This is a genomic window from Corynebacterium sp. TAE3-ERU30 (genome assembly GCF_019209925.1).
GTDB classification, from domain to species: domain Bacteria; phylum Actinomycetota; class Actinomycetes; order Mycobacteriales; family Mycobacteriaceae; genus Corynebacterium; species Corynebacterium megadyptis.
Genome location: NZ_JAHUTO010000003.1, coordinates 345815 through 461157, shown reverse-complemented (window position 1 = coordinate 461157; position 115343 = coordinate 345815). Strand labels below are relative to the sequence as shown.

At 62.9% G+C, this 115343-nt stretch carries 96 protein-coding genes, 3 tRNA genes and 1 CRISPR repeat array (2 of these 100 running past the window's edge); of the genes, 58 read left to right on the top strand and 41 right to left on the bottom strand.

Annotation, left to right across the window (positions count from 1 at the left end; translation table 11 throughout):
- The 9 genes from KR227_RS08045 to KR227_RS08005 all read left to right on the top strand — a co-directional run.
- On the top strand, positions 1-535 hold the 3' end of the coding sequence (locus KR227_RS08045; protein ID WP_218364845.1) for a cation-translocating P-type ATPase. It extends 1313 nt beyond the left edge of the window; 535 of the gene's 1848 nt are visible here — the last part of the coding sequence; the start codon falls outside the window, past its left edge; its stop codon occupies positions 533-535.
- A 277-nt stretch (positions 536-812) separates the two neighbouring features.
- Positions 813-2444 carry an anthranilate synthase component 1 gene (locus KR227_RS08040; RefSeq protein WP_218364844.1) on the top strand — a complete coding sequence of 544 codons (1632 nt, stop codon included), beginning with the start codon at positions 813-815 and terminating at the stop codon, positions 2442-2444.
- Positions 2441-3076, top strand: a complete 636-nt coding sequence (locus KR227_RS08035; protein WP_218364843.1) for a gamma-glutamyl-gamma-aminobutyrate hydrolase family protein — start codon at positions 2441-2443, stop codon at positions 3074-3076. The genes KR227_RS08040 and KR227_RS08035 overlap by 4 nt, the downstream gene beginning before the upstream one ends.
- A 60-nt stretch (positions 3077-3136) precedes the next feature.
- Positions 3137-4165 (top strand): anthranilate phosphoribosyltransferase, encoded by a 1029-nt coding sequence (gene trpD / locus KR227_RS08030; protein ID WP_218364903.1) that lies wholly within the window; start codon positions 3137-3139, stop codon positions 4163-4165.
- A complete protein-coding gene (gene trpCF, locus KR227_RS08025; RefSeq protein WP_218364842.1) occupies positions 4152-5633 on the top strand; it encodes a bifunctional indole-3-glycerol-phosphate synthase TrpC/phosphoribosylanthranilate isomerase TrpF in 1482 nt (493 codons plus the stop codon). The genes trpD and trpCF overlap by 14 nt, the downstream gene beginning before the upstream one ends.
- Positions 5634-5650: 17 nt before the next feature.
- Positions 5651-6904 carry a tryptophan synthase subunit beta gene (gene trpB, locus KR227_RS08020; RefSeq protein ID WP_218364841.1) on the top strand — a complete coding sequence of 418 codons (1254 nt, stop codon included), beginning with the start codon at positions 5651-5653 and terminating at the stop codon, positions 6902-6904.
- A 2-nt stretch (positions 6905-6906) separates the two neighbouring features.
- Complete coding sequence (gene trpA, locus KR227_RS08015) at positions 6907-7752, top strand: tryptophan synthase subunit alpha (protein ID WP_218364840.1); 846 nt, start codon at positions 6907-6909, stop codon at positions 7750-7752.
- Between the two features lie 344 nt (positions 7753-8096).
- Positions 8097-9095 carry a bile acid:sodium symporter family protein gene (locus KR227_RS08010; protein WP_218364839.1) on the top strand — a complete coding sequence of 333 codons (999 nt, stop codon included), beginning with the start codon at positions 8097-8099 and terminating at the stop codon, positions 9093-9095.
- Positions 9096-9136: 41 nt separating this feature from the next.
- Entirely contained in the window at positions 9137-9505 is a 369-nt protein-coding gene (locus KR227_RS08005; protein ID WP_218364838.1) for a hypothetical protein, read from the top strand.
- Between the two features lie 64 nt (positions 9506-9569).
- On the opposite strand, the gene KR227_RS08000 is transcribed toward KR227_RS08005, so the two are convergent.
- Positions 9570-10175 (bottom strand): YqgE/AlgH family protein, encoded by a 606-nt coding sequence (locus tag KR227_RS08000; RefSeq protein ID WP_218364837.1) that lies wholly within the window; start codon positions 10173-10175, stop codon positions 9570-9572.
- Between the two features lie 13 nt (positions 10176-10188).
- Positions 10189-11607, bottom strand: coding sequence for a CCA tRNA nucleotidyltransferase (locus KR227_RS07995; protein ID WP_218364836.1), 1419 nt, complete (start codon positions 11605-11607; stop codon positions 10189-10191).
- 122 nt (positions 11608-11729) lie between these two features.
- Here KR227_RS07995 and KR227_RS07990 point away from each other — a divergent pair, with 122 nt between their 5' ends.
- The 7 genes from KR227_RS07990 to KR227_RS07960 all read left to right on the top strand — a co-directional run bounded on the left by KR227_RS07990 (position 11730) and on the right by KR227_RS07960 (position 22790).
- Positions 11730-12791, top strand: a complete 1062-nt coding sequence (locus tag KR227_RS07990) for an NUDIX hydrolase (RefSeq protein WP_218364835.1) — start codon at positions 11730-11732, stop codon at positions 12789-12791.
- Positions 12788-15523, top strand: coding sequence for a hypothetical protein (locus KR227_RS07985; RefSeq protein ID WP_218364834.1), 2736 nt, complete (start codon positions 12788-12790; stop codon positions 15521-15523). The genes KR227_RS07990 and KR227_RS07985 overlap by 4 nt, the downstream gene beginning before the upstream one ends.
- A gap of 21 nt (positions 15524-15544) precedes the next feature.
- Positions 15545-19066, top strand: coding sequence for a murein biosynthesis integral membrane protein MurJ (gene murJ / locus KR227_RS07980; RefSeq protein WP_218364833.1), 3522 nt, complete (start codon positions 15545-15547; stop codon positions 19064-19066).
- Between the two features lie 211 nt (positions 19067-19277).
- Complete coding sequence (locus KR227_RS07975) at positions 19278-19913, top strand: sigma-70 family RNA polymerase sigma factor (protein WP_255549197.1); 636 nt, start codon at positions 19278-19280, stop codon at positions 19911-19913.
- 232 nt (positions 19914-20145) lie between these two features.
- The gene (gene trxB, locus KR227_RS07970) at positions 20146-21087 is read left to right on the top strand and encodes a thioredoxin-disulfide reductase (RefSeq protein ID WP_218364832.1); all 942 of its coding nucleotides are present in this window, start codon (positions 20146-20148) and stop codon (positions 21085-21087) included.
- 35 nt (positions 21088-21122) lie between these two features.
- On the top strand, positions 21123-21446 hold the full coding sequence (gene trxA / locus KR227_RS07965; RefSeq protein ID WP_218364831.1) for a thioredoxin: 324 nt from the start codon (positions 21123-21125) through the stop codon (positions 21444-21446).
- A gap of 159 nt (positions 21447-21605) precedes the next feature.
- Positions 21606-22790 (top strand): N-acetylmuramoyl-L-alanine amidase, encoded by a 1185-nt coding sequence (locus KR227_RS07960; protein WP_218364830.1) that lies wholly within the window; start codon positions 21606-21608, stop codon positions 22788-22790.
- Positions 22791-22803: 13 nt separating this feature from the next.
- On the opposite strand, the gene KR227_RS07955 is transcribed toward KR227_RS07960, so the two are convergent.
- From KR227_RS07955 to rpmH, 8 genes are all read right to left on the bottom strand, one after another.
- Entirely contained in the window at positions 22804-23409 is a 606-nt protein-coding gene (locus KR227_RS07955) for a hypothetical protein (protein ID WP_218364829.1), read from the bottom strand.
- A gap of 31 nt (positions 23410-23440) precedes the next feature.
- Positions 23441-24529, bottom strand: coding sequence for a ParB/RepB/Spo0J family partition protein (locus tag KR227_RS07950; protein WP_218364828.1), 1089 nt, complete (start codon positions 24527-24529; stop codon positions 23441-23443).
- Positions 24530-24645: 116 nt separating this feature from the next.
- Positions 24646-25578 (bottom strand): ParA family protein, encoded by a 933-nt coding sequence (locus KR227_RS07945; RefSeq protein WP_218364827.1) that lies wholly within the window; start codon positions 25576-25578, stop codon positions 24646-24648.
- A 177-nt stretch (positions 25579-25755) separates the two neighbouring features.
- Positions 25756-26436 carry a 16S rRNA (guanine(527)-N(7))-methyltransferase RsmG gene (gene rsmG, locus KR227_RS07940; protein WP_218364826.1) on the bottom strand — a complete coding sequence of 227 codons (681 nt, stop codon included), beginning with the start codon at positions 26434-26436 and terminating at the stop codon, positions 25756-25758.
- Positions 26437-26625: 189 nt separating this feature from the next.
- A complete protein-coding gene (gene yidC / locus KR227_RS07935) occupies positions 26626-27582 on the bottom strand; it encodes a membrane protein insertase YidC (protein ID WP_218364825.1) in 957 nt (318 codons plus the stop codon).
- Between the two features lie 157 nt (positions 27583-27739).
- On the bottom strand, positions 27740-28051 hold the full coding sequence (gene yidD / locus KR227_RS07930; protein ID WP_218364824.1) for a membrane protein insertion efficiency factor YidD: 312 nt from the start codon (positions 28049-28051) through the stop codon (positions 27740-27742).
- Positions 27987-28373 (bottom strand): ribonuclease P protein component, encoded by a 387-nt coding sequence (gene rnpA, locus KR227_RS07925; RefSeq protein WP_218364823.1) that lies wholly within the window; start codon positions 28371-28373, stop codon positions 27987-27989. The genes yidD and rnpA overlap by 65 nt, the downstream gene beginning before the upstream one ends.
- Before the next feature lie 83 nt (positions 28374-28456).
- Positions 28457-28600, bottom strand: coding sequence for a 50S ribosomal protein L34 (gene rpmH / locus KR227_RS07920; RefSeq protein WP_083878205.1), 144 nt, complete (start codon positions 28598-28600; stop codon positions 28457-28459).
- A 1493-nt stretch (positions 28601-30093) separates the two neighbouring features.
- On the opposite strand from rpmH, the gene dnaA reads away from it, so the two are divergent.
- From dnaA to gyrB, 5 genes are all read left to right on the top strand, one after another.
- Positions 30094-31881: a chromosomal replication initiator protein DnaA gene (gene dnaA / locus KR227_RS07915; RefSeq protein ID WP_218364822.1), complete on the top strand. Its 1788-nt coding sequence runs from the start codon at positions 30094-30096 to the stop codon at positions 31879-31881.
- Between the two features lie 766 nt (positions 31882-32647).
- Positions 32648-33853 (top strand): DNA polymerase III subunit beta, encoded by a 1206-nt coding sequence (dnaN, locus tag KR227_RS07910; protein ID WP_151549762.1) that lies wholly within the window; start codon positions 32648-32650, stop codon positions 33851-33853.
- Positions 33854-33863: 10 nt separating this feature from the next.
- Entirely contained in the window at positions 33864-35108 is a 1245-nt protein-coding gene (gene recF, locus KR227_RS07905) for a DNA replication/repair protein RecF (protein ID WP_218364821.1), read from the top strand.
- A complete protein-coding gene (locus KR227_RS07900) occupies positions 35105-35764 on the top strand; it encodes a DciA family protein (protein ID WP_370625211.1) in 660 nt (219 codons plus the stop codon). The genes recF and KR227_RS07900 overlap by 4 nt, the downstream gene beginning before the upstream one ends.
- Before the next feature lie 166 nt (positions 35765-35930).
- Positions 35931-38000, top strand: a complete 2070-nt coding sequence (gene gyrB / locus KR227_RS07895; RefSeq protein WP_218364820.1) for a DNA topoisomerase (ATP-hydrolyzing) subunit B — start codon at positions 35931-35933, stop codon at positions 37998-38000.
- Positions 38001-38099: 99 nt separating this feature from the next.
- Here gyrB and KR227_RS07890 read toward each other — a convergent pair whose 3' ends face one another.
- Positions 38100-38549, bottom strand: a complete 450-nt coding sequence (locus KR227_RS07890) for a hypothetical protein (protein WP_218364819.1) — start codon at positions 38547-38549, stop codon at positions 38100-38102.
- 413 nt (positions 38550-38962) lie between these two features.
- On the opposite strand from KR227_RS07890, the gene gyrA reads away from it, so the two are divergent.
- The 6 genes from gyrA (at position 38963) to KR227_RS07860 (ending at position 44455) form a co-directional block, all read left to right on the top strand.
- Positions 38963-41575 (top strand): DNA gyrase subunit A, encoded by a 2613-nt coding sequence (gyrA, locus tag KR227_RS07885; protein WP_218364818.1) that lies wholly within the window; start codon positions 38963-38965, stop codon positions 41573-41575.
- Positions 41575-41919: a DUF3566 domain-containing protein gene (locus KR227_RS07880; RefSeq protein WP_218364817.1), complete on the top strand. Its 345-nt coding sequence runs from the start codon at positions 41575-41577 to the stop codon at positions 41917-41919. Before gyrA ends, KR227_RS07880 begins: the two co-directional genes overlap by 1 nt.
- A 157-nt stretch (positions 41920-42076) precedes the next feature.
- Positions 42077-42150: transfer RNA gene (locus tag KR227_RS07875), tRNA-Ile, on the top strand.
- A 27-nt stretch (positions 42151-42177) separates the two neighbouring features.
- Positions 42178-42250 (top strand) — tRNA-Ala (locus KR227_RS07870).
- A 209-nt stretch (positions 42251-42459) separates the two neighbouring features.
- Positions 42460-42792 (top strand): PRC-barrel domain-containing protein, encoded by a 333-nt coding sequence (locus tag KR227_RS07865; protein WP_370625210.1) that lies wholly within the window; start codon positions 42460-42462, stop codon positions 42790-42792.
- Positions 42793-42823: 31 nt separating this feature from the next.
- The gene (locus KR227_RS07860) at positions 42824-44455 is read left to right on the top strand and encodes a bifunctional ADP-dependent NAD(P)H-hydrate dehydratase/NAD(P)H-hydrate epimerase (RefSeq protein WP_218364815.1); all 1632 of its coding nucleotides are present in this window, start codon (positions 42824-42826) and stop codon (positions 44453-44455) included.
- A 3-nt stretch (positions 44456-44458) separates the two neighbouring features.
- On the opposite strand, the gene KR227_RS07855 is transcribed toward KR227_RS07860, so the two are convergent.
- The 4 genes from KR227_RS07855 to KR227_RS07840 all read right to left on the bottom strand — a co-directional run bounded on the left by KR227_RS07855 (position 44459) and on the right by KR227_RS07840 (position 47740).
- A complete protein-coding gene (locus KR227_RS07855) occupies positions 44459-44938 on the bottom strand; it encodes a flavin reductase family protein (protein WP_218364814.1) in 480 nt (159 codons plus the stop codon).
- Complete coding sequence (locus tag KR227_RS07850) at positions 44935-46023, bottom strand: acyl-CoA dehydrogenase family protein (protein ID WP_218364813.1); 1089 nt, start codon at positions 46021-46023, stop codon at positions 44935-44937. Before KR227_RS07850 ends, KR227_RS07855 begins: the two co-directional genes overlap by 4 nt.
- Positions 46024-46027: 4 nt before the next feature.
- On the bottom strand, positions 46028-46576 hold the full coding sequence (locus KR227_RS07845; RefSeq protein WP_218364812.1) for an OsmC family protein: 549 nt from the start codon (positions 46574-46576) through the stop codon (positions 46028-46030).
- A 363-nt stretch (positions 46577-46939) separates the two neighbouring features.
- A complete protein-coding gene (locus KR227_RS07840; protein ID WP_218364811.1) occupies positions 46940-47740 on the bottom strand; it encodes a hypothetical protein in 801 nt (266 codons plus the stop codon).
- Positions 47741-47841: 101 nt separating this feature from the next.
- On the opposite strand from KR227_RS07840, the gene KR227_RS07835 reads away from it, so the two are divergent.
- Positions 47842-48372 (top strand): peptidylprolyl isomerase, encoded by a 531-nt coding sequence (locus KR227_RS07835; RefSeq protein ID WP_218364900.1) that lies wholly within the window; start codon positions 47842-47844, stop codon positions 48370-48372.
- A gap of 152 nt (positions 48373-48524) precedes the next feature.
- Entirely contained in the window at positions 48525-49208 is a 684-nt protein-coding gene (locus tag KR227_RS07830; RefSeq protein WP_218364810.1) for a rhomboid family intramembrane serine protease, read from the top strand.
- A 587-nt stretch (positions 49209-49795) separates the two neighbouring features.
- Here the strand turns inward: KR227_RS07830 and crgA are convergent.
- The 8 genes from crgA to KR227_RS07790 all read right to left on the bottom strand — a co-directional run bounded on the left by crgA (position 49796) and on the right by KR227_RS07790 (position 60146).
- A complete protein-coding gene (gene crgA / locus KR227_RS07825; protein WP_151529660.1) occupies positions 49796-50062 on the bottom strand; it encodes a cell division protein CrgA in 267 nt (88 codons plus the stop codon).
- A gap of 228 nt (positions 50063-50290) precedes the next feature.
- On the bottom strand, positions 50291-52384 hold the full coding sequence (gene pknB, locus KR227_RS07820; protein ID WP_218364899.1) for a Stk1 family PASTA domain-containing Ser/Thr kinase: 2094 nt from the start codon (positions 52382-52384) through the stop codon (positions 50291-50293).
- A 2-nt stretch (positions 52385-52386) separates the two neighbouring features.
- On the bottom strand, positions 52387-53823 hold the full coding sequence (locus tag KR227_RS07815; protein ID WP_218364809.1) for a serine/threonine-protein kinase: 1437 nt from the start codon (positions 53821-53823) through the stop codon (positions 52387-52389).
- A gap of 27 nt (positions 53824-53850) precedes the next feature.
- Positions 53851-55302 (bottom strand): penicillin-binding transpeptidase domain-containing protein, encoded by a 1452-nt coding sequence (locus tag KR227_RS07810; RefSeq protein WP_218364808.1) that lies wholly within the window; start codon positions 55300-55302, stop codon positions 53851-53853.
- 10 nt (positions 55303-55312) lie between these two features.
- Positions 55313-56761, bottom strand: a complete 1449-nt coding sequence (locus KR227_RS07805; protein WP_255549196.1) for an FtsW/RodA/SpoVE family cell cycle protein — start codon at positions 56759-56761, stop codon at positions 55313-55315.
- Positions 56762-56764: 3 nt separating this feature from the next.
- Complete coding sequence (locus KR227_RS07800; RefSeq protein ID WP_218364807.1) at positions 56765-58135, bottom strand: PP2C family serine/threonine-protein phosphatase; 1371 nt, start codon at positions 58133-58135, stop codon at positions 56765-56767.
- Positions 58135-58617, bottom strand: a complete 483-nt coding sequence (locus tag KR227_RS07795) for an FHA domain-containing protein (protein ID WP_218364806.1) — start codon at positions 58615-58617, stop codon at positions 58135-58137. Before KR227_RS07795 ends, KR227_RS07800 begins: the two co-directional genes overlap by 1 nt.
- A 347-nt stretch (positions 58618-58964) precedes the next feature.
- Complete coding sequence (locus KR227_RS07790) at positions 58965-60146, bottom strand: DUF3662 and FHA domain-containing protein (protein WP_255549195.1); 1182 nt, start codon at positions 60144-60146, stop codon at positions 58965-58967.
- A 345-nt stretch (positions 60147-60491) separates the two neighbouring features.
- Between KR227_RS07790 and KR227_RS07785 the strand changes: the two genes are divergently transcribed.
- The 10 genes from KR227_RS07785 to KR227_RS07740 all read left to right on the top strand — a co-directional run bounded on the left by KR227_RS07785 (position 60492) and on the right by KR227_RS07740 (position 72101).
- Positions 60492-60575 (top strand) — tRNA-Leu (locus tag KR227_RS07785).
- A gap of 191 nt (positions 60576-60766) precedes the next feature.
- A complete protein-coding gene (gene cas3 / locus KR227_RS07780; protein ID WP_370625209.1) occupies positions 60767-63553 on the top strand; it encodes a CRISPR-associated helicase Cas3' in 2787 nt (928 codons plus the stop codon).
- 135 nt (positions 63554-63688) lie between these two features.
- Positions 63689-65380, top strand: a complete 1692-nt coding sequence (casA, locus tag KR227_RS07775) for a type I-E CRISPR-associated protein Cse1/CasA (RefSeq protein WP_370625208.1) — start codon at positions 63689-63691, stop codon at positions 65378-65380.
- Positions 65377-66021 (top strand): type I-E CRISPR-associated protein Cse2/CasB, encoded by a 645-nt coding sequence (gene casB / locus KR227_RS07770; RefSeq protein WP_218364804.1) that lies wholly within the window; start codon positions 65377-65379, stop codon positions 66019-66021. Before casA ends, casB begins: the two co-directional genes overlap by 4 nt.
- Positions 66022-66036: 15 nt before the next feature.
- Positions 66037-67173 (top strand): type I-E CRISPR-associated protein Cas7/Cse4/CasC, encoded by a 1137-nt coding sequence (cas7e, locus tag KR227_RS07765; protein ID WP_218364803.1) that lies wholly within the window; start codon positions 66037-66039, stop codon positions 67171-67173.
- Positions 67173-67892 (top strand): type I-E CRISPR-associated protein Cas5/CasD, encoded by a 720-nt coding sequence (gene cas5e / locus KR227_RS07760; RefSeq protein WP_218364895.1) that lies wholly within the window; start codon positions 67173-67175, stop codon positions 67890-67892. The genes cas7e and cas5e overlap by 1 nt, the downstream gene beginning before the upstream one ends.
- The gene (gene cas6e, locus KR227_RS07755) at positions 67889-68587 is read left to right on the top strand and encodes a type I-E CRISPR-associated protein Cas6/Cse3/CasE (protein ID WP_218364802.1); all 699 of its coding nucleotides are present in this window, start codon (positions 67889-67891) and stop codon (positions 68585-68587) included. The genes cas5e and cas6e overlap by 4 nt, the downstream gene beginning before the upstream one ends.
- Entirely contained in the window at positions 68580-69518 is a 939-nt protein-coding gene (gene cas1e / locus KR227_RS07750; protein ID WP_218364801.1) for a type I-E CRISPR-associated endonuclease Cas1e, read from the top strand. The genes cas6e and cas1e overlap by 8 nt, the downstream gene beginning before the upstream one ends.
- On the top strand, positions 69515-69859 hold the full coding sequence (gene cas2e / locus KR227_RS07745) for a type I-E CRISPR-associated endoribonuclease Cas2e (RefSeq protein WP_218364800.1): 345 nt from the start codon (positions 69515-69517) through the stop codon (positions 69857-69859). Before cas1e ends, cas2e begins: the two co-directional genes overlap by 4 nt.
- Positions 69860-69924: 65 nt before the next feature.
- Positions 69925-70928: a CRISPR direct-repeat array (repeat unit 28 nt; unit sequence GTTTTCCCCGCACACGCGGGGATGAGCC).
- A gap of 660 nt (positions 70929-71588) precedes the next feature.
- Positions 71589-72101, top strand: coding sequence for a DinB family protein (locus KR227_RS07740; RefSeq protein WP_218364799.1), 513 nt, complete (start codon positions 71589-71591; stop codon positions 72099-72101).
- Between the two features lie 9 nt (positions 72102-72110).
- Here the strand turns inward: KR227_RS07740 and KR227_RS07735 are convergent, their stop codons facing one another.
- Positions 72111-73724: an alpha/beta fold hydrolase gene (locus tag KR227_RS07735; RefSeq protein WP_218364798.1), complete on the bottom strand. Its 1614-nt coding sequence runs from the start codon at positions 73722-73724 to the stop codon at positions 72111-72113.
- Positions 73725-73865: 141 nt separating this feature from the next.
- On the opposite strand from KR227_RS07735, the gene amn reads away from it, so the two are divergent.
- Positions 73866-75350, top strand: a complete 1485-nt coding sequence (gene amn / locus KR227_RS07730; RefSeq protein WP_255549194.1) for an AMP nucleosidase — start codon at positions 73866-73868, stop codon at positions 75348-75350.
- 22 nt (positions 75351-75372) lie between these two features.
- On the opposite strand, the gene KR227_RS07725 is transcribed toward amn, so the two are convergent.
- Entirely contained in the window at positions 75373-77790 is a 2418-nt protein-coding gene (locus KR227_RS07725) for an alpha/beta fold hydrolase (protein WP_218364797.1), read from the bottom strand.
- Positions 77791-78524: 734 nt separating this feature from the next.
- Between KR227_RS07725 and KR227_RS07720 the strand changes: the two genes are divergently transcribed.
- The gene (locus KR227_RS07720) at positions 78525-78986 is read left to right on the top strand and encodes an S-ribosylhomocysteine lyase (RefSeq protein WP_218364796.1); all 462 of its coding nucleotides are present in this window, start codon (positions 78525-78527) and stop codon (positions 78984-78986) included.
- A 35-nt stretch (positions 78987-79021) separates the two neighbouring features.
- Entirely contained in the window at positions 79022-79543 is a 522-nt protein-coding gene (locus KR227_RS07715) for a gamma carbonic anhydrase family protein (RefSeq protein ID WP_218364795.1), read from the top strand.
- A gap of 99 nt (positions 79544-79642) precedes the next feature.
- Here the strand turns inward: KR227_RS07715 and KR227_RS07710 are convergent, their stop codons facing one another.
- The 6 genes from KR227_RS07710 to KR227_RS07685 all read right to left on the bottom strand — a co-directional run bounded on the left by KR227_RS07710 (position 79643) and on the right by KR227_RS07685 (position 86367).
- Positions 79643-80941: a hypothetical protein gene (locus tag KR227_RS07710; protein WP_218364794.1), complete on the bottom strand. Its 1299-nt coding sequence runs from the start codon at positions 80939-80941 to the stop codon at positions 79643-79645.
- 509 nt (positions 80942-81450) lie between these two features.
- Entirely contained in the window at positions 81451-82224 is a 774-nt protein-coding gene (locus tag KR227_RS07705; RefSeq protein ID WP_218364893.1) for an NAD-dependent deacylase, read from the bottom strand.
- A gap of 28 nt (positions 82225-82252) precedes the next feature.
- Positions 82253-83161, bottom strand: coding sequence for an ArsA family ATPase (locus KR227_RS07700; RefSeq protein ID WP_218364793.1), 909 nt, complete (start codon positions 83159-83161; stop codon positions 82253-82255).
- Complete coding sequence (locus tag KR227_RS07695) at positions 83152-83376, bottom strand: cory-CC-star protein (RefSeq protein WP_370451582.1); 225 nt, start codon at positions 83374-83376, stop codon at positions 83152-83154. Before KR227_RS07695 ends, KR227_RS07700 begins: the two co-directional genes overlap by 10 nt.
- 63 nt (positions 83377-83439) lie before the next feature.
- Positions 83440-85152 carry a carbon starvation protein A gene (locus KR227_RS07690; protein ID WP_218364787.1) on the bottom strand — a complete coding sequence of 571 codons (1713 nt, stop codon included), beginning with the start codon at positions 85150-85152 and terminating at the stop codon, positions 83440-83442.
- A gap of 117 nt (positions 85153-85269) precedes the next feature.
- Entirely contained in the window at positions 85270-86367 is a 1098-nt protein-coding gene (locus KR227_RS07685) for an AbrB family transcriptional regulator (RefSeq protein ID WP_370625207.1), read from the bottom strand.
- Between the two features lie 41 nt (positions 86368-86408).
- Here KR227_RS07685 and KR227_RS07680 point away from each other — a divergent pair, with 41 nt between their 5' ends.
- Complete coding sequence (locus KR227_RS07680) at positions 86409-86690, top strand: metal-sensitive transcriptional regulator (RefSeq protein ID WP_151641032.1); 282 nt, start codon at positions 86409-86411, stop codon at positions 86688-86690.
- A gap of 107 nt (positions 86691-86797) precedes the next feature.
- On the top strand, positions 86798-87925 hold the full coding sequence (locus KR227_RS07675) for an ATP-binding protein (protein ID WP_218364783.1): 1128 nt from the start codon (positions 86798-86800) through the stop codon (positions 87923-87925).
- A gap of 15 nt (positions 87926-87940) precedes the next feature.
- Here the strand turns inward: KR227_RS07675 and KR227_RS10925 are convergent, their stop codons facing one another.
- Entirely contained in the window at positions 87941-88453 is a 513-nt protein-coding gene (locus KR227_RS10925; protein WP_370625206.1) for an ATP-dependent helicase C-terminal domain-containing protein, read from the bottom strand.
- A 78-nt stretch (positions 88454-88531) separates the two neighbouring features.
- Entirely contained in the window at positions 88532-90355 is a 1824-nt protein-coding gene (locus KR227_RS07670) for a helicase-related protein (RefSeq protein WP_370625205.1), read from the bottom strand.
- 154 nt (positions 90356-90509) lie between these two features.
- On the opposite strand from KR227_RS07670, the gene KR227_RS07665 reads away from it, so the two are divergent.
- The 4 genes from KR227_RS07665 to KR227_RS07650 all read left to right on the top strand — a co-directional run bounded on the left by KR227_RS07665 (position 90510) and on the right by KR227_RS07650 (position 93092).
- Positions 90510-91295 carry a hypothetical protein gene (locus KR227_RS07665; protein ID WP_218364781.1) on the top strand — a complete coding sequence of 262 codons (786 nt, stop codon included), beginning with the start codon at positions 90510-90512 and terminating at the stop codon, positions 91293-91295.
- A 544-nt stretch (positions 91296-91839) separates the two neighbouring features.
- A complete protein-coding gene (locus tag KR227_RS10810) occupies positions 91840-92193 on the top strand; it encodes a hypothetical protein (RefSeq protein WP_255549192.1) in 354 nt (117 codons plus the stop codon).
- A gap of 101 nt (positions 92194-92294) precedes the next feature.
- Positions 92295-92468, top strand: coding sequence for a hypothetical protein (locus KR227_RS07655; protein ID WP_218364779.1), 174 nt, complete (start codon positions 92295-92297; stop codon positions 92466-92468).
- A 195-nt stretch (positions 92469-92663) separates the two neighbouring features.
- Entirely contained in the window at positions 92664-93092 is a 429-nt protein-coding gene (locus tag KR227_RS07650) for a hypothetical protein (protein WP_218364777.1), read from the top strand.
- Positions 93093-93473: 381 nt separating this feature from the next.
- Here KR227_RS07650 and KR227_RS07645 read toward each other — a convergent pair whose 3' ends face one another.
- Positions 93474-94136: a sugar O-acetyltransferase gene (locus KR227_RS07645; RefSeq protein WP_218364775.1), complete on the bottom strand. Its 663-nt coding sequence runs from the start codon at positions 94134-94136 to the stop codon at positions 93474-93476.
- Between the two features lie 198 nt (positions 94137-94334).
- Here KR227_RS07645 and KR227_RS07640 point away from each other — a divergent pair, with 198 nt between their 5' ends.
- From KR227_RS07640 to KR227_RS07615, 6 genes are all read left to right on the top strand, one after another.
- Positions 94335-94946 (top strand): DNA-3-methyladenine glycosylase I, encoded by a 612-nt coding sequence (locus tag KR227_RS07640; RefSeq protein ID WP_218364773.1) that lies wholly within the window; start codon positions 94335-94337, stop codon positions 94944-94946.
- Positions 94940-95719 carry an alpha/beta hydrolase gene (locus tag KR227_RS07635; RefSeq protein ID WP_218364771.1) on the top strand — a complete coding sequence of 260 codons (780 nt, stop codon included), beginning with the start codon at positions 94940-94942 and terminating at the stop codon, positions 95717-95719. The genes KR227_RS07640 and KR227_RS07635 overlap by 7 nt, the downstream gene beginning before the upstream one ends.
- A gap of 64 nt (positions 95720-95783) precedes the next feature.
- Positions 95784-96548, top strand: a complete 765-nt coding sequence (locus KR227_RS07630) for an SDR family oxidoreductase (RefSeq protein WP_218364770.1) — start codon at positions 95784-95786, stop codon at positions 96546-96548.
- Between the two features lie 95 nt (positions 96549-96643).
- The gene (locus KR227_RS07625) at positions 96644-97315 is read left to right on the top strand and encodes a LysE family translocator (RefSeq protein ID WP_218364768.1); all 672 of its coding nucleotides are present in this window, start codon (positions 96644-96646) and stop codon (positions 97313-97315) included.
- A gap of 69 nt (positions 97316-97384) precedes the next feature.
- Complete coding sequence (locus KR227_RS07620; RefSeq protein ID WP_218364766.1) at positions 97385-97684, top strand: RNA-binding S4 domain-containing protein; 300 nt, start codon at positions 97385-97387, stop codon at positions 97682-97684.
- A gap of 3 nt (positions 97685-97687) precedes the next feature.
- Positions 97688-98530 (top strand): VOC family protein, encoded by an 843-nt coding sequence (locus tag KR227_RS07615; RefSeq protein ID WP_218364764.1) that lies wholly within the window; start codon positions 97688-97690, stop codon positions 98528-98530.
- Between the two features lie 32 nt (positions 98531-98562).
- On the opposite strand, the gene KR227_RS07610 is transcribed toward KR227_RS07615, so the two are convergent.
- Positions 98563-99393, bottom strand: a complete 831-nt coding sequence (locus KR227_RS07610; RefSeq protein ID WP_218364762.1) for an alpha/beta hydrolase fold domain-containing protein — start codon at positions 99391-99393, stop codon at positions 98563-98565.
- A 78-nt stretch (positions 99394-99471) separates the two neighbouring features.
- The gene (locus KR227_RS07605) at positions 99472-101442 is read right to left on the bottom strand and encodes a M13 family metallopeptidase (RefSeq protein WP_218364761.1); all 1971 of its coding nucleotides are present in this window, start codon (positions 101440-101442) and stop codon (positions 99472-99474) included.
- 51 nt (positions 101443-101493) lie between these two features.
- On the opposite strand from KR227_RS07605, the gene KR227_RS07600 reads away from it, so the two are divergent.
- The 4 genes from KR227_RS07600 to KR227_RS07585 all read left to right on the top strand — a co-directional run bounded on the left by KR227_RS07600 (position 101494) and on the right by KR227_RS07585 (position 105410).
- Positions 101494-102252, top strand: a complete 759-nt coding sequence (locus tag KR227_RS07600) for a hypothetical protein (protein WP_218364759.1) — start codon at positions 101494-101496, stop codon at positions 102250-102252.
- Positions 102249-103157 carry a PrsW family intramembrane metalloprotease gene (locus tag KR227_RS07595; protein ID WP_218364757.1) on the top strand — a complete coding sequence of 303 codons (909 nt, stop codon included), beginning with the start codon at positions 102249-102251 and terminating at the stop codon, positions 103155-103157. Before KR227_RS07600 ends, KR227_RS07595 begins: the two co-directional genes overlap by 4 nt.
- 15 nt (positions 103158-103172) lie before the next feature.
- Entirely contained in the window at positions 103173-103586 is a 414-nt protein-coding gene (locus KR227_RS07590) for a hypothetical protein (RefSeq protein WP_218364756.1), read from the top strand.
- 210 nt (positions 103587-103796) lie between these two features.
- Positions 103797-105410 carry a DUF885 domain-containing protein gene (locus tag KR227_RS07585; protein WP_218364755.1) on the top strand — a complete coding sequence of 538 codons (1614 nt, stop codon included), beginning with the start codon at positions 103797-103799 and terminating at the stop codon, positions 105408-105410.
- Positions 105411-105548: 138 nt separating this feature from the next.
- Here the strand turns inward: KR227_RS07585 and KR227_RS07580 are convergent, their stop codons facing one another.
- From KR227_RS07580 to KR227_RS07560, 5 genes are all read right to left on the bottom strand, one after another.
- A complete protein-coding gene (locus tag KR227_RS07580) occupies positions 105549-109019 on the bottom strand; it encodes an arabinosyltransferase domain-containing protein (RefSeq protein ID WP_255549191.1) in 3471 nt (1156 codons plus the stop codon).
- 75 nt (positions 109020-109094) lie between these two features.
- Positions 109095-111299: an arabinofuranosyltransferase gene (locus tag KR227_RS07575; RefSeq protein ID WP_218364754.1), complete on the bottom strand. Its 2205-nt coding sequence runs from the start codon at positions 111297-111299 to the stop codon at positions 109095-109097.
- A 257-nt stretch (positions 111300-111556) separates the two neighbouring features.
- Positions 111557-112318: a decaprenylphospho-beta-D-erythro-pentofuranosid-2-ulose 2-reductase gene (locus KR227_RS07570; protein ID WP_218364753.1), complete on the bottom strand. Its 762-nt coding sequence runs from the start codon at positions 112316-112318 to the stop codon at positions 111557-111559.
- Between the two features lie 29 nt (positions 112319-112347).
- Entirely contained in the window at positions 112348-113814 is a 1467-nt protein-coding gene (locus KR227_RS07565) for an FAD-binding oxidoreductase (protein ID WP_151549809.1), read from the bottom strand.
- A 126-nt stretch (positions 113815-113940) separates the two neighbouring features.
- On the bottom strand, positions 113941-115343 hold the 3' portion of the coding sequence (locus tag KR227_RS07560) for a 3'-5' exonuclease (protein WP_218364752.1). The gene runs 913 nt beyond the window's last position; the window shows 1403 of its 2316 coding nt (coding positions 914-2316); its start codon lies off the right edge, out of view — the gene reads right to left on this strand; its stop codon occupies positions 113941-113943.

The window sequence follows — 115343 nt, the reverse complement described above, 5'->3', positions numbered from 1 at the left end:
TGATTCCCTGCGGGAGGAGGCACCGGAGGCCATCCGCGCCCTCGAGGCGCAGGGTCTGCGCACGGTGATGCTCAGTGGCGACCGCCAGGAGGCGGCCGAAGCCATTGCCCACTCGGCGGGTATCGCCGATGTGCGCGGCGATCTCAGCCCCTCCGATAAGCATGCTGCGGTGGATTCGCGCCGCTGGATGATGGTGGGCGATGGCATCAATGATGCACCGGCCCTTGCGGCCGCGCGCATTGGCATCGCCATGGGTGCCACGGGCACCGATATTGCCCGCCGGAGCGCCGATATCACCTTCGTCGGCCATAGCCTGACGCTGCTTCCCCCGGCGCTGCGGCACCTCGCCCGCGCTCACCGCATCATGATCACCAACCTGGCCCTGGCGCTGGCTATTGTGGTGGCCTTGCCGCCGCTGGCAATCACCGGCGTTCTGGGCCTGGCGGAGGTAGTGACCATCCACGAGGCGGCCGAGGTACTCATTATTCTCAATGGTGTACGCGCCGGACTCCTGCCGCGATCCGAACGCTCTTAGCGGCTCTACCCCCATCTAGCACCCATCTTCCTAGCGGCAGAGAGACTACTGCTAAAGTAGCTGCCATGTTGTTGCACGAATTCACTTCCAGCACCCACTCGTGGTGGTGGCGCGCCAGCTAGGGCGAGCCACGAATTCGGCATTCCAACGTCTTTTCACTAGGCTCGCTCGCTCCCCGGCGCGGCGAGCCTTTTTTGTTGCCTGAGAGGGCGCGGGCTCGACGCACTGGGGGAGGTGGCCCCACCGATCAACCCAGGCTTCAGAAGAAAAGAGCACGATGACACTCACCACCCCGCCGCACTATGAGCCCGCAGTGCTGCGCCGCCCAGTGCGCTATCACCGCGATGCCTCCGAGGTATATCGCGCCCTCTGTCTTGATGGCACGAACACCCCAGCAGACTCGGTTCTGCTGGAATCGGTCGATATTGAGTCCAAGCGCGGCGTGAAGTCCCTTGCCATCCTCAGCGCCTCGCTGCGGCTGACCTGTACCGGCCATGATGTCCAGGTGGATATCCTCAGCGCCTCTGGCGAGCCCTTGGCGGAGCTGCTGGCGACCCGCCTGGCCGAGTACCGTCTCCCGGGCGATCGCCTCCGCTTCCATTTCCCGCCCTCGACGGCGATGGACGAGAAGGAGCGCCTCCTCGCCCCGAGCACGGTGCTGCCCCTGCGGCTGCTGCAGCAGGAGTCCGGCTTCCACGATGGCCTCTTGCCCTTCCTCGCGGGCGGCTTCGCCTTCGACTACCTTGCCACCTTCGAGGAGCTTCCCGAGGTGGAGGAGGGGCCCAATACCTACCCGGACTATCAGTTCATCCTCGCCGAGACGCTGCTGGACATCGACCACCGCTCCGAGGAAGCCTCGCTCGCACGGGTGAGTACCCGCGCCTCCTCCCGCGAGGCAGACACCGCGGAGCTCGAGCGCATTTCGGCGCTTATCGACGCCCACTCCGCGCCCTCCAGCCCCGCCGCCGCGGAGGACGCAGCCGATGTTTCACGTGAAACATTGCACGCGGAGATCAACTTCAGCGATGAGCAATTCCGCGATGTCGTGCGCACGCTCAAGGGCAATATCTACGACGGCGATATCTACCAGGTGGTGCCCGCCCGCACCTTCAGCGTGGAGTGCCCCGATGCCTTCGCCGCCTATCGCCAGCTCCGCGTGTCCAATCCCAGCCCCTATATGTTCTATATCCACGGCGCAGCGGCTGCGGGCGCGGAGGATGGGGCAGGGGAGAGCACCTATGAACTCTTCGGCGCATCGCCGGAGTCCAACCTCAAGTACACCGCCGAGAGTCGGACGCTGCAGATCTATCCCGCGGCGGGCACGCAGCCACGCGGGCTCAATCCCGATGGCAGCCTGAATCGGGAGCTCGATACCCGCAATGAGCTTCTGCTCCGCACCGATAACAAGGAAACGGCCGAACATGCGATGCTCGTGGATCTTGCGCGCAATGATCTCGCCCGCGTGGCAGTGCCGGGGACCCGGGCGGTGGATCGGCTCATGCAGGTGGATCGCTACTCCCGGGTGATGCACTTGGTCAGTATCGTCAGCGCCACTCTGGCCGAGGACTTCGATCCGCTGGACGCCTACCGCGCCTGCATGAATATGGGCACGCTCACCGGCGCCCCGAAGATTAAGGCGGTGGAGCTCTTGCGGAAGGCAGAGGGGATCCGTCGCGGTAGCTATGGCGGCGCCGTGGGCTATTTGGCGGGCAATGGCGATATGGATAATTGCATTGTTATCCGTTCCGCCTTCGTCCGCCACGGCCGCGCCCATGTGCAGGCCGGTGCCGGCGTCGTCCGCGACTCGGTGCCGCAATCCGAAGCCGATGAAACCGTACACAAGGCCTATGCGGTGCTGGACGCCATCGCGGCTGCCGCAGCACAGGAATTGAAGGTGGAACGAGCATGAGCCACATTGTTGTCATCGATAATTTCGACTCTTTCGTCTACAACCTGGTGGACGCCATTGCCGCCACCGAGCACCGCATCACGGTGGTGCGCAATACCACCCCCGTCGCCGAGGTTCAGGCTCTGCAGCCGGATCTGCTCGTGCTCTCGCCCGGCCCCAGCTATCCTGCCGAGGCGGGCACCATGATGCAGCTCATCGCCGCCGAACTCGGCTCCACGCCCATGCTCGGCATCTGCCTCGGCTTCCAGGCGCTCATCGAGCACTGTGGGGGAGTGGTGGCCCCCTGCGGGCCCGTGCATGGCCGCATGAGCGACATGGTGCTGAGCGAGGCGGGGGCGGGCTCCCCACTCTTCGCCGGCTTGAGCGTAGACCCGCATCCGGACCGCAGCACCGGCGCCGGCGACCACGTACCGGTCGCGCGTTATCACTCACTCGGCTGCGTCGATGCCCCCGAACGCATCGAGAGTCTCGGCACCTGCCCCTCGGACAGCGGGGACGTCATCATGGCCGGCATTATCCGCGACACGGCGGGGCAGACCGACGCCATCGGCCTGCAATTCCACCCCGAGTCCATCCTCAGCCCCTCCGGGCCGCACATCATTCAGCGCGCCATCGACATCTTGCTCCCATAATGGAGGGCAGCACCCCCTGTCCTCCCCGCACTGTTTCACGTGAAACGAAAGGCACCCATCATGGCTAACCCGGCCGCAGTCGAACTTCTCAAAACCTATCTGGATAATCCTCACCCCACCGTGGAGGAGGCCCGCGCGGTCTTCGAGCCGCTCACCGAGGGCGACTACGATGACGTCCATATGGCCGCGCTCTTGGTGGCCATCCGCACCCGTGGCGAGACCTTTGAGGATATTGCCGGCGCAGCCCAGGCGTTCCTCGCTGCCGCCCGCCCCTTCCCGCTCACCGGCGCGGGCCTTCTGGACACCGCCGGCACCGGTGGTGATGGCAAGAACACCATTAATATCTCCACCGCCGCCTCTGTGGTGTGTGCAGCGGGCGGCTGCGGCGTCGTCAAGTGCGGCAACCGCTCGGTGAGCTCGAAGTCCGGCTCCGCCGATGTGCTGGAAGCGCTCAATATTCCGGTACAACAAGACGTCGATAGCGCCGTGCGCTGCTATGAGAAGTCGAAGTTCACCTTCCTCTTCGCACCGGCCTATCACCCCGCCGTCGCGCACGTGCAGCCCGTGCGGAAGGCACTGGGCATTCCCACCCTCTTCAATATTCTCGGCCCCCTGCTCTCCCCGGCACGCCCCGAGCTGCAGATCATGGGTATCGCACAACCACGCCTGGGCGAGACCATCGCCCGCGTCATGCGCGAACTGGGCCGTGATCGCGCGCTGGTGGTGCATGGCAGCGGCACCGATGAGCTCGCGGTGCACGGGCCCACGGATTTCTGGGAGCTCAAGGACGGCGAGATCTCCCACTATCGCCTCACCCCAGAAGAGATGGGTATTGCCACCCACGAGCTCTCCGAGATTACGGGCGGCGATGCTGCAGAGAATGCTGAGATGCTGCGCGCCGTGTTCGCCGGTACCGCACCGGCGGCCCATGTGGATGCCGTCGCAGTCAATGCCGGCGCCATGTTCTATCTCCACGGCGTAGCCGAGAGCATCGCGGCGGGAACCGCCCACGCCAAGGAGGTCATCTCGAGCGGCGCCGTCCAGGACTGGCTCGCCACCTATGAAGGGAGTGATCATGACGACCAGTAATTCCTCCTCGCTGCCCACGATCTTGGAAGAGATCGTCAGCGCCCGCCGTGGCCACCTCGCGGATATCCGCGCCCGCATCGGCGGGGTAGAGGCGGCGTCTCTTCCCACCTCGCAGCGTTCGCTCTATGAGGCATTGCAGGGTTCGCACCGCTTTATTCTCGAGTGCAAGTCCTCATCGCCCTCCTTGGGCCTGATTCGCGAGTCCTATCATCCCGCCGATATCGCGCGGATCTACTCGCGCTATGCCGCGGCGATCTCCGTGCTCTGCGAGCCCGATCGCTTCGGCGGCGACTATGACCACCTCGCCACCGTGGCCTCCAGCACCCACCTTCCCGTGCTGTGCAAGGATTTCATCATCGATGAAGTGCAGGTGCTGGCCGCCCGCTATTTCGGAGCCGACGCCATCCTGCTCATGCTCTCTGTGCTTGACGACGCCGAGTACCGGCAGCTCTCCTCGCTGGCCGAGCAGCTCGGCCTCGATGTGCTCACCGAGGTGCTCGACGAGGAAGAGATGGCCCGCGCCACCGCCTTGGGCGCCCGCATCATTGGGGTGAACCACCGCAACCTTCATGATCTCAGCATCGATCTCTCTCGCTCGACGGAATTGGCGCCTCTGGCCCCCGCAGATGCAGTGCTGCTCGCCGAGTCGGGCATTAAGGACCATGTCACCGTGGAGAAACTCGGTGGGGTGGTCAATGGCTTCCTCGTGGGCTCGCAACTCACCTCCCAGCCCGGTATCGACGCGGCCGCCCGCGCCCTCATCTACGGCGAGAACAAGGTCTGCGGGCTGAGCTCGCCGGCGGCCGCCCAAGCGGCCTGCGCAGCCGGCGCCGTCTACGGCGGGCTGATCTTCGAGCACGCCTCGCCCCGCTATGTTTCACGTGAAACATCTGCGGCCATTATGGCCGCGGAGCCCGGCCTGCGCTATGTGGCGGTCTCGCGGCAGCGCTCCGGCTATCGGGACTATGCCGATAGTGGCGTCTACGCCGTGCAGATTCATGCACCGCTCTCCGATACCTGGGAGGGGGAGAAGCAGTTGATCTCCGCCGTGCGCGCTGAAGTCGGCCCCGAGGTCCAGGTGTGGCGGGCTATCTCTATGAGCTCCGAGCATGGGGCACGCATGGCCGAGGCGCACGCCAGTGGGGGACTGGTGGACAAACTCGTGCTGGACAATGGCGAAGGAGGCACCGGCGAGAGCTTCGACTGGGCGAATATCCCCGATAGCGTCAAAGACCGCGCCCTCATCGCCGGAGGCGTATCCCCGGAGAATATCGACCAGGCGCTGCGCACCGGCTGCGTCGGCGTCGATCTCAATAGCGGCGTGGAGTATGGCTCCGCGGCCGGGGAAACGTGGCAGTATCAAAAGAATAGTGCCGCCATCCGCAGCGCCTTCGCTGCCATCAAGGCCTTCCACTTTGCCCCTCCCGCCCCGCAAGGCGAGGCCGCAGAGAACCCCGATATCAAGTAACAAGGACACGATCAACGATGACAGAGACCACCCAGCACACAGAGCGGGAAACCATCCTTCCCGCCTATTTCGGAGAGTTCGGCGGGCAATATGTCCCGGAACTCCTTATTCCCGCCCTCGATCAGCTTGAGCAGGCCTTCGTGGACGCCATGGAGGATCCGGCATTCATGGAGGAGCTCGCGACCTATTTCCGCGATTATCTCGGCCGGCCGACGCCGATTACCGAATGCTCCAACCTGCCCCTCGAGGGACAGGGCAAGGGCCATGCGCGTATCTTCCTCAAGCGCGAGGATTTGGTGCACGGCGGCGCCCATAAAACCAACCAGGTGATCGGGCAGGCCCTGCTGGCCAAGCGCATGGGCAAGCACCGCGTGATCGCCGAGACCGGTGCCGGCCAGCACGGCACCGCCACCGCTCTCGCCTGCGCCCTGCTAGACCTCGAGTGCGTGATCTATATGGGCGCTAAGGACGTGGAGCGCCAGCAGCCGAATGTCTACCGGATGGAAATGATGGGCGCCAAGGTGGTGAGTGTGAACACTGGTTCCGGCACCTTGAAGGACGCCGTGAACGAGGCGCTGCGCGATTGGACGGAATCCTTCGAGGACACCCACTATCTGCTCGGCACCGCTGCCGGCCCGCACCCCTTCCCGACGATCGTCCGCGAGTTCCACCGCGTCATCTCCACCGAGGCTAAGAAGCAGATGCAGGAACGCATCGGCGGGCTGCCGGATGTGGTGACGGCCTGCGTGGGCGGCGGCTCCAATGCCATTGGTATCTTCGCCGACTTCATCGAGGAGGACTCGGTGGAGCTGGTGGGCACCGAGCCCGCCGGCTTCGGTCTGGATTCCGGCAAGAGCGGCGCGCCTATTAACGCTGGTCGCATCGGTATCCTCCACGGCGCTAAGTCATATCTCATGCGCACCGCTGAGGGACAGGTGGAGGAGTCCTACTCCATCTCTGCCGGCTTGGACTATCCAGGCGTCGGCCCCCAGCACGCCCATCTATCCCATTCCGGTCGCGCCACCTATGTGGGCATCACCGATGCCGAGGCACTGGAAGCCTTCCAGCTGCTGACCCGCTATGAGGGCATTCTGCCGGCGCTGGAATCCTCCCATGCTCTGGCCTATGCCCTGAAGCGCGCTCAGCTCGCCCAGGAGCAGGATGAGGAGATCACCATTCTGGTATCGCTCTCCGGCCGCGGCGATAAGGATATTGACTATGTGCGCCGCACCTTGGCCGAACACCCCGAGTACACCCTGAAGGAGAACTAAGCATGTCCCGCTATGACGATCTCTTCGCCAGCTTGGATGAACGGCGCGAGGGTGCCTTCGTCCCCTTCATCATGCTTGGCGATCCCGACCCCGATACCAATGTGGAGCTCATTGCCACCCTCATCGAGAATGGCGCCGACGCTCTTGAGCTGGGCGTACCCTTCTCCGATCCGGTAGCAGATGGCCCCACCATCCAGGCGGCGGATATTCGCGCTTTCGACGCCGGCATGGACTTCGCCGCCTCCCTCGATATCATCCGCCGCATCCGCGCCCGCTATCCCGAGATCCCCATGGGCCTGCTCTGCTATGGCAACGTGGCCTTTTCTCTGGGGCTGGATAATTTCTACTCCCAGATTCACGAGGCAGGCGCCGATTCCGTGCTCATTCCGGATATCCCAGTGCGCGAATCCGCCCCCTTCCTCGCCGCCGCCGAGCAGCACGAGGTCGATCCGGTCTTCATCGCACCGCCGAATGTGAATGAGGAGACCCTGGAACGGGTCGCGGCCGTGTCCAAGGGCTATATCTACACCGTCTCCCGCCTCGGCGTAACGGGTGCTGAGTCCGAATCTCAAACCGGGGGCCTGCCGGAGATCGTAAAGAATATTCAGCGCTTCGGCGGCGCCCCCTCGCTCCTGGGATTTGGTATCTCCACCCCAGAGCACGTCTCCGACGCCATCACTGCCGGTGCCGCCGGGGCGATCACCGGCTCCGCCATCGCGGCCATCATCGAGAAGTACTGCGAGGGCGAGCACCCCGAGCCGCGCCGCGTCACCGATCTCGAGGCGCTGCAGAAGGAACTCGCCGAGTTTGTCTCCCGCATGAAGGCGGCGACCGTCAAGAAATCCTAAGCCGCTCACGCTAGGGGAGAGGGGAGTGCGACGGCGCTCCCCTCTAGCTCTTTTCGGCCCCGAGGGGCTATAATTGGGGCATACTACGCACAGGGGCACTATTCATAACGTGACAAAACTCCTAGGCTGCGGAATAGTCTACGGAAACCCCCTAGGGCAGCTACTCCCCACGGTTGCCTCTCTCATCTATCTGTGCACCCAATAGTAGGCACACCCAAAGACTGATTAGTCCAATCCGCTGTGTGCAGGGGTTTTATTTTCTTGGCTCTCCCCACTACCATCGATCAGCCCACTCACCACACAGCAACCCCCATGCCTAAGGTGTCAGCACTAAGCTGAGGGCTATGCGCTCGAGATTCACTCTGCGACCACCAGACCCCTTGATCGTCCTCATTCTGTGCGCGGTCATTGTGGCGATTACCCTACCCGCACGCGGCTGGTTTGCCGATGCCTTTTCCGTGGCCACTCAGCTCGCCATCGCTCTGCTGTTCTACCTCTACGGTGCGCGGCTCTCGCCGCGAGAGGCCCTGGCTGGGTTGAAGCACTGGCGGCTGCACCTGACGATCCTCGCCTTTACCTTCGTGGCCTTTCCCCTCATCGGAATCGCCCTCACTCCGCTCAAGGCGATACTCTCCACCGGGCTCTATCTGGGCATCGTCTATCTCACGCTCACGCCCTCTACGGTGCAGTCCTCGGTGGCCTTTACCTCTATTGCCCGTGGCAATGTCGCAGGCGCGATCGTCAGCGCCTCGCTATCTAATCTGCTGGGCGTGGTCCTCACCCCGCTTTTGGTCATGCTCATCATGGCCCAGGGGACAGGTATCACCGTGGGGCCGGAGGTATTCATCAAGATCGCCGTGCAATTGCTTCTACCCTTTGTGGCGGGGCAGCTCACTCGGCGCTGGACCGGCCGCTGGGCGGCCGCCACAGGCACCAAAATCGTCGATCGCGGCTCCATCACCATGGTGGTGTACTCGGCCTTCTCCGCGGGCATGGTCGCGGGTATCTGGGACACCGTGAACGTGGGGGAGATCCTCTTCCTCATTGGCTTCTCCATCGTGCTGGTGGCCTTCATGCTGTGGCTCACCCGCTGGGTCGCCGCGCGCCTCGGCTTTGATCGCCAGGATCAGATTGCCATTCAGTTCTGCGGCACCAAGAAGTCCCTTGCCACGGGCCTGCCCATGGGCGCTGTGATCTTTGGCCCCGTAGAAGTAAGCTTGCTCATCGTTCCGCTCATGATCTTCCATCAGGTGCAGCTCATGATGTGCTCGTGGCTTGCCGCCCGCTATGCCCGCTCGCAGCAGGGCAAGAGCGCCGAGAGCACTCAGCGGCACAGCAGCTAAGAACTCCGTCCGCACACCCGTACCGAGGAGGTTTCCACCCCATGTCCCATCCGCAGAGCCCGCAGCCGAGCGGCAGCGACGCCCAGATGCTCTACGTGCGCATCAGCATGGCCATCGAGGCCCATGCGATCACCCATGTCGCGGAACTGGAGGAGATCGACGCCCAGCAGTGCCGTATGCTGCGTGTCCTCGAGCTCAAGGGCCCGGCGGATAGCTCGCACCGCACCCACGAGATCACCGGCTTCGCCGTACTCACCGCCGCGGGCAGCTTCGCTCTCGAGGGCATGGACGCCCCGCCGAACCCGGTGGTGCCGCACCCGAATCTCTATGGCAGCTTCGACGATATCGTCGCCAGCCCGCTCACTGCCGCCGAGTTCGAGGAGTACTGGTCCCAGCGCTCATCCTCGTAGCCATGTAACGACCACGCGGCCACGAGAAAAGCCCGGATGTTTCACGTGAAACATCCGGGCCTTTTTAGTTCTCTTCGTACTCCGTGGTGAAGGTACTAAATACCGACATCGGGAAATTCTGGCGTTTGAGAATATCGCCCCAGACATCCACCAAGCGCCCCGCAGTGATATCGGAGGGGAGTGCGGGTGCCACAAACCAGTGGCCGAGCTGAATCTCCTTGTCGAGCTCCCCGGGTTCCCATACCTTGTGTCCGGCGAAAAAGCGCACGCTCTCCACATAGGGCTCGAAGGCCTCCGGCGGATGCTGCAGATTGAGCACCACGATGCGATTGCTGAGCACATCCCAGAAATCGCCCTTCTCGGCCTCCATACCCGGCCGCAGTACGGCCACGGCCAGGGCCCCTTCCGGGCTGGTCGCCCCGCCCACATAGAACACTGGGGGAGTGCTCAGTAGATCGGACCACTCCGGCAGCACATTAGCCACCGCCATCTCGGAGGGCATCGTCACGCTAAGCGCCATGGTGCGTTGCTCGGAGTGTTCGATCACGAGCAGGGCATCGCGCTTATGCGGCCCGAACTCCGATTCGTGATCTTGCACCAGCACGGTGCCCACCTCAATGGGATTGCGTTCCATAGCGCTGAAGAGATTATCTCCGAAATACTGTTCCATGGCGGTGTGTCCTTTAGTTCTGTTCCTGCCACCACGAGCGTAGTGCCGCGATGGCATCCTCGCGCTCCATGGGGCCCTGATCCAAGCGAAGCTCCTTCAAGTATGACCACGCGCGGCCCACCTCGGGTCCGGGCGGTAGCTCGAGAATCTCCATGATGTCATTGCCGTTGAGATCCGGGCGGACGGCCGCGAGGTTTTCCTTCTCGGCGAGATCGGCGATGCGCTGTTCAAGCTCATCATAGGCCCGCTTGAGCCGCTGGGATTTGCGCTTATTGCGGGTGGTGCAATCCGAGCGCACCAGCTTATTCAGCCGCGGCAGCAGCTCGCCAGCGTCATTGGCATAGCGGCGCACCCCGGAGTCCGACCACGGCGCATCGCTGTAGCCATAGAAGCGCATATGCAAAAACACCAGCTGCGACACGTCCTTGACCACCTGCTTGGGGTACTTCAGGGCGCGCAGGCGCTGGCGCACCATCTTCGCTCCCACGACCTCGTGCTGGTGGAAGCTCACGGCGCCGCCCTCGTGGAACTCGCGGGTCGCAGGCTTACCGATATCGTGCATGAGCGCCGCCCAGCGCAGCACCAGATCGGGGCCGTCCTCGCCCTCGTGCTCGGTGGCATTGCGCAGCACCCGCTTCGAATGGACGTAGACGTCCTTGTGCTGTTTGTGCTCGTCCTGGGTGAGCCGCAGCGCGGGAACCTCGGGAAGTACATGATCGGCCAGTCCGGTCTCAACCATCACGTCGATACCGGTCCACGGGGCGCGGCCGAGCATGAGTTTGCTCATCTCCATCTGCACCCGCTCGGCGGTGATGCGGGTAATTTCGCCGCTCATCTCCTCCATGGCCTGGCGAACTCGCGGCGCCACGGCGCACTCCAGCTGGGAGACGAAACGGGCGGCGCGCAGCATGCGCAGCGGATCATCGTGGAAGGACTGTTCCGGGGTGGCTGGGGTATCGAGCAGCCCCGCCTGGAGGTCGCTCAACCCTTCCATGGGGTCATGCAGCTCGACATCGCCTTCGGGGGTGATGCGCACCGCCATGGCATTGACCTTAAAGTCGCGGCGCACCAAATCGCCCTCGAGGCTATCGCCGAAGCGCACCTCGGGGTTGCGGGAGCTGCCATCGTAGGTATCACTACGGAAGGTGGTGATCTCGATCTGCGCCTCGTCTTTTTCCGCAGACACGGTGCCGAATTCGATACCGGTGTCCCACACGGCCGGGGCATAGGATTGCAGTATCTGCATGATCAGCTCCGGGCGCGCCGAGGTGGTGAAGTCATAGTCCTTGCCACCGCGGTCGAGAAAAGCGTCACGAACACTGCCGCCCACGAGGTAGAGCGGGTGCTGGTGAGCGTCGAAAAGCGCTGCAAGATCTGCGAATCTGTGGCCAATCTCGCGCAGCCGAGTACATCCCGGCAGTGCATCGGACATGAGTCTCCTCCGATTCCTTGCACAGTGCGGCGACCCCCTCCTGGCGTCACCGTATATGTGTGATGAGTCTACTCGTGATGTCGAAGTACCAACCGGCGGCTGGTCACGATACGATCAAGGGAATGAGTACCACGAGCAGCAACGCCGAAAATTCGGCGCAGCGAACAAGCGAGTCTAGCAGCACTGCAGGCTCCGGTTCCAGCGGAAACACGAGCCCCAGCACGACGAGGGGCCGGTCTCGTGGTGCCTCCACCCGCCGATCGCGGCGCCGCACCCACACCCCAGCGCACACCCCGCCCCCTGCCGATGCAGGTAGCGAGGGACACTCCGAGGCCTCCAACTCCTCGCGTTCCGGCTCCTCGCGCTCGGGTTCTTCGCGCTCCGCATCGGAGGGCGGTCGGCGGCGCCGGCGGCGACGCGGCGGCCGTGGGGGACGGCAGAATGCCCCCCGCACCACCCGCCCCGACAGCTCGAAGAAGGAGAATGAGACCTCCACCCAGTCCGGCGAGGGCTCCTCGCGGCGGCGGCGCGGCAACGCCACCAAGCGCGGGGGGCGCGGTGGCGGGGCACAACGCTCCGGCGCGCAGGGGCAGAAGAAGCAGAAGCGGGGGAAAAACCAGCGCTCCCAGAATCCGCAACGCCCCCGCCGCGGTGATAAGGGCCGGGGCGGACAGCGGTCCATGCCTACCTCTATTGAAACCTCGGCGGGCGGCTTGGTGGCCTCCGGCCTGGCGGAGGCCGTGGATGAGAACGGCGGCGTGGATCTGTCCCGTATCTATGTGGCGTTGATTGGCCGCGTGGATCGCCGCGGCCGCCTATTGTGGTCGATGCCAAAGGGCCATGTGGAAAATGGCGAGGCCCATACGGCCACCGCGGAACGTGAGGTGTGGGAGGAAACCGGCATCAAGGGCGAGGTCTTAGGCGAGCTCGGCGTGATTGATTATTGGTTTGTCTCCGATGGCACGCGCATCCATAAGACGGTGCATCATCATCTTTTGGCCTATGTGGATGGGGATTTAAACGATGATGACCCCGAGGTCACCGAGGTATCGTGGGTACCAGCGAATTCTCTGATCGAGCGCCTGGCCTATGCCGATGAGCGCAAGTTGGCGCGCACGGCTCATTCTCTGATGCGGGAATGCGCGGTGCGTGTGCACGCCGAGGGAAGGACAACACCACGGTGAGTCGTACGCGTCGTCTAGCCGCGTCTGTGGTGGTAGCAGCGGTGGCCGCCACGACGTCACCCGTCCTTGCCCCGCAGGCTGCGGCATTTCCGGTGGTGCTCGACCCGAGCGATCCCCAGGTAGCGCAACAATGGGTCAATCCCTATATTCGCGCCGAGGATAAGGCCTCGCCGCTGCGGGTGGAGATCTCCCCGCTGGAGCAGTCGCATTGGGATCCCACGCGCCCTTTTCGGGTGCGGGTGGGCATCACTAATACTGCGGATACCCCGATTTCGGATGTCTCGCTCACGCTCTATCGAGGGGACGCCACGACTGACCCCGAGCATGCCGCCACCATGATGACGGTGGGGCTCGAGGCCTATCCTTATTCCCTCACTGGGGAGGAGGATCTGCGCATCGACGCCGGTGAGAAGCGCGAGCTCACACTCACCGTCACCCCGGGCGCCACCGCGGATCGGATCCGCCCCGGCGTCTATCCCTTCCTGATCTGGGTGGGGGCCACGGGGCCAGCGGGGGCGAGTTCCACCACGGAACGCTTCCTTGTGCCCACCGATCCGCTCACTCCTGCCTCGGCGCTTGTCGACGCCACCTCGCAGGACCAGTCTCCTCCCGATGCAGAGGAGCCGGCGCCGCCGAGTGGCCTGACCATGCTGCTGCCGATTACCGCCCCGACAGATATCACTCCGGGCGAAACTGGGGAGGCCCCCACCCAGCCCACCTTGTATCTGCGCGATGATGAGCTGGCCTCCACGATCGTTTCGGGTGGGCGCCTCGATCAGCTCCTCGATACCTATATCGAGCGCACCTCGACTAATGCGGCACTGCAGGATTCCACCTGTCTGGCGGTGGACCCGCAGCTGCTGGCTGCGGTGGATCGCATGAGCGATGGGTATCGCGTCTCCGAGAGCCGTCCCTCCCCGGTGGCGCCGGCGGCGCGGCTGCGGGACCGCTGGGATACCCCCTCGGAGGAGAGCCTGTCTGCGGCGGGCTCGAGCCCCGTGGTGGCGGGGGAGTGGATCGCGAAGCTCCATCGCGCCGCCGAGAATCACTGCGTCGTAGCGCTGCCTTGGGCAAATGCCGATCTCAATGCGGTGGCCTCCACCGGCAATCAGTGGCTGGCCCGCGAGGCCGTTACCCGCGGCCGCCTGACCGTGGAGGAGATTTTGGAGCGGCCGGTGACTAGCTCGGTGGTGATCCCGACTGCCGGCTATATGACCGATCGCGCTGAGAGCGTGATTCACACCGCCTCCTCGGGGCTGAGTCCCGATGAGGCGTGGGGGCGGCAGCGGCGACAGGGCGGCCAGCAGAATGTCTATGACGAAGCCCCAGACGTGCTCACCCAGGACGAGACTCCGCAGGAAGAGCAGATTCCCGATCCCACTCTGGGCCGCGCGGAGGTGCTGCTCGCAGATTCCACCGCGGCGCCCGCTGGGGAGCGAATCCATCCGGTGGGCTATAACTCTGGCCTGGCCACGCTCGTGGCGCGGATGGGCGGCGCCCCCGTCACCACGGCCTACTCGGATCCGCGCTACCGCTTCGATTACACCTTGGACTCCACCGTGGCCCGCCGCCAGAGCGCCGCGGCCGCCCTCGAGCTCGCCGCAATGAACGCCTCGCAGGCGGGCGAGCCGCTGCTGGTCTTCCCGCCGGCGCAGCTGAGCAGCAAGGATGCCACTAGCCTCTTGGATAGCGCCGAGTATGTGCTCAACGCCCGAATCAGCGCGCCCATGGCTATTACGGACTATCTGGCTACCGCTGCGGCTCCTGCTGGGACGCGGGAGGTGGTGGATCCGGCGGCGATGAGCGACCGCGAGATCATCACCACCAGCCAGCAGCTGCGCTATACCGACGAGGTCACTCGTCTCATGGTGCGCGATCCCAATATCGTGCTCACCCCCTATGGTTTTTCCGCGCCGCTGCGCCAGGGCATTCTGCGCGCCCTGAGCCGCACCGAACGCGATAGCCTGCGCCGGCATACGGCCGCCACCGAGCGCGCCAATCGCGGCATCACGGGCAACCGGGCGATGCTCATGGAATTGCGCGATGGCGTGGCCCTGCTGCCGCCGGGCAACGTCTATACCCGCACCAGTAGCTCCTCGCCGCTATTGATCGTGGCCCGCAATGGCCTGCCGCTGCCGGTGGATTCCCATATCGGCTATTCCGCTCCAGAGAATGTGAAATTAGAGCTGCCCGCGCAGCTGCGTATTCCCGCTAAGGGCTCGATCACCACGGAGCTGACGGCCATGATCCCCGATGAGGATCAGCGCACCGATCTCGAACTCTTCCTGCTCACCCCCACTGACACCTTGATCAGTAATCCCGTGGATATCTCGGTGCAGACCCGCGGCACCACCATCAACCGCTGGCTCGCCGGGGTGCTCCTCGTGATGCTCGTGGGCCTGATAGCGCTGCGCGCGAAGAAGCGTCGCCGCGCCCGATCGGCGCGCCGGCCACGCACCGCCGCGGACCGAGCCATGGCCCGCGCTGAGGCCGCCAGCACCGAGAACCAGCAGCGGCACCACCGCAGGAGCGGGGATAGGCGGGGCCGCCAGGAGGCGTCGCGACGCGCCCAGCACCTGCCGCGCCGCGATACTCACCACCACCCAGGGCCGAGTCCCGGGGATGACCCGCCGCGGCCACCCCGCAGCAGACAACGCAGACCGAGACGAACCCCGCCGCCGGGAGCACCGGAGGATGGGACGCGCTCCTCGCGACGATCGAGGGACAGCTAGAAGACGAAACGTGGTTGAGAAGTGACAGACAAGCACACGCCAGCAGCGGGCCAACGGCCCGGCTTACGCGGCCGCATCGTGCCGCCGGCACCACCCGCGCCGCTCCCCGAATCCCGACCTAGCGTTCAGGAAAAGCGGAAGCAGCAGCGGGAGAGCCAGCACAGCGATCACTCGCAGCTGGCCGCCGAACCGGCCCAAGCCCTCTACGAGGCGCAGCAGGAGGCCGCCACCGAGCCGGTCACCGCGGCCGGAACCTCCTCCCCGGTGGCCACCAAGGAGGAGGAGCAGGGCACCACCAGCGACTCCGATGTGGTGCGCGCCGGCGGCTCCATGGCCATTGCCACCCTGATTAGCCGTATCACCGGCTTTCTCCGCAACCTCGCCATTGGCGCCACCCTTGGCTCGGCGGTGGGATCGGCCTTCACCGTGGCCAATACGCTGCCCAATCTCGTTACCGAGATTGTGCTCGGAGCGGTGCTCACCTCCCTGGTGGTGCCGGTGCTCGTGCGCGCCGAGAAGGAAGACCCCGATAGGGGAGCGGCCTTCATCCGGCGGCTATTCACCCTGGCGCTGACGCTACTCATCGTCGTCACCACGCTCGCGGTGCTCACCGCCCCCTTGCTGACGCGACTGACCATTGACGATGAGGGCAAGGTCAATATCATTCAGGCGACCTCCTTCGCCTATCTGGTGCTGCCGCAGATTCTCTTCTACGGCATCTTCTCGCTGTTTATGGCGGTGCTCAATACCAAGGGCGTATTCCGGCCTGGGGCATGGGCGCCGGTGTGGAACAACGTGGTGTGCCTGGCCACCTTCGCCCTCTACTGGATGGTGCCGGGGGCGCTGGACCCGGCCGAACAGGCCTCGGTGACCGACCCACACGTGCTGCTGCTGGGTGTGGGCACCACCATGGGCGTGGTGGTGCAGGCGCTGCTGCTGGTGCCGCCGCTGCGCAAAAAGGGCATCGATCTGCGCCCGCTCTGGGGCATCGATGATCGCCTCAAAGAGTTCGCCGGGATGGCCATCGCCATCGTCATCTATGTGGCCATTTCGCAGCTGGGCTATATCGTGACCACCCGCATCGCCTCCAATGCCGATGCCCGCGCCCCGCTGATCTATCAGCAGGCCTGGCTGCTGCTGCAGGTGCCCTATGGCGTCATCGGCGTAACCCTTTTGACCGCCATCATGCCGCGGCTGTCGCGCAACGCCGCCGAGGGCGATGATAAGGCCGTGGTGCGGGATCTCACCTGGGCCTCCAAGCTCACCTTCGCCGCCTTGATCCCGGTGATCGTGTTCTTCATGGCCTTCGGCACCAATATCGCCAATGCGCTCTTCGCCTATGGCCAATTCACTCCCGCCGAGGCCGATATCTTGGGCTGGACCCTGAGCTTCTCGGCCTTCACCCTCATTCCCTATGCCTTGGTGCTGCTGCACCTGCGCGTGTTCTATGCCCGCGAGGAGGCGTGGACTCCCACCTTCATCATCGCCGGTATCACCACGGTGAAGATCCTGCTTTCGGCGGCCGCCCCCTTTGTGGCTACCTCCGCCTCCCGCGTGGTGATTCTGCTCGGCGCCGCCAATGGCTTTGGTTTTGTCAGCGGCGCGGTGATCGGTGTATTCCTCCTGCGCCGCAAACTGGGATCGCTGCGCGGCAAGGAAATCATGACCTCCACCCTGTGGGTCATTGGCGCCTCGCTGGTCGGTGCCGGCGTCGGCCTGGTCCTAGACTGGCTGCTGCAGCTGACCTTCTTCGGCGCGGCCTCCTCGGTGGTCATTATGCTGCGCACCGCGATCACCGGCACCGTATTCCTCATCGTCACCGCCATCGTGCTCTCCCGCTCGGGACTGCCCGAGGTCAGTGCCTTCTCCCGCCAGCTCAGCCGGGTGCCGGTGCTCAACCGCGTGCTCCGCACCCCGCAAGCCGACGAGGAGGACTCGGCGAACGAGGGGCTGCCCGCCGCCACTACTGCCGAGCTATCCACCCAGCTGGTCACCGTGGAGCCCTTTACCGCCTCCCCGGTGCCGCCGCCGATGTCGGCCGGCGAGGTGCGCATCCCGCGCCTGGTCCCGGGTGCCGCTGTGGCCAATGGCCGCTACCGCCTCCTGCAGGATTATGGTCGGGTCCCGGGCGCCCGCTTCTGGCACGCCCGCGATCAACGCACCGGCCAGCAGGTGGCGCTCGTGTTCGTGGACACCCAGGGCATGCAGATCCCCGCGGCCCCTGTCAGCCCCGCCACGGCCGCCCAGCGCGCCGCCGAGGTCACCCGCACCACCCGTGCCCTCGCGGAGCTCAACCATCCGGCGATCGCCGATAATATCCACGTGCTGCCCTATCGCGCGGGCTGCCTCGTGGTGGCGGACTGGGTGGAGGGCACCGCCTTGAACTCGCTTACCGTCGGCGCCCAGTCCGGCGCGCAGCGCCAGCGCTTCACCGGCGCCAATCCGCGCGCGGTGGCCTATGCCATGAGTTCGCTTCTCGACGCCGCCGCCACGGCCGAGGAGACCGGCATCTCGCTCGGCTTCGACCACTTTGATCGCATCCGCGTGAACACCGATGGCCGGGCCGTGCTCGCCTTCCCAGCGGTGCTGGAGAGCAATGACTATGGCCAAGATCTGCGCTATATTGCCAAGGCCGTGGAGCAGCTGGTGGAGGATGAGGGCGCCGGCCGGGAGCTGCAGCATCTCACCTCTCAGCTCTATGATTCCGATACGGTGAACCCGCGGGTGATGGCCGATGATCTCTACGAGTTCGGTATGGGCTCGGATCATCCCGAGCACTATCTCGAGGTGGCCGCGGATGCCGCGCCCGATCCCACCTCCTCGCCGGGCTTCGGTTCCAAGGGATATACCCGCGCCGGCCTCACCCTGGTCTCTATCGCCACGGTGGGCCTAGTGGTGCTGGTGGCCGCCTCCAGCGTCTATTTGCTCGGCATTGTCGGCGGCAACCGCGCCGATAGCCCGGTGAACTCGGACTCCATTTCCGGCGCGCCGGAGAAGGTGCTCAAAGCCACCAAGGTGAAGCTCACCCGCGCCGAGGAATGGGAGCCGGGTGATCCCGCGACCCGCCCCGCCGAGTGGCCGGATAATCCGCAGCTGGCGGAGCTGGTAATCGACGGCGATGTGTCCACGAGCTGGCGCACCGATGATTATCGCGCCCAGTTTGGGGAGCGCGAGGAGATCAAAAATGGGGTGGGCTTAAAGATCGACTTCGCCCAGCCGGCTTCCCCAGCGGAGGTGGAGTTCCTCGCCGATACCGGTGGTACCACCGTGAGCATCCTGGGATTCACCACGGACTCCGATGACGTGGACTCCCGAGATCAGCTCAGCGAACTCGGCCGCGCGGTGCTGCGCTCGGGCTCTACCGTGGTGACTCTGCCGAAGCTACAAACAGGCGAGGATCCCACCTATTATCGCGGCATGGTGGTCTGGATCGAGCGTCTACCGATGCCCTCGGGCAGCGCCAAGTCTCCGAAGCCCGCAGATATCCAGGAAATCCGCGTCAAGGGGATCGTGGATACCGGGAAGGAGGAGAGTGCAGAGTAGCGTCGTCACGCAGCGGCACAGGCTAGCCTTAGCCCACGATATGACCGTCTAGCTCAGCTCTATCCCCCCATATAGGTCCGGTGCACATCATGGTGTGCACCGGTCCTTTTGCTTAGCTATGGATTTTTCGCACACTACTTCTGCGCGCCGTACCGCGTGCAGAAGAATCTAACCGCCTCTACTGTTCATCGTTCATCTGGGGGAGAAGATCATGAACACACCGATGCCGACCGATATTCAGTCCACGCCTCGCACACAGGGGGAGAGAGGCCGCGCCGATGTGGAGCTGGTGAGCCAGCATCTGGCCGGGGACGAGAAGGCTTTTCGCCATATCGTGCGACAGCACCACACGACGCTTTTTCTCACCGCCCGCCGCTATAGCCGCACCGAGCACGACGCCTGGGATATCGTGCAAGAAGCCTTACTCAAGGCCTCGCAGCGGATGCACACCTTTCGCGCCGAGGCCACCCTATCCACCTGGTTACACAAGCTGGTATCGAATACCGGCTATGACTTCACCCACCGGCGCCCGCATCAGCGCCACGAGCTGACCGTGATGGATGATGACACCCATTCCCGCGCCCTTGCCTACCGGCACAGCCACGATCCCTTCAGTAGCGAGCTCTCGCGGCTGGCGCTGCTGACGATCATGCGGACGCTCTCCGCGGAGCAGCGGGAGGCGCTCTATCTCATCGATATCGCCGGCTACACCGTGGAGTGGGTGGCCGAGTACCAGGGCGTGGCCGTGGGCACGGTGAAGTCGCGGCGGGCCCGCGCCCGCAGCAAGTTGCAGCAGCTCTACACCGACCCCGCAGAGATCGCGGATCTGCTCGCTGGGGCTAATTAGTCGCCCCGCGCTTGTCGACGCCACCCCGCCGCCACAGCGGCGCGCGGGAATGAGGGATAGCGCCGCGGCGTTATACCACGGCGTAGGCGGAGCGCACCGCGTGCTGAAGCCTTTCCCTCCGCTTGGGTAGGGTGGCAGAGGTACACACTGACGCGCAGCTAGGGCCGCTCGATAGGCGGCTTCCCGCCGCAGACTTTAGCCGCAGAATCAACAGTAAAGGACGCATCTCACAGTGAGCGACACGATCCACGACGTCATCATCATCGGCTCCGGCCCGGCAGGCTATACCGCCGCCATCTACGCCGCCCGCGCCGAGCTCAAGCCGCTGGTCTTTGAGGGCTATGAGTACGGCGGCTCCTTGATGACCACCACCGAGGTGGAGAATTTCCCCGGTTTCGCCGAGGGCATCATGGGCCCCGAGCTGATGGAGCAGATGCGCTCCCAGGCCGAGCGCTTCGGCGCTGATCTGCGCATGGAGATGGTGGACTCGGCGGATCTTAGCGGCGAGGTGAAGATCGTGCGCGTGGGCGAGGAGGAGTTCCGGGCCCGCAGCGTGATCCTGGCGATGGGCTCCGCGCCGCGCTATGTGGGCGTGCCCGGAGAAAAGGAGCTACTGGGGCGCGGTGTCTCCGCCTGCGCCACCTGCGATGGCTTCTTCTTCAAGGACGTCGAGATCGCCGTTGTCGGCGGCGGCGACTCCGCCATGGAGGAGGCCAACTTCCTCACCACCTTCGCCTCCAAGGTCACCATCATCCACCGCCGCGAGGAGTTCCGCGCCTCCAAGATCATGCTGGAGCGCGCCAAGAACAACGAGAAGATCGAGTTCATGGTGAACAAGGTGGTCGAGGAGGTGCGCGGCGAGTCCAAGGTGTCCTCGCTATTGCTGCGCGATACCGTCACCGGCGATACCTCCGAGCTGCCGGTGGCCGCGATGTTCGTGGCCATTGGCGCCGATCCGCGTTCGGATATCGCCGCCGGGCAAGTGGAGCTCACCGACACCAAGCACGTGCGCGTCCAGGAGCCCTCCACCCGCACCAGCGTTCCCGGCGTCTTCGCCGTGGGCGACCTCGTGGATAATCACTATCAGCAGGCCATCACCGCCGCCGGCACCGGCTGCCGCGCCGCCATCGACGCCCAGCACTATCTGGGCGAGCTGGAAGACACGCTGCACTAACCCCCGCCCGTTATTCACTCTCCAAGGAGACCCCCATGTCTAAGATCATCAACCTCACCAGCGATACGTTTAAGTCCACCGTGATCGAGTCCGAGAAGCCGGTCTTGGTGGATTTCTGGGCCGAATGGTGCGGCCCCTGCAAGAAGCTCGCGCCGGTAATCGAGCAGGTTGCCGAGGAGGTCGGCGATACTGCGGTAGTGGCCAAGGTGGATGTGGATGCAGAGCGCAACTTGGGCGCAATGTTTCAGATCATGTCCATTCCCACCGTCGTGATCTTCCAGGGCGGCGAGAAGGTTGCGGAATACGTGGGCGTGCGGCCGAAGCGCGAATACGTGGAAAAACTTGCGTCACTTGCGTAACTGGTAGGGTTAAAACGACAGCGTGAAAGTGCCTTTCTCAGCAACTTTCGTTTAGCGGGCTGCCCGCGCCTAGAATAGTGACACGCTGAGATATCAGTTGTCGTGCTGCGCACAAAAAAGCCGCGCTGCGCGGCTGCAATCTATGTAGAAGGGACCTCGGTGGTGGACGTGTTGCGGGTTGGTGACCGTAGCCCGCGCGTAGCGGAAGTACGGAAGAGCCTTGCTCGTCTCGGACTGCTTTCCGTCGACGAATCCGCGGACGGATCTTCTGATGACTTCGATAGCTATGCAGCAACCGACACGCTGTTTGATACCGCCCTTGCCGAGGTCGTTCGCGCCTTCCAGCAATCCCGCGGCATCATCGCCGATGGCTGTATTGGTGAGATCACGCTCCGTGCCCTTCGCGAGGCCTCCTATACCTTGGGCGCCCGCGTACTGCAGTACCAGCCGAATAACACCCTGGTGGGAGATGACGTGGTGCAACTGCAAACCCAGCTGCAAGAACTCGGTTTCTACACCGACCGCATCGACGGCCGCTATGGGCCCAACTCCTTTGATGCGGTGAAAAACTACCAGCTCAACTACGGTCTTGAGACCGATGGTATTTGCGGGCCTAAGACCATCAAGGCCCTCAGCCGGCTGGGACTACGCATCACCGGTGGCTGCCCGCAGGCGATCCGCGAGGATGAGCAGATTCGCCGCGCTGGGCCGCGTCTCGCCGGTAAGCGAGTTGTGATCGACCCAGGCCTCGGAGGCAAAGACCAAGGCATGACGGTCGTGGGCACCTATGGCGCCATTACGGAAGAAGAAATCCTCTGGGATATCGCCACCCGCCTCGAAGGCCGCATGATCGCAGCCGGTATGGAGACCATCCTCTCTCGCCCGCGCGGCGATAATTCCTCCGCGGAGTCCCGCGCCGATGTGGCCAATGCCTTTGGTGCGGATCTCATGATCTGCCTCCAGGCCGATCGCTACAAGAATGACAAAGCCTCCGGCGTGGCCACGTTCTACTTCGGCTCTGCCCTCGGCTCCTCCTCGCTGACAGGGGAGAAGCTCTCCGGCTTCATTCAGCGCGAGATCGTTGCCCGCACCCAAATGATCAACTGCGGCAATCACGGCCGCACCTGGGAGCTTCTGCGCCTGACCCAGATGCCTACCGTGGAGGTCGTCACCGGCTATCTCACCAACGATGCCGATGTGGCGAAGCTGACCGACCCGATGGTGCGCGATGATATCGCCGAGGCCATCGTGGTGGCCGTGAAGCGCCTCTATCTCATGGATGCCGATGATCAGCCCACCGGCACCTACAATTTCGCCGAACTGCTCGAGCAAGAAAACTGCTAAGCCGATACCCCCGCTAGCAGCGCAGCTCCGCGCTGAGGGTGTCCATGGCCGCCGCCGCCAACACTGAGGTGTCTGGCGGCAAGCGTATTTCTAGCCGGGGCACCACGGGGTGCTCGCGCACCACCTCAAAACCTGCGGCCCGCAGCTCTTCTTCGCTCATCAGACCGATACGCTCGGGCACCCAGTCCAGCTCCTCCCGGCCGCTGGCGCGCCAGCCGAAGGCCTGCACGGTCTCTATGCCGCGGCGGCTGAGGTGCATGAGGGCGGCGTCGATAAGCACCGGCGCAGTACCCAGATGCGGGGTGCGAAATAAGGAGCTGAGCAGCATAGCGCGGCGGGGAACTGGGCCGCTGGGCAGGCGGCTGACGCCGCCGGCGAGCGCGGGCGGGCAGAAGAGGATGGTGCCGAGGGTCTCGGCGGGGGTGATGAGGTTGAAGCCGCACACCCCGAGCGTGGTGGCGGCATGGACGATCCACGCCTCTTTTTCTAGGGCGCTATCGCGGATGAGGGCCTCATCGGCGGCCGCAACCTCCCAGAAGATGCTGCGGCGCGCCTGCGGGTGCACATGCTTTAGACCGCGCGGATCGAGCCGCAGCAGCTGGATGTGATCGGTGCCCATTGTGATCCCCAGCCCGTAGCGTGCACCTACATTAGCGCTCGAGGAGCTCGACGATACGCTCGAAGTCCTCGCGGCCCGCGAACTCCACGATGATCTTGCCCTTCTTCTTACCGGCCTGCACGGTCACCTTGGTGTCCAAGCTATCGGCCAGGGATTCGGCGGCGTGAGTGAGGTATTCCGGCTGCGGGGCCTTCTCGCGGGGCGGGGTTTTCTCCGCGTTGCCACCACGATTGAGCAGGGTCACGGCCTCCTCGGTGGCCCGCACGCTCAAGCCCTCGGCCACGATCCGCTTGGCGAGCTTCTCTTGGGCCTCTTCGCCCACCTTCACGCCTAGCAGGGCGCGGGCATGGCCGGCGCTGAGCACCCCGGCAGCCACCGTGCGCTGTACCGACACCGGCAGGGCGAGCAGCCGGATCATATTGGTAATCACCGGCCGGGAGCGGCCCAGTTTATCGGCCAGTTCCGCCTGGGTGACGCCGAACTCCTCCAGCAGCTGCTGATAGGCGGCGGCCTCTTCCAGCGGGTTGAGCTGCACGCGGTGGATATTCTCCAACAGCGCGTCGCGCAGCATTGTGGAATCCTCGGTCTCGCGGACGATCGCGGGGATTTCCTGCATGCCGGCCTTGGTGGCCGCGCGCCAGCGGCGCTCGCCCATGATCAGCTCATAGCCATCGGCTACCTCGCGCACCACGATGGGCTGCATGAGGCCAAACTCCTTGATGGAGTGGGTGAGTTCGGCCATGGCCTGCTCATCGAAGACCTCGCGGGGCTGCTTCTCATTAGGCTCGATCAGCCCAATGGGGATCTCCCGGTACGTCGCCCCCATCGGGGTGGAGTAGTCCTCGTGGATATTCTCGGGGCGGCTGCGCTGCACGCCCTTCTGGCTGCGCTGCCGGCCCTGGCCGGTGCCACTTTGGCCGTTGCTGCCGTGGCCGCGGGCGCCCTGAGAACCACCCTGGGAGGCACGTCCTCCCTGCTTAGCGGCGGCGTCGCGCTCGCGAGAGGATTCGCCCAAAACGATGCTCGCGGCATTATTGCCCAGCCGAGGCTTTGCGGAGCCATCGGGGATCAGCGCCGCGAGACCGCGGCCGAGACCGCCTTTACGAGTTTCATTCGCCATGGTTGCTCAACATCCTTCGTTTGCGTTCCGCGTGGGCACTGCAGTGGCGCTTAAGCGCCTGCGATCGAGACGATTGCCCCGCTCGCCCCCAGTATCTTTCCCGAGCATGTATTCCGTCAATCCTCATCGCCGGAGGGGACCTGGCCGATAGGGGAGGACTCCTCGGTGGCGGGGTAGTCGCCGCGATTATTCAGCTCCCGTGCCGCATCCAGATAGGCCATGGCGCCACGCGAACCGGGATCATATTCCAGCACTGTCTGGCCATAGCCTGGCGCCTCGGAGACCTTCACACTGCGCGGGATCACGGTATTGAGCACCACCTCGCCGAAGTGATTGCGCACCTCGCTGCTGACCTGCTCGGCCAGCTTGGTGCGGCCGTCATACATGGTGAGCAGGATCGCGGAGATGTGCAGATCAGGGTTGAGGTGGGTGCTGATCATGGAGATGTTATTGAGCAGCTGGCCCACGCCCTCCAGTGCGTAGTACTCGCACTGAATCGGAATGATCACCTCATTGACGGCGGTCATGGCGTTAATCGTGAGCAAGCCCAGCGAGGGCGGGCAGTCGATGAGCACATAGTCCAGGTCGTGCTCGGTGAGGAAGTCCTCATTAATGGCATCTGCCAGGCGATATTCGCGGCGCACCATGGACACCAGCTCGATCTCCGAGCCCGCCAGATCGATCGTGGCGGGAATGCAGAAGAGATTCTCCGAGAACTCACAGCTCTGCATCGCCTCCTCGGCGGTGGTTTCGCCAAGGAGCAGCTCATAGCTAGAGATGGTGCCGGCGCGATGCTCCACGCCAAGCGCGGTGGAGGCATTGCCCTGCGGGTCGAGGTCAATCACCAGCACCCGCAGCCCGCAAATCGCCAGACCCGCGGCAAGATTGACGGAACTGGTGGTTTTACCCACCCCGCCCTTTTGATTCGCAATGGTCATGATGCGCGGCCGCTCGGGTCGAGGCAGCTTCAGCGCATTCGGGGTGCGCACCTGCGCCGCCCGCTGTGCCGCAGCGGCAATGGGTGTGTCGTCCCACGTAGTTTCATGCATGCTCGCTGATCTATCCCCTCTATGGCTGGCCTATGAGACTACCGCGTGCGCTGCCCGGATCATGGCCATCATGCTTATCGACGCCATCCTCCTGGCGCGCACACCTAGGCCTCTAGCCTAGTGCCTCACTGTGTCACCAACCAATGGGGTATGAGGCCGGCGCACCCGCAGCAATCTCTAGCGGCGGCGCGGGATACTGATCACCGTGGTGGGTTGCTCCAGCACACCCTCGCCGACGGTCATGATCGTGCCCAGTCCACCGCCGGCCTTGGCGATGATGGCGTGATCGCGTTCCCATTCCTCGTGCACACTCGAGCCTTTGAGGGCAATCATTTTCCCATTCGGGCGCACCAGCGGCATACACCAGCGGGCGAGCTTGCCCAAGGGGGCCACCGCCCGCGAGGTCACCACATCGAAGCGGCCAACCTCGGCGCGCACGGTTTTTTCTTCGGCGCGGCCACGCACCACCGTGACGTTGTCCAATTCCAGCTCTTCTACCACTTCCCGCAGATAGGTGGAGCGCTTGAGCAGCGGCTCGATGAGGGTGATGGAAAGATCGGGACGGGCAATAGCCACCGGAATGCCGGGCAGGCCCGCACCGGAGCCAATATCGGCCACGCGGCGGGCATCGGCCGGTATCGCCTCGGTGACCACTGCGCAGTTGAGGATATGCCGCTCCCAAAGCCGGGGGATCTCGCGGGGGCCGATGAAGCCGCGCTGAGTGCCGGTGGTCGCGAGCGAGGCGTGATAGCGCACAGCGAGGTCAAGGCGCTCGCCGAAGACGGCAGCCGCGCTCGCAGGCGGTGGAGTCAGCTCGGTGCTCTGCTCGCCCTCCGACTCTGGTTTCACGTGAAACATCCCTTTCCTCATCCTCGGCGCTGGCCGTATCTCATGCTCGGCCAGACTGCACTGTCTTCCTCACTATACGTTGCCCTATGCGGGCCATCCCAAGGGGGAATATGAGTCGCGGCCCAGCATCACTGCGAAGAGGATGCTGGGCCGCGGGGGCTTACTAAGTCGCTAGAACTCTAGGCCGCTAGGGCGCGTTTAAGAGTTGCTGCCCTTCTTCGGGTTCTTCGGCTTCTGGCCGGGGCGAGGAGCAGTGGTGCGCTTCGCTTCGCGCTTGCGGGCGAGCTCTTCCTCCTCCTCGGCGTCGACCTTGGCAAAGATCCAGCGCTGCTGGAAGAAGGTCCACACGTTATTCGATGCCATGTAGAAGAGCAGTCCGATGTGCCAGAAGACACCGGTGAAGAGGATGATGCCGGGCATGAACCAGAGCATCATCTTGTTCATCATCTGCATCTGGGTGGCCATCATGTCATTCTGCGGGGCCTTGGTCTTGCCGGAGCGGCGACGCTCCTCCTGGCGGGACACCGACAAGCGGGCGTTCATGTGGGTAGCGAAGACCACGATGAGGATCAGCGGGGTGGCGACGGCAATGATCTTGGCGCGGGTGAAGTCCACGGTGCCGAAGGCGCCGAACATCTCATTGGGCATGGAGATATAGGACGATAGCGGCACCCCAAAGATACGAGCATCGAGGAAGGACTGCACCTCATCGACACCGAAGATGTAGTTCGGGGTATTGCGGTTGACCTCAATGGACAGGCCCAGCTGGGTGCCGCCGGTACCGGTACGGTTGAAGGACCGCAGCACGTGGAACAGGCCGATGAACACCGGCATCTGGACGAGCAGCGGGATACAGCCGGCGATGGGATTGACGCCCATCTCCTTCTGCAGCTTGCGCGACTCCTCCATCATCTTGGCTTGGTCGTTCTTGTACTTCTCGCGGATGGCCTGCATCTTCGGCTGCATCTCTTGCATCTTCAGCGTCGAACGCATCTGCTTGAGCATGGGCCTGACGAGGAAGGCACGGATGGTCACCGTCAGAAGAACGATGGCGAGCACCCAGGACACACCCGAGTCGGGGTCGAGGACATAACTGACCACCTTGTGCCAAAACCACAAGATGGCAGAAATTGCGTAATAAATAGGATCCAGCACGGCGTTCTGAATGCTCCTTTAGCTGCTACGTGGTGTGATGATCGTTCAGGGGTTCAGCAGCGCGCCGCTCAGCGCCTGCGTCGTGCCGCAGAAAAACACAGCCACACGGGGTGTTCGCTCGCGCCGCCACCGGCGACACATATGCGAGTATATTTCATCATTTTCTCTGCACCGGGGGCACGGGGTCATAGCCGCCCGGATGCCAGGGACCACACTTACTCAGACGAATAACGGTGAGCAGCACTCCACGCAACGCTCCAAAGCGCTGCAAGCTCGCAAGCGCATAGGCACTGCAGCTCGGCTCGAAACGGCAGCTCGGGCCGCTTTTGAGCCCAGAAAGATACTTCTGGTACAGCCGCACCCCGGCTACTAACACCGCAGTCAGTGGGCCGCGCCGAGCGGGCCTAGTCGGACTGTGCGGCGCGCTCGGCGAAGCGTCGTCGACTGCGTGCGAGTGCTCGTCTAACATCGTCCTCTAATTTCTCTGAGGGGGCATCGGCGCTGGCAGGCAGCGCCCGAATGACCACTCGGTCGGTGCGATCGAGCTCCTCGGCGAGCTCGGCACAGATATGCCGCAGCCGCCGGGCGACGCGGTGACGAATCACAGCATTCCCGACGGCTTTAGACACGATGAGCCCAAAATGCGGCCCACCAAAGCTCACCTGGGGCTCCCGCTCCCCGCAGGCGCGCGAGTAATAGGCAACCACGCGCTTGGTTCCGGCCCGGCTTGCACCGGATACAGCCTGCGAAAACTCCGCAGAGGAACCAATTTTGAGGTTCTTCGGAAGCATCAGTGCGCCCCTCGAGTAATTTTTCGGTGGCGAAGCCGCGGGTCACACACTGCGTGACACCGCCGCCTCACGGGAAAAGAAAACTACGCGGTGAGGCGAGCACGGCCCTTGCGGCGACGTGCAGCGACGATAGCGCGACCGGAACGGGTGCGCATACGAGTACGGAAACCGTGGACGCGGGCACGACGACGGTTATTGGGCTGGAAAGTCCGCTTGCCCTTAGCCATAGGTCAAACACTCCTTGAAAGTTTGCTGTCACAAGCTCCGCGCTGCTCAGCACGAGAGGCTCAGACCGCGAGGGCGGCCTGAGACGCTGGCGCTGCGCGACGCCTAAGGAACTCATGAGATGAATTCTCTTCTTCCCCTCTTCCGCCGAAGCGAAACAGGATGCAGATCGATACTTCAGCTTCCGCAATGAGGTGGTCACCCACCTCCGAGCCGGCGCTCGGATCAGCGCACTGTACCGCCAAAGCATCGTCCACACGCGGCCCTGCCCACTCCACCTGCAAGGCTCAACCTCAGGTTGAACCCATGATGCAGCTGCGTGACCGCAATAGACCTAGACAGAATACGGTACGACCGTCGTGAATAACAAGTTGCCACGCGGATAAGATTCGTGGCGCTAGCTGGGCTAACTTACATCACTGTGCTTTTCCTGCTGTAGCTGTGCTGCAACAGCGGTGCCCTCGCGGGCCGGTGTGTACCGCCCCATATGCCGCACAAATAGTACGGGTGTACTGGTATTTAGCTGATCCCGCCAGCACCCGCCTCGAGGAGTGTAAGGCGCACTCGCTACTGCCATCTACACCCTTAACTCGCGCGGCCAGAGGCGACGAGCCGGCGGAGCGCCACGGCTCTGCGGCGGGGGGAAGATCGGCGTTTTTTACCCCTGAAATACCGCGATTGTAATTTTCAGCGCGACACCCTGCATCCCTCTTCTTTCGCTCCTGCGGCAATGCCGCTGCGCTAAGGAAAAGAGCATGTCATCGCAATCTGGGATTATCGGCTTTCCGAGCGAAGGCCCGGCGATAAAGATAATTACAGCATTGATATTCCCTGCAATTGTTGGACTGCATCCACCACCGGCGGGTAACAATGGAAACCGTGAATTAAACACAGCTGTGAACACCCCGTGGCTGTGGATAACTCTAAAGCTGAAGTTGAGACTCCTCCGAGGCCAGTGCTTTGGTGCAGCTCAGAACCCATTTTTTCGGCGATTTAGTTATGCACAGGCTCTCGACTAGGCTGTGGATAGCGCTTGTGCAGTCCAGTTATTCACAGCTGTGGATAACGTTGTGGAAAACTCCGCATCACCATGGAGTTCGGCTTTGCCGGCTCTGTGCACACGGCGGTGTAATCACACAACCGTGTATCCACAGCGAGGCGTTCTTTTCGGCTTAGATAATCCGCTTTTTCTGCGGTTATGAACAAGCTCGACAAGGCCGTTGGGGAGAGGGGAGACCGGCTTCAGGCGCGCCTGCGCCCCTGGGCTTGGGTGTTTCCTCGCGTCGCCGCGATAGCGGTGAGCTCGGGGTGTCCATGGCTGGTGGCTGCAGCTCCCTGCGAGGACACCGTTATTCGGAAACGACATCCTCGCTGGGAAAACGTATCGTGCCTGGGAGCAGGGATGGTGCGGATATGTCGTTTCCGCGTGCCATCACCCGGTGGTGGTGCTGTGCCCGTGATTGTCCGTCCACCCGTGTAGTAAGGGGCTTTCCCTGTGACAGAGCATTCTGGTTCTCTCGCCCAGACGTGGCAGAGCGTGATTAACGATCTGCTGGCGCTGTCTGAGCAACCCTCCTCCGGGATCGGACCAATTAGCGCCCGCCAGCGCGGGTTTCTCAGCCTCGTCACCCCCGTGGCCCTCGTGCCGGGCTATGCGGTACTCGCCGCGCCTCATGCCATGGCAAAAACCGTGATTGAACAGGACTTAGGACCTGCGCTGACCTCGGTTCTCACCACCCACATGGGCCGACCGACGGGACTTGCCGTCAGCGTCAATCCGGAAGCAATCATGCCGGAGACCGCCGCCGCGGACCCCGAGCAGGCCACGGAGTATTCCGAGCACACCCAGCACCACCCAGACCCCAGCGAGGCGGCGAACACCGCGGCCACGGAGATGCTCAATAACGACAACGCGGCGGTCGTTCCGCCGCCGAGCAGCGCGCAGCCTACCGCGCACTCCGAGGGAGAGACCCCGCAGCAGCAGTGGGCGGATCAGGGCTGGCAGGAGCGGAATTGGCAGGAAAGCCACGCCAACTATTCCGAACAACCGCAGTACTCCGAGCACACCCAGCAGAGCCAACGCCCCCACCACGGCCAACCCCCTCAGCCCGGCCAGCATGGGGCGCAGCACCATGACTCGCTGCCGCAGCGCGGCCACGATGCCTCGGTGGGCTTCGGCCACCCAGCACCCAACCCGCAGGCGGCACCGCAGCGCTATACCCGCGAACAGCCGGCCCCCAAGGCCTCCGCGGAAGGATCACTGAATCCGAAGTACACCTTCGATTCCTTCGTCATCGGATCGTCTAATCGTTTCGCCCACGCCGCGGCAGTCGCGGTGGCGGAAACCCCGGCGAAAGCCTTCAACCCGCTGTTTATCTGGGGCGGCTCGGGGCTGGGGAAAACCCACCTCTTGCATGCTGCGGGGCTCTACTCGCAGGTGCTGCAGCCGGGCCTGCGTGTGAAGTATGTCTCCAGTGAGGAATTCACTAATGACTACATCAATTCGGTGCGCGATGATCGCCAGGAAGCCTTCAAGCGGCGCTACCGCAACCTCGACATCCTCATGGTGGATGACATCCAATTCCTCGAGGGCAAAGAGGGAACGCAGGAAGAGTTCTTCCACACCTTCAACGCCCTCCACCAGGCGGATAAGCAGATCATTTTGTCCTCGGACCGGCCCCCAAAGGAGCTGACCACCCTCGAGGATCGTCTGCGCACCCGTTTTGCCGCGGGGCTAATCACCGATATTCAGCCCCCGGACTTGGAAACCCGTATCGCCATTTTGATGAAGAAGGCCCAGGACGATGGCACGCAGGTGCCGCGCGATGTGCTGGAGCTGATCGCCAGCCGCTTCGAGTCCTCTATTCGTGAACTCGAGGGCGCGCTGATTCGAGTGGCGGCGTTTTCTTCGCTGACCAATCAGCCAATCACCATCGAGCACGCCGAGGTGGCGCTACGCGACATCATGCCGGAGAACAAGCACGTCGAGATCACCGGGCAGACCATCATTACGGCCTCGGCTAACTACTTCGATATCTCGGTGGACACCATCACCGGCACGAGCAAAACCCACGCGGTGGTGCATGCCCGCCAGCTGGCGATGTACCTCTGCCGTGAGCTCACCGCTCTCTCCTTGCCCCAGATCGCCGAGAAATTCGGCGGCAAGAACCACACCACCGTGATGTATGCGGTGCGCAAGATCAAAAACGAGATGCAGGAAAACCGCGAAACCTACGATCAGATCCAGGAACTCACCCAGCTCATTAAGAATGGCTCCGCCTAGCGAAGCCTCCGAGCCAGGCTTGTAGCCAGACCGTCACCCCCGCGGGGTAGGGCAGGAGCACCTCCCGCCGACCGCGGCCTGAGAGCGCCCGTGTGCACACTACGTGCCACGGGCGCTGTGTCGTATCTGTACTGGGCGAAGGGGGCAGCGGCGGGGGCGGCGAGACGCGCACTGAGGGCGTTATCCACAGAGTTATTCACAGCTGTGTAATTACAGAATTGTCATTTACTGGACGCTCAAAGAAACCGCAGGTCGCCGCCTGTGCATAAGTAGCGATTTTCTGTTGTTCGCAGCCGCCTCGACGGTGCATGCACTGTGCACAACGAGCAGGGGTGGAAAGTTGTGCACAACCCCCTCTAGTTATGCACCCGCTATGCACAGCCTGGAACACATGCCGCAACGCTAGGGTGAGCTGCGCAGATCGTGGAATTACACAGATTGCACAGCACCTACTGCTACTACCAAAGAAAGTTATGGATTGATCTAAGAAGAAATAGGGGGTGTGGACGCGGCGCCGATTCCTGTCATTCACCGCACCCGCCACGACGGCACGCCGCGCCGCGCTGGGAGCCGGAATCACATATCCCCTTCCGCGTGGATCCCGGTTTATAGCGGAGTGTGATTCTTGTAGGCTGGGAGGGAAGAACAATTGTTTTGCCGCCGATGAGCCGATACTGGGCCATATTCGCCGTATCGCCGAGGACCTGATAACACAGTTTCTTGGCTGCTCAGCGGCTGCTTGTGCTTGAAGGAGCCTCAGCTAAGCATGGAATCGCAGCCTGTGTCTTTCCGAGTATCGAAAGATGACTTTTCCGCAGCCGTGGGCTGGGTCGCTCGTAGTTTGCCCACCAAGCCCACCCAGCCGGTACTTCGCGGCATGGTGATTAGCGCCGACGATGATGGCCTCACCCTGGCCGGATTCGACTATGAAGTATCCACCAAGGTCAGCATCTCCGCGGAGATCGATGAGCCGGGTCGCATCGCCGTTCCCGGCAAGCTGGTCTCGGATATTGTGAGTTCGCTGCCGAATAAGCCCATCGAGGTGCGCACCGACGAGTCCAAGGCATTTTTCCGCTGCGGTTCCTCCAGCTTTGAGCTTCCGCTGATCCCGCTGGATGATTATCCCGCGCTGCCCACACTGCCCGAGGTGACCGGTCGAGTGAACCCGAGCCTCTTCAACGAGGCGGTGTCGCAGGTGGCCATCGCCGCTGGTAAAGACGACACCTTGCCGATGCTCACCGGCGTGCACATGAAGGTGCAGGGAAAGAACGTGGTCATGGCCGCCACCGACCGTTTCCGCCTCGCGGTGCGGCGCTTTGAGTGGGAGCCGGTGGCCGATGATGTCGAGGCCGCCCTGCTCATCCCGGCGAAAACCCTGCAGGAAAACGCCCGCTCCATCGATCCCTCGCTCAACGAGAACGTGGAGATCGCCGCCGGTACCGGCGAGAAGGTGGGCGCCGATGGTCTCTTCGGCGTGCATACCCGCAACCGCCAGACCACCACGCGCATGCTGGATGCGGAGTTCCCGAACTACGATCCGCTCCTGCCGAAGGTGCACACCTCTTTGGCAACCGTGGCTATCGGCCCGCTTCTCGACGCCATCAAGCGCGTCTCCCTCGTGGCCGAGCGCAATGCGCAGATCCGCATGCACTTCTCCGAGGGCCAGGTGGTCTTGGCCGCCGGTGCCACCGATTCCGGCCACGCCGAGGAGTCGCTGCCCTGTGACTATCAGGTGGGCGAGGGCGCCGAGGGCCAGGATTCCCTGCTCATCGCCTTTAACCCCTCGTATCTCAAGGAGGGGCTCAATGCCATGCCGGGACAGCGCGTGGTCTTTGGTTTCACCGCTCCTTCCCGCCCGGCGATCATCATCCCCGAGCCGGAGGAAGCCATCGAGGCTAATTCCGCTGGTGAGTTCCCCACCCCGGGGTCGGAATTCACCTATCTGCTGATGCCGGTTCGCCTGCCGGGCTAGTTCCTCCGCGGTGTACATTCGGCATCTCAGCCTGCGCGATTTCCGCTCGTGGCCGAGCCTCGAGATCGATCTGACTCCCGGGATCACGGTGTTTACCGGCCGCAATGGGCACGGCAAAACAAACATTGTGGAGGCGGCCGGCTATGTGGCGCATCTCGGCTCCCACCGGGTCTCCACCGATGCGCCGCTGGTGCGCGAGGGCGCCCAGGCGGCACGGGCATCGGCCACGGTGGTCAACGATGGCCGTGAACTCGCTGGTCATGTGTTAATCAAGGCCCGCGGCGGCAATCAGGCCGGCATTAATCGCACCAAGCTCAAAAGCACCCGCGAACTGCTTGGCGTGCTCAAAACCGTGATGTTCGGCCCAGAGGATCTCAGCTTGGTGCGCGGGGAACCGGCTGAGCGCCGCCACTATCTGGATGCGATCATCGCCTCGCGTAAACCACGGGTCGCCGGGGTCAAGGCGGATTATGACAAGATCGTGCGCCAGCGCAATGCGCTGTTGAAGTCGAACTATGCGGCGCTGCGCCGCGGCTATTCCGCCGATGATGGCGCCGCCACCCTGGCCACCCTCGATTCCTGGGATATGCAGTTGGCCAGCTGCGGCGCGATCGTCCTCGAGGAGCGTCTGCGCACCATTGAGCAGCTGCAGCCGTTGGTTACCGGCGCCTATAGTGGGTTGGCCCCAGAATCCCGGCCGGCGTCGATCGCCTATGATTCCTCGCTCAATGACACCCTGGCAGAAATCGAGGGCCGGCCCGATCGGGGAGTGCTGGAGGCGGCATTGATGGCGCGTCTGGCGGCGGTGCGCGCGAACGAGATCGAGCGGGGGATCACCCTGGCCGGGCCGCATCGTGATGATATTCAGCTCATGTTGGGCGGCCAGCCGGCCAAGGGCTTCGCCTCACATGGCGAGACGTGGTCCATGGCCTTGGCGCTGCGGCTTGCGGAGTTTCATCTGCACCGCGGCGATGGCACCGATCCGGTGCTCATCCTGGACGATGTTTTTGCCGAGCTGGATGCGCGCCGCCGCGCCCAGCTCGTAGGCCTGGCCCAGGACGCCGAGCAGGTGCTTATCACCGCAGCCGTGGGCGATGACCTGCCCGATAACCTGGATGAGCACATTGCTGCTCGCTACTTCGTGGAGGCCGTCGCCGATCCAGAGGGCAAGGAGCACGCTCGCTTATCGACGCTTACCCCCATGCCCATCGATCCTCCTGCCGCGGCTGAGCCCGAGGAGGGGGCGTCCTCGTGAGCGACAAGCAGCAGCCACCGGCCGCGGCGCAGCCACCGGCCCGCGCGGCAGATCTGATTAGCCGTTCTTTTCAGGCGGTGCGCGCCGAGGCGAAAAAGCGCCGGGGATATGTGCCGGATTTATCGCGGCAGCGCCGCGATACCACCCGCCGCCTGGATTCTGATCGCGCCGATTCCTCGGCGATGTTGCAGCGTATGGGCTTAGACAAGTCCTCCTCGACGCCGCGATCCTGGCGTTTGCGGCGCGGTTCGAATACCGTGCTGCGCGCCACCGGCCCGGATGGGCGGGCACTGCGCCGAGCCCGCACCTTCTCCTCGGTGGGGGAGGTACTTTCGGAGGAAATCACGGCCCGGGGCTGGGGCAAGGACTTAGCCAATGGCTGGGTGCAGACCCACTGGCCGGAGCTGGTGGGGCCGACGATCGCCGGCTATGCCGTGGTGGAAAGGGTGAAGGGAACCACCGTCTACGTACGCTGTTCCACCACCCCGCAGGCGACGAATCTGCGCGCCATGCAGCGCATGATCCTGGCGAAAATCGCAGAAAAGGTGGGCCCCAATGTGGTCACTACCTTGAAGATTCACGGCCCCGAGGCACCCAGCTGGCGCCATGGCCCGCTGCACGTAAAAGGGCGCGGGCCCCGCGATACCTACGGATAGGCTCTGGGCCGGTGCGTCTAGCCCGCCCTGTTTCTGCCTGAGAGCGAATGAGGCGCCAGGCAAGTAGGGGGATAGCTCATCGGGGAGTGAAGGCGGTAATTGGGCCTGTAGGGGTGTAATATGGAGGGGTCTAATTAATCTGTTTCAAGGAGTTTGAGTAATTACAGTGGCTAGCACCGAACACATTTATGATGCCTCCTCAATTACCATCCTCGAAGGTCTTGAGGCAGTGCGTAAGCGCCCCGGCATGTACATCGGTTCTACCGGTGAGCGCGGCCTCCACCACCTAGTGTGGGAGGTCGTGGATAACTCCGTCGATGAGGCCATGGCCGGCTATGCCACCAAGGTGAAAGTTACTCTCTTGGAGGATGGCGGCGTGGAAGTCGTCGACGATGGCCGTGGTATTCCCGTGGAAATGCACCCCTCGGGCGCGCCGACCGTGCAGGTGGTTATGACGCAGCTGCACGCCGGCGGCAAGTTCGACTCGGAGTCCTATGCGGTCTCCGGTGGTCTCCACGGTGTGGGTATCTCGGTGGTCAATGCGCTCTCGACGCGTGTTGAGGCGGATATCAAGCGCGATGGCAAGCACTGGTTGCAGAACTTCAGGAATGCGATTCCGGAGGAGCTGGTGGAGGGCGGCAACGCCCGCGGCAGCGGCACCACGGTGCGTTTCTGGCCGGATCCGGAGATCTTCGAAACCACAGAGTTTAAGTTCGACACCATCGCCCGCCGCTTGCAGGAAATGGCCTTCCTGAACAAGGGTTTGAAGATCGAGCTGATCGATAAGCGCGTCTCCGATGCCGAGGCCGAGCTCGATGCGCTCGCCGAGGCCGGCGAGGACGCCGCCGCCATTGATACTCCTTCCCTGGATGATATCGATGAGCAGGAAGAAAGCCGCGAGGCGCTCGGCGAGGACGCTAAGGATAAGCCCGGGAAGAAGAAGGACAAGATTCGTGAGTTCTTCTATCCTGAGGGCCTGATCAACTACGTCGAGTATCTCAACGATACGAAGACCCCGATCCACCCCACCATCATCGGCTTCGATGCCAAGACCGATGAGCACGAGGTGGAGATCGCGATGCAGTGGAACAAGGGCTTTAAGCAGTCCGTGCACACCTTCGCGAACACCATCAACACCATCGAGGGCGGCACCCACGAGGAGGGTTTCCGCGCGGCTCTGACCAGTTTGATGAACCGCTATGCGCAATCCCACAAGCTGCTCAAGGAAAAGGACGGCAAGCTCACCGGCGAGGACTGCCGCGAGGGCTTGGCTGCGGTGATTTCCGTGCGCGTGGCTGACCCTCAGTTTGAGGGCCAGACCAAGACCAAGCTCGGTAATACCGAGGTGCGCTCCTTCGTGCAGAAGATGGTGAATGAGCACATCGCGGACTGGTTGGAGGCCAACCCCGCCGAAGCGAAGGTGATCATCAGCAAGGCGCTGGCGTCTGCGCATGCCCGCCAGGCTGCCCGCCGTGCCCGTGATCTGGTGCGGCGCAAGTCCGCCACCGATCTCGGTGGCCTGCCCGGTAAGTTGGCCGATTGCCGTTCGAAGGATCCGGTGCGTTCCGAGCTCTACATCGTGGAGGGTGACTCCGCAGGCGGTTCCGCGAAGTCCGGCCGCGATTCGATGTTCCAGGCCATTTTGCCGCTGCGCGGCAAAATCCTGAACGTGGAGAAGGCCCGTTTGGATCGCGTGCTGAAGTCCAATGAGGTGCAGGCCATCATCACTGCTCTCGGCACGGGTATTCATGATGAGTTCGACATCAATAAGCTGCGCTATCACAAGATCGTGCTGATGGCCGATGCCGATGTGGACGGCCAGCATATCGCGACCTTGCTGCTGACGCTGCTCTATCGCTTCATGCCGCAGCTGATTGAGGAAGGCCATGTGTTCTTGGCCCAGCCGCCGCTGTACAAGCTGAAGTGGGGCAAGGGCCGGCCCGGTTTCGCCTTCTCTGATGGCGAGCGCGATGAGCAGCTGGCCGCCGGTCTGGCTGAGGGCCGCAAGATCAACAAGGATGATGGCATCCAGCGCTATAAGGGTCTGGGCGAGATGAGCGCCAAGGAGCTATGGGAGACCACCATGGATCCGGAGACCCGTATTCTGCGCCGCGTGGATGTGGGCGATGCCCAGGCCGCCGATGAGCTCTTCTCCGTGCTCATGGGCGATGATGTGCGCGCCCGCCGCAGCTTCATCACCCGCAATGCGAAGGATGTGCGCTTCCTCGATATCTAGGAGCGCCGCTGCGTAGTCACGCAGCCCGCATACAGCACACCACCCGCCCCTGCAGTGCAGGAGGCGGGTGGTGGTGTATCGCGGTGCAGATAGGGCCGTTTAGCTGGCGTGCTTGTGGATGATCTCTCCGGTTTCGAAGAGGGAGTCGGTGATGAGCTTCTCGCTCTTGCCCCGGACCGAGGAGTAGACCTTCTTCAGCGGTGCGGCCGAGATCTTATCGGCGTTGCGGTCCGCCACGGTCATGATGGAGTTGACCACCTCGGTGGAGTTCTCCTCGAGGTAGGTGCCGAAGCTATGACCAGCCCCCGGCTCCTGGAACTTCTGCCAGTAGGGATCCAACTCATCGGCCATTTCGGGGAGCAGGCGGCGGGAAGCCTTATTCACGATGTCCGCATCCACCTTCTTGGCGGCGGCGAGAGCACCGGTGAGCAGCTTGCCGGAGATACCGCTTTGCTCCTGCACCTTCTTCTCCACCAGGGCGCTGAAGTCGGAAACGACGGCGCTGGTGGTGTCATCGTCCTTGGTGAGCAGTTCGCGTAAATGTTGCATGACCCTCATGGTACGGGCTCTGAGCTGCAGATAACGCAATATCCTTGTAGTTCCACATTTTTCGGCGCACCTGAGAAATGTGGAACTACAAGGATCGTATTCGCGTGTTGTGACTCTTCCGCCACAGCTCAGCCGACCACCTCAGTAGTCACATACTTTCACTGCAATCACAACTGCAACATAGCTTACATGAGCAGAGGGTCGGCGCCAAGAGAACGGGGAATCATTTTCTTTCTCTGTGCGCGCCTGAGAGCCGCTATGCGGGCCGGAAGGGTGGTGTGAATTCGATCATAGTAGCGTCGATAAGCGAAAAAATGCGCCTAAATCGCGCTCAGTGCCACTCTGCGGCGAAAAGGGGAGTAGAATGGCGGAGATTGGATTCTGAGAAACCCAAACCATAAGAGGTGACGCGCGTGAGCGATGACAATCAGGGCGGCGAGAGCTTATTCGACCGCATCGAACCCATCGATATCAATGAGGAGATGCAGTCGAGTTATATCGACTACGCCATGTCTGTCATTGTTGGTCGAGCGCTGCCGGAGGTGCGCGACGGTCTCAAGCCGGTGCACCGCCGTATTTTGTACTCGATGTTTGACTCCGGCTATCGCCCGGAGCGCGGCTATGTGAAGTCGGCGCGCCCGGTGGCCGACACCATGGGTCACTATCACCCGCACGGTGACTCCGCGATTTATGACACCCTGGTCCGCATGGCCCAGCCGTGGTCCATGCGCTATCCGCTGGTGGATGGCCAGGGTAACTTCGGTTCCCGCGGTAATGACGGCCCGGCCGCCATGCGTTATACCGAGTGCCGTCTCACGCCGCTGGCCATGGAGATGGTGCGCGATATCCGCGAGAACACCGTGGATTTCTCCCCGAACTATGACGGCAAGACTCTCGAGCCGGATATTCTTCCCTCGCGCGTGCCGAACCTGTTGATGAATGGCTCCGGCGGTATCGCCGTGGGTATGGCCACCAACATCCCGCCGCATAACCTCAACGAGCTGGCCGAGGCCATTTATTGGATTCTCGCCCACCCCGAGGCCGATGAGAAGTCGGCGCTCGAGGCGTGCATGGAGCGCGTGAAGGGCCCCGATTTCCCGACCTCAGGGTTGATTGTGGGCGATGAGGGCATCAAGGATGCCTACACCACGGGTCGCGGCTCGATTCGCATGCGCGGTGTCACCAGCATCGAGGAACTGGGTAACCGGCAGATCATCGTGATCACCGAGCTGCCCTATATGGTGAATCCCGATAACCTGGTCTCCTCGATCGCGGAGCAGGTCAAGCATGGCAAGCTGGCGGGTATCTCCAGCGTGGACGATGAGTCCTCCGATCGCGTCGGCCTGCGCATCGTGGTGACTCTCAAGCGCGACGCGGTGCCGCGCGTGGTGCTGAATAACCTGTTCAAGCACTCCCAGCTGCAAACCAGCTTCGGTGCGAACATGCTCTCCATTGTGGATGGTGTGCCGCGTACCCTGCGCTTGGATCAGATTCTCAAACAGTACGTGAAGCACCAGATCGATGTGATCGTGCGTCGTACCCAGTACCGCCTGGACGAGGCCGAGAAGCGCGCCCATATCTTGCGCGGTTTGGTCAAGGCACTGGACATGCTGGATGAGGTGATCGCCCTTATCCGTCGTTCGCCCACCGTGGATGATGCCCGCACCGGTTTGATGACGCTGCTGGATGTCGACGAGATCCAGGCCGACGCTATTTTGGCCATGCAGCTGCGTCGCCTTGCCGCCCTGGAGCGGCAGAAGATCGTGGACGAGCTGGCCGAACTGCAGGCCCTCATCGAGGATCTGCAGAGCATTCTGGCCTCCCCGGAGCGCCAGCGCACCATCGTGCGCGAAGAGCTCGAGGAGATCGTGCGCAAGTACGGCGATGAGCGTCGTACCCAGATCGTGGCGGCCTCCGGCGATGTCACTGAAGAAGACCTCATCGCCCGCGAGAACGTGGTGGTCACCATCACCTCCACCGGCTATGCCAAGCGCACCAAGGTGGATGCCTATAAGTCGCAGCGACGCGGCGGTAAGGGTGTGCGCGGTGCTGAGTTGAAACAAGAAGATATTGTGCGCCATTTCTTCGTCTGCTCCACGCACGACTGGATTCTCTTCTTCACCAACTTTGGCCGGGTCTATCGCTTGAAGGCCTATGAGCTGCCCGAGGCCTCGCGGACCGCGCGCGGCCAGCACGTGGCCAATCTGCTGGAGTTCCAGCCGGAAGAAACCATCGCGCAGATCATTCAGATCCAGACCTATGACGATGCCGAGTACCTTGTCTTGGCCACCCAGCAGGGTCGGGTGAAGAAGTCCAAGCTGCACGATTATGAGTCCAACCGTTCCGGCGGGTTGATCGCCATCAACCTCAACGACAACGACAAGCTCATCGGCGCCACGCTCTCCAATGGCGATGATGACATCCTGTTGGTCTCCGAAAAGGGCCAGTCCATTCGCTTCACCGCCGATGATGATGCGCTGCGCCCGATGGGTCGCGCCACCGCCGGTGTGAAGGGCATGCGTTTCCGCGATGATGACCAGTTGCTCTCCATGACCCGCGTGGACAATGGCGAGTTCCTCTTGGTGGCCACCTCCGGCGGCTATGGCAAGCGCACCCCGATGGAGGAATACCCCACCCAAAACCGTGGCGGTATTGGCGTGGTCACGCTCAAGCACACCCCGAAGCGCGGCAAGCTGATCAGTGCTCTGGCTGTGGATGAGGACGATCAAATCTTTGCTATTACCTCCGCCGGCGGTGTGATCCGCACCGAGGTGAACCAGATCCGCCCGAGCTCCCGCTCGACCATGGGCGTGCGTCTGGTGGACCTGGCGAAGGATGTGGAGGTCTTGGCTATCGACCGCAACGTCGAGGACGAGGGCGAGGAAAACGCCACCGCCGTGGCCACCGGCCAGGCCGAGTCTCCGACCGCTGCTCGGGCCCGCAAGACCGGAGAAGATGACGCCACCGCGGACCCCATTCCCGGAGTGGAAGGTCTCAGCGACAACGATGAGTCCGAGGAGGACTAATGAGTAGCCAGAGAGTCGCCGTGCGGCATATTTCTCCGCTGTCTGTGTTCAAGACAGCGCTGGCCCTATCGCTCACGGCACTGGCTGCCTGGATCATCTGCGTGATCGTGCTCTATATGGGTCTCGATGCCGCAGGGGTGTGGGATAAGGCCAATGAAGTGATTGCAGGCGTCGGTGGCGAGCAGGTGCTGACCTTCGGCATCACGGTCTCGCTCGCGACGCTGGTGGGCGCGATCTTCGCCCTGATTGCCACCTTCCTCGCGCCTCTCGTGGCGATCATCTACAACTCCGTGGTTGATCTCTTCGGAGGCGTCGTGATCACTATCGGCGAGACCGAGGACTAAACACCGCTTTTTGTCGGTGCTAGCGCCAGCGGCCCCAGCACGGAATCACCGGTGTTCGGGGCCGCTGGCATATACCGACAAAGACGCCGAAAAACCTGACGTGACCAGCTGATTTGGTGTTGTTCACCTTTCTGGGTAAAGTTCTTACACGTTCCAAGGGCCTATAGCTCAGTCGGTTAGAGCGCATCGCTGATAACGATGAGGTCGCAAGTTCGATTCTTGCTAGGCCCACTGCGAAGCCCTCGGGTTTCGTTGCTTGGGGCATTAGCTCAATTGGTAGAGCACCTGCTTTGCAAGCAGGAGGTCAGGAGTTCGATTCTCCTATGCTCCACAACCCACATTTCCCCTAGTGGTTATCCACTAGGGGTTTTGTTGTGTCTAGGCTGCGTGTAGGGCAATCAGTGGTCGTCACTGCGCTGCGCTGGGTATTCTGGATCCATCGCGGTGAGAGGAATGAGACTTACGGCGATAGAACAGCCCATCCACCGTGGTTGCGCCGCAGCCGCCGTGGAACACTCACCCAAGAAAAGAGGTTCTCCCGTGTCTCAGCATGAGATCTCCGCGCTGAATGATGCCACCGCATACGATAGCGACGGCGAGAAACTGGGCGCCGTGGAGGAGGTATTCATCAACGATGCCACCGGCCAGCCCAAGTTTGTGGAGGTCTCTCATGGCCTCTTCGGTATGAAGTCGAGCGTGGTGCCGCTGCTCGGCCACCGCCTCGAGGAGGAGCGGCTGCAGCTGGCTTTTCCCTTAGAGCGCATCAATGGCGCCCCCAGTTTCGATGGCGCCCATATCAGCCCCGAGCAGGAGGAACGCCTTTACCGCCACTATGGCATTGCGGACGCCGAGGATAGCGAGAGCTACTCCTAGCCTTCGGCCGGCGGGATTATCCTTGGTGGGTATGAGCCTTTGCGTACCCGATCTTCTTGGTAGCCCCACCCGCACGCTGAGCCGCCCGGCCACCGTCGCCGAGATTCGCGCCGCGGAACAGCCTCTCCTCGATGCTCAAGGAAGCGTCGATGAGCTGATGCGTAGTGCCGCCAGTGCGGTGGCGCGGGTCGCCAGCGCCATGCTGGGCGATGCCCAGAGGCTTATCGACGCCCCCTCCCAGCCCCACATCCTGGTGCTCGCAGGAGCCGGCGGTAATGGCGGGGATGGCCTCTATGCGGCCGCCATGCTGCGCGAGCAGGGCTGGACACAGGTGAGCGCCTATCGGCTCAGCAGCTCGGTGCACGGCCCGGCATGGCAGCGTTTCCTTGACGCTGGGGGAACGGAGGTACACGATCCCGCCACCCTGGCACCGGTGGATCTGCTCATTGATGCCATCACGGGCATTGGGGCGCGGCCTGGGCTACGCCCAGAGGCCGCGGCGGTGCTGCAGGGGCTGGATGTGGCCCAGGTGCTGGCCGTGGATATCCCCTCGGGGGTGGCCGCCGATAGTGGCGTGGCGGGGGAGCAGCACGTGAATGCGGATGTGACGGTGAGTTTTGGGGCGCCGCGCCTGGCCCATCTGCTCTCTGCGGCGTGCGGCACGGTGCTCATAGCCGATATCGGCCTCGATAGCGCTCAGCTGCCGCCGCTATCCGAGCTGATTGCCCAGCAGATTACGCGGCGTCGCACCCGCACTGGCCTGCGCGCGGTCTCTGGCAGAAGCCAGTTGCAGCTCGAGGGCTATGAATGCATGGGTGGCCACCAGGGTATTGCGGATCTGTCTCCGGGGCCAGAGGATGATAAGTACAGCGGCGGAGTGGTGGGGATTCTCGCCGGATCTGAAGACTATATCGGCGCCGGGGTGTTGTGTGCGATGGCCGCGGTGCGGGCCAGCAGCTCCATGGTGCGCTATGTGGGGGCGTTGCGGGCGACAGTTGTGGAACGCCTCCCAGAGGTGGTCTCTCATCCCAGTCTTGGCGCATGCGGCCAGGTGCAGTGCGTGGTGGTGGGGCCCGGTCGCGGCACAGATGAGAGGGCGCGCGAGGAATTACTGACCGCGCTGTCCATGGATGTTCCGGTGGTGGTGGACGCCGATGCGATCACCCTGCTGGCTGAACTACCGCAGGTGCGCGCCGCCGTAGCCGCACGCCAAGCGCCCACCGTGCTCACCCCCCATGCTGGAGAGTTCGAGCGCCTAGCCGCCGCCCTCGACGATGAGCTGCCGGGGCTGGCTGAGAACCGCGTGGAGGCCTGCGAGACGCTGGCCACTCTCTTAGGCGTCACGGTCTTGCTCAAGGGGCATGCGACGATCATCGCTGATCCGCAGCACACCACCATCGTTCATACGGGTGTGTCCTGGGCGGCGACGGCCGGCTCGGGTGATGTATTGGCGGGTATTCTCGGCGCCCATCTCGCCTGGGCGGAGGCCACCGGCCACATCGACTGCATGGAGGCGGTGGTCTCGGCGGTGCTGGTGCACTCTGTGGCCGCGGAACTCGCGGCGCAGACCCCCTATGGGCCGGCGCCGACGAGCGCCAGCGCCATCGCCGAGAGTATCCCCGCCGCGACGGCCGCGCTCATCGCGCACCGGACTAACGCCTAGGCGCTAGAAGTCGTCGAGAACACCGCGCTCATAGTGCAGGGGCGTAGTCCCGTGATTCGTCGTGCAGTCCTCGACGCGGATGGTGAGGATGCGGTGATCGCCGCCAACGAGCCAGTCCTCCACGGTGCCCACGAGAGCGGAGGCGGCGCCGGCCACAAGGGGGATGTCATCGACGCGCCGGTGGGGGACGGTCTCGAAGCGATCGGCACCATAGTGGGCGAAGTGCAAGGCCAGAGCGCTCTGCTTCCGTGCCAGCACAGACACACCAACCCGCGCGCCTGGGGTCATATGCGTGAGTGTCCTGGATCGGGTGTCGATGCACACCAGCACCATGGGCGGATCCACCGAGAGCGAACAGAAGGCGGAAATCGTTATGGCATAGTCCGCGCCATCGTCATGGGTACTTAATACTGTCACCCCGGACGGGAAACTGCCCACGGCGTCTTTGAAGGCCGCGATAGACACCCCAGTGGCCACGCTCATGCTGCTCGTTCTTCCTCGTGGGCCCGGGCAAGTTCCCAGCGCAGCTGCGCCTCGGAGGGGCTTTGGACGGGGATAAACGCGGCCTCCCGGAAACGGCGGGAGGCCGGCGAGTTCTTGGCATAGCCGGCTCCACCAGCGACGCGGACTTCGATGCCGGCGGCTTGGGTGGCCACCTCGGCAGCGTCGAGGCGCAGCTGCAGCAGCTCGCTGGGGGCGATCGGGCTCCGGCCCACCCGCGCGGCGAGCTCGTCCTGAGTGGCGATGAGCTGCTCGATACGGCGGGCGGTATCCTCCTGCTCGGATTCAAAAGTGGCGTGCACCCCGTGCAGCCGCGAGGTAGCCGCGGTGATGGCAGCCTGGGCGAGACCGAGGCATTCCGAGATCTGCAGGAGCGCGAAGGTGGGGCGGACCCGGCGGGCAAAGCCAGCGAGATCCGTCGAAATCACCGCATCGGTGGGGATGAACACCTCGTTGAGGGTCAGTCCCGCAGAGGCCGTGGAATTGAGCCCGAGGAGCTCGAAGGGTGCGGCCAATTCCACGCCTTCATCACTGGCGCGCACCGCGAAGATGAGGGCGGCGTCGGCAAGCGCAGCGCCGGTGACGATGATGGAATCTTCGGCCAAATTCGAGGCCCAGGGGATACGGCCGGAGACGCGATAGCCGCCCTCGACAGCGGTGGCGCTCAGGTCTAGATTGCCGCAGCCGGCGGCGGTTTTCATCACGCTCGCCATGCCCGTCACCCCGGGGGCGCTGCCGCTGCGCAGGGTGGCGGCCAGCTCCTCGAGAGAGGGCGTAGGCGTCTCCGCGACCGAGAGGTACTCGGCGGCCATGCGGTGCGCCCAGCTGGCGAAGGCCACGGAGAGATCGCGTTCGGCGAGCGCGCGAATCACGCGGACCTGCTCGCCGAACTGCCCATCGGCGTTGGTGGCCAGGCCCAGGTTGAGTGCTCCCTCGGCGGCCAGCAGCGGCAGCGCATAGCGGGCCTGGGTGGCGCCGGTGTCCACGGCGTGGGCGGTGGCGCTGATCCGCTCCAGCAGGCGCTCAGACACGGCGGTGGTGGCGGTGGGGGCGAGAGCGATGCTCATGGTGCTAGATCAACTCCGAGGTGAGTGTGGCGGGGCGGGTGTAGGTATTGACCACGGGCGACCAGGTGATGGCGTCTTTTTGGATCTGATCGAGGGTGTCGCGGTCGGCATCGCCCTCGAGATGCACCTTCACCCGCACCTCGGAGACTCCGGGGCGCTTGTCCTGGGAGAGATCGCCGACGCCCCAGGTGGGGGAGATATCGATATCGCTCTCAATATCGATGGCGATCGTGCTCAGGGTGACGCCGCGGTGGGTGGCGATCGCCTGGATTCCCACGGAGATGCAGGCGGCGAGCGCGGCCTGGGCGACCTCGGTGGGGTTAGGCGCGGAATTATCGCCCAGCAGCTGCGGCGGTTCCGCCACCAGCACCGGCTCGAGGTCGCGGACCTGGGTGTAATTGCGGAAGTGCCCATCGGCCTCGGTATGGGTGCGGATGACCTTGCGGCCGCCCTCGGGGTTCTCGATGTTCTTCTGGGCTAAAGCCGCGAGCTTCTCCTTATCGATCGGCTCAAGCGGCTCGCCGGCGTTGTGCTTCGGGGTGAGATCGGACATCAGGGCCTCATTTCTTTCTTAGTTAAGGGGCAACGACGGCCACAGGGCGCGGCTATCGCTGCGGTGCGCTGCCCACCCTAGCAAAGAATAGACAAAATAGTCTATAAATACATACCGAGTTGTCTAGACCGCAGCATAGTTGCAGTGCACAACACCATATCCTCCATTTCTCGGTGCTTATCGACGCCACCAGCACGGTTCCTGGCGTCACCACAGAGCGGCTGGTGCGCCCGTGATAGGGCGCTATATAGACCGACTGGGCTATCACAGTGCGGGCCGGATACTGGGGGCAGAAGAAAACCGCCTGCCCCAAAGGGCTGGCGGTGTGTGCTCGCCGCGGCTCGAGGCCGCGGGAAGGAGTATTTAGTTCTTCTCGTCCTCGCCGTACTTGGCGTCTACCTCGGCGGAGAGAATCTCATGCGCCTGAGCGGAGCTGGAGCGCTCATCGGTCCAGCTCTCTACCTCGGCCTCATTATCGAGCTCACCCACACCGGTGTTGGGCACGGCAGGATCCAAGGAATCGGCAACCTCTTCATCGAAGGGCTTGTCCTCCGGGGTGGCCACCTCGGCATCGGCGGGGGTCTCGGTGGAGTAGACCAGCTTCGGCTCCTCATCCGCTACGGCGGTGTCGAAGTCCTCCACCCGCGGCGGGACGGTCTGGACCTTCTCCTCCTCGCGGAAGAAGAAGTAGTACACGGCGGCGGCCGCAGCGCTCAGCAGCGCCAGAACTGCGGCGATCGTGCCGAAGGTCTTTCCCTTCGAGCAGCCCTTGTCCTTCTTCAGCTTCTTCTTGGCCTGCGCGGCTGCCTTCTTGGCATCCTTTTCCCGCTGCTTGGCCAGCTTGCGCAGTTGCTTGCCGGACTTCTTGGCGTTCTTCTCGGCTTCCTTGCGGAAGGAACCGGTCTGCGACTTCGCCTTCTCTAAGCGCTTGGCAGCCTGGGCGCTAATGGCGGAGCCGCGCTTGTTCAGCTCGGCGACGCGCTTATCGACGTCCGCATTATCTACGGCCTCAGCTGCCGAATCATAGAGCTCCTGGCCCTTATCCATGGCCGCAGTGGCGGCCTCTTGCAGGGCGTCATAGGCCTCATCAGCCTTCTTCGCGCGATACTCATTCAATGCAATAAGGCCCTTTTTTGCGGTTTGTGCGCCCTGGACGAGCAACATGGGATTCATTGTGGTGATCTACCTTCCAATCTTTAGTTTCTTTTATAGATAGTCCCATCCTAGGTGCAGTGACGGTGCACATGCCACGTTTTTTCTCTACGATGAGGGCTATGACTCAGAAGACCGCAACTGCCACGATGCACACCAATTACGGTGATATCGTCATTGAACTCTTTGGCAACCACGCGCCCGTCACCGTCGAGAACTTCGTCGGCCTGGCCCAAGGCACCAAGGACTACCGTGCCAACAATGCCAATGGCACCACCGAAGGCCCCTTCTACGATGGCGCCATCTTCCACCGTGTGATCAATGGCTTCATGATCCAGGGCGGCGACCCCACCGGCACCGGCCGCGGTGGCCCCGGCTACACCTTCGAGGACGAGTTCCACCCCGAGCTGCAGTTCGATCGCCCCTACCTCTTGGCCATGGCCAATGCCGGCCCCGGCACCAACGGCTCCCAGTTCTTCATCACGGTGGCGCCCACCCCGCACCTGAACAACCACCACACCATCTTCGGTGAGGTTGTGGACGAGGACTCCAAGGCAGTCGTGGACACCATCGCCACGGTGCAGACCTCCATCCAGGATCGCCCGAATGACCCGGTGGTTATCGAGTCCATCGACATCCAGTAGGAGGGCAATCATCGCGGCGGTGCGCGGGCAGTGAACGTCGATAAGCGCGCTGCACGCCCCACCCCCGCGACGCCCCCTCTCACCCTGTGACCCATCGCCGGCCTGTGGCCGTACGCGGCGATGGGTCTTTGCGTGTCTAGAGAAAGAGTGCCATGAATTCCTCCACTATTGCTCGCTGGTATCGCGAAGCGCCCGTGACTGTGGTGCTGGTTGCGCTCAACTGCGCGTTCTATCTGATCACCGCGGTCGAGTCGCTTTCTTTGCAGCACAACCTCGCACGCTCCGCGCTGGCCGAATACCTCGTGTTCTTTCCGCCGCGGGCGGCGTATCTCGGCTTCGCCGGCCTGCTGCCCTCTGTGGGCTACGCCTTTATGCACGTGGGCCTCGCGCATCTATTGATGAATATGTTTTTGCTCTTTCTCATTGGCCGCGAGATCGAGCACTATGTGGGCGGCCGCATGATGGTTGCCGCCTATTTCTGCTCCGTGGTGGGCACGGCCGCGTGCATCACCTGGGCCAGCCCGCTGGCCTCTACCGCGGGAGCCTCGGGCGCGGTCTATGCGCTGATGGTGGTCTTTATGGTGCTCTGCCACCGCACTGGCCGCGATGTGCGCGGGCCGGCTGTGCTGCTGGCGGTGAATATCGTCTACACATTCATCGCAGTCAATGTGTCGGTGTGGGGCCATATCGGCGGCATCCTCATGGGCGCTCTGCTCGCCTGGCCGCTGGTATATGGCACCCGGCAGCAACGCACCCCCATTGTTGGTCTTTTATGTGGGGCAAGCGTCTGTGCTCTGCTGGCCGGCTTCGCGAAGATATCCACAAGCATCTTGTGACAAACGAGATGTGAGACATCAAGCGTTATCCCCATCGACAGGCAGGTTATGCCCAGTCGGTGGGGATAAGTGTTTTGTGGGCAAAGGTAGAAGGGCTGTGCACACCCACTGTGGAGGCTGTGCATAATCTTCTGCGTGTAATTTAGCTGGACTCGAACGCACGGGCTTTCGAAACGACCCTTACTGACCTGCGTTTGGCCAGATAGTTAGAACATTATTCAGCTCTGTGCACAGCGTGTTGAGTTAGTGCACAAAGTTATGCACAGGCTGTGCAGAGGCGTTGAATTACAAGAATGTAAGCAGAATCCACAGAGTTATCCACAGTCTGTGCATAACTTCGCCGTTTTCTACACACATCCGCTATGCACAGCCTGGGTTGTGCATAACCCTGTGCAATTGTGCATAACTGCTCTCTCACACGGGGGTGGTGGGCATCGCGTGTGGTGTCTTTTTGGCTCCGGTGGCGGACGCGCCGGCACCCCAGCCGTGGGCTATCGCTGCTACTACGCAGTGGTGGAGGCGGGGTGTGCGGGCATGAAAAAAACCCGACTCCCCAGCTGAGTCGGGTTCTTTCTCAGTCTGCGTGGCTAGCGCCAGCCCATCGTCATCAGCAGCCCAATGATGAGTAGACCGAAACCGATTGCGAAGTTGATCGGGCCGAGCTCACGCATGAGCGCGATCTGCGGGCCGGCCAGATAGTTCACGACTAGCCAGGCCAGGCCGAGCAAGATCAGCCCAAACATCAAGACCTTGTACCACAGCGGGGTACCGGAGGAATTGATCTTCACAGGGGTGCGGCTAGCCGTCGACGTCGACACCGTGGTCGAGCTCTGAGTAACCTTTGCCTTCGGCATATCTAGCCTTTCTTTTCTTTTCACAGTTCTCGGGCAGGTGCGCCCGTGGACGTCTCCTGCACACACTACCAGCGTCGATAGAGTTTCTGAACACCGCACACGGGGGCCGTGTTCGCGCGGCTGGGAACAGTACACAGCACACACCCGCCCTTACGCGCTGTGGCGGGGGCGGGTGTGTGGCTGATACAGGGGCACCAGCTGCGGTGCGCGCTGCGGTTGTCCTTGCGGCTAGGGCGCGAGTTCCAGCAGGGAGAAGCGATAGATCCGCAGGACCACATCATCTTCATCCCCGATGCTTTCTCCAGCGGCGGGAACCTGGGAGGCCACGGTGTTCTGCTTCGTCAGATCATCGGTGGGCTCCTCTTCCTGGCGCACCTGGGCTTGGGTGCCCTTCCAGCCGGCGGCCCGGAGGGCGGCGACGGCCTGATTGACGTTCTTGCCGCGGAGATCCGGGACAGTAATCTGCTTCTTGCCATTGGACACGCGCACAATCACCGTCGAGCCCTTGGGTACCTTGGTGCCCTCGCCATTGACGCCGAGCACCGTGCCCTCCGGCTTATCGGATTCCACATACTCGGGCTGCGGGATAAAGCCGGCGGACTCGAGGTTGCCCACGGCCTGCTCGTACTTCATGCCGGTGAGCGAGGGGATGCGCACATTTTCCACACCGGTGGAGATGGTGATGCTCACCTCGGAGCCCTTGGACACGGCCGTACCGGCGGGCGGCGACTGCTCGATGATCTCGCCGGCGGGGGCGGTATCCGAGGGTTGCTCACGCGGGGTGGAGTTGAGCTTCAACCCCACCCTTTCGAGTTCCCTATTGGCGGCCTCGGTGGTGCGGCCGGTGATCTGCGGCACCTCCACGATCTCCTTACCCGAGGAGACGATCAGTGTCACCGTCGAGCCCTTGGGCAGGGTGGAGTCGGCGGAAGGATTCGTGCCCAATGCGAGACCACGCGCCACATCTGGGCTGGGTTCCTCGGAGCGAATCACCTCAAACCCGGCCGAGCGCAGCCGCTGGGTGGCGACCTGCTCCTCGAGCCCGGCGATCGTCGGCACCGAGATGGAGCTTTCGGCCACCCGCTCCTCGCGGTTGCCAAAATAATCCACGGCGAAAGCGGCACCAATACCCACCACCACGACGGCGAGGATAGAGGTCAGCCACACGCCCCAGCGGGAGGACTTCTGCTTGCGATGCCCGCCCTGGGGGCTCTGCTGTGCTGGGGCCTGCTGGGCGGTGGCGTACTGGGTAGTGGCCGGGTACTCGTTCTGCGAGCCATAGTGCTGGGCGCCGGCGCTCGCGGCACCTGCCGCACCTGCCGCACCTGCCGCACCGGCAGCGCTGGCAGCCGCGGCGGAGATCTCGCCGGAATCGCCGATAATCGCGGTATGTGCTGGGCCCTCGCCTTGGCGATGGGTATTTTCCAGCTTGGCCCCCACCGGGCCGGAGAGGTGCATCTTCGCGGCATGGGTGACGGCGTTGCGCATCACCAGCTCGAGATCGGAGGAAAACTCCGCCGCCGACTGGTAGCGATCACCCGGGTGCTTGGCCATGGCGGTGAGAATCACCGCATCAATATTGGTGGCCATGGTGGGGGTGAGATCGCTGGCGTACTCCGAGGGCGACGTGGGGGTCTCGTGCACGTGCTGATAGGCGACATCAAAAGGCGACTCGCCCTCAAAAGGCGGCCGGCCCGTGATGGCCTCATAGAGCACACAGCCCAAGGCATATACATCCGAGCGGGCGTCAGCATTGCGGCCGCGCGCCTGCTCCGGGGAGAGATACTGGGCGGTGCCGATCACGGCAGAGGTTTGGGTCATCGCCGAGGTGGCGTCGTCAAGCGCCCGCGCAATACCGAAATCCATCACCTTCACCTGGCCGGTATTCGTGACCATGATGTTGGCGGGTTTGATATCGCGGTGAATGATGCCGGCGTCGTGCGAAGCCTGCAGCGCCGAACACACCGGGATCATCACCTGGGCGGCCTCGGATGGCGAATAGGGGCCGCGGTCGTGGACGATGCCGCGCAGGGTTGTGCCGTGCACCAGCTCCATCACGATATAGGGCACCGATACGCCATCGATGAGCTGCTCGCCGGTGTCATACACCGCCACGATATTGGGGTGGTTCAACCGGGAAGAGTTTTGGGCTTCGCGGCGGAAACGCTCGCGGAAATTCTCATCCCGCGCCAGCTCCATGCGCAGCACCTTCAGCGCTACCTGGCGACCCAAGAGCGTATCAGTGGCGGAATACACATCGGACATGCCGCCGTGCCCAATATTTTCTTGGGGATCATAGCGGCCACCGAAACTGGTGTGCATCATTATTGTTCGCCTCCTTCGTCGTTCTCGGGGGTGTCAGCCGGCGATGCCGGTTGGGTGGGCTGCGCCGGTTGCGCGGGTTGGGTGGGCTGCGTGGACTGCGTGGGCCGTGGAGATGCGGGCTCCTCCGGCGGCTGCTGCGATGTTGTCACGCTCGGCTGGGATGGTTCTTCCTCAAAGCTTAGCGTTGGGCTTTCGGGGCGCTCGGGGGTGATCGTTTCGATCACGGTCTCCGTCACCGGGGGCAATTCGCTTGTCGACGTCTCCTCGCTGGTGCTGCTCGTCTCCGTCGGCGCGGGCTGCCCCGTCGGTTGGCTAGTGAGATAGTACAGCAGCACGCCCATGCCTCCTACTAGAAGAAGCAGCACAAACAGCCACGGCCCGATGCTTTTCTTTTTCGCGGGACGCTGACCCGTCGGCTGCTGAGCCGCGCGGGGGGCAGCGGGCAGCATCTGCGGCTGTGGCGGGGTGACCGCCGGATTCACCGTGGTCGGAACCGTGGCATTGCCAAGCGCGGTGGTGGAGGATCCGGGGTGGTGCTGCGGTGCCTGACCAGCCACCGCCGCCGAGCGCGGCTGCGGCGGGCGCTTGTGAAAACGCACCGCGGAAATAGCGTGGGAGAGCTCATTGCCATCGGCGTAGCGACGCTGCGGATCCTTACGCAAACAGATCCCCAAAAGCTCCCGGATCTGCGGGGCGATCTCCCGCGGCAACACCGGCGGGGCCTCATTAATATGCGCAATGGCCACCGAGACCGTCGAATCCCCACTGAAGGGGCGGTGGCCAGCGAGAATCTCATAGCCCACCACGCCCAGAGAATAGACATCCGAGCAGGCGGTCACCGGGTGGCCTTGGGCCTGCTCCGGGGAGACATACTGGGCGGTACCCACCACCATGCCGGTGCGGGTCAGCGGCACGGCCTCCGCCGCCTTGGCGATACCAAAATCGGTGATCTTGACCTGCCCGGACTCGGTGATGAGGATATTGCCGGGCTTAATATCGCGGTGCACCAAACCCATGCGGTGAATCACGGCCAGCCCGTGGGCGGCCTGCTCCAACACATCGAGGGCCTGCTCCTGCTCCAGCTTGCCGCGGCGGCGCAGCATATCCGCCAAGGACTCGCCGCGGACATACTCCATGACGATGAAGCAGAACACATTGCCCGCGGGATCATCCGCCTCGCGGTAGTCGTAGGTGCCCACGACGTTCTCGGAATTGATATTCTCCGCAGCCTCCGCCTCATTGCGGAAGCGGGTGAGGAATTCCTCATTGTCCGAAAACTCCGGACGCAGCACCTTAATGGCCACCTCGCGGCCGCTCTGGCTTTCCTTCGCCAGCCACACCGTGGACATACCGCCGTGTCCAATGATGAACTGCAGCTGATAGTCATCGCCGATGAGGGCCTGCACGCGGTCTAATCCGGTGGAGTCATTACTCATAGTTGCTTTCTCACTTCCGATCCGCGGCTAGGCCTGCGTCCTCAAAACGGCATCGATCACGGCGCGACCAATAGGGGCAGACACCGAACCGCCGGTAGCGCCAGCACCCTGGTTACCGCCGTTTTTCACCACCACAGCCACCGCCACATCGGCGTCTTTATCCGGGGCGAAGGCCACATACCAGGTGTGCGGGAAGCTGGAGCGTGAATCCTCGCCATGCTCAGCCGTACCGGTCTTGGAGGCGATATCCCCGCGCCCGCCGGAGGTATTGCGCTCCGACTGCCGCATCAGCTCCTGCAGCTTGGCCGCCACATCCTCATCCAAGCCATCCTTGGCCTGCTGAGGCTTATGGGAGGACAGCGTAGACAGATCCGAGCGCAGCACCTCATCCACCACATAGGGCTTCATGCGCTTGCCGTTATTGGCTACGGTGGCGGCCATGACGGCGGCATCGAGCACCGTCATGGACACATCCGCCTGGCCGATAGAGGACACGCCGCGCCGGGCGGGATCGCTGAGATCGCCGACCGAGCTCGGGGTCTCCGGCAGCCCAAGATCATAGGTCTCGCCGATGCCAAAGGATTTCGCGGCATCGTAGAGGGCATCCTCGCCCACATCCACGCCCATCTGCACGAAGGCGGTATTGCAGGAGAGGGAGAACGCCGTGGTCAGCGATACCTCGCCGCCACCAGCGCAGGGCCGGCCACCGTAGTTTTCCAGCGTCGAGGTGGAGTTCGGCAGCGTGATCTTGGCTTCGCCGGTGAGCTGGGAGCCCGGCTCGTAGCCATTGCGCAGCCCCGCGGTAGAGGTGATGATCTTAAAGATCGAGCCAGGCGGCAGCGTCTCCTGGGTGGCATGGTTGAGCAGCGGTGAGGCCGGATCCGAGGTGAGCCGCTCCCACGCCTGCTCGGCGGAATCATTATCCACCACGGTATTGGGATCAAAGCTCGGGGTCTGGGCCATGGCCAGCACCTCGCCGGTGGAGGGTTTGAGGGCCACCACGGCGCCCTCATAGTTATTGTTCACCAGCTGCTGATAGGCCACCTCTTGGGCCTCGGGGAGCAGGGTCAGCTTCAGCGACGCCCCATCGTGCTCCTTGCCGGTGAGCGTGTCCCAGGTGTTGGACACCAGCATGGAGGGATCGGTGCCATTGAGCACCTCGTTGAAGCCCTGCTCCAGCCCGGCGGCGCCATAGATATCGGAGAGATAGCCGCTGACGGGGGCATAGGCCTGCGGATTGGTGGAAGGGTAGGAGCGGTAGTAGAAGTCGTCCGCGGCCTTGCTGGACTTGGCCAGCACCACGCCACCGGCCGAAATCTGGCCGCGGGGGGTGCTTTTCATCTCATAAAACTGGCGCTTATTCAGCGGGTTCTGCGCATAGGTTTCTTCGCGAAAGCCCTGCACCACGGTGAGGTTAATCAGCAGCACCAGAACCATCAGCAGAGCGATCATGGTGGACGAGCGAATAGCCTTATTCATGGTCTCTCACCTACCTCCGATTCTTCTGTGCTGAGTGAGTGGACGGGGACATTCCAGGTGAGTGCTCGCTGCCGACGGCGGAAAAGTGCGAGGTGTTCTCCAAGCTGGAGGGCTCCGCGTGGCCGCCGCCACGCTGCGGCGGTGTGGCACTGCTGTGATCCTCCGGTACGCGCGCCTGGTGAGAGATGCGCAGCAGGATGGCCAGCAGGATGTAGTTGGCCATCAGCGAAGAGCCACCCTGGGACATGAAAGGAGTGGTCAAACCAGTCATGGGCAGCATGGCGGAGATACCGCCGACCACCACGAAAAGCTGGATCATGATGGTCATGGACAAGCCCGAGGCCACCAATTTTCCATAGGAGGACTTCGCCAGCATGGCGGTGTGCATGCCGCGCACCACGAAGAGGGTGAAGAGCACGAGCACGGCCGCGAGGCCGATGAAGCCGAGCTCCTCGCCGATGCCGGCCAAGATGAAGTCCGATTCCGCCACCGGCACGGCCTGGGGGTAGCCCTCGCCCAGCCCAGTGCCCGTGATGCCGCCCCAGGACATGCCGAATAGCGCCTGGGAGAGCTGGAAACCGGTGGTGTCATAGTTCGCCAGCGGGTCCATGAAATTAGCCACGCGGGACTGGATCTTGTCCGAGATCTGATAGATGCCCACACCGCCGATAGCCACCAGGATCACGCCGATGAGCAGCCAAGAGATACGGCCGCTGGCGAGATACATCATGAGCAGCACGGTGGAGAAGAGCAGCAGCGCCGGGCCGAAATCATTTTCTCCGGCCATGATTACCAGCGCCAGCGCCCACACGAAGAAGATGGGGCCGAGATCGCGCAGGCGGGGCAGCTCCAGCCCCAGCACGCGGTAGCCGGCGACATTAAAGAGGGCCCGCTTATCCGCCAAGAGCTTGGCGAAGAAGAGTAGCAGCAAAATCTTGGAAAATTCCCCGGGCTGCAGCGTGAAGGGGCCAACCGAGATCCAGATGCGGGCATCGGATTGGATGCCGGAGCCCTGCGGCCACACCATGGGCAGGGCCAGCAGGATGATGCCGACCACGCCCAAAATATAGGAATAGCGGGTGAGCACCATGTAGTCCTCCATGATCACCAGCACGATGGTCATGAGCACCACAGCCACCAGCGACCACATCACCTGGCGGGTCGCCATGGAGGTGTCCTTGGCTGCGTCGAGACGCGAGATCATCACCAGGCCGAGGCCATTGAGGGTCGCCGCTACGGGCAGCAAAATCTGGTCCGCGTGCGGGGCCTTCCACACGAGGGCGAAATGGGCGATCATGAATACGCCGATGAAGCCGCCGCCCACCCAGAGCAGCTGGCTGCCGAGCTCATTGCCCAGCGAAATCTCGAGGCTCACCACCGCGGCCATGACGATGGCCGCCGACAAGATGAGCAGCCACATCTCATTTCTTCGGATGGTGATTCTTTGCCATACGCTCATGGGCTACTTCACCTCCCGGCAATTGGTTCCGGGCTTGGTGAGATCCCCGGCCTCGCCCTTGAGACACACCGGCAGGGCGTCATTGGCGAGACGCTGCAGCTGCTGCACCACCTCGTCATAGCTGCCCGAGGGCAGGCCTTCCACGGAGTTGCGGGTGGCCTCGGGGAGGGCGTCCAAGGTGAACAGGGAGCAGTTCTTGGATGGCTTCACCGGATCAGTGAGTAATAGATTGCCGGACTTATCCAAGCAGGCCGCCTGGTGCGGCTCGTGGAAGGAGGCGCCAAAGACATCGAGGTTCACGCCGTGTTGGATCTCGAGGCGATCATTCTCCCCGGTGGTGAGGTAGTACTGCGAGTCCACGCTGCGCATAAACGCCCAGCCGCCCAGAATCGCCGCGAGGATCAGAACAAGGGCGATGCTGATGGGAATCCAGCGAAACCGCGAAGAAGAACCTTCCTCGCGCTCCTCCGGCTCCGGCTCGACATCGTCTGCAGGTGCCTCCGAGCGGGGCTGTGGTTCGCCCGTGGGGGAGGGCGCCTCATCCTTATCGAGCAGAGAGGCACGGGCCGCAGAGGTATTGCCGCGCGGCTCCTCGGCAGTGGCGCTATTGAGCGCGCCCGCCACCATGGGAGTCACGGCCAGCTGCGAGGACTCGGATCCTTCATCCTCCACCACATCGGCCACCACCACGGTGACGTTATCGGGGCCGCCGCCGCGCAGCGCGAGATCGACGAGCTTGCGGGCCGCCTCGGCGGGAGAGCCGTGGCGGAGGGTCTCCTCGATGGTGTCAAAGGACACCGGATCAGAGAGGCCATCTGAACACAGAAGGAGGCGGTCCTGGGGCTTGGCGTCGATAAGCCGAAAAGAGGGCTCCACCGGATGGCCGGTATACGCCTTGAGGATCAACGAGCGCTGCGGGTGCGTGGAGACATCCTCGGGGGCGAGCTTGCCCTCGTCCACCAGCGATTGGACGAAGGTATCGTCCACGGTGATCTGCTCGAGGCGGTCATCGCGAAGCCGATAGCCGCGGGAATCGCCCACGTGCAGCATGGCGAACTCGGTGCCGTCGAACATCAGCGCCGTCAGCGTGGTACCCATGCCCTCAGTTTGAGGATTGGCGCGCTCTTCCGCGGCGATGGAGCGGTTGCCATCATCGGCGACCCCGCCGAGCAGCGCGAACATGTCATTATCGCCGGGATTGGCGTCGAGCTTCTGCAGATGAGTGATCATCAGCTGCGAGGCGATCTCGCCCGCAGCGTGGCCACCCATGCCATCGGCCAAGGCCAGCAGATTGGGGCCAGCGTAGGCGGAATCCTCGTTGTTTTTTCGCACGTGGCCGCGATCCGAGGCGGCCGCAAAATGTAGTCTCAGCATCAGGGCATCAGCCTCACGGTCGTGCGCCCGATTGTCACTTCACTCTCGGTGGTGATCTTTTCGGGCTGGTCGATACGGTAGCCGCCTACGTGGGTGCCATTGCGGGAATCGAGATCCTCCACAAACCAGTCATCGCCGCGGCGGAAGAGGCGCGCATGGCGGGAGGAGGCGAAGTCGTCCTGGATCACAAAGGTGCAATCCTGGGAGCGGCCGATCGTGATCTCTTGGACACCAAGCAGATCCATGCGGGAGCCACGCATCGCGCCATCGACCACCACCAGCTGCGCCGGTGGCTGGGGGCGCTTACGCGGCGCCCCCGCCGGGGCGGCCGCCGGGGAACGCTTGGACCAGAAACGGCCCGAGGACTGCGTGCCCGCGAGCCGGTTGGTATCGCGCCGCATGGCGCGCAGCGCAAAGAAAATACACAGCCAGAGCAGCACAAGCAGGCCGATACGGAACACAAGTAAGATGACGGCGCTCATTGTTGTTCTTCAGGCCTCCTTTAAAGGCAATGTCGGTGTGCTCTGGGCGGGCACTCATATCCGCCCCGCACGTTCATGCGCCGGGTGCGCATGTCCGGCTGATTGGGCCACGGGACACAACCAGCAGCTGCCGGTGCTGCGGGGCGCGAGCTCTGCGGTGCCGCCTTCCAGTCGCTTCCTCATATATACAAGGACAAGCGATCCAGTCTCCGGCCGCACCACACAGATGCACCCCTACCAGCACCAACCATGCTGCTGGTAGGGGTTATTCCCGCCCGAGGGCGGAAAACACCCCCGCCCAGCGTGGGAGCCAAGCAGGTTACCCACACATTTTAGTACGCGTAGGCCTAGTTATTAGTGATCCGCACTTCAATGTAGGAGTGCCCCACAGTGATCACGTCACCGTCTGCGAGCAGCCAATTATCCACCGGAACATCGTTGACGGTGGTTCCGTTCGTGGACTGCAAGTCTGTAATGACAGCATCATGGCCATTCCATGTGACTTCGGCGTGCTGGCGGGAAACCCCGGTATCGGGCAGGCGGAAGTCTGCGTCATTCGAGCGGCCGATGATATTCGAGCCATCGTGGACCAAGTAGGTGCGCGAGGAGCCATCCTGTAGCAGCAAGGACACGGTCGGTTGCGATGCCGCTGGGGTGTGGGTCTCCTCCGGCGCATGCGCCGCCGCTGTCTCGGAGGGGGAGTCGAAGGTAGTGGTCTCCGCGGAGTAATCGGCGGAATCCTCCGGCGGAAGCGCGGTGGCCTTGGGCATGTCCACGTGATGAGCAGCGCTCGTCGGGGTTGCCGCGGCATAACCGGCCGCTGCGCCCGCGGTCGCGCCTGCTGCGCTGGCCGCGCCGGGGGAGTTGTGGTGATCGCTGTTCATATATCCATTCGTCTCTGCTGGCTGGTGATCCGCCGGCTCATTGCGGTGCGGAGTGGAATTGTAGTGAGGATCCTGCTGGTCGTGATCCTCCGGCTGCTGCTCGAAAGAGTGCTCCTCGACAGAGCCTGAATCCTCAGACTCTACGGCATCCGCGTCCTCCGGCATACCGTAGAAACCACTCTCATCCTCCGGGTGCTGGGCGCGGATGCAGTGGGACTTCAACTGTCCGGTGCGCAGCCCCTTAGCCTGCACAAGCTTGACGACGACTGGCCCCGCAGGCGACCAATTCTGATTGCGGAAATAGCGGGTCAGACGGTCCGCGAAATCCCAAGGCAGCTCGGGCGAGGTTTCCTGCAGATTGGAGAAATCCTTCTTGCCCACCATCACCTCGAACTGGTTGGGGACCTCCACATAGCCCTCGTAGGTGGTGACAGCCTCGTCCTCGGCGCACTGTTTAAGCGCCTCCTCGACTTCGGCGGCCACAATCTTGCCGCCAAAGACGAAGGCGAAGCTGTTATCTAGGCCGCGCTGCAAGGCGCTGTCCATCTTTGCGAATCTCGACCACACAGACATAGCGGATGCAGTGTCACCTTCCTTCTTTTCTTCGGCGAGAGTACTCAGCGGCTCATCAGTTGTGGCCGACATATCTGGCACGGCCATTATGGCCCTATCAAGGCTCAGAATGTGCACGTCATAGCCGTGGTGGCCACAACGCTCACCGCCTTCGCCCGTCACCGCTCTCACCGCGCGAGCCTGCAGGCAGCTCTCATGCCCCATGAAAATATAAGAGGCATGGCCACACCTGAGCCGAAGTGTGGCCCCAGTATAGAGGCCACGCCAGCCACAATGAACTTCTACCAGCGCAAAAACGCCGCGCCCGCCATGCGACGCCACCATGAAACAGGCACCCACCTGCGGATTTGGGATAGTGTAACAATCTGTGTAACCTAGGTTAAGTCTTGCACAGCACTGCTGGTTAGACGCCAACTCGGGCGAGTGGCGGAATGGCAGACGCGCTGGCTTCAGGTGCCAGTGTCCTTTACGGACGTGGGGGTTCAAGTCCCCCTTCGCCCACAATAATTAGTGCCCCGCATCATGGTTTCTCACTATGGTGCGGGGCATTTTTACTGTCTTCTCCTGCGGTCTCGGCAGGTGCACAGTGCCGCTATGGCCAAGACCGCAGCGCAAACTGGAGATTAAGGGTGGACTGACTGAGTAGTGTGGGGACAGCAGTATTTCTTTTCCCGCCGCAAGGAGCTACGGCAGTGTCTCGTTCCACCGAATCAATGCGCCACGCACTCGCTTTTGCAGAGACCATTGATGGCTGGGTGGACGCACGGAGTGCAGCCGCCCGTGCACTGTGGGCGAAATCGGGAGACGGCACTTGCTACCTCAACCTTCCTCAACACCTAGTAGATGCTGCATGTGCTGCAGCAGCTGTGTGGGAGCTGTGGTTATCTCCCGCAACGAAGAACACCGTGGCGACAGAACTCGACCTCGACTGCGAGGATGTTCGCCGTCTGGTGATCTGGTGGGCGGGGATTCACGACATCGGCAAGGCGTGCAAAACATTCCAAACCCAATTGGAAAAGAGCCCTGGCTTCGACTACCTCATGGCCGCACTCCACTCATCTGGTCTGCCCCTCGATCTCGACCGGCACGAGCTGGGGCGGAAAATGCCCCATGGAGTGGTCTCCGGTGTAGTACTGCAGCGGTGGCTGGTGCGCCAGGGCTTTCGCTCGCGTATGGCCCGGCGGCTCTCTGATGTTGTGGATGCGCACCACGGAATCTCCTCCGGTCGGGAGGAAAGAACAACCGTGGGGATAGTTCTCGACGGATATGAAGCATCATGGCAGGCGATTCACTCCGAGCTGCTCGACGCCATGGCCGATACAACAGGAGTCTCCGATGCTCTCGACGTACTCCGACGGCGACGCGTTGCACCTTCGGCCCCTGTGCTGCAGTTACTCACCGGCATTGTCGTGATGGCGGATTGGATCGCCTCCAACACCGACGCCTTTCCGCTCAACGTACATTCATCCCAGGTTGAGCGACTGATCGCAGGCATGGAAGCCACCGACCTCACACTGCCCTGGCGACCACAACAGGTTGAAGGGGATATCGACCGTTATTTTCAGTCAGCATTCGACTGGCCAGACGATGCCCATGCCCGCCCAGTGCAGCGGGCAATGGCGGAGGCTGCTGCGACTATCACCCACCCCAGCCTTGTGATCCTTGAGGCTGAGACTGGGGTGGGTAAGACCGAGGCTGCGCTGATCGCCGCCCAGATCATAGGAAAAAACACCGGTGCGCAGGGTGTGTACTTTGCGACGCCGACTATGGCCACCGCTAATGGGCTCCTCGAACGCACGATCTCGTGGGCACGTCGAACAGCTCACAGCGATACGGTGCAATCGATGTATCTTGCCCATTCGAAGAGCGACTTGTCCGAGCCTTTTCGCCGGCTCAAGATGCAGGGTATCGCTGAGGACGAGCGCGCCAAGCGTGCGTCCGTTGTTGCTAGCTCGTGGATGCGTGGTCGGCGCCGCGGGCTACTCTCCAACATCGTGGTGGGGACGATGGACCAAGTGATCATGATGGCGCTGCAACAGCGCTACTCTATGCTGCGTCATCTGGCACTGGCCGGAAAAGTAGTGATCTTCGATGAGGTGCACGCTTTTGATGCTTATTCCTCTATGTATCTCGAGAGGACACTGGAATGGCTGTCCAAGTACGGCGTGAGCGTGATAATGCTGAGTGCCACGTTGCCGGAGCAGCGAAGAGCCGCCCTGGTTAAGGCCTATTCTGATTGTGATCTCGTTGAATCGACCACCGCATATCCGCTCATTACTGTGGCCGGTGCTCGCATTGAGATTCGAACCCCAGAGCAATCACCGACCAATCTCCATGCGGAGATCAGAGTAATCGATGATGGTGCGAGAGAACTCCGCAGCCACGTGGAGACTCTTCTGCGCGAAGGCGGCTGTGCGCTGATCATCTGCAATACCATCGCTCGCGCCCAAGAAGCGTATCGGGCGCTCAGCGAGAATGCGCCATGGGAGATTGAGCTTCACCATTCTGGATTCATTGCACGTGACAGGGTGAGGCGGGAAGAGACACTACGCACCAAGCTCGGACCCCAGGCTCGACGAGGTGAGGGCCGCCCTGAGAACCTCGTGGTGGTGGCTACCCAAGTGGCTGAACAAAGCCTCGATATCGATGCCGACGTGGTGATCACCGATATTGCCCCAGTTGATCTCCTTATCCAACGCATTGGCCGCCTGCATCGGCATCCCCGCCCCAAGGAGGATCGCCCAGAGCCTGTACAACAGCCCATTGTGTGTATCAGAGGAATAACGCAGCAGGAGCCTATTCCAGTGTTCGACAGTGGAGCAGTAGCAGTGTACGGACAGCGGCTCCTCCTCGCGACTTTGTTGCACCTGCCCGAAGTATTTCGCCGCCCCGATGATGTGGCCCCACTCGTGCAGGCGGTCTATGCGCCGCAGCAGAATGTGCCGGAGCACTGGGCATCCCTCTGGCACGAAGCGGTGGGTGAAGATGAAGCCAAAGCCGACGCTGCTCGGAGTCGAGCAACGCACTTCCGCGTGCCATCGCCATACATGAACCGGGATCTCGAAAGTCTTTTTGGTCGCTTCATCGAAGCGGTCGTGCACTTGGGCGATGAAGAGAGGGGCGCGGCCCAGGTGAGGGACAGTGAACCTACCGTGGAAGTCATCCCCATCGTGGAGGCCGACTATGGCTATCGCGCCTTCGGCGATACAGAGGAGATCATTCCCAACGGCGATCTCGGTTATGCCCAAGCCTTCCGCTTAGCTTCGAGTACAGTGCGCCTGCCAGCACGAATAACACGCTTTGATAAGGATTTCGATGCAGTGGTAACGGAACTGGAAGAACGCACTCCTGCCCATTGGGTGTCACATTATCTGCTGCGCGGACAACTGGCGATGCCGCTGGATGACGATGGTGCCATAAAACTTGGACGGTTTCAGCTTCGCTATTCCACCGATATGGGAATCGAATGTAGTAACTAGAACAATCCAAAACAGGTCCGAACTGACAGCTAGATTTATGGATGTGCACTGCAATGGTGGGCAACCACACTCACGGCAGATGCCTCGATGAAAACAACAGACAACGATAACGGCAATTTAAGAAAGGAGCAGGAGGTGTCACATACCGTTGAAACGGAACCGCGGTTTAATCTGATTGATGAACCGTGGATGTGCTGCCGCACTGCAGAGGGTACTCAAACGCTGAGTATTCGCGACGTTTTTGACGGCAGCGCCAGCCCAATCAGTGTCCTCGGAGATTCGCCCACGCAGGATTATGCAGTGCTGCGCGTACTTCTCGCCATCTACTGGCGAGCACACCACCATGCACTAGAGAAGCACATGAGCACTCGACGGGAACGCGAAGCTTTTTCGTGGCCCGACTGGGTCGAAGATCAGCTGATCGATGCCACCTCCGGATCTCGTGATGAGGTTGTGCTCGACTATCTAGAATCGGTGAAAGATCGTTTCTATCTTTTCCACCCTACTCAGCCTTTTATGCAGGTCAGCGACCTGCATACGAGGAAAAATGAAGCAACGACAGTGAATAGGTTGATTCCTGAGGCTGAGCACTCGTATTTCTCCATGCGTGCGGGGAGCGGACAAGAAAAACTCGATTTCGCAGAGGCAGCCCGGTGGCTGATCCATACACACGCGTGGGATTACTCAGGAATCAAATCCGGTGCGGTGGGCGATCCTAGGGTCAAGGGAGGAAAGGGTTATCCGATTGGCACCGGTTGGACGGGAATGACAGGTGGAACCGTAGTGTGCGGAGCAACGCTGCGGGAAACCCTAGTTCTTAACACGACACCGGAAGCAGTTCTTGAAGTTGGCACGCCGGATCTTCCCGTATGGGAGCGGAAGCCCGATACAGCAGCCCAGCGCGCCACGGGTGATCTTGTGCCCACCGGCCCCGTAGATCTTGCCACCTGGCAATCACGGCGTGTTCGACTTTTCCGCGAGGGTACTGCCGTCACATCTGTGCTGGTGAGTAATGGGGATAGAATTCCCGATGCTGGCAAAAATATCATGTTGGATCCCATGACTCCCTATCGCTACAGCCCTAATCAGTCCAAAAAGGGGCACGTGGCGTACTACGCAAAACCGTATGACACATCACGGACGATGTGGCGAGCCATTGATCCTCTGCTGGTGCTGGACGGTGACCCTGGTTTTAGTGAGAAAAAGAAAGCGCCCAGACGGCCGGCAACTCTGAGTCACCTCGCGACGTTAGCTGATGACGGCGTGGTGGAGGGGATCCTTGATGTCTCTGTGGTCTCCATGGAATACGGGGCCCAGAGTTCATCTGTCAGCACGATTGTGAGTGCTTCGGTCGGTATTCCTCTTGATGTTCTTCGCTCCAATCAGATGAGTGATGCGCTGAGGCAGGATATTCGTGATGCAGCTGCGCGTACTGAGCAGATTGCCACGGCCCTTGGATCTTTCGCTGGAAACCTACTCGTGGCCAGCGGCGGAGACTATGAATTCGGTGCCGATGCTGCAGATCGCTTCTATGCAGACATGGAGCCCCGCTTCATTGAGTGGATTCGCCGAGTAGGCACAGCCGACTCCGACACGCATGTGGTGGCCTGGCAGAAAATATTGAAAGAGCAGGTCTTTGCGATTGCGGAGGAACTGGTCCGAAGCGCAGGGCCGCGCGCACTGATCGGTAGAACGATAGGAGCAGACGATTCTGGCTCAGGAGGTCGCATCATATCAGCGGCCACAGCCTATGACGGGCTGAGGAGGAAGGTTGCAGACATCCTGAACCTCCTCAGCAACGAACAAAAGACAAGGAGAGATCAGTGACACAGGATAGTCCCAAGACATCCTCGCTCAGTCTCGCACAAGGAGTAGGAGCTACAGCACAGAGGCTGCAGCGCAATCTACTCAAGCACTCCCATACCGCTTTAGGAGCAGAAGCGCGTGGGCAGATAGCTGAATTGAGAAAATATTCCTCGTACAGCGTGGAAAATTCGCCTCTGGCGCTGGAGAGTGTGCTGCTCATGATGGATCCTCCCTTGAGCGAGCAGGAGTTGGGAAAAGGCGATCACGCGAGCCCTTCTGAGCAGGCCGCGTTCCACGCTCTCACACTCTTTGCCGTTCATATGCAGAGTGCGCGAGAGGCTATGCATTGCCCAGGCATCTCCTTTGCCTCTGCCTGCGGGACTCTGTATGCACGCAGCTCGTCGAAATCCATTAAGCCGCGCTTCGACGCGATGCAATCGGCCACGGATGAACAGGCCCGTATCGTGCATCTGCGTTCTCTTATCACGCTGCTTCGGGGTCAGTCGCTTGGCTTCGACTATGGACGCTTCGCCCAAGATCTTCGATCTTTACAGCATCCGCAGCGCCGTAGTGGCGTTCTGCTGCGATGGGGACGAGATTTTGCCCGCGGCGCGTTCCGCACTCCCTCCCCTCACGACCATAATGAATCCGCTATCGGATAGGAAAGGAATAATTCCATGAGTCTCTTTATCGATATCCACTCCCTGCACACTGTTCCTCCGTCTCTCATCAACCGTGATGACACGGGTGCCCCAAAATCGGCGATCTTCGGCGGAGTTTCGCGGCAGCGAGTGTCCTCGCAGTCGTGGAAGCGGGCGATGCGCAAGTATTTCGACCAGCATGTCGATTCCGCAGCCGTGGGCGCTCGTTCGCGGCGACTGCCAGAGAGCATTGCCAAGCGCCTAGAAGCGCATGGTGTGGAGCAGGACGAGGCTATTCGTCGGACAGAGATGCTGTTCAAGCAGGCTGGGATCAAGACTGCCGTCGACAAGCCCAAGAAGAAGACTGAGGGTGAAGGTGAGCAGGAGCATAGCCCGTACCCGCGAACGGGATACCTTCTTTTCCTCAGTAAGCATCAAATCGATAATGCCGTAGAGGCGCTCCTCGCGAGCGAGGGGGAGAAGCTCCCTAAGAGTGATGCGAAAAAGATTCTGGATACCGAGCATTCCGTGGACATCGCATTGTTCGGTCGCATGGTCGCCGATGATGCTGCGTTCAATGTGGATGCTGCTGTTCAGGTCGCCCACGCATTAGGAGTTCACTCCTCTGCCCCTGAGTTCGACTATTTCACTGCGGTCGATGATATGGCTGAAGAAGGTGAGGAAACTGGTGCCGGGATGATTGGAACGGTGCAGATGATGTCCTCCACGCTGTATCGTTATGCGTCCGTTAATGTTGATGGCCTTGTCGCGAACCTTGATTCCGAGGACGTTGCTATCGAGGCAATCCAGCACTTTATTGAAGCGTTCATCCAGTCGCTGCCCACAGGAAAAGTCACGACCTTTGCGCACAACACCCTGCCCGAGCTCGTGCTGGTGGAGGTAAGGCGTGGCCGTCCAGTGTCTCTTGTCTCCAGCTTCGAAACCCCGGTTGAGGCTCAGGACGGGAAGGATCGCCGCAGGGTGGCTGCCGAGCGCCTTGCACAGGAGGCCACTGACGTTCGGACTGTCTATGGACTCGTGCCCGAGGCATCCTATGTACTGGGGCTATCAGGTTTGGACGAGTCTTTCAGCGGCCTTGCTGAAACTGTCACCTGTCCCGAGATGGGTGAGAAGGTGGCCAACGATGTTCGTCGTATCCTGGGTGATCAGTGATGGCGCACTCGCTAATGGTGCTCCTCAAAGGTCCACTACAGGCATGGGGCGATGAATCGCGCTATAGGGTTCGGGCTACTGCAGCTACTCCCACTAAGTCTGGTGTCGTGGGGCTTATTGCAGCAGCCCAGGGGCGGAGTCGGGATGAATCTGTTGAAGACCTTGCCCATTTGACGATGGCGACGCGTGTTGATCAGCAGGGAAGCTTGCTGCGGGACTATCAAACTGCACAGCCGTGGTTAGAGAAGCCCAGCGCACCTGCCATGCTCTCGACTCGGTACTTTCTTTCCGACGCGGCGTTTGTCGTGGCTCTTGAATCGGAGGATCGCGTGGTGCTTGAAGAATATGAGCGGGCGCTGCGCAATCCCGTTTATCCGCTCTACATGGGGCGGCGGTCGTGCCCCGTCCATCCAGCCCTTGTAATCGGCATTGTTGATCGTGGAGCAGAAAGTGCGGTTCGTGAGCACCCAACGTGGTATGCGACCGAGACCTACAAAAAGGAATGTCCGCAGACAGCTGGATTAGCTGTGTACAGGGATGCGCTTCCAAGTGAAGCAGGTGCCGTTGCACGACAGGATGTGCCTGTCTCCTTCTCCCCTCAGCGTCGATCCTATGCCTGGAGATACGAAGTGAGAGTCGATGATGTGGAGATGACTAATCCGTTAGGCCGTGCGAATAGAGGCCATGATCCCTTCTTTGAATCGGTGGTGCAGGCATGACCACGTTTACCCGTTTGTTGCTTAACCCCCGCACACGGGAGGGAAGGAAGCTTCTTACTGATCCGCAGTCCATGCATGCCGCGGTACGGGCTTGTTTTCCCCCTGATCTCGACGATCAGCATGAACGTATTTTGTGGCGAGTAGATAGCCAAGGGCATGAGCACCGGCTCTATATCGTTGGCCCCGAGACTCCTACTTGCACGCCGCTGGTGGAACAGGCTGGATGGTCTACACGACCTGCCGAGACAGCTGATTATGAGCCGATGCTCAGTAGTCTCCGTCAAAACCAGTTCTGGAGATTCGAGCTGGTGGCGAATCCGACGTATTCGGAGCCCACTAAGGGACAGAGAGGCAAGGTGAAAGCACACGTATCCGCTACTCACCAACTTGAATGGCTGTACAAGAGGTCTGCCAATGCCGGATTTGTTTTGCCTGATCGAAACACTGATTCGTCCGAGCAAGCGTTGAAGGCTGTGACAGAACCCCGCGTGATGGAGCGAGGAATGGTCTCCTTCTCTAAAGGGCGGCGTAGCTCGGGACATCGCGTTCGTATTGCGCAGGCGCGCTTCTCCGGTGTACTTCAGGTGGCGGATGCGGACATACTGCGGCAGACACTTACGCAGGGAATTGGTCGCGCCCGTGCTTATGGGTGCGGGCTCATGACCCTAGCGAAAGTTTCAGCCGATAATGCCTAATCCAAGCGCCGCGCCCATCGAACGCCAAGCATTAGCTCGGTTCAGCGATCGATTGTCCTTTCTCTATATCGAGCGTGCTGTAGTCAGTCGCGATGGAAATGCCTTGACGGTGCATGATCAGCGAGGCATTGCGCACGTGCCAGCGACCATGCTGACAGTGTTGATGTTGGGACCTGGGACCAAGGTCACCTATGCCGGGATGGCCCTGCTGGGTGATGCCGGCGTCAGCGTGGTGTGGGTTGGTGAGCGAGGTGTGCGCTTTTATGCGAGTGGTCGCCCTCCGGCGAAGTCTGCGCGTATGGCGGAGGTCCAAGCCTCTGTTGTGAGCAATCAGCGCAAGAGACTGGAGTGTGCGAGGAAGATGTATGGGTTGCGTTTTCCTGATGAAGAGGTATCGGCCTTGTCCATGTCACAACTCAGAGGCCGAGAGGGCGCACGTATGAAAAAGGTGTACGCCCGTGAGGCTCGGCGGACGGGAGTGCCGTGGTCACGGAGATCCTATGATCCGAATGACTTCGACTCAGGTGATCCGATCAATCAAGGATTGACGTCTGCTAGCGCAGCTCTGTACGGGATAGCGCACGGCGTGGTCGCGGGATTAGGATTTGTGCCCTCCTTAGGGGTCGTTCATACTGGCACGGATCGGGCCTTCGTGTACGACATCGCAGACCTATACAAAGCTGAAGTTGCTATCCCTGCCGCCTTCGACGCGGTGGCTGCGGGGGCTAATGATCCAGGTTCAGCTGCTCGTCGCAAGTTACGGGATCTCGTTACTGAGAAGCGGCTGCTGCCTAGGATGGTCAGGGATCTTAAGTTTCTCTTCGATCTCAGTGATGATGTCCTGACCGCGGATGCGGAGTTATTGCTATGGAGTGAATTGGAGCTTGTGTCCTCGGGTGTTTCCTGGGCTGAACCGGCGAGTTCATCATGATCGTTCTCGTAGTAACAGCGTGTCCTGCAGGCTTACGGGGAGATCTGACTAAGTGGCTCATGGAGATTGCGCCGGGCACGTTTGTGGGAACTCCTTCAGCCCGGATCCGTGACCTGCTGTGGGATAGGACCGTAGGCCTCTGTAAAGATGGACAAGCCCTTCTCGTGTATTCCGCTGACTGCGAGCAGGGCTTCGAATTCAGGACTCATCGCCACAAATGGATGCCTCGTGACTTCGAAGGCCTGACCTTGATGGTTCGCCCTGGAGCGACGGACACTCCACGGCGACGTACTGGATGGAGTAATGCCCGACGCCAACGCCGCACTTACAGATCGAGGTGAAAACTTCCCACTACAAGTTGTAGCTATTCTGAGCTAGGAGCTAATATTTCACCAGCTCACTAAGTGTTTTCCCCGCACACGCGGGGATGAGCCGTAACGATGACCGTGGAGGGGTCGGAGGCGAACGTTTTCCCCGCACACGCGGGGATGAGCCGCCCCAACCCAAGAAAGAAGAAAGCATCGTGACGTTTTCCCCGCACACGCGGGGATGAGCCTACGCACTCTCCAGGGGTAGAACGACTGTTCGAGTTTTCCCCGCACACGCGGGGATGAGCCCACTGCCAGCCACCAGCTGGTGATGAGCGGCGAAGTTTTCCCCGCACACGCGGGGATGAGCCCCACGCTCGCTGCTACCCGGCGCGCCGTATCTCGTTTTCCCCGCACACGCGGGGATGAGCCCAGCTCAGCCTCCATCTCATGGGTAATCCGCGTGTTTTCCCCGCACACGCGGGGATGAGCCCACCATTAAAGCACACTGCTTTACTCCTTCGCAGTTTTCCCCGCACACGCGGGGATGAGCCGACTCTCCGCAGACCTTTGCCGACGGTCTACGTGTTTTCCCCGCACACGCGGGGATGAGCCCAAGGGGCTATACGAACACCGCTCGTAGTCAAGGTTTTCCCCGCACACGCGGGGATGAGCCCAAGGGGCTATACGAACACCGCTCGTAGTCAAGGTTTTCCCCGCACACGCGGGGATGAGCCCTACCAGATCACCGAAGCCCTCGGGGAATACGCGTTTTCCCCGCACACGCGGGGATGAGCCCAGGCTGAAGCTATCACTGCCGAACACTACAACGTTTTCCCCGCACACGCGGGGATGAGCCGTTTGATAGCGAGGTCGTAGCGGATGGCTCGTTGTTTTCCCCGCACACGCGGGGATGAGCCCTCCTCGAACTCGGTGTCTAGCCCGTCACGGCTGTTTTCCCCGCACACGCGGGGATGAGCCCAATGACTGCACATAACCTCGAACGAAAACACAGTTTTCCCCGCACACGCGGGGATGAGCCGTTCCTCGGCCATCGTGGGGAACTGCGAGCGCAGTTTTCCCGGACACGCGGGGATGAGCCTTACCATCTCGTGTGGCCTAGCCCCGCTACCCAGTTATCTCTAAGGACTGCCACCGGCTGTGTATGCAGAGATAAAAGCGTGCGCTACGGGCTGCGAGGCGTGCGTGGTGTCTATTGCGCGTCGGTGCGCGGCGTGGAGGCCGCTCTCAGCCCGCACTGCCGTGTCGCTGTTGGGTGAACTGGTTCCGGTGGCACAGCCACCATTCAGTTAGTGGGCCTAGGCTCTTGTATTTGAGTGCTACAGGTGAACATCGTGTGGTGCGTGAATACGGGCCAGGATGAGAGTGCTCAAGCCAGGATACCTAGACTCCCCACGATCACCTTCTATGTCCTCAGTCATACTCATCGTGTGTATCGATCGCACAGGCGCCCAAAGAACACCACCTCAGAGCACGCCCCAAGAACAGCTGTCACCTCAGCCTGTAGCAGTCCCAGCCACAGATGGGATGCGGCGGTGGTGTCGCGGTATAGGCAGCCGTCGTGGGCGGCGCGCGAGGAGAGCAATCACCGCACACTGCTCCGACGACCTAGTCCGCGGGGTTCTCGCCATGCTCAGCCTCGTGAGCGAGAAAAGACGTGGCGAATAAATAGCGATCGTCTTCCATACCGCATCGCTCCTGCGAATCCCCATGCTGTCCCCGTCGCCGATACGGTGGGGTTATGACACGAGACGAAATCCTGATCGAGTTCATCACCCGCGCCCACGACAGCCTTGAGTCCCTCGGTGAGGTCGATGCCGCCACCGCCTCCCGCTCGCCGGGCGGGCACCCCAACTCGCTGGCGTGGCTGCTGTGGCACACCGGCCGGATGCTGGATATTCAGCTGTCCAAGCTGAGCGGCCAGCCCCAGCTGTGGCACACCCTGGAGCTGCGGCGGCAGCTGGGTCTCGGTGAGCTCGGCGATGGTATGGGCTATGCGCATAGCGATGATGAAGCCCGCGCCATCCAGGTGCATCGGGCAGAGGATGTGCGCGGGCTGATGAGTTATGTGCACGCCTGTCTCGATGACGTGCAGTGTTATGCGCTGTCGGGGCCGGATTTCGACGAGGTGATTGATACCAGCTTCACTCCGCCGGTCACCCGCGGGGTACGGATCGTATCGCTTATCGACGATGCCATCCAGCACCTCGCGCAGGCGCACTATGCAGCGCGCATTCTGGGGAGCCGGGCTTAGCGGGACGGCTTAGCGGAAGTACGCCGAGACCGCCGGAGCCACGTGGGCGGGGTGGTTGATGAGCACGCCGTGGCTATAGCCGCTGAGGGTGATCAGCTCACCGCCCATGGCCTCCTTCATGCTGGGCGCGCCGTGCGGGCCTACCGCGGAGTCCTTGGAGTAGCCCAGATTCAGTGGCGCGGTTGTCAACTTCTCGCCGCTCAGCGGGCGGGCGGGGGCCACTGGCTCGGGCCAGCCGAGGCAGTGCTGGCCGCTGCCCAGAAGATCACCATTGAGGTCGATGAAGTCACCGCCGGTGAAGCTGGTCTCCCAGAAGGGCGCAATCAGGCTCGGGTCGGGGGCGGTGGTGTTCTCATTACAGACGATGGCGCGGTCCACGTTTTGCATAGTGATCGCCTGTAACTGCATCGCCTCCTGTTCCTCCGGGGTGGGTTGTGCGGTGGCCTCGCCGAGGTCGAGCTCTAGCGGTGCGGCGGGGGTGTGCGCGGCGGAGTGGGAGAGTGCCTCGGCAAGCTCCGGCCATGCCTGCTCGGAGTACATGGCGACGTTGATCGGACCCACCGATTGGGCGATCCGCATCGCGGCGGTGAAATCCCCGCTGTTGGAGATGGCATCGGCGAAGGTCTCGCCGCGCCAGTGGGTCCAGTCATAGAGGTTGAGCAGCAGCAAGGCCACGTCTTCGATCTGCTCGTTGCCGGCGGCGGCGGAGGCGAGGGCGTCGAGAGCCACTGAGCCGCTGGCCCCGAGATCCGCTGCCTCGGCCTCGCGGGGCTTCAGGGCGGGGGTCACGCCGAGGTTATCGCGGATCACGCGGCTGAAGTTCTGGTACACCTCGCGGGAGGTCGTGCCCAGGTGATAGGTGTCATCATTGTCTGCGGTCCAGCTGAAGAAGGCGGAGATGGCTTCTTGGCGAACGGCCTTGCGGTTGGCGCCGAGGGCGAACCAGCGGTCCTGCGGGGCGACGCTGGAGTCCAGCAGGAACTTATTAACCCGCTCGGGGTACATGGTGGCGTAGGTGCTCATCAGCGATCCGCCATAGGACACGCCGTAGAGGTTGAGCTGCTCTTCGCCGAGGGCGAGGCGGGCGCGCTCGAGATCCCGGGCGGTGTTATCGGTAGTGATGGTGCGGGTATAGCCGGGTTGGGTCTGCTCGCACTTCTGGAAGGTGGTGCCGGGCAGTGTGATCGGCGGGAGATTCTCGCTGTTGCAGGTCAGCGGGGTGCCGTAGCTGAGTCCGCGCGGCTCCACAGCGATGAGGTCATAGGCGGCGCGCACATCGTCGGGCAGCTGCACCTTCTGGCTCACGCCGTCCTTGGGGGTGGTATCGGCAAACATGCCGAGGGCATCGCCGCCGGGGCCGCCCGGGTTGCCGGCGATCACGCCCTTGCGCTCGCCCGTGGCGGGCAGCTTGCTCATGGTCAATTCGATGCTGCCGGCGCCCGGGTCGGAATAGTCCTTCGGCACGGAGAAGGTGGCGCACACCGCTCGCTCTGCGGTACCGCTGCCGGTGGGGCAGGGGCCCCATTCCAGCCCCTCATCAGCCTGCGCTGCGGGGATGGTCATCCCGCCGAGCAGGAGGGAGGCGCCGAGGCATGCGCTCAGTGCGGTTGGAAGCTTTTTCATGAAAACCGTCTATCCCTTTCTTACTGGTCATCACGCGATTCGTGGGGAATCGCAGCTCTAATCCGCAAGTCCTGCAGAAATATGTGTACACGGTAGTGTGGGCCCTAGCTTATAGAAATCTGAAGTTAAGGAGCGCGCATTATGGCCAACACCGATGGCGAGACCATCACCCCTTCAGAGTCAGAGGCAGAGGGAATTGGCGGCTATCGGGTGTGTGCCTCCGCCGAGGAGGCAGTGGAGCGCTTGTGCGAGCTTTACGACGCCTCCACGCGGCTCGCTGCGCGGGTGATCGATTCAGCCCAGTGGGCGGAGTATGAGAATGTGCGCTATCCGCGATTGGTGATCGACGTCCACAGTTGGCGCCCCATCGATCGCGCCCAGCCCTTCGGCTATGTGGATGCGGCCGGGCGCTATTGCGCCAGCGTGTCTCGGCCGCGGGTGATGGGCCGCTACTTCACCGAGATGATTGAACGCTTGGTCAGTAATTATCCCTGCACGATTCATGTGGGCTATTCCCGCGAGCAGATTCCGCCGGAGTATATCGATGGGCTGGATCGTTCCGAGAAACTGCAGGAGGCGCTCCAGCTCGGGGTGCGGTTGCCGCGCCCCAGCTTGGACTTTGTCGATGATGGCATTATCGACGCCAAGTGGGATGTATTCCACCAGCAGGGCAATGATGAGCGCCCCCTGTTTCACTTCTCCCCGCAGCGCTTCGATATCGCCATTAAGCGCATCGAGCACTACACCGGCATCCCTATCGAAGGGGTGCAGAACTTCATCCTCTTCAGCAACTACGCCATGCACACCCGCGAGTTCGTGGCCTATGCCCTGCATGAGCTGGTGCGGGAGGGCTCACGCTATACCGAGCTGTGGCTCCCCGATGGCACGCGGGTATCGCGCGAGGAGGCGGCGTCGATAAGCATCGAGGAGCTCTCCCTAGAGAGCCACTATCAGATGCCGCGCTATGACCTCATTGCGCCCAATGACGATGGATTGACAATGGTCAATATCGGGGTGGGGCCGTCGAATGCAAAAACGGCCACGGATTGTTTGGCGGTGCTGCGTCCGGAGATGTGGGTGATGATCGGCCATTGCGCGGGGCTCGATGGGCGCATGCGCATCGGCGATCTCATTTTGGGCAATGCCTATGAGCGGCGCGACCATATTCTGGACGATCGTATTCCGCTGTCCACGCCGATTCCCGCCGTGCCGGAGGTGCAGCGGGCGCTGGAACGCGCGGTGCGCGATATCTATGGCGAGGACAAAAACTTGATGCGCACCGGCACGGTGCTCTCCACCGATGATCGCAACTGGGAGTGGCATACCCCCACCACCTTGTGGGAGATGTTCCGCGGCTCCACTGCGGTGGCGGTGGATATGGAATCCTCGGCGCTGGCCACCAATGGCTACCGCTATCGCATACCCTATGGCACGTTGCTCTCGGTCTCGGATCTGCCGCTGCATGCGGTGCCCAAGCTGCCCAGCGGGGCGCAGGCCTTCTACTCCTCCTCGAAGGAGGCGCATGTGATGTGTGCGGTGCGGGCCGTGGAATCCCTCGCGGGGGACAAGAGCCGGCTCCGCACCCGAAAGCTGCGCCGCACTATCGGCGAGGTGCCCTTCCGCTAGCGGCGGCCGCCGCAGCAAAGAGCTACGGGGTAGAAAGCTGCTGGCTAAGGGCGCGCAGCGCGGCGGCGGTGGCCGCCGGTTGCTCATTCATCACCATGTGCCCACAACCGGGCAGCACCGTCACCTGCGGATCGGCGTGCAGCGCCCGCAGGTTATCCAGCTGCCCGATGCCGAGCACCGCATCCTCGCTGCCCCAGATGGCGCCCACGGGGATAGCGTGCGCGCGGCAGGTGCGGGCACACTGACGGGCCGCCGCCATGCGCTGCGGTGCTGGAGTGCCCACCAGCGCCTGGGAAATGCTGGCGAAGGTCTCCGCTCGATCCTCATGCTGCGCCCAGCGCAGAGACAGCGCCCGCTGCTCCTCGGTGATGCTTGCTGGATCGTGCACGGCCACATTGTCCGCGGCGGCCACCACCCGCGGATGCGCGATCGACATCAGGCGCTGGCCCAGCACCGGCACGGCCGCGGCCTTGACCACCGGGGTGATCTCCGTGGAAAAGCCCGAGGGCGCGAGCAGCAGCAGCCCAGCACAGCGCGCCGGGCGTTCGGCAAGCATGCGCTGTACCAGCGCCCCGCCCAAGGAATGGCCCACGAGCACCACTGGCCGCTCGCTGCCGAGCAGCTCATCTACTGCCTCCCAGAGTGTCTCCACCATGAGCGGCAGGGTGTTCTCCGGGCGCAGGGCCGGGGTGGCGCCGAAGCCGGGAATATCCAGGCTGAGGATCTCAAGATCCGGCGCGTTTGCGTCTTCCGGGCGGGTGCGCTGTAGCTCACGGGTGAGGGTGTCGAAGTCCTCGAGGCCCCGGCCAATGCCGTGGATGCACACCACTGGCAGGCTCTCGGCCGGGCCTGGGATGTGGCGATAGCGCAGCTGACCATGGGAGGTGTCCAGCATCTGTGGTGCGGGCAGCTCCGATGCCGGCGGTTGCTGCGCGGGTTCCGCGGACTCGTCGGGGGCTGCGGCGGGATCGGCTGCGGCAGCGGCACCCGGGGCGGCACTGGCGGGGGCGAAGGCCATATCCGTGGTGGGGTCGGTGCGGCGGAAATCGCGTACCTCGCGCAGATAATCATTGCGCAGGGTCCACGGTGCGGTGTCAGTGACGGCGGGGAATTGGGCGATCCCGCGCTCCACATAGTTACTCTGCAGGTCAATGATGCGGCTACGGGGCCCCGCCGGCGGGGTCGTGGGGCAGAAGGAGCCGAGGCCGTGCTGGCGCAGATGGGTGATCATGCGGGCCAGATAGCGGCCCACCAACTCGGCCCGGAGAGTGAAGGAATCATTCACATAGCCCAGGGTGAAGCTGAAGTTGGGGACACCATCCAGGCACATGCCGCGCCAGGCGGTTTTCTCGCCGGGATGAACCGGCGCACCGTCCACGGAGAGCGCGATATCGCCCAATGCCTTGAGCTGCAGCCCGGTGGCCTTGATGAGCACATCGGCCTCCACGGCCGTGCCATCGCTGGTGTGGATGTGGTGGGCGCTGAGGCTATCGATGGTGTCGGTGACCACGCTGATATCGCCGGCGGCGATGGCGTGGAAGAGATCGCCATCGGGCACACGGCATACCCGTTGGGTCCACAGGGGGTAGGAGGCCTCGAAGTGCTGGGAGTGCAGTTCTTCGCCAATGATGGCGCGGCGGTGCGAGGCGAGCGTGCGCGTGACCGCATCCTCTGCGAACTGGGAGGCTTTGAGGGTCAGCGCCTGGGTGCCGATCGCACGCCAGCGATCGAGGGCATCCACGCCCCGCTGTGGCAATACCGAGCGCAGCGGCTGGAGGGGAGTGGAGTTGGGCATGACGGCGGCGTGATTGACGGTGCGCTGGATCATCGTCACGTGGCGTGCCTTCGCGGCGAGTTCTGGGGCGAGCGTGACGGCTGTCGCCCCTGAGCCGACAATGGCCACCGCGGCATCGCGGAGGTCGAGATCCTCCGGCCAGAACTGGGGATCAACGATGGTGCCGGTGAAGTTCTCCTCACCGGGAAGCGTGGGTTGGTGGGAGTGGGCGTGATCGTAATAGCCCACCGCGGCGTGCAGGAACTGGGCGTTGAGCTGGTGCTCCTCGCCGGTGGCGCTATCCACATAGCGCAGCTGCCAGCGCTGGGTGGTGCTGTCATAGGCCGCCTCGCGCACCTGGGCACCGAAGCGCATCTTGGAGGTGAGCCCGTGGCGCTGGGCCGTGTGCTGCAGATAGTGCAGAATCTCCTCGCCAGTGCCCAAAGGCCGGCTGCCCGTCCAGGACTCGAAGGAAAAGCAGTAGCTATCGATATCGGAATCACTGCGCAGCCCGGGGTAGGAGAAGGTGTGCCACGTGCCTCCAAGATTCTCCTTGGCATCGAGGATCACCCAGCTCAACCCAGGAATCTGGGAGAGATAGTAGGCGGTGGCGATACCGGAAATTCCGGCACCGATAATGGCTACGTCTACCTGCTGTTCAGACACGTTTCTCCTGCTTGTTCGGGGCCAAGGGCTCATATGGGTGAAGCGATCCGCGATGGATCTACCGAATATCTTAAACAGCATTCAATTGCGGTGTCTGCCGTTCTGCGTACGTGTAGTGATCGCCGCTCGTGTCGTCCAGTGCCGCATTCTGCGCCGGGCGGCCGCGGGTGGGGTCTGCGCGTTCGGGTGCCTGTAATTCGCACCCATTAATGGGGTTATATACATCATTAAAATCCCCCAAATAAGAAAGAGATTAAGCAATTAGCACAACAAAAGAAGAGGGGTGAGACCTCCGACAATACCCCCATATAGGGGTCCTATGTAACGCTTCCTGCCCTGTCACATTGACGGAGGCGTAACGAGCTGGCAAAGTCTCTTTTAGCCGTTGAGGTAGACGGTAACCCGCCCAGCAGGGCAGGCCTTTCTTCAAGGTCAGCCTATGTTGTGGTGGAGATTATGTAGTCCATTGGGGTGGGTGCCCCACGGATGAAATTAAAGGGATTCGGTACTCGTTTTGAGGGAATGCGGGTACCGAATCCTTTTCTTTATGCCTATTGACGCATATCAATGGCGAGTGAAATAGGCATTATTCTTCTGGCTGCCCCGAATGACAGCACGCGAAAAAAGAGGTCCGGCGCGCTGCGGTGTGGCCGGGGTGGGTGCGGGGCAGGTAAGCGTCGATAAGCGTGTGCCCTATGCCACTAGACAGGGTGGTCTAGGGTAGGCTGGTGTCCATGACTGATCGTATGAATGTGGAATCCTTCAATCTCGACCACACCAAGGTGGCCGCGCCCTATGTGCGCATCGCTGATCGCAAGGAGCTGCCCGGCGGCGATGTGCTGATCAAATATGATGTGCGCTTTAGCCAGCCCAATAAGGGCCATTTGGAGATGCCGGCAATCCACTCGATTGAGCATCTCACCGCCGAGCACATGCGCAATCACACCGATAAGCTCATCGATTTTTCTCCCATGGGCTGCCAGACCGGCTTCTATGCCCTCATGCTCGGCGTGGAGCCAGAGGAGTTTTATCAGCTGCTCGAACAGACCCTGCAGGACATCCTCGATGCCACCGAGGTGCCGGCCGCCAATGAGGTGCAGTGCGGGTGGGGCGCTAATCACTCTCTCGGCGAGGCACAGCAGGCCGTGCGCGGCTTCCTCGAGCACCGTTCCGAGTGGGAGACCGTAGACGCCTAAGCGGCCTCAGAGCGCGCTCTGGCTAGCATGAACTCATGGCTACCATCATCCCCATCGGCGATAAGATCCCGCAGATTCACCCCACCGCCTGGGTGGCGCCCAATGCCACCCTCATCGGCGATGTGGTGATCGGCGAGCACGCCAGCGTGTTCTATGGCTGCGTGCTGCGGGCGGATATCAACGCTATTCGCGTGGGCGCGCGCAGCAATATCCAAGACAACTCGGTGCTGCACGTCGATCGCGACGCCCCCTGCACCCTCGGCGCAGACGTGACGGTGGGGCATATGAGCCTGGTGCACGGCACGACCGTGGCCGATGCCTGCTTAATCGGCATGCACTCCACGCTCCTATCGCGCTCCAGCGTGGGCACAGGCAGCCTCGTCGCTGCCGGAGCTGTGGTGCTGGAGGGCCAAGATATTCCGGCCTCCTCGCTGGTCGCCGGCGTGCCTGCGCGCGTACGGCGGCAGCTTGACGACGGCGACCGCGAGCACTTCATCGCCCATGCCGGCCGCTATGTGGACACCGCCCAACTCCAAGAGGAGCCACTGGAAAGCTAAACCAGACCGGCCATGCTAGAAGCCCCCTGCCTCGCGATGCGATACCGCATCACGGCAGGGGGCTGAACTGATGGATGGACGGGGCGCCGCGGCTGGCGCCTAGCTGCTTTGGCGGCGGCGCCGTGGGCGACGGCGGGTGGTGGTGATGCGCCGCTTCGGGAAGAGCCGCTCGGAGATCAGCGTGGGATCGGTAAATAGCGGTCGCACGGCGATCGCCCGTGCCGCCGAGGTGTAGGTGCCCTGCAGGTTATCGCAGTACACCACCTCGTGCGCGTGGCCGGCCTCGCGGAGAGTGGAGCGGACGATCTCCACGGCGCGGGGGTCGTGGGAGAAGGCGCAGCCGGTGACGATCACCGTGGTGACGTCCAGACCAGAGGCCATGGTGGAGGCGATCGATCCCAAGAGCCGGGCGCGCTCATCGAGCAGGCGGCGGGCGGATTCGGCGCGCTCATCATCAGAGTTCGCGAGATCCACCATGCCGCTGACCGTGGCGGTCTTAATGCCTTGGCGGCCTGCTGCGGCAAGGAAGCCGCGGGTCGAGAGCGCCTCGTGCGCGTCGCAGACGTGAATCTCCGATTCCGAAGGCGATTCACAGCCGCCGAAGCCCAGCAATTCCGAGTCGGGAATCGGCAGGCGCGTGGCACCAGAGACCCCGTGGGTGCTGGTCCAGGCCGCGCCGACGGTATCGCCGGCGGCGAGGACCGCCACCTGATGCGGGGACTTGGTCTGTGCCAGGCAGGCGCCACGGTCGAGGTATTGCGCGAGCACGGTGCCCGTGGCCAGATCCTCCACGTCCACCGGCACAGCGAAGGCCTCGGTGAAGGGGTGCAGGATATCCACGTCGCGCCAATACCATTCGGCGTTGGTGACGGTTCCGCGCAGTACTCGGGCCGGGATCATGATGCCGATAGCGGCGAGCGGCAAGGCGTGCTCGGCCACCAGGGTGCGAAGTTCGGCGATCATGGCGTCCACGAAGTCGGCGGGGTTAGTAGTGGCAGGGTCCATGGTGGTGGAGTGCTCCACCACCAGATCAGCGCGCGTGCCGTATAGCGCCATGTGGAAGCCAGTGGGATCAATGGCGATGGCGGCATGCAGCCACGGCGACGGAGACAACTCGATCGGGATGCGCGGACGGCCAGGGCCACGGGGAACAATCAGATCGGGGCGCTCGCGCACCAAGCGCGATTCAATCAGCGTGGTGACGGCCCGAGTGATCGTTGGCTGGCTGAGCTCGGCGGCCTCGATGAGGTCTTGGCGGATCATCTGGGTGCCCTGCTGGAGGACAGATAGACAGCGGCTTAGAGGGGTATCCGCCGTATACACAAAGGTTTGACCTGCCAAGGGCGAGAGGACGCTGATGTCTTCCTTGACTGGTGCATGTGTTGCGGGGGATTTCATGCGAGTCATTCTATGCATAGCCTTGACAGACCACGAAAACGACAATCTGCGTTTAAAGAGTTCTCAGGCTCTTCTCACTTTGTGGTGGTGTGCTGCATCTTTAGGTTTCTCTGGGGGCGGTGATAGCCCGTCTCTACCGGGCGCGGATAGGGGCGTAATATTCCCGTTTTCGGGGCGCAACTGAGCCGATTTTGGGCCTGCACACATGGGGGTGGCATCAGATGTCAGAGGAGTAAAGAAAGAGAACGAAGCCTTCCACATGAGATGCTCGCTTAATAATTAGGAATTAACACTAGAGAGCTTGGTGTAATGAACCGCTCGGTTCATCCCCGCATAACCTACAGCCAATAAAGGACACGTCCACACTGCGGGCTTCGGCGCGCAGCATAAGGGGGTGCGCGAGGGCTTCGAGGCAGGGACAGACCGAACGGTTGGTGGGCATGAGCCCGGGGCGGAAGTTCCTCGGGGCGAACGAGGACCCCAGCGCCCCAGCCAGCCCAGCGCCCCAGCTAGTCGCGGGCGGCGCGCAATCCTTCGCGCACATGGGCCACGAGGGCGGGAAGTGCGTCCTGGGCGGTGGCCTGGATGAAGACGTCCACCTGCGGGGTCAGGTCGGTGGTCTGGGGTGAGATTTCCACCAGTTTCGCCCCCATCTGCTTGGCGATAATGGGCAGGGAGGCGGCGGGCTGGACGATGCCTGAGGTGCCCACGATCACCACCAGATCGGCGGTGGCCATGCGTTCTTCGGCCTGCTGCCATTCCCGTTGGGGCAGTGGCTCGCCGAACCAGACGACACCGGGGCGAATGAGGTTGCCGCACCGCGAGCACGTCGGCGGGGTCAGTCGCGGGCTGGGCTGCTCGGGCAGTTCAGGGCGGCGGGCAGGGGCGCCACACATGCAGCAGCGGAACGCAAAGAGCGAGCCGTGGAGGTGAGTGGGCTTGCGGGAATTGCCGCGTTCGTGCAGATCGTCGATGTTTTGGGTGGTGACGTGCACGTCCTGCAGCCGCTCCCACTCGCCGATGGCGAGGTGCCCGGCATGGGGATAGGCGTTCTGGGCCACGCGGGCCCGCCAGAGATACCAGGCCCACATGGGTTCGGGGTCGCGCGCCCACGCATCGATGGAGGCCATGGCCTGCGGGTCCACATGATCCCAGAGCCCCGATTCGGCTGAGCGATACACCTCCAAGCCGGAGTCGGCGCTCATTCCGGCGCCGCTGAATACCTCGATTCGTTCGGAGTGCAGGGCGAGATCCCCGGCGGTGGCGATGCTGTCGTGGTCCATGCTGTCCGTGCTGTCCATAGTGTCCATGCTAGAGAAGCGAGGCGACCTCGCTGGGGTCCGCGTTGAGCAGCAGTGCTAAACGCTGCTGCGGTACGGCGAGGGCCTGCTCCAGGGTGGCGATATAGGGGGCTTCCTGGGCGGCGCGCTGCGCCAAGAACTCTCCTTGATCGCTGGGCGAGCAGCGGTTGATATACACCCCGCCCACCCGCACTCCGAGGTGCTGCAGGGTGTGATAGAGCTCGATGGATTCACTCACCGGCATCTTCTCGGGCAGGGTCACCAGCCCAAAGGAGGTGAGTTCTGGGTTTTGGATGAGCTCACGGAAACTGCTGAAAAGGTGCTTGCGGCGGGTGAGGATAGCGCGGATCTCGGCGTCGCGGCTGCGCTCTTTCTCCCCGGAGAAGCCGCGGACGATCTCGCCGAATTTCTCGGATTGGCCGCGGCGTTTCAGCAGCCCCTCGGTCCACGCCCCGAGTAGCTCGGGCAGAGCGAGCAGCCGCGAGGTGTGCCCGCTGGGGGCGGTGTCGATGACGATGTGGCTGAACTCCTCGCGCTGGTGAAGGGCCACATCGGCGATGCGCTCGAGCAGGGCCGCTTCGTGGGTGCCGGGCGAGGTCCGCGCCAGGTTGAGGTGTTTGCGCACCTCGCCGTGGAGGCGCTCCGGCATCATCGTGCGCATGGTCTCTTCCACCTTGGCGATGTGTGCCTCGGCGGTGGCGCGCGGGTCGAGTTCCATCGCGGCGAGGGTGGGCGTCAGCGCGGTCGGGGAGTCGCTGAGGGTGGCGTCGAAAATGTGCCCGATATTGTGGGCCGGGTCGGTGGAGACCAACAGGGTGGGGGCGGCCTCGCTCAGACGCAGCGCGGTGGCCGCGGCGAGGGTGGTTTTGCCCACCCCGCCTTTGCCGCCGAAGAAGATCACGGGGGTGTTTAGCAGCATTGGATGTGCTCCACGGGTGAGTGCTCTAAGCCCATGCGGGTATGCCAGGCGTGAAAGTCCTCGTAGATGATGGGCAGCAGCTCGATGGTGTAGAAGCTCGCGGGATTATCAATGCCGAGGGCTTCGGAGAGCACCAGCATCATGAAGAGGTCATCTTCTTCCCGCTGGGCCTGGGCGAAGGTGGCGCGGTAGGGGGAGACATAAAACTCCTCCATGCCGCGGCTCACCTTCTTGAAGGCGTCGAGAAGCTGTGCGGGCCAGGCCGTCATGGTGCCCCGCTAGCTCCGGGTGGAGGAGGCGGCCAGCTCGGGGTAGTCCTCGGGGAAGGCCGCATCCGGTTCGCTGTGCTCGCGGGCGCGGCGCACGGCGGAGAGTGCTTCCACGGAGACCCACAGGGCGCAGGCGAGGATGATGATATCGAGGGTGGCGAGCAGCCAGTTGGCGTCGGCGATGAAGGTCTTGAGCTGCACCACCAGCGCCCACACGGACATCACGAGCACGAAGAGCAGCGGGATTACCACCGGCCAGATCGGGCGGGAGAGGCGGGAGAGGATCACCGCGATGATGGACATCGACAGCGCCGCCATGAGCTGGTTGGTGGTGCCGAATAGCGGCCAGATGAGCACGCCGCCGGAGCCATTGCTGCCGGTGGAGAAGGTGAGTGCCAAGCCCACGGTGACGGCGATGATGGTGGCCCAGATAGCGGAGACCTTGGCGCCGATGATGCCGCCGATTTCTTGGACCACGAAGCGCTGGAGGCGAATACCGGAGTCCATGGTGGTGGCGGCGAAGAGCACCGCCATGGTGGCGAGGACGGTGGCAGACAGCGAGGTGGGCAGGCCGAGGCCCTCGTTGATGATGGAGCTGCCGCCCTGCACGAAGGCGCCGACGCCACCGGCGTTGAACTCGGTGTAGATCTCCTTCCAGTCCGCCAGGCTCTGAAAACCTGCGGTGGTGGCCACGATCGCGCCGAGGGCGAGCAGGCCCTCGCCGACCGCGCCGAAGTAGCCCACGAAGCGCTCATCGGTTTCTTTGTCGATCTGCTTGGAGCTGGTGCCGGAGGCCACGGTGCCGTGGAAGCCGGAAATCGCGCCGCAGGCGATGGTGACAAAGAGCAGCGGCACCATCGACGGGGTGCCCTCGGGCAGGGAGGTATTGACCATGGGGGCCACCACGGTGGGCGCGGTGAGCAGCGCGGAGGCATATAGGATGCCGAGGCCGATGAATAGCTGCAGGCCATTGATATAGTCGCGCGGCTGCAGCAGCACCCACACCGGCAGCAGCGAGGCGATGCCGCCGTAGATGAACAGCAGCAGAATCCACACGGCCTCCGGGGCGAGTCCGAAGGTGGATTCGGGCAGGCTCACGGGAACACGGTCGCCCAATACGATCAGCCCGTAGAGCGCCACGATGCCGACCAGCGATACCAGCGGCAGGTTCCACTTGAGCCGGTAGATGGCTTGGCCGATGAGCAGCGCCACCAGCAGCGCGCCCCAGGTGGGGATCACGGCGCTTGGGGTGGATACCAGCAGCCCGGCGATCACCACGCCGAAGGCGGCGACCACCATGAGCAGCAGCAGGAAGATGACCACGAGGAAGAGGTTGCGGCCGCGGGTGCCAATGTATTTGCCGGACAAGGTGCCGATGGATTGGCCTTTGTGCCGCGCCGAGGCCCACAGCACGCCGAAGTCGTGCATGCCGGCGATGAATACGGTGCCGATGGTCACCCACAAGAAGGCGGGCAGCCAGCCCCAGATCACGGCCACGGCCGGGCCCACAATGGGGGCGGCACCGGCGACGGAGGTGAAGTGGTGGCCCCAGAGCACGTACTTATTGGTGGGCACGAAGTCCACGCCGTCCTCGAGCTCATGTGCGGGGGTGGCGTACTCCTTTTTGAGTTGGTACACCGTCGATGCCAAGTAGCGGGAGTACAGCAGGTAGCCGCCGCCCATCATCGCTAAACCGATGAGGATGAGCCACAGTGAGTTCATTTCTTCACCCCTAGAGTGTGATCGCTGAAGAGTATGTGCATCTTAGTGTGTCACATCACGCGGGGGTGGGGGAGCAGAATACCCGAGCTCTGCAGGCTTATCGACGCCGCCCTCTGCCTAGAGCACCCGCTGCAGCCAGCGCAGCACCCAGGGCAGCCAGCCTGCGAGGAAGAGCACGGTGATCAGGCGCACGATCTGCATGGCGGCGACGATCTCCACGGCGCCGGTTTCGGAGCCCAAGGCCAGGGCGGTTTCGAGGCCGCCGGGATTGGTGGCGAGGAAGGCGTCGATGTAGTCCATGCCCATCCATTGTGCAATTACCCAGGCCAGCCCAGCGCAGCCGCCAATGAGCACCGCAATCAACCCCAGGGTGAGGGGGAGCTGGTGGGAGAAGGAGCGCAGCGCCGCCACCGAGAGTCCGCCGCCGGCCATCCAGCCGATGGAGACATAGGCGATATCGCGGGCGGCCTCGGGCAGGGCGAGGGAGTGCCAAGGATCGAGCAGCAGCGCCACGATGATGGTGAGCAGCATGGGCCCGAGCACGCTGGCCGCGGGCAGGTGGAGAAGCCGTCCCAACTTCCCGCCGAACACGACAATGACGAGGATAGCGAGAGCGCTGAGCCAGGTGAAGGGCTGCGCCTCGGGCTCGCTGGGGCTGCTACTGCCGCTGAGGTGAGCCCAGGCCACCACCAGCGGCATGATGATAGAGACGCTGAGGAGCCGGAGATACTGGGTGAGGGTGACATAGCGGAAGTCCGCGCCGAGGTCCTTGGCCAGCAGCGGCATGACGGAGGCGCCGCCAGCAAAGAGCGATAGCACCCCGGTTTCCGGGGAGACTACGTGCGCGGGATCGCGTGGATCAGCACCGGCGCGCCGGGCCTGGCGCAGGGAGCCGCGCCACAGGAGCCAGCCGCCACCGAAGGCGAGCACCACGGTAAAACCCGCAGAGAGCAGCCCGGGTGCCACATAGCGCAGCAGCTCACCGGCGGGGGTGCGCACCAAGGGCAAGGCGGCGATGATCGCGATGAAGGACTTGGCCACGGTGATCAGGCGAGGATCCACGGTGAGTTCCTCGCCATGGAGGATAGCCGAGCCGGCCGCGGCGATAATGGCGGCGAGAATCCATGCGGCAGGCACATGCAGCGCGCTCAACGCTACGCCCAGCACCACAGAGAGCGGGGCCACAATGGCCCATCGTGCCCACTGGGTGCGCACTGGCCTCACCCCTTTCTTCTCACCGCTTTAGAATCAATCCTATGAGCCACGGATACGACAGCGACAAGCAACGCTACCTCGCGCGCCTCAAACGCATCGAAGGACAAATTCGTGGCATTCACCGCATGGTGGATGAGGACGAGTATTGCATTGATGTGCTCACCCAAATCCAGGCAGCTCGCGCCGCCCTCGACAATGTGGCGCTCAAGCTTCTCGACGATCACCTCTCGCACTGTGTGGTCACGGCAGCAGCCCACGGCGGGCAGGAAGCCGAGGACAAGATCGCGGAGGTATCGCGGGCCATTGCTCGGCTCGTGAAGTAGCAGCAGCGTCTCGGGCACGGTGCTCGCAGGCGGTGCTGGCGACGGGGCGCGAGATAGTAAAGATAGTAAAAATAGTAAAGATAGTAAGAGATAGTAAACGGGATACCATGGAGCGCAGAGCCAACCCATTTCGCGCCACGCTCGGGTCTACACCGCCGTATCTCGCGGGCCGCGCTTCGGAGCTGACGGACTTTCGCTATGCACTCGAAGAAGGACCTGGGGCGCATGAGCGGGTCACTGTGGTCACCGGACTTCGAGGTGTTGGTAAGACGGTCCTCTTGAACGCCTACGAGGATGAAGCGCGTGCGCAGTCGTGGCACGTGATTTCCGAGACAGCCACACGCGGGTTCATGCAACGGCTTACTGACACGATATATCGATTAACAACCGATCAGTACGAGCAGGGCAAAAGGAGAATCACTGGGCTGAGTATCGCTCCTTTGGGGGGAGTGCAGCTATCAACTCCCACACATTATTCCCCTCAACCGACCTTCCGAGATGTGCTTACTCGATACCTTGAGATCCAAGCAGACATTGATCTAGCTATGAATCAAGAGCCGGTTGGACTGCTCATTACCGTGGACGAGCTTCACAACAACCGCAAGGACGAGATCATTGAGTTTGGCGCAGCAATTCAACATCTCGTGCGCGAAAACCGGCAGATTGCCGTGGCCATGGCAGGCATACCGCAGGCTGTGAATCCACTGCTAGCAGCTGACAGCGGAGACAACCCTGTGACATTTCTCCGCCGTGCAAACCGAGTGGACCTTGGACTTATTCCCGATGAGGAGGTGCGGCGAGCCCTCAAGGAGCCGGTTGAAGGAAGCGGTTGCTGCTTCACGCCGGATGCATTGGGAAAGGCGGTGCAGGCATGCGCTGGGTACCCCTTCATGATTCAGCTGGTGGGGCACGAAAGTTTCCGTCGACGTGAGGGCGAGGTCATTACGTGCGCCTCGGTTGAGGAAGGTGCGGCAAAGGCCAAGCGTAAGCTAGGCCAGCTGGTGCACGAGGCATCACTGCGGGATCTCTCACCGGTCGATCGCACCTTCCTCGCGGCGATGGCTACGGATGATGGCCCGTCGAGAACCAAGGACATTGCCACACGAATGGGAGTGGATGCGCAGTATGTGGGCACCTATCGGCGGCGGCTTATTGCCGCAGAGATGATCACCGTTGTGGGCCACGGGCTGGTGGACTTCGCGCTGCCCTTCATGCGCTCCTACCTGCGCGGTTGAGCGCGGCGGGAGCTTTTAACGGCGCAGCTGGGCAGTGGTTTTTCGGGTGGCTGGTGCGGTGCGGGGATCCTCCGGCCAGGGATGCTTGGGGTAGCGCCCGCGCATGTCGGCGCGCACATCTGCATAGGCGCCGTCCCAGAAGCGGGTGAGGTTATCGGTGATCGCCACGGGTCGCCCGGCTGGGGAAAGCAGCTCGAAGCGGATGCGCGTGCCGAGTACCTCGGGGCTGTCCTCGAGCCCAAAGCACTCTTGGAGTTTGACCTGCACGCTGGGTTGCTTATCGCTGTAGTCCACGGGGATCGATCGCCCCGAGGGCACGGTGATACTGGCGGGCACATCCTTGTCGAAGTCCTGAGCCGCCGGCCAGGGCAGCAGCGCGGACAGCGCCTGGTGCATGTCGATCTCCGCCAGCGGCATGCCCTCGGCGAGCCGCGGATAGTGCATGCTCAACCAGATGGGCGCGGCGGCGATGAGGCCCGCATCGCTCACATCTGGCCACTGCGGGTCGTGGGCGTGATAGAAGGCCATGCGCTGGCGTAGCTGCTGGGCGGCGGCGCTGAAGCGAATATCGCGCAGGCCATCACGCTCGAAGGTGCGCGCTACCGCCTACTCCACCTGCGCCACGGGCACGGCGGTGGGGGTAGACGCCAGCTCAATCGCTGCGATACTCCGAATCGTGCGGGCACTCAGCTTGCCCTGGCGCACCCGCACCTCGGTGCTGCTCGTGGGCGGATAGAGCTGAAGGATCTGCTCCTCGCTCACGGCAGCGGCGCGCCGAATAATGGGCAGCGCCTGCTGATTCGTGCCGCGGCTCATCTCCGCCACGGCCAGCCATACGGCACCACGCAGCTGGGTATCGAGCAGCCGCGCCCGCGTCCCCGCGGTGGTGAGATAGACGTGCTGATCGGCATCCACGAGCCGAGCCACCATGTGCGGCAAGGCCAGTGCGATCACCCCGCCGGCAGATAGTTGCCGCAGCTGCGCAGGCTGCTCAGAGGAGGCGGAACGAGCGATCCGGGTGAAACGGCGGGTCTCCCGCGCCACCTGGGGCGCGCTGCTCGGGGTGCTGAGATCCGTGGCGCCGCCCACGGTGAGCTCGGCCAGCACCGGCGCGGCAGCGGGGCCTGCCTGTAGCAGCGCGTGGGCACAGCGCGGGTCTGCGGGGATGGTCGAGATCCTGCGGCCATGCTCAGTGATCGCCCCATGCTTATCGACGGCATCTATCCCGCGCAGCACCTCCTCCGCAGCGGCCAGCGCGGCCGGCGGGGGAGCGTCCAGAAGCGGAAAGCCCTCACCCCGCGGGCTGCCCCAGCTGGCCAGGGTGAGTGCCGCCTGCGTGAGATCCGAGGTGGCGATCTCGGGGGCGGGATAGGCGGGCGCGGCAGTATAACTACGCTGCTCGCACAGTCGAATCGCGGTGCCGGGCCCGAGTCGTCCGGCGCGGCCGGCGCGCTGATCCATCGCCGCACGCGCCGCACTAATGGTGATCAGCCCAGTCATGGCGCGCAGATTATCGCGGCGCGGAACGCGGGCCAAGCCGGCATCCACCACGGTATGCACTCCCGGCACGGTAATGGAGGATTCCGCAATGGCGGTGGACAACACGATCCGTGGCTGGTCAGTGCCGCGCACAACCGCGCTCTGTTCCTGCGCACTCAAGCCGCCATGCAGCACCGCGTGGGGGCCGTGCAGCTGCTCGGCCACGCGCTCTATTTCCCGACGCCCCGGTAAGAAAACCAGCACCGAGCCAGTGGACTCGGCCAGCGCCTCATCGGCCACCCGTGCTGTCCACGATAAAAACTCGCGGGTCACACCCCGCTCGTCGAGGCGCGCTGGGCCGGGTTGATAGCGGATGTCTACCGGATGGAGGGCGGCGTCTACCTGGTGCAGGGTGGCGTCGATAAGCGTGGCGAAGGCGCGGGCATCCACGGTGGCGGACATCGCCACAAGCTGCAGGTCTTCGCGCAATAGGCGCAGCTCGGCGAGCATGCCGAGGGCAAGGTCGGTGTCGAGATTGCGTTCATGTACCTCGTCGAGGATGACGGCGTCGATACCGGAGAGTTCGGGGTCGCTGAGCAGCATGCGCACCAGCACGCCCGGGGTCACAAACTCGATGAGCCGACCCGCTTCGCTCTGGCCGCGTACCGCGAAACCGATATCTGTGCGGGGGCCGTGATGCAGCTGGCGCAGGCGCTGGGCGGCGGCGATCACCGCCACCCGCCGCGGCGCTGTTACCAGTACCTTCCCGGAATGTGACTGCTCATGCAGCAGATTGACGACCGCCGGCGGGATCAGGGTGGTTTTACCCGTACCGGGCGGGGCGTGCACCACAGTGGCACCGCTCTGGGCCAGACGCTGCTGAAAGAGCGCGATATCGCGGGCCACGGGCAGCCCAGCGCCAATCGCTCCAAGATCACAGGGAAGGGTCATGGTGCAGAGGCTAGCCGTAGTGTCGGGGTGAGCGTGGGATGTTAGGGGTACTGCCGCGCGCCGCAACGACGACGCATGCTTTATCCGTACCGGCACTTTGGCTTAGGATAGTACCGCGATACAGATAGAGCCTTCTTCGGAAAGAATGCATGCAATGAAGCTCACCGTGCGGTTGTTTTTTCTTGTCGGCATTGCTGCCGAAATTATCCTCTTAATAGCCAAGCTAGCGGGGAAAGACCTACCTGCATACGTACTCTTTTATCCCCTGATCTTTCTCGGGGTGGCTGTGGGGATCATCCTGATCACCCTCATCAGAGACATCATGCGTAGCGGTTCGGTCACATCATCCATCACAGATGTCTCCCGCAGGCTTGGCGTTCCCCGAAAAGCACTGGCCTTGTGGTGCTCTGAGGTGGGAATGCTCTATGGAGTCACGGGGCTGTGTACAAGGAACACTGGCGCGGGGGAGCCGGTGTCGTATCACCGTGCTTTAACGCCTGTGTTTATCGGCGTGCTGCTATTGGGAATCGTGGAGGCTGTGGTTGTGCACCTCGTGGTGAGCAATGGCGTGCTCGGGGTAGTGATAGCCATTCTGAGCGTATATGCGATCGTCTTATTCGCCGGATTTTATGGATCAATGCGGGCTCATCCGCACCTGCTCAACGACGATGGCAGCATACAGGTGCGCCTGGGCACTAAACTCCGCTGCTTCATTGAGCCGCACAATATAGCGGCAATCACAAAGGTGATGCCAGGTTCCGGCGGGGCGGTGGAGATCGAGAACTCGGGATGTCGGGCTCCGGTGCTCGGGCAGGTGAATGTGCAGATAACGTGCACGGATCCTGTTGTTGTTGAGGACATATCGCTGGGGGTGTACGAGGTCACACGGCTAGATATTTATTGCGATCAGCCCGATATTCTCTTGGCGGCTCGCCCCTAGTTGCTCTGGCCTAGCGCTTGGTGATGGTGTGTCGATAGTCCATGGCGCGTACCGGCACCCCTAGTGCTAAGGAATCGGCAGGAATATCGGTGGTGACGATCGCCCCCGCCCCGATTACCGAGCGGGCCCCGTACCCCAGGCAGAACCGTTACTCCAGCGCCGATCCACGCCTCCTCCTCGATGGTGATCGGGTCGGCCTTTTCCCAGATTTAGTACATCGAGAAGGTCTACACCTCGACAAATCGCGCCGGTGCTAATAGCCGTCTGCTTACCGCGCTGCATACTGAACTCCCTGAATTCTTTGGTGCTGACTGGCACTTTACCCGCGCATATCGGGGTGGCCGTTCTACGGAGGCGCCGATAGGACCGCCTACCGCTGGCACGAATCAGCACCGCACGGTTGTCAAGATGGGCAGTATGGTCAGAAAGGTGCGCACCATCATGGGTAAACCGCCTACAGCCCCCACCAAAAACGAAGGCGAAAAGCAGTACCGCTCGGGCTAGAAACGTATCGAAGCTGCGCGCATCGGCGGCACAGGGCCGGATGCTGGAAGAACTGGACCGTGAGCTGCTCAGTGCTGACGATGCGGCAAGTGACCTGATCGACGGGGTACGGGTGCGGTGGATGGCTCCTGGACGTGCCGCCCGTGATGAAACAGCGTTTAGACACGCTCTTGCTGAAGGTGACCGACTGCATGGTGCCGGTCACCCCATGAAGGACACCCTGCTGATCGACGCACGAAAAGCAGTAACACGAACAGTCGAAGGATTGAGTTCACCCCACACGCCAAGCATCCGTACAAAAAGAAAACACAGAGCCAACACCACGTGTTGGGTCTGTTTGGTGAAAAAGTCGGCCTTGATGATCCCCGCGTTCGCGGTCCAAGCCTTTGTATAGTGGCACTTCGGTATGCGCCTAAATTTAGGGCGGCATACGTTTGAACGGAAGTGCTACTCAGCCTGTAGCTTAAGAATCTCCGTTACTGTAGTGTGGATGGCATGTCCCGTTATTTTACTGCTTTGCTCACTTTTATGTTTGTCTTGGTCATCGTCGGCCTGATGTTCGATGGATTTGAATCGCAGCAGGGCATTGTGATGACTGTGATTTTCTCACTCGTGGGAGCGGGCGCGGCCTACATGCTGGTTTCAAAAAGCAGAAAGGGTGAAGAATAGACAGGGAAGCTGAAGGCCCACGACAATCCTTTTGACGTGGGTTGGGGGTTGCCTTGTTTTTGAGGTTTGTACATTGCGGCGGCGTTAAGAGAGAACTGCGGCACTGAGTGCTGTCATGCCAAGGTCCAGAACGCTTGCCCATCGAGCCTGGAACCCGATCTAAAATCAATGCAGAGTATATAGGAAAGATGTACCATGAAAAAAATTTACACTTGGTGTTTTTTTACAACGTTCGTATGCCGTTATGATCAACTGAACGAAGCTAAACAGCGTCATCAATATTGCACCGATAAAGTTCGGGAAAAGTACAATGTGCATTTCTCGTCAGAACAGGCCTATCAGCAAGGGCAAAGTAATCTACTCTTCGATCTTCTGCTTCTGGAAATAGTCGGAAATGATACAGAGCTTTCACTAAAAGAAAAAGAAAACTATTCTTCTTTTTCTTTTGTGACAGTGGTGGATATTCCATGTGAAGATGACTCATATGAAGATGAGTTCAGAAGTATTTGCGATCTATTGGAGATAGACCTTGAAGAAGGATTTCCTGCTAAGTTCCCTAGCCGCACGCGTGGGATTTTAGTTAGTCCTGGAGGTCGCGAATTTAAGGAATGCGATTACCAATAAAGTGTAGTGACAGAGTTGTCGTTGACGCTGGTTGTCGCGTGGTCGCTTCCTCGGCCGTAGGGGTCGCACTAAAACCGCTTTTCAAGCCTCGTGTCAGATTGTGGCGCACAGCCCCTTAGCTGCGGTGATGTATGGCTACCTGAAACCGAGTTTTACGATGATCCTGTTTTCCCTGTTTACCCAACTATGCCAATGTGGCAATTATTCTCTGACCTGCACTGGGGGGGGAGCTTACCCTCGGGCAGGTGAATGTGCAGATAACGTGCACGGATCCTGTTGTTGTCGAGGACATATCGCTGGGAGTACACGAGGTCACACGGCTAGATATTTATTGCGATCAGCCCGATATTCTCTTGGCGGCTCGCCCCTAGCTGCTCTGGCCTAGCGCTTGGTGATGGTGTGCCGATAATCCATGGCGCGTACCGGCACCCCATCCGGAAGCTCGTCGCGCTCCCACTTCTCTTGGCTATTTTCGAGCGTATCGACCACCCGCGCCGGCACCCCTAGTGCTAAGGAATCGGCAGGAATATCGGTGGTGACGATCGCCCCCGCCCCGATTACCGAGCGGGCCCCGATGCGCACCCCAGGCAGAACCGTTACTCCAGCGCCGATCCACGCCTCCTCCTCGATGGTGATCGGGTCGGCCTTTTCCCAGCCATGGCGGCGCATCTCCACGTCATAGACCGGATGATTCACAGTGATCAGCCGGACATCGGGGCCGATCAGTGCGCCCTTCTCAATGGTCACGGGCGCGGAATCTAAAATAGTGACCTTGGCGTTAATAAATACCTCGGGGCCGATGAAGGTATTGCGCCCGTATTCGATAAAGGCCGGTGCCACCACTGTGGAACCGCCGCCGACAGCGCCCAGCCACTCCTCGGCAATGGTGCGGGCCCGCTCGGGGTGGCGCTCCTCATTGAAATCACGCATCAGATTCTGGGAGCGGCGGCGCACCGCGTTGAGGGTGGCATTGTCGATGGGTAGATGCCATTCCCCCTTCGCCATCTGCTCGAAGCTGGAATAGGTACCGACATCAAAGCTCATAATGCCCCATTCTAGGAGGCGAGGATGCACGGCATAACTGGGCCGAGCCGTGCCGTCGCGGTCGAGCGAGCGCCTGTGGGGGTGAAGGCATTACCGCGCCGGCGCGGAGCTATCGACGCAGATCAGAGCGGTGGGAGTCGACACCGCCGGCAGTAGGGGGTGGGGCGAGGGTCCGGGTCTTTTTCTAGAGTGCAAGGCATGAACACCACCGCAGATCACACAGCAGTATCCGGCCCCGAGCAGCGCGGTCTCACCCAAGGTGAGGATGGGCGCTGGCGTATTCCTTGGGGCAACCAGAGCGCCCAGTTGCGCGATTACTATGACAACGAATGGGCGCATCCCGTGCGCGATGAGCGCGGGATATATGAACGCCTCGTGCTCGAAGGCTTCCAAGCGGGCTTATCCTGGCGAACGATCCTGCAGAAGCGCCCCGCTTTCCGGCAGGCCTTTGCTCATTTCGACCCCGAGAAAGTCGCAGCCTTCGACGAGACAGACATACAGCGCCTGCTGGAGAACCCAGCGATTATTCGCAACCGCGCCAAGATCACCGCGGCGATCAGCAATGCGCAGGTGCTGCTGCGCACCCGCGAGAGTGCGCCCTTGCCGGAGCTGCTTGCCCGCTACCAGCAGCCCCTCGGCAGCCGTTTTGCTCATGTGGATCACATCCCCACCACCAGCCCCGAGGCTGCAGAATTAGCCCGCGAACTCAAAAGCCTTGGGTATCGTTTTGTAGGGCCCACCACCTGCTATGCGCTCATGCAGGCGAGTGGGCTAGTGGAAACACGAGTGGAGGGAGAATCTCGATGCTGAAGAAGAAACAGCTCACGATCAACGGCGTCACTGGGGTGCTCACGCTGCCCGCCCAGCCCAGCGAGACCCTCGTGGTGATGGCGCATTGCTTCGGCTGCAGCAAAGAAACCAAAATCCTGGTGAAACTAGCCCGCTTCCTCGCCGGCCACGGCTACGGCTCTGTGCGCATGGACTACTCGCGGCATCTCTACTCCACCTATATTGAGGAACTCGAGGGCGTCTCTCGGGTCATGCTTGGCGACGCAGCCGCAGCCGCAGATGCAGCTGACAGCAGCGCGGGGGAGCTGGGGGAGCTGCCGCGGTTTTCTCGGGTGGTCCTCCTCGGGCATTCGCTCGGCGGGCTGGCGGTGCTCAGCGCCGCAGCGCGTAGCCGGAGCACGGGACTGGGGGAGTACCTGCAGGGTGTGGTGGCGTTGTCCGCCCCAGCTACCGCCCACCACGTGGAGGCCGCGGCCGCCGATGTGCCCGATCTGGACCCCGGGTTGGTGGATGAAACCTTTGTTCAGGATGTGGCTGCCACCGCGGCCACCGAATTCAGTGATTGCCAGGTGCCGGTGCTGATTGTGCACCCCGATGAGGACCCAGTGGTAGGAATCGAGCATGGCCGGCGACTGCACGAGCTACTGCCGGACAGCGAGCTCGTAGTGGTGCCAAAGTGCACGGATCACATGTTCGTTTCCGACGCGGCGCGCACAGCCGTCGAGGAGGCCGTGGGCAGATGGCTACCCCAGCACACTGCAACGCCAGCGGATTCCCATCCACAGCAGCGCTGAGCCGCCCAGCCAGCTCCCGTCTCAGCGGGTGGATAGTGCCCCCGCGGTGGCGAGTTTTGCCATAATGGCCGCTATGGCCGAAAACACAGCGCATGAGCACTATCCGCACCTGAACACGCAGGGCCGCACCGCCGTGGTGACGGGAGCCTCCGCCGGTATCGGCGCGGCCTGCGCCCGCGCCCTCGCCGCCGATGGCTGGACCGTGATCCTCGGGGCGCGTCGGCAGCAACCACTCGAGGAACTCGCGCACGAGATCGGCGGTATCGCCCTGCCGCTGGATGTCATCGATGAAGCATCCGTGGAGAATTTCTGTTCCCAGATTTCCCGTTGCGATCTGCTGGTGAATAACGCCGGCGGAGCCAAGGGGCTGGACTCCGTAGAAGAGGGGCGCATCGAGGAATGGCAGTGGATGTATGAGGTCAATGTGCTCGGCACGGTGCGTCTCACCCAGGCCTTATTGCCGCTGCTGCGCCAGGCCCCCGAGGGTGCCGGGCAGATCATCAACATGAGCTCGGTTGCCGGACACACCGCCTACGCCGGCGGCGGTGGCTATAACGCTGCGAAGTTCGGGGTGGCCGCGCTTACTCGGGCGCTGCGCATCGAAACCCGCGAGGAACCCATTCGCGTGGTGGAGGTATGCCCGGGCCGGGTAGAGACAGACTTTTCTCTCAACCGTTTCCGCGGCGATCAGAGCCAAGCTGAGAAGGTCTATGCCGATAAGCTCAACCTCTCGGCCGAGGACATTGCAGAAACGGTGCGCTGGATCGCCGCCCTGCCCGCGCATATGAACGTCGATCAGATCACGCTGCGGCCGCGGGATCAGATCTAGCGGCCAGCCTGTACGCAGCTTTTTTCGCCGCTGCCCAGTACCGCTGCCCAGCACCGTCTCGCCACCGCCTCCTCGCTTCCGGAAGAAAGGCCCTCGTGTTCAGCTCTCTCGCTAGCCTCTGCGCGGTGTGGATAGTGGCCCTCGCATCACCAGGGCCGGATGTTTTTCAAATTCTGCGCATCGCCTCCCGGCAGCGGCGCGCCGGGGTGCTCGTGGCCCTAGGTATCTGTCTGGGAAATACGGTGTGGATTCTCGCCTCGCTTGCAGGCCTCTCGGCGCTGGTCACCACCCACCCGGGGCTATTGAATCTGCTGAAACTCATCGGTGGCGGCTACCTGCTCTATCTCGGCATGCGGGCCCTCTCTGCGGCGCTCGGCCCCTATTGGCCTAGGCGGCGTCGTCGCCATGCGCAGGGTGCTGCGGGCGCGAAGGAACCACCACCGCCCAACACCCTGCCTGGCAGTACGGCGGCGCAGCTGCGCCTCGGGGTGGCCACCAACCTCTCCAATCCCAAGGCCATCCTGTTTTTTGGGGCGGTATTTGCCCAGTTCATCTCGGCAGACAGCTCCCTGGGGGAACAAGTACTCATCGTGCTGTGCCTCGAGATAATCCAGCTGCTGTGGTTTCCCGGGGTGGCGCTGGCGGTCAGCACGGTCAGCGCCACGCTGCGCCGCTATGCTGCGGCCATCGATACTCTCAGCGGCACCGTCTTTGCCGGTTTCGGCTGCTATATGTGCCTCACGGGGGCGGCGGCGCTGCTCAGCTAGGTGCGGCTGCGCCTGCAGCGGAGCGCGGTGCGCCACAGTGTCTAAGGCGCTGACTACACTGAGGACACGATGAACAATTCACATGTAATTGATGTAGCGATTAAGACCGAGACCATTAAGCTCGGGCAGTTCGTGAAGCTCGCCAACCTCGTCGAGACCGGCGGTGCGGCCAAGTCCGCTATCGCCGAGGGCGAGGTGTATGTCAACGATGAGCAGGAAACTCGCCGCGGCAAAACTCTGCACGCCGGTGATGTGGTGCGCGTCGGGGGACTGCAGGCACGGGTGTCTACCTCTGATGACGAGGATGACTTCTTTGATGAGGCCACCGCGAATGATGACTTCGACCCGGAGAAGTGGAGGAATCTCTAAACCATGCCAGCATTCATGGGCCAGGACGGGATGCCCTATTGGATCGATCTGTCCACCTCGGAGCTGCGCAAGGCGCGCTATTTCTACTCCAAGGTGTGCGGCTGGGACTACACCGAGCTCTCCTCGGGCTATCTGCTTGCCACGAAGAACGGGATGCCGGTGGCGGGCTTGGTGGCCAAGCCGGAAGATTCGCAGCAGCCCGATAGCTGGGTGACGTATTTCCTCACCTCGGATATCAACCACGTGGTCGAGCGCGTTGCTGAGCTCGGGGGGCGCTGCCTCACCGAGCCGCTGCCCACCAGCCAGGGCCAGATGGTGGTGATCGCCGATAGCTCCGGCGCGTTATTCGGTGTGATCCAGCCAGAGGGCGAGGAGCGTTTCGTGGCCGCGGGCGAGCCGGGCACGAGCGTGTGGCATGAGCTGACCACCGTGACCAATCACGAGGACACGCTGAAGTTTTATGCCGAGCTCTTCGAGTGGACTCTGCACACCGTGGACAATGACGCCGGCCAGAGCTACACCATGGCCCTAGCTGAGGGCGCGCCCTTCGCTGGAATCTATGATGCTGCCGGCCAGTTCCCGCCCCAGGTGCCGAGCTTTTGGCAGTCCTTCCTCGGCGTGGAGGATCTGCGTCTGGCGGTGCAGATGGTGGAAGATCTCGGCGGCGAGGTGATTCGCCCGCCCATGAACTCCGATTTCGGGGCACTGGCCCTGGTCGCCGATTCCACCGGCGCGGTGGTCACCCTCGTGGAGGTCGAGGAACCCCAGGAGGAAGAATTCCTCGACGAGGCCGCGCCGCTGCACGATATTGATGTGGAGCAGCTGCGCAAGGACATCCAGAACTAGCGCTTATCGACGCCACCTCTGCCGCTATCCCCCTAGCGGCAGAAGTCCGCGGCGTCCTCGATGAGCTGGCGGGCCTGCTGCGGGGTGGCGAGATAGTCTGCTGCGTAGTAGCGCACCGTGTGCGCCTCGCTGAGCTCTCCGAGCGCGCCCTCATCGGCCCAGCTGGAATGGCTGAACTGCTGGATGAGGGTCCTGGGCCAAGTCTCAGCGGCGGGTAGCTCAACCGGCTGAGCGCCGCCGTCGAGTTGCGGGTTGCGCAGGATCAGCCCGTCGAGCTCGTCGGCGAGAGCGCCGAGGAGGGCGGCGCCATAGCCATCGCCGAAGCCGATGACCCGATCCACCCTTTGCTGCTGCCGGGCGGCGCTGAGGGCGTCACGCACTGCGTCCTGGGCGGCCGCAGGCTCTGCCGGGTGCAGGGGATAGTGCACGTCTATCACCCGCGTGCCGCTGCGCTGGGCCAGCGCAGCCACGAGCGGCTGCCAGTAGACATCACGGAAGGCGCCGCCGCCGAAAAAGCCACTGCCGCCATGAACGCTGAGGATCGCCGTGGAACTGGGATCATCGGCGGTGATGAGGGTGTGGCTGCCCAGCGGGGCGAGCTCCACCTGGTCGGTCCAGGCCACCTGCGGCATGCGATGATCCACCGCCGTGCCCAGCTGCAGAATCGCGGCATGGGTGGTGCGGTCCACGATATGTGAGACCCAGCGTTCGGCATCTGCGGGCTCGGTGCGCCCGCCCTGCCACGGCGGGGTGAAATCCGGTGCAGGATAGTGCTCCGAGAAATACCAGAGCAGCTGTTCGAGCTGCTCGGCGGCGGGCATCATCTCCGCGGAGTCGGCGGCGGTGGTGGAGCTATCGGACACGAGAACATCCCCTTCACTAGCAATCGCGCATGGTGCCTAGAGTCTAGCCAAGGAGATGTCCCGTGCGGCTGCCGGGTGTTACCAGATGCTCACGCGATCCTCGGGGCGGATATACATCGGGGAGTCCTCATCAACCTCGAAGGCCTCATAGAGCTCGGCCACGTTGCCGGCGATGAGATTGCAGCGGAACTCGGCGGGGGAGTGCGGATCCACAGCCAGGTAGGTCCTTTGCAGCTCGGGGCGGATCGTGGTGCGCCACACCCGCGCCCAGGAGACGAAGAGGCGCTGCAGGCCGGTGAGTTCCACATCCAGCTCGGGGCGAGCACCCTCGGTGTCCACGCGCAGCTTCTCATCGGTGTCGAAGCTCAAGCCCTGATCGTCCAGCCAGCGGCGATAGGCCACCACGGCGATGCCGAGGCCGCCGAGATCGCCAATATTCTCGCCGAGGGTGAACTCGCCATTGACCCCGGCGCTGTCCTCCTCGGCCTCGGCCAAGACGGAGGGCACCTGGCCGTCGAATTGCTGCACCAAGGTGGCGGTCAATTTCTCAAAGGCGGCGCGATCCTCGGCGCTCCACCAATCGTTGAGGCTGCCCTGGCCGTCGTAGCGGGAGCCTTGATCATCGAAGCCATGGCCGATCTCGTGGCCGATCACGGCGCCGATAGCACCGAAGTTGGTGGCGGCATCCGCATCCGGGGAGTAGAAGGGCGGGCGCAGGATCGCGGCCGGGAAGGTGATGTCATTTTGCACCGGGTAGTAGAAGGCATTAACCATCTGCGGCGGGCAGAACCACTCCTCGCGGTCGGCGGGCTTGCCCACCTTGGCCACCTGGTAGTCGTGCTCGAAGGCGGAGGCGGCACGGGCATTAGCCACCACATCGGCACCAGCGGCCGAGACCTCGAAGTCATAGGAGCGCCAGGTATCGGGGTAGCCGATCTTGGCCTTGAAGGTGCCCAGCTTCTCCAGGGCACGCTCGCGGGTGGCGGGCGTCATCCACTCCAGCTGGCTGATGCGCTCACGATAGGCGCCCAGCAGATAGTCCACGAGGCGTTCCATCTCTGCCTTGTACTCCGGCGGGAAATGCTCCTCCACGAAGAGCTGGCCGATCTCCTCGGAAACAGCCGAGTCGGCGAAGGACACAGCGCGCCGCCATCGGGGCAGCTGTTCGGTCGAGCCCTGCAGCACCCCGTTGTAGAAGCGGAAATTCTCCAGCTCCAGCTCGGTGGGCAGCATGGAGGCGAAGGCGGAGATGATGCTGCGGCAGGCCCAGAGGCGCAGATCCTCAGGCGCGACCTCCGCGAGCAGGCTATCGATGAACTCGGGGAAGTCCTTGTTGCGCACAATGACGGTGGTATCGGGTGCAAGCCCGCTGGCCAGCAGGAACTCGCGGCTAAACTCGGGTAGCTCGGAGACCGCGATCGGGTTATAGCTCTTCTGCGCATCGCGCGAGGCCACCACATCGCGGTGGCCGGAGGCGATCCGGGTCTCGAAGGCCACGATGCGCCCTGCGGCATCCGCGGCCGCATCTGCCTCAGCAACCCCAGCGAGCTCGAGCATGGTGGCCACGTGCTGCTCATAGGCCTGCAGCACCGGGGCATGGGCCTGCTCGCGATAGTAGGCCTCGTTCGGCAGCCCCAGACCGGACTGATCCGCCCAGGCGACCACGTTTTCGCTGCCGGCATCCTTGGCCATATAGCAGCCCAGCAGCGAGGGCACGCCCTCGCGGTAGAGCGCACCAGCGGCGCGGGCGAAGCGGGTCTTATCCACCCCGGCGTCGGAGTCCGAGGAGGCGGGTTGGATGGCCTGGGAGATGGCGTCGATAAGCGGCGCGATAGGCGCAACACCGGCCTGGTTAATGCCCTCGGTGTCCATGAAGGAGGAGTAGAGGGCACTGGCGCGCGAGGAGCCACCCTCGATGAGGGCACGGACATCATCCTCGGCGCGATCGCGCAATGCATGGAACGCGCCGTAGATGCCGCGGTCGGCGGGGATAGTGGTGGAATCGATCCATTCCCCGTTGACGAGGTCAAACAAATCATAAAGTTTCATGAGCACCAGCGTAGCGAGGGCGTGTCCTGCTGCCCACCTACACTGGTGGCTATGCGCAATTCCTTGAAGCCGTCCGCCGGCGCGAAAAGCTGGTGGGCGTTGATGATTGCGGTCAGTGTGGTGCTGGCGTTACCGCTGGTTATCAATGCCGCAATCCCTGAGCGCCTCAGTGTGGGCGCACAGCCGGTAGTACTGAGCGGAACGGATAACAACTGGGAAATACCCGTCTATCTGGATCCGGAGCAGCAGCAACAGCAGCCCTCCTGCATGCACGACGGCGCCGATCCGCTGGTGACCGCCTTCGCCTGCCCCGGTGGGCGGATCACCTCTACCGTTGTTGAAAGCACGGATGATCCAGTGCTGGCGCTGCAGCGCATGGTGCGGGCCATTCGGGTGACCGGACTGCCCACCGATGAAGCGGTGTTTTCTCTCGCAGTGGACAGCGAGGATGTCAGCGACGCCTATGTGATCGCCAGCGACCGCGGCTATGTGGCCGTCTCTGGCGTCGGCGCAGGCGAGCACGAGGGGACAACGATGGTGGCGCTCGTCTCCGGCGAGAACGCCCCAGAGATCGGGGCCGCAGTATTTGCCTCGCTCACCGGCGAGGAGCCCGTGGCACTGGCCGAGAGGGGCGAGGTGGTCTACGGCGAGAGCTTCCTCGACGGCGAGTACCCGCTCGCGCCCCGGGTGCATCCCGAGCAGCTGCAACGCCAGCTCGACGGGGAGGCCGGCCCGGCCGCACCTGGCTCCGAAAAAGCCCCCGCCGAGGAGACCGTACAGGCCTTGAGCCGAGAACAGGATGTGGCATGAGCACGATATACCGCATCTCCATGATCGTCATGATCGTCATCTGCATACCCATCGGCCTGGGGCTGGTTGGCGGCACCGCGGTGCTCTCCCCGCAGGGCTTCGGCGTCGGCATCCCCTGCGCCCTGCTCTATGCGGTGGTGATTATCTCGCTGCTTCGCCGCACCCCGCTGTGGCCCTCTACCCGCACCGCGCCGGGGCTGCGTCGCAGCCACGTGCTGTGGTGGGCGGTCGCGGCGATGAGCTGGGGAGCATTCGCCTCCTTCGGGCTCACCATGCTCTCGGGCGGGCCGATCATGGCGCTGACCTCCAAACTCGGCTGGGACATAGTGGAAGCCTCCCTGGGTGGCGCCTATCCGGAGGAAATCTCCAAAGTCCTGGGCGTGGTGCTCATCATCTTCGCCTTCCGCTTCCTCAACCGCCCCTGGCATGGCTTTATCACCGGCGCGCTGGTGGGGCTCGGCTTCGAGATCACCGAGAACCTGCTCTATGGCACCGTCGGCGCGGTATATGACCCCGCCTCGGATTTCTGGGGCGCGCTGCAGATGTGGGGCTTGCGCACCCTCTTCGGCGTGGGGCTGCACGTGGTGCTCTCCGCGATCGCCGGCTGGGGTGTGGGCTATGCCCTGCTCGGCGGGCCGCAGGTGGCACGCTTATCGACGCCACGCCGCATCCTCATCGCCCTCGGCTGGCTGCTGGCCTCCTTCGTGGGCCACTTCTGGTGGAACCTGCAGTGGGGAAACATGGTGGCGATGGGCGTGTCCATCGCCCTGGCGGCCTGCTACATATACGGGCTGTTCATTGTTCTTCTGGTGCGGCTCTGGAAACAGGCGAAGCGCGATACAGGCTATGTACTCTGCGACAAGCCGCTCTTGGCACCCCCGCCTACACCTTCGCTATCGCTATAGATTAATTTTTCAATTATGAAAAAGATTCTGAGCTACGCTGCCCTTGCCGCCCTCGCGGCGGGCCTGGCGGCCTGTGGTGACTCTGGCGAAACCACCACTGACACTGTCACCGAAACCACCTCCGTGACCGGAGAGACGTCTCAGGTAGAAACCGTTACCGAGACCGAGAGCGCGGCTCCTGCCACCCGCACCCCCGCCGGTGGCACTGCCCCCTGCGAGATCCGCGCCTACTCCAATAGCGCCGAGGACGATCTCCTCGACGATGACGTGGTGCGCGCCGGGGTGGATAAGCCCCGCGTGACCCAGCTGGTGCAGGATAAGTGCGGCAGCGCCACCTTCGACGATGATCACTGGACCTACCGCGATGGCGCCATCGAGGTGGAAGTGCTCGAGGATGGCACCGTCGATGAAATCGATGTAGACGACTAAAACAACGGCCACGGCCACACCAGCCCCCAGCGGCGCACAGCTCAGTGCGGTTCGCTGGGGGTTTTCTGCGTGGCTGCGGCGGCAAGGCGGCGGCATGGCGGCGGCGTGGCTGCGGTGCGCGCCGGCCGCACACGCCGGTCTCGCACCCCGCATCGCGCTCAGCCTCTGCAGTGCGATCGCGCAGGGGGGTTCTCCCCTAATCTGTAGCGTATGACTATTAACCAGATCGCTGACGAGTATGTGAAGGCGAGTATTGCACTCTCGCCCGAGTTCGCCACCGCCTTGGGCTTGGCGGAGAACCAAGACCGCTGGGGTGATTACTCCCCTGCTGGGGTGGAGGCCGAGGCTGACCTAGCGCGGGAGACCGTGAAGAAGCTGCAGCAGGCCGAGCCGGTGGACGAAAGCGAGTCGGTGACGAAGGCGGCGATGCTCGATCGCCTCGGCGTGGCCCTGGATCGTCATGCGCTGGGAGAAGCCTACAGGGATCTCAACAACATTGCCTGCCCGATTCAGAGTGTGCGCGACACCCTGGCGCAGATGGACACCTCCACTGCGGAGGGCAAGGCCAATGTGGCCGCCCGTATTGCGCGCATGGGCGAGGCCTATCGCGGCTATGCCCAGACTCTCGCCGAGGGGGCCGCCCGCGGCCTGGTGCCCGCGCAGCGGCAGGTGCAGCGCGGGATCGAGCAGCTGCAGGCCATGGCCGCCGAGCAGTCCCTGCTGGATGTCTATGGCGCAGAGGCCGAGGCCACTGCGGAGCAGGTGGCGGCGGGCAAGCAGGCAGCCGCGGAGCTGGCCACCTTCTTGGAGGAGCAGATCGCACCCCACGCCGCCACCACCGATGGGGTGGGCCGCGAGCGCTATGAGGTGGCCAGCCACCTGTGGGTGGGCCACCGCATCGATCTGGACGATACCTATGAGTGGGGTTTAGAGGAGCTGCAGCGGATCATCGCCGAGCAAGAGGTCTGCGCCGCCGAGCTCTATGGGGAGGGCACCAGCCCCAGCGCGGCCTTTGCGCGACTCAACGCCGATCCCGCCTATCAACTGCACGGCGTGGAGGAGCTGCAGCAGTGGATGCAGCAGATCGCCGATGATGTGATCGCGAACATGAACGGCACCTATTTCGATATCCCCGAGCCGGTGCAGCGCATCGAGTGCTGCATCGACAAGGCCGGCACCGGCGGCATCTTCTACACCGAGCCCTCGGCCGATTTCTCCCGCCCAGGTCGCATGTGGTGGTCCGTGCCGGAGGGCGAGGACACCTTCAATACCTGGCAGGAGCTCACCACCGTCTACCACGAGGGCGTGCCCGGCCATCACCTGCAGCTGGGCCAGCAGGTCTATGAGGCCGAGCACCTCAATAGCTGGCGCCGCCAGATGGGATTCAACTCCGGCCATGCCGAGGGCTGGGCGCTCTATGCGGAGCGCTTCATGGATGAGCTCGGGTTCCTTCCCGATGCCGGCTACCGCATGGGCATGCTCGACGGGCAGCGTCTCCGCGCGGCGCGTGTGGCCCTGGACATCGGCGTGCACCTGGGTAAAACCACTCCCGATGGTGGCACCTGGGATGCGGACTATGCCTGGCAGTTCATGAAGAACAACGTGGCCATGGCCGATGGCTTCCTCCGCTTCGAGGTGGATCGCTATCTGGGCTGGCCGGGCCAGGCACCCTCCTACAAGGTGGGCCAGCGCCTGTGGGAGCAGCTGCGCGATGACTTCCTTGCCGCCCGCCCCGGCGAGCTGAAGGAGTTCCACCGTCTCGCGCTGCGCGAGGGCACGCTCCCACTCGGCGTGCTGCGCGAGGTGGTCATGGCCCAGGCCTAGGGATGCTTATCGACGCCGCCCCGCAGGCCGGTGATAGTCCCGGTGCGGCAGCGGCGCTCAGCAGAAGGCGGCGGTAACAGCAAAAGTGCTGTCACCGCCGCCTTGTATCGACTCGCTCGGCGCGCCGGCCGAGGTGGGCTAGTTGCGGAAGGTCTGCATCTTCGACGGTTTCCACAACCCGGAGCGGGTGATGGTCTCGGTGTCGATCGCGGCCTCCTTAGGCGCCTCGCCCTCAGAGTTGGTGCGTAGTGCGTAGTACTGCAGGCTGCCCCAGTCGCGCTTCCAATCATTCTTTAGATAGCCCGGCGCCTCATAGGAGGTATTCACTGCCTCCGCGGTGCCGAGGGCGCCGCCGCCGGTGAAGTCCTGGAAGCCCGAGAGGGATTCCTTGCCGGGCTTATCCGGCGAGATTCGGTAGCGCGGAATCTCGGTGACACCGGCATAGTGGTCGAAGCTGCGCTGATCCGGGAACTGCAGGGCTACCGGCCAGTCGAGCAGGCCCGGGGTATCGCTGCCAATGAGCGTGTTCACGGAGGCCAAGGTGGGCACGCGCGGCGGGGTGAAGGCCAGCCAGTGGCCCGGGTAGAGGGAATCATCCTCGGCCTTGATGCGGATCACGTTGGCCTCATCGGGGAGATCGGCCAGCGGCACGCGCAGGTTGCGCCAGATATCGTCGCGGAAGGCGTCGATGGGCTCGTATTCGCCGAGCATTTTCACCGAGCCATCGGCGTCGCGGTGGCCGTATTCCACCACCAAGGTTTCGCCCTCGATGGGATCGCCATTGACGTCTTTGCGCTCGGTGGAGCCGGCGGCGGTAATCACCACGATGGGCGCATCCTCGCTGCGCTCAGCCGGCAGGGAGAACCAGTCACTGGTCACCGCGGCCGGGATCTGATCATTTTGGCGATAGGAGCCCAGCACCGGCACCTCTGCCGGGTCGAGGCCGAAGGGCAGTTTGGCGTGGGAGCCGTTGATGCCGGTTGTGGTGTTAAAGCCGCCCTCGGTGCCCACCGGCTGGCCCACCACCGATTCCTGGATCTCGATATTGGTTTGGGGGCCGTCGAGCGCCTCCGCGGCGCTTTCCGGCCAGGCGCGGTAGCCGGAGACATCTAAGCGCACCGGCAGATTATTGGGCCCGAAGCCATAGGAGTTTTCGCCATTATCCAGCGAATCCTTCAAATCCTTGCCATCGGCAGGGGCGAGGAAGGAGTCATTGGTATTGGTCTCAATCACGGCGTCATTGGCCAGCTGGCCGGTGGTTCCACCCAGCTCGCGGACGTTGCCGGTGCCAATGGAGTACTGCGGCCACTGCTGCAGGAAGCTCTTGGCGAAGGAGCCATAGCTGATGATCAAAATACCCACGCAGGCAATGGCGATGGGGGCGGCCAAGAGCTGGCCGGTCCGGGAATGGGAGGCCGCACTCTGGGCCTGCTTTTCCCGCTCGTTCTCGCGCTGGGCGGCGGCCATGGCCTCATCCTTGGTGGGGTTTTTCGACAGCGCATCGGCCACGCGGGCCTGCCGGGCGGTGTCCTCTTGTTCCGCGGCAGAGACATTCTGCGGCCGCCGCAGTGTTTCGAGGAAGGAGGACACCACGGCGATACCAACCACCACCAGGGTGAATACGAGGGCGACGGTGGCGAACTCGATGCCGAAGATCTGCGGGGTCTTATCCCACCACGGCACACCGAAGCTGGAGACGTACCACCAGCCATTGATGCCGGCGAGGCTCACCGCGCCCACCGCCATGACCGCCGCGCCCAAGAAGAGCTGGGTGGAGCGGGATTGGCGGGCATAGTTAGCCAAGGACACCGCCGCCACGGCGGCCACGGCGGCGCTGAGCCCAGCCCACACGCCGAAGTGGTGGGTCCACTTGGTGGGGGTGAACGTCATGAAGAACATGGCGCCGGCGAATACCAACAACAGGCGGGTGATGGAGGCGGCATTGGTGCCCGGAATAGAGGTGGAGCGCACCTTGGTGTAGAGCACCACGGCGAGCGCGAAAAACGCCATGAGCACGGGGAAACGGCGGGCCACCGAGCCGTCCACGCTGCCGAGCAGCAGGGCGGCATAGCGGCTGTACTCCTGGTACCAAGACAGGGAGGGGCCCACGAGTCCGCGCACCCTAGTGGACTCCAATGCGGAGGCCAGGGACTGATCGCCAAAGACGGCCACCATCACGGCGGTACCTGCGGCCAGGAAGGGGGCGATGATCGCCGCAACATTGAAGGCGGTGGGGCCGGAGCCCATGATCTGCAACCGCGCCACCAGGATCTTCACCAGGGCGGCGAGGCTGACGAGTAGCGCCGCCACGGCCATCAGACCGGTGGGCCCGGCCGAGAGCGAGAAGGCGGCGGCGAGCACACCGAGGGCAGCGGGAAAGAGACGGGAGGTGGCGATGGCACGCTCGAAGCACACCCAGGTAACAACCACGCCCAAGGCGATAATCGGCTCGGGGCGCAGGCCGTTGTTGTAGGCAGTCCAAAAAGCGAGGAACAGCAGCGCTGCGGACCAGCGAGCGATGCGTCGAGAAGCAACGGCCTCGCCGAGACGCGGCAGCATGGATTTCGACACAAACAGCCAGGTGAGAATGGCGGCCACCAGCTGCGGCAGACGCATCCACATCGAGGCGGTAGAGACCTGCGCCATCGCGGCCAGCAGATCATAGTAGGGGGAGCCGAAGGGCGACTCCGGCACGCCATACCAGCGGTAATAGTTGGCGATATAGTCGGCGTGCTCGCTGGCGCGGGCCATGGTGAGGATGAAGCCATCATCGGAGGTATTGCCGCCAAAGACGTACCAGAAGGCGATACCGGCCAGCACCACGAGATCCGTGGCGCGCAGCGTCTTCCACTCCGCAGGAATCTCCATAAAGCCACGGCCATCGGCGCGATCTAGGCGGTAGAGCGCGGCCAAAGAGGCCAGGGTGAGCAGCACGCCGCCGATCATGCACGCCAGCTTCAGCGGGGTGGGCGAGGAGGTGAAGCGGGAGTTGATCTCCACCTGGGCGCTCAGCCCCTGATCCACCAGCGCCTGATAATTCTCGCCCGTGTCATCGAGCTCGGTGTAGATACCGCTGACCTGGGGGCGTTGATCCGTATCCACCTCTCCCAAGGTGGTGCCCTGGGCGCTCACGCTGGCGCCATCGGCCCCGACGGAGATATCCAGTACCTCGCCGCGGAGATCCTTCACCTTCTCCGGGGTGAGGCGCACCAAGATTTCCTTGAGCGTGGACACCACCAGATCGCCATCGGTGCTGCGGATCATGAGGCCGCGGTTGGCCGCCTCGGCGGAATCCTGCGGCAGCGTGGAGAGCAGCAGATTCTGGCCCTCGCGGAGATCATCCACCGCATCCACCGGCATGCGCACCTCCAGCTGCTCGGGGGCATAGGAGATGAGCGGGGCGTTGATGGATTGGAGATCGCCCTGCGGCCAGCTGAAGGAGGACTGCACCTGGTTGATGGGCATCAACGGGGTGAGCACAAACAGCACAAATCCCAGTAGACCAGTGATCACCGAGAACGCCTTGAGCCCCGTGCGTGGGGGGTGGGCGTGCTCGCTGCTGCCGAGAGAATCTGCAGGGTCAGATGAAGCGAGGACAGGAGTGGACATAAGGGAACATTGTACTTCCTCGCCGCCGCGGCCCCAGTCATGCGCGACCGAGGTCGTGGCGGAAAGCCCAGCGTGCTAGCTGGATGTGGTGGTGCGCACAGCCACCACGAAGGGGCCGATCTGCTTCACCGTCCACGGCGCATCCGGTGCGTTAAACATCTCCGGGTTAAACCAGAGCGCGCGGAAACGCACATTCGGATTATTCGGGTAGATGTCCTCGGAGATATCCAGCTTCCACGCGCCCGCCGGGGTGTCCACGGGCTGGTTGGTGCTGGGGGCAGAGGCCGTTCCTGAAGAGCCGGTGGCGCCGTTGGCGCCCGCCGCGTCCTCGCTCGACGCGGTGTCCCCCGCGCCCGCGCTCGGCGCCGTGACGTCGATGTCCTCTTCGGCGGGGGAGCCATCGAGCTGGCCGCGGAACACGAAGGCTTCTGGGGTCGAGAAGGCCCCATAGATGGGCGCATCGTCCAAAAGCGCGGCGAAGGCGCGGGGAGACATCATCGGATCAAAGGAGGCCTGGGCCCATTTCTCCAGCTGCTCATTGCGCTGTCGGAACATCGCCAGCGGGTTGGCGTAGTGAGCGGTCATGCCTTGGTAGCTGAAGAAGGGATAGAAGGAGAGCAGGTTGAACTCGTCGGTGACGATAACGGTATCCCCAGCGGGTTTGCCCAGCTCATCGGTGATGAACGTGGTGATATCGCCGTAGTAGCGGGCCGCGTTCGGCGGGTTGGAATCACCGCGCTGGCCATTGCCGTCGGTGTCGGTATAGGCAAAGTCCAGGCCGCGGGAGAGCTTATTGGGAATATCTTGGGCATAGGCCACACCACTCATTCCCAGCACGATCACCAGCAGCGCGGTGATGGAACTCTTCAGCTTCTTCGAGATCATCCGCGGATAGAGCTGATCCAGCCCCACCAGCCGCAGCTCCGCGATGCCGAGCACACCCGCGGTGGCCAGCTGCAGCGTGATCAGCGTTTCCAGGCGGAAGCCCAGCAGGGTATTACCGGCGAGGGTGACGATCATGGAGGCCACCGACCAGCCGTAATACACCACCAGTGAGAGCCCGAGGGCGCGGATATCGCGGTCGGCGGCGCGGATCACCAGATAGGCCACGCCGATCATGCACAACGCGCCCACCAGCGACAGGGAGAACATGGGCAGAGGAATCTCGGTGCCTTGGCGCGGCAGGTAGTGGGTGGCGCCGGAGGCGGAGGTGCTCTGGCCGCTGAGGATCGCGGCGATGTAGGGCCACCACACCACGGCGGCCACGGCGAGCGAGCTCAGGCCGATCACCACCAGCCGCAGCAGCGGCGCCACGGAGCGGGATCCCACCACGGCAGCAACGAGCGCCAGCAGCACCACCGAGAGCGCGATCACCGCGGTGAAGAGGGTGTACATGGATGCCGAGGCCCCGAGGTAGATCACCAGCCCCAGCATGGACATCCGAGCCCCGTCGAGGGCGCGCCGGGCCAGCACTGCCGCGGCGGGAGCACCCATGGCGATGACGGCGGCATAGGGCTCGTGGGCGGCTACCACGAGGGTGATGGCGGTGGTGGTGAGCGCGATGGCGGTGGCCACCGGCAGCGAGCCGGTAATGCGCTGCCACACCGGCACGAGTACACAGCCCGCGGCGGCGAGGGTGATCAGCGACCACGGCTGGAAGGCCTCCCAGCCGGGCAGGTTCACCAGGTTGGCGAAGCGCCCGCCGAACCAGAACCACCCCGCCGGATAGAAGGGAGGCATGTTGATGTAGTTCATATCCACCAGCCGCGCGGTGTCGGTCAGGCGGGTGAGGAACTGGGTGCGAAAGCCCTGGTCCACGCTGGCGCCATCGAGATACAGGCTGGTCGCCGAGAGGGGAATGCCGAGCGAGGACACCACCAGCCCGGCGGGGCTGAGATAGCACAGCGCGATGGTGAGCCAGCGGCGCAGTGGCGAGCGCGCCGTGGTTTCGCCGTGCCGCCAGGCGTGCTCGTCCTGCAGCCATAGGTACACGAAGGTGAGCACGGTGAGCAGCAGGATCACGGTGACGGCGGTGGAGGCCGCGCGCGATACATAGGAGGTGCCAAACGCGGGCAGATTGGTGGTTTTGAGTATCAGCCACGCCACGTAGGTGGCGACGGCTCCGGCCAAGCCCGCCGCAAGCACCGATAGGGCCGCCCGCTTCGGCGTTAAGGCATCGGGGGCGTAGGGGGCGAGGCCATCAGGCTCGGGGTTATCCCGCGCCGGGCGGGGAGTGCGGGGAGCGCGCAGGGAGCCATCTGAGGCGGTGCTGGTACTCATGCATTTAGTGTGACACACCCGCGCGCGGGGAGGGAAAACATCCACGCTGCTCAGTTAATGCATCGCGGGGCTTATCGACGCCACCCTGCACGCCCGTAAATCACCCGCATACGCGACCGCCCCGCCGGCGATGCTCGTCCTTCGCGCACACCGGCGCAGACCGGCGGAAACCGGCGGAAAGCGTCGACAAGCGTCGGAGAGCCTCGGGCGGGGCGGTAGGGGCGGCTGTGCGAGTCGCTAGCAGCCGCGGCAGGGCCTTAGAAGGGCAGCTTGCGGAAGATGGGCTTCGGCACGTGTTGCAGGATCATCATCACCGGCTGGAAGAGCGGGTGCACCCAGATCACGTCCTTATTGCTGTTCACGCCCTTGAACACGGCGTTGGCCACGTCCTCGCGATCGACGGTGAGCGGGGCCTCGTCGAGTTCTTCGGTCATCTTGGTGCGTACCTGGCCGGGGCGCACCACGAGCACATGGGCGCCGCTATCGCGCAGGGCCTCGCCGAGCTGCTCGTAGAAGGCGTCGAAGCCGGCCTTGGTGGCGCCGTAGACAAAGTTGGAGCGGCGCACCTTCATCCCGGCCACCGAGGACAGTGCCACGATGTGGCCGTGGCCCTGCTTCTTGAACTTCTGGCCCAGCAGGGTGCCCACGGACACGCCGCCGGTGAAGTTGATATTCGCAGCCTTGACCGCTTCCTGCTGGTTTTGCCACTGCTCCTCGTTATCGCCGAGGATGCCGAAGGCCACGATGGCCACATCCACATCGCCGGCGGCGAAGGCGAGATCAATCACGTCAGCGTGGGAGTCGGTGTTGGTGGCATCGAAGTCCAGCACTTCCACGGCGGAGGCGCCCGCCTTTTCCATGCGGGCGGTGGCTTCGGCGACGCGCGGGGAGTCCTCGCGGGCGGCGAGGGTCACCCGGGCCGGGCCTTCCTTGAGGAAGCGCTCGACGATGGCGAGTCCGATATCGGAGGTGCCGCCGAGCAGGAGAATATTTTGGGCTTGGCCTACAGCGTTCAGCATGTGGGTTCCTTTCTTGCGCGGGGCGTAAATTAGCGCAGCTCGAGGCGGCGGCTCATGTCGGAGGCGAAGACACCGTGCGGGTCGATCTCGTTGCGGGTCTTCAGCCAGCCCTCCATGCCGGGGTACATCTGGTGGAAGTTCTCGGCGGTGGTGCGGGATTCCTTGGCTAGGTAGAGGCGGCCACCGAACTCCATCACGCGACGATCCAGATCATCCAGGAACTGGCCGAGGCCCTTCTTGATGGGGAAGTCCACGCACACATTCCAGCCCGGCATCGGATACGACAGCGGGGCCTTATTGCCTTCGCCGAAGAGCTTGAACACGTTGAGTGCGGAGTAGTGGCCGGAGGCCTGGATGTCCTTGACGATGGACTTGAAAGGCTCCACGGCCTCGCGCGGCACCACAAACTGGTACTGCAGGAAGCCGCGCTTGCCATAGCCGCGGTTCCACTCGCCGATGAGATCCAGCGGCTGATAGAACTGGGTGAGGTTTTGCACCTGGTTTTTATAGGTGCCGGATTTAATCCACCACAGCTCACCGATGGCCACCATGGACATCTTGTTCATGGTGAAGCTGGGGAAAATATCGGGCACGGTCACCAGCTGGGGGGCGTTGAACTTCAGCGGATCCTTCGCCAGCTTCGGGTTGAGCTCCTCCAGCTGGGCCAGGGTGGCCAAGGAGCCGCGGGAGATCGCGGCGCGGCCGAGCTTCGGCTCGGGCGAGATGGCATCAAACCAGGCAGAAGAATAGGTGTAGTTCTTCTCGGAGCCATCGGAGTGGAACTCGATGGTCTCGTCCAGGTTGGCGGTGAGATCGCCATCGGCAATGAAGTAGGCGGTCTCGGTGCGGGTCATCTTGATGCGCGCCCGCAGGATGATGCCGGTCAGCCCCATGCCGCCGACGGTGGCCCAGAACAGCTCGCCCTGCGGATCATCCGCGGAGCCCTCCGGCTCGAGGTGCAGGATGCGGCCATCGGCCACGAGCAGTTCCATAGACACCACGTGGTCGCCGAAGGAGCCGGCGGAGTGGTGGTTCTTGCCGTGAATATCGGGGCCGATAGCGCCACCGATGGTGACCTGGCGGGTTCCGGGCAGCACCGGCACCCACAGCCCATAGGGCAAGGCGGCCTTCATCAGCTGGTCGAGGGTGACGCCGCCGTCCACGTCCACGATGGCGGTCTCGGTATCGATGGAGTGGATGTGGTTCAGCGGGGTCATATCCACCACGAGGCCACCGGCGTTTTGCGCCGGGTCGCCATAGGAGCGGCCCATACCGCGGGCAACGATGCCGCGCTTGAGGTGGTTGGGCTTGGATTCGTTCTGCTCCGCCACGAGGGTGACGGCGCGAACGATCTCTTCCACATCGGGGGTGGACAGCACGTGAGCCGTGGTGGCGGCGGTGCGGCCCCAGCCGGTGAGGGTTGTGGCTTCTGTGTGCAGGGTTCCGTGGGCACCGTTCGAAGCAGCGGTGCTGGTCTTACCTTGTGTGCTCGTCATCGCTAAACAAGGCTACTCCGCAGGGCCGTGGTTGTGGGTTTCCATGCCCGTTTTGTTGAGTTGTTGTGAATAATCCAACATGCGCGCGGCGCCGCCATAGCCTCCCGGCCGAGGTGTGGCTGAGGTTTAGCCCTCGCCACACTCCGGCAAGAGGGAGGAGGGCTCGCCGATGGTGGTGATGAGCAGCTCGTCGCGGGCACGGGATGCAGCCACGTAGAGCAGGGCTCGTTCCCGCTGGAGGGCGTCCTCGCGCTCGGCGTCGGGAAGCGGCATCCGCCCGCCGCGCCGAGGAATGGCCTGCTCATTGATGCCGTCGAGGATCACGTGGGTAAATTCCATGCCTTTGGCATTGTGCATCGTCATCACCGACACCGGCGCCTCGAGGGTGGCGGCCCCGGAACGCAGGGTGCTGGTGGTGATACCGGCGGAATCCAAATGGCTGGTGCGCATGACCACGCGCCGTTTATCGCGGCAGAGCACGCCGATATGCGTGGAGGCACTGGCGTTGGTGCTCCACGCGGTGATGGCGCGCTCGATAGCGGCGTCTTCTTCCTCCGGGGTGGCGGCGTGCACGATCCGCGGCAGCGGGCCGGTACGCACGGAGCGATAGCCGGTGAGGGTGTCCTCCTCGCCGCTGGAGTCCAGCCAGTGCACGCCCTCGAGGATGGCGGAGGCGTAGCTGAGGTTTTCCGCGGTGGTGCGGTAGTTCAGCCGCAGTCGGCTGGTGGCGCGGCCGCGGGTCTCAATGCCGAAGCGGCTCAGCGGCAGCTGATTGCCGTAGATCCGCTGGTGGGAGTCCTCGGCGAGGAAGATGTCATTCGGGCCGGGGGCCACACAGGCGCGGATGAAGCGCCAGTGCCCGGCATGGAAGTCCTGGCCCTCGTCCACCACCACGTGATCAAAGAAGGGCTGCTGGCGGGCCTCCAGAATGTGGGCGGCCACCACCGCGAGCGCCGGATAGGTGAGGCGTTTCTGCTCGGAGCAGCGCCGGATGAAGGCCTTGACGATAGTCCAGACGATCTTGCGTTCCTTGCGGCCCAAGGGCGTGCGCCGGCCCGTGCGGGTGATGCGCAGATAGTCCTTCATCTCAGTGATGGAGTGGGCGAGGATGATATCGGTGAACTCATCGTTGAGGAATGCGGGATGTCGCTTGTCCTGGGGCAGGCCCTCGCCATTGAGCTCGGCGGCCAGTTCCCAGTTTTTGTGCACCTCGCGGTCATCGAGCGGCCGGGGCACAAAGGAGCTGCTGATCCCCAACGTGGCGTGGAGGGCGGCGTCGAGCTCCTCCTTATTGGCATTGGTGATGAAGTTGTAGATCGCCGAATCAATACCGTTGATCCACACCCCAGGGGTCCCGGGCATCCCGGCCTCCGGATAGGAGGGATCCAGCACATTCATCTGGGTTTTCAGCTGCCGCGCGAGATCCTTGGTGAAGGTGGTGAGGAAGATCCGCGGCACCGGCCCGCCCTGGGCGCCGTGGGTGTAGAGATACCGGGTGCGGTGCAGCAACACCACCGTTTTGCCGGTGC

What these genes read in the sequence shown, in the direction of transcription:
- KR227_RS07665 (WP_218364781.1), top strand. Translation starts at nt 90,510, where the DNA reads ATGAAGCTCACCGTGCGGTTGTTTTTTCTTGTCGGCATTGCTGCCGAA.
- KR227_RS07630 (WP_218364770.1), top strand. Translation starts at nt 95,784, where the DNA reads ATGGCCGCTATGGCCGAAAACACAGCGCATGAGCACTATCCGCACCTG.
- KR227_RS07890 (WP_218364819.1), bottom strand. Translation starts at nt 38,549, where the DNA reads ATGCAACATTTACGCGAACTGCTCACCAAGGACGATGACACCACCAGC.
- KR227_RS07565 (WP_151549809.1), bottom strand. Translation starts at nt 113,814, where the DNA reads ATGACGAGCACACAAGGTAAGACCAGCACCGCTGCTTCGAACGGTGCC.
- KR227_RS07595 (WP_218364757.1), top strand. Translation starts at nt 102,249, where the DNA reads ATGAGCACGATATACCGCATCTCCATGATCGTCATGATCGTCATCTGC.
- KR227_RS07640 (WP_218364773.1), top strand. Translation starts at nt 94,335, where the DNA reads ATGAACACCACCGCAGATCACACAGCAGTATCCGGCCCCGAGCAGCGC.
- KR227_RS07815 (WP_218364809.1), bottom strand. Translation starts at nt 53,823, where the DNA reads ATGAGTAATGACTCCACCGGATTAGACCGCGTGCAGGCCCTCATCGGC.
- rsmG (WP_218364826.1), bottom strand. Translation starts at nt 26,436, where the DNA reads ATGTTTCACGTGAAACCAGAGTCGGAGGGCGAGCAGAGCACCGAGCTG.
- KR227_RS07790 (WP_255549195.1), bottom strand. Translation starts at nt 60,146, where the DNA reads ATGTCGGCCACAACTGATGAGCCGCTGAGTACTCTCGCCGAAGAAAAG.
- crgA (WP_151529660.1), bottom strand. Translation starts at nt 50,062, where the DNA reads ATGCCGAAGGCAAAGGTTACTCAGAGCTCGACCACGGTGTCGACGTCG.
- KR227_RS07695 (WP_370451582.1), bottom strand. Translation starts at nt 83,376, where the DNA reads ATGGAGGAGTTTTATGTCTCCCCCTACCGCGCCACCTTCGCCCAGGCC.
- KR227_RS10810 (WP_255549192.1), top strand. Translation starts at nt 91,840, where the DNA reads ATGCTGGAAGAACTGGACCGTGAGCTGCTCAGTGCTGACGATGCGGCA.
- KR227_RS07650 (WP_218364777.1), top strand. Translation starts at nt 92,664, where the DNA reads ATGAAAAAAATTTACACTTGGTGTTTTTTTACAACGTTCGTATGCCGT.
- KR227_RS07690 (WP_218364787.1), bottom strand. Translation starts at nt 85,152, where the DNA reads ATGAACTCACTGTGGCTCATCCTCATCGGTTTAGCGATGATGGGCGGC.
- KR227_RS07605 (WP_218364761.1), bottom strand. Translation starts at nt 101,442, where the DNA reads ATGAAACTTTATGATTTGTTTGACCTCGTCAACGGGGAATGGATCGAT.
- KR227_RS07795 (WP_218364806.1), bottom strand. Translation starts at nt 58,617, where the DNA reads ATGAGCGCCGTCATCTTACTTGTGTTCCGTATCGGCCTGCTTGTGCTG.
- KR227_RS07615 (WP_218364764.1), top strand. Translation starts at nt 97,688, where the DNA reads ATGCCAGCATTCATGGGCCAGGACGGGATGCCCTATTGGATCGATCTG.
- KR227_RS07975 (WP_255549197.1), top strand. Translation starts at nt 19,278, where the DNA reads ATGAACACACCGATGCCGACCGATATTCAGTCCACGCCTCGCACACAG.
- cas5e (WP_218364895.1), top strand. Translation starts at nt 67,173, where the DNA reads ATGGCGCACTCGCTAATGGTGCTCCTCAAAGGTCCACTACAGGCATGG.
- cas2e (WP_218364800.1), top strand. Translation starts at nt 69,515, where the DNA reads ATGATCGTTCTCGTAGTAACAGCGTGTCCTGCAGGCTTACGGGGAGAT.
- KR227_RS07590 (WP_218364756.1), top strand. Translation starts at nt 103,173, where the DNA reads ATGAAAAAGATTCTGAGCTACGCTGCCCTTGCCGCCCTCGCGGCGGGC.
- KR227_RS07950 (WP_218364828.1), bottom strand. Translation starts at nt 24,529, where the DNA reads ATGGCGAATGAAACTCGTAAAGGCGGTCTCGGCCGCGGTCTCGCGGCG.
- KR227_RS07850 (WP_218364813.1), bottom strand. Translation starts at nt 46,023, where the DNA reads ATGAGCATCGCTCTCGCCCCCACCGCCACCACCGCCGTGTCTGAGCGC.
- trxA (WP_218364831.1), top strand. Translation starts at nt 21,123, where the DNA reads ATGTCTAAGATCATCAACCTCACCAGCGATACGTTTAAGTCCACCGTG.
- KR227_RS07670 (WP_370625205.1), bottom strand. Translation starts at nt 90,355, where the DNA reads ATGACCCTTCCCTGTGATCTTGGAGCGATTGGCGCTGGGCTGCCCGTG.
- KR227_RS07700 (WP_218364793.1), bottom strand. Translation starts at nt 83,161, where the DNA reads ATGCTGCTAAACACCCCCGTGATCTTCTTCGGCGGCAAAGGCGGGGTG.
- cas6e (WP_218364802.1), top strand. Translation starts at nt 67,889, where the DNA reads ATGACCACGTTTACCCGTTTGTTGCTTAACCCCCGCACACGGGAGGGA.
- cas7e (WP_218364803.1), top strand. Translation starts at nt 66,037, where the DNA reads ATGAGTCTCTTTATCGATATCCACTCCCTGCACACTGTTCCTCCGTCT.
- KR227_RS07945 (WP_218364827.1), bottom strand. Translation starts at nt 25,578, where the DNA reads ATGCATGAAACTACGTGGGACGACACACCCATTGCCGCTGCGGCACAG.
- trpD (WP_218364903.1), top strand. Translation starts at nt 3,137, where the DNA reads ATGGCTAACCCGGCCGCAGTCGAACTTCTCAAAACCTATCTGGATAAT.
- KR227_RS07860 (WP_218364815.1), top strand. Translation starts at nt 42,824, where the DNA reads ATGAGCCTTTGCGTACCCGATCTTCTTGGTAGCCCCACCCGCACGCTG.
- KR227_RS07990 (WP_218364835.1), top strand. Translation starts at nt 11,730, where the DNA reads ATGAGTACCACGAGCAGCAACGCCGAAAATTCGGCGCAGCGAACAAGC.
- KR227_RS07575 (WP_218364754.1), bottom strand. Translation starts at nt 111,299, where the DNA reads ATGAGTACCAGCACCGCCTCAGATGGCTCCCTGCGCGCTCCCCGCACT.
- KR227_RS07585 (WP_218364755.1), top strand. Translation starts at nt 103,797, where the DNA reads ATGACTATTAACCAGATCGCTGACGAGTATGTGAAGGCGAGTATTGCA.
- amn (WP_255549194.1), top strand. Translation starts at nt 73,866, where the DNA reads ATGGCCAACACCGATGGCGAGACCATCACCCCTTCAGAGTCAGAGGCA.
- KR227_RS07835 (WP_218364900.1), top strand. Translation starts at nt 47,842, where the DNA reads ATGAGGGCTATGACTCAGAAGACCGCAACTGCCACGATGCACACCAAT.
- KR227_RS07955 (WP_218364829.1), bottom strand. Translation starts at nt 23,409, where the DNA reads ATGGGCACCGATCACATCCAGCTGCTGCGGCTCGATCCGCGCGGTCTA.
- cas1e (WP_218364801.1), top strand. Translation starts at nt 68,580, where the DNA reads ATGCCTAATCCAAGCGCCGCGCCCATCGAACGCCAAGCATTAGCTCGG.
- trpB (WP_218364841.1), top strand. Translation starts at nt 5,651, where the DNA reads ATGACAGAGACCACCCAGCACACAGAGCGGGAAACCATCCTTCCCGCC.
- KR227_RS07830 (WP_218364810.1), top strand. Translation starts at nt 48,525, where the DNA reads ATGAATTCCTCCACTATTGCTCGCTGGTATCGCGAAGCGCCCGTGACT.
- yidD (WP_218364824.1), bottom strand. Translation starts at nt 28,051, where the DNA reads ATGTTAGACGAGCACTCGCACGCAGTCGACGACGCTTCGCCGAGCGCG.
- KR227_RS07570 (WP_218364753.1), bottom strand. Translation starts at nt 112,318, where the DNA reads ATGCTGAACGCTGTAGGCCAAGCCCAAAATATTCTCCTGCTCGGCGGC.
- KR227_RS07580 (WP_255549191.1), bottom strand. Translation starts at nt 109,019, where the DNA reads ATGTCCACTCCTGTCCTCGCTTCATCTGACCCTGCAGATTCTCTCGGC.
- trpA (WP_218364840.1), top strand. Translation starts at nt 6,907, where the DNA reads ATGTCCCGCTATGACGATCTCTTCGCCAGCTTGGATGAACGGCGCGAG.
- KR227_RS07645 (WP_218364775.1), bottom strand. Translation starts at nt 94,136, where the DNA reads ATGAGCTTTGATGTCGGTACCTATTCCAGCTTCGAGCAGATGGCGAAG.
- KR227_RS07840 (WP_218364811.1), bottom strand. Translation starts at nt 47,740, where the DNA reads ATGTTGCTCGTCCAGGGCGCACAAACCGCAAAAAAGGGCCTTATTGCA.
- KR227_RS07805 (WP_255549196.1), bottom strand. Translation starts at nt 56,761, where the DNA reads ATGAGCGTATGGCAAAGAATCACCATCCGAAGAAATGAGATGTGGCTG.
- KR227_RS07720 (WP_218364796.1), top strand. Translation starts at nt 78,525, where the DNA reads ATGACTGATCGTATGAATGTGGAATCCTTCAATCTCGACCACACCAAG.
- trpCF (WP_218364842.1), top strand. Translation starts at nt 4,152, where the DNA reads ATGACGACCAGTAATTCCTCCTCGCTGCCCACGATCTTGGAAGAGATC.
- KR227_RS07800 (WP_218364807.1), bottom strand. Translation starts at nt 58,135, where the DNA reads ATGCTGAGACTACATTTTGCGGCCGCCTCGGATCGCGGCCACGTGCGA.
- KR227_RS07715 (WP_218364795.1), top strand. Translation starts at nt 79,022, where the DNA reads ATGGCTACCATCATCCCCATCGGCGATAAGATCCCGCAGATTCACCCC.
- pknB (WP_218364899.1), bottom strand. Translation starts at nt 52,384, where the DNA reads ATGCACACCAGTTTCGGTGGCCGCTATGATCCCCAAGAAAATATTGGG.
- rpmH (WP_083878205.1), bottom strand. Translation starts at nt 28,600, where the DNA reads ATGGCTAAGGGCAAGCGGACTTTCCAGCCCAATAACCGTCGTCGTGCC.
- KR227_RS07655 (WP_218364779.1), top strand. Translation starts at nt 92,295, where the DNA reads ATGTCCCGTTATTTTACTGCTTTGCTCACTTTTATGTTTGTCTTGGTC.
- KR227_RS07855 (WP_218364814.1), bottom strand. Translation starts at nt 44,938, where the DNA reads ATGAGCGTGGCCACTGGGGTGTCTATCGCGGCCTTCAAAGACGCCGTG.
- KR227_RS07810 (WP_218364808.1), bottom strand. Translation starts at nt 55,302, where the DNA reads ATGAATAAGGCTATTCGCTCGTCCACCATGATCGCTCTGCTGATGGTT.
- dnaN (WP_151549762.1), top strand. Translation starts at nt 32,648, where the DNA reads ATGGAATCGCAGCCTGTGTCTTTCCGAGTATCGAAAGATGACTTTTCC.
- KR227_RS08000 (WP_218364837.1), bottom strand. Translation starts at nt 10,175, where the DNA reads ATGGAACAGTATTTCGGAGATAATCTCTTCAGCGCTATGGAACGCAAT.
- KR227_RS10925 (WP_370625206.1), bottom strand. Translation starts at nt 88,453, where the DNA reads ATGGCCTTCTATCACGCCCACGACCCGCAGTGGCCAGATGTGAGCGAT.
- rnpA (WP_218364823.1), bottom strand. Translation starts at nt 28,373, where the DNA reads ATGCTTCCGAAGAACCTCAAAATTGGTTCCTCTGCGGAGTTTTCGCAG.
- KR227_RS07845 (WP_218364812.1), bottom strand. Translation starts at nt 46,576, where the DNA reads ATGTCCGATCTCACCCCGAAGCACAACGCCGGCGAGCCGCTTGAGCCG.
- KR227_RS07735 (WP_218364798.1), bottom strand. Translation starts at nt 73,724, where the DNA reads ATGAAAAAGCTTCCAACCGCACTGAGCGCATGCCTCGGCGCCTCCCTC.
- KR227_RS07635 (WP_218364771.1), top strand. Translation starts at nt 94,940, where the DNA reads ATGCTGAAGAAGAAACAGCTCACGATCAACGGCGTCACTGGGGTGCTC.
- KR227_RS07620 (WP_218364766.1), top strand. Translation starts at nt 97,385, where the DNA reads ATGAACAATTCACATGTAATTGATGTAGCGATTAAGACCGAGACCATT.
- KR227_RS07680 (WP_151641032.1), top strand. Translation starts at nt 86,409, where the DNA reads ATGAGCCACGGATACGACAGCGACAAGCAACGCTACCTCGCGCGCCTC.
- KR227_RS07880 (WP_218364817.1), top strand. Translation starts at nt 41,575, where the DNA reads ATGAGTAGCCAGAGAGTCGCCGTGCGGCATATTTCTCCGCTGTCTGTG.
- KR227_RS08010 (WP_218364839.1), top strand. Translation starts at nt 8,097, where the DNA reads ATGCGCTCGAGATTCACTCTGCGACCACCAGACCCCTTGATCGTCCTC.
- KR227_RS07675 (WP_218364783.1), top strand. Translation starts at nt 86,798, where the DNA reads ATGGAGCGCAGAGCCAACCCATTTCGCGCCACGCTCGGGTCTACACCG.
- KR227_RS08035 (WP_218364843.1), top strand. Translation starts at nt 2,441, where the DNA reads ATGAGCCACATTGTTGTCATCGATAATTTCGACTCTTTCGTCTACAAC.
- KR227_RS07705 (WP_218364893.1), bottom strand. Translation starts at nt 82,224, where the DNA reads ATGGACCACGACAGCATCGCCACCGCCGGGGATCTCGCCCTGCACTCC.
- KR227_RS08005 (WP_218364838.1), top strand. Translation starts at nt 9,137, where the DNA reads ATGTCCCATCCGCAGAGCCCGCAGCCGAGCGGCAGCGACGCCCAGATG.
- KR227_RS07740 (WP_218364799.1), top strand. Translation starts at nt 71,589, where the DNA reads ATGACACGAGACGAAATCCTGATCGAGTTCATCACCCGCGCCCACGAC.
- KR227_RS07995 (WP_218364836.1), bottom strand. Translation starts at nt 11,607, where the DNA reads ATGTCCGATGCACTGCCGGGATGTACTCGGCTGCGCGAGATTGGCCAC.
- KR227_RS07600 (WP_218364759.1), top strand. Translation starts at nt 101,494, where the DNA reads ATGCGCAATTCCTTGAAGCCGTCCGCCGGCGCGAAAAGCTGGTGGGCG.
- KR227_RS07710 (WP_218364794.1), bottom strand. Translation starts at nt 80,941, where the DNA reads ATGAAATCCCCCGCAACACATGCACCAGTCAAGGAAGACATCAGCGTC.
- KR227_RS08040 (WP_218364844.1), top strand. Translation starts at nt 813, where the DNA reads ATGACACTCACCACCCCGCCGCACTATGAGCCCGCAGTGCTGCGCCGC.